A 115,343-nucleotide genomic window follows, 5' to 3' on the forward strand; every position below is an offset into this window, starting at 1 on the left:
GTACGCCTGCCCCGGGTGGGATACCTTACCCGCGAAACACGACACGGGGACGGAACTCATGACACGCGCGAAGCCGGCTGCCACAGCAATCATCGGTGCGCTGACGTCGGCGATCCTGGTGGGCACGACCGGGTGTGCGGGGCAGGCCGACACCCCCGCGCCGGCCACGACCGCGCCGTCATCGTCCACCGTCACGACGACGATGCGCATCGAGAAGCCGGACAAGCTTCTGGGCACCTGGACCGAGTCCGTGGATCGGGGTTTCCATGACCGTGCCGAGCAGGACATGGGCACCTTCAAGAAGCTGCTCAGCGCCGAACCCACGAGCGCGATGGGCACCGCCTACGTGCAGGCCAAAGAGGTGTACTCCCCCGAGCGCGGGCTCCACATTCCCGGCGACGACCAGCGGGTCATCCTGATCAGCGCGGTGTCCGGCACGATCACCGACCCGACCGCGGCGCTGCACGAGACCTTCGCCGGGCTGCCGAAGGTGACCGACATGGCGCCGATCAAGCCGGGTCCGCTGGGTGGCGTGGCCGGCTGCGGCACCGCACCGGCCAAGACGGGCATCCCCGTCGACATCTGCGTCTGGAGTGATCATCAGACGCTCGGCATGGTGACCTTCGTCGGCTTCGCGAAGACGGACGACCCGCAGGGTGTGTTCGGTCAGATCCGCGCCGAGTTGGAGCAGCCAGCTCGGTGACCATTCAGGGGTTCTGACACAACGCGACCACTGACCCGTTCCATCGAATGATCATCCCAGCGGGCGGCAACCAGGTTTTACGCGCGTTCTGTTGCCACCACAACTCCTTGACCGCCGAGGCGGCGCTGGTCGACGTCTTGCGGTTTCCGTCGTTGAGATGGGGAGGTATGCCCCTTGTGTCGGGGCAGAAAGTGCATGATCGCGGAGCGGGGGCCCCCGCGCTCGGCGCTGGCGACTTGTCGGAACGTGGGAAACCGGCAATCGGGGTGCGGTCAGATGTAACAAGCGGCGCGTGCGCCGTCGCGCCGACGATCGAGGGGGTACGCGTGCAGGTGCTCATCCTGATCGTGGTGCTGGGCGCCACCGTCCTGATCGGCACCACCCTGGGCGGTCGGTACCGGGTCGCCCCGCCGGTCCTGCTCATCGCGTTCGGGGTGTTGCTCGGGCTCACACCGCCGCTGTCCGAGGTGACTCTCGAACCGGACCTGGTGCTGCTGATCTTCCTGCCGGCGATCCTGTACCGGGAGAGCCTCACCATCAGCCTGCGGGAGATCCGGGCCAACCTGCCGGTGATCGGTCTGCTCGCCGTGGTGCTCGTGGTGCTGACCATGGTCACTGTGTCGTTCGCGGCGCAGGCGCTCGGGGTGAATCCCGCCGCCGCCTGGGTGCTCGGCGCGGTTCTCGCGCCGACCGACGCCGCCGCGGTCACCGGTCTGGCCAAACGGCTGCCCCGCAAGCTGCTCACCACCCTGCACGCGGAGAGCCTGATCAACGACGGCACCGCGCTCGTGGTCTTCGCGGTGGCTGTGGGTCTGCTCAGCCAGAGCGCCAAGCCGGGCGTGCTGGGCGTCAGCGAGGAGTTCGTCGGCGCCAGCGTCGGCGGTGTGGTCGCCGGTCTGCTGGTGGGGGCCGCCGTGGTGCTGATCCGCAAGCGGCTCGACGATCCGTTGCGCGAGGGCGCGCTGAGTGTGCTGACACCGTTCGGCGCCTTCCTGCTCGCCGACGCGGTGCACGCCAGCGGGGTGCTGGCGGTGGTGGTCGCCGGGCTCATGCTGTCCTATGCCGGCCCACGGGTGATCCGAGCCCGGTCCCGGGTGCTCGCGTTGGCGTTCTGGGACCTGACCACGTTCCTGATCAACGGCGGGCTGTTCGTCCTGCTCGGCACGCAGATACCCCGGGCGGTGCGGGGCATCACCAGCACCTCGCCCGAGCGGGCGCTGGCGATCGTTCTCGTGGTCACGGTGGTCGTCGTGGCCACCCGGCTGGTCTTCATCTACCTCACCGCCCAGTCGGCGCGGCTGCGGCGTCGCCGGATGATGGACGACGGCCAAGGTCCGTCCAGTTGGCGGGTGGGGACCGTCGCCGGCTGGTCCGGGTTCCGGGGCGCGGTGTCGCTCGCCGCCGCCCTGGCCGTCCCGACGATGACTGTCGCCGGTCGACCGGTTGTCGAACGTGATCTGATCATCTTTGTCACCGCGCTGGTGATCGTGCTGATCATGCTGCTTCAGGGCACCACGCTGCCGTTGGTCGTGCGCTGGGCGGGGCTGTCCGGCGACCCGGAACGCGTCGACGAGGCTCGCCACGCCCGGCGGCGGGCCACCGCGGTGGGCCTGGCCGCCCTGCCGCAGGTCGCCGCCGAGGTCGGCGCCCAGGAGGATTCGGTACGCCGGTTGCAGGCCGAGTATCAGCGGCACCTGGAGGATCTCGACGAGAGCGGCGGGAACACCGCCGAGGAACGTCGCCTGGATCGCGAGCTGCGCCTCGGGGTCCTCGCCCACAAGAGGCGCGAGGTCACCCGACTGCGCGACAACCGGGAGATCGACGACCTGGTGCTCCAGGAGCTCCAGGCCGTGCTGGACAACGAGGAGATCCGGCTGCTGGGGCGCGGGCCCAACGAGTGATCTCCGGGTCAGAGCACCTGTGCGAGGAACCGGCGCAGCCGAGGATGCTCGGCCCGCTCGAAGATCGCCTCGGGTGGGCCGGCCTCCAACACCACGCCCCGGTCCATGAAGGCGACGGTGTCGGCGACCTGCCGGGCGAAGCCCATCTCGTGGGTGACCACCACCATGGTCATGCCGGCGGCGGACAGGTCGGCCATCACCGCGAGGACGCCCTTGACCAACTCCGGGTCGAGCGCCGAGGTGGCCTCGTCGAAGAGCATCACCTCGGGCCGCAGCGCCAGCGCCCGGGCGATCGCCACCCGCTGCTGCTGGCCACCGGAGAGCTGCGCCGGCCGGGCGTCGGCCTTGCCGGCCAACCCCACCAGCTCCAGTTGGGCCCGCGCGATGCTCTCGGCCTCGTCCGCGCCGAGCTTGCGGAGCCGGCGCAGCGCGAGGGTGACGTTGCGCAGCACGCTCAGGTGCGGAAAGAGGTTGAAGTGCTGGAAGACCATGCCCACCCGCTGCCGCAGCGCGTCCGGGTCGTCGCCCCGCACGCTGCGCCCGTCCAGCAGCACATCGCCGCGGTCCGGCTCGATCAGCCGGTTGATGGTGCGCAGCAGCGTGGACTTGCCCGACCCGGACGGGCCGATCACGCAGGCCGTCGCGCCGCGTGCCACGGTGAGGTCGACGCCGCGCAGCACCCGGTTCGGTCCGAAGGCGAGGTGCACATCGCGGACGTCGAGGCTGACCGAGGAGCTCGTCACTGTGGTCATCGCCGGTGTCCTTCCGTCGTGGCGTACGCCGATGGGGTGTCGTCGTCCTCGTCCTCGGTGGACGGTGCGGTTGCCGGGCGGCCGTTGCGCAGCCGCCGGTCGATCCAGTTGACGACGTGCGTCAGCGGGACGGTCAGTGCCAGGTAGCACAGCCCCGCCAGCAGCAGCGCCGACTCGTTGCCGGTGGTGGCCGCGTAGTCCTGCCCGATCCGGAACAGCTCGCGCTGACTGGCCACCAGGCCGAGGAAGTAGACCAGGCTGGAGTCCTTGATCAGGGCGATGAGCTGGTTCACCCAGGCCGGCAGCACCCGCCGGATGCCCTGCGGGATGATCACCAGCCGCATCGCGTCGGCCCAGGAGAAGCCGAGGGCGCGGGCGCCCTCCAACTGGGCGGCCTCCACCGACTGGATGCCGGAGCGGAAGATCTCCCCGATGTACGCGGCCGCGATGAGCGACAGCGCCAGGATGCCCAGCGGGTAGGGGTCCGGTCCCCAGACCCGCATGCCCAGCGGGGCGAGCCCGACGCCGATCAGCAGGATCGTCGCCGCCGCCGGCAGCCCCCGGAACACGTCGGTGTAGACCCGCGCCGGCCAGCGCAGCCACCGGCTGCGGGAGAGGCCGGCGACGGCCAACAGCAGGCCCAGGACCGAGCCGAGCAGGGCGGCGGAGACCGCCAGGATCAGCGTGTTGGGCAGCCCGACGGTCAGCATCTCGGGCAGCGCCTCGCGCATCGCGTCGGCGTCGAAGAAGGTCTCCCACAGGGTGCTCAACGGATCCATCGGTCGCCTCTCCTACCGCCCCGCTCGCTCGTCACCGGCTCAGGACGCGGCCGACGCGGCCGTGGCTGGCCCGGTCGGCGTGCCCGAAGCGGTCGGTGCCGGCACCGTGCCGCTGCCCGGCGTGAAGTCCGCCGGGATCGGCCGGCCCGGGTAGTACTGCGTCTGCAACCGGCTCCAGGTGCCGTCCGCGATGACCTCGTCGAGGCCCTTGTTCAGCGCCTCGCGCAGCTTGTCACTACCCTTGGCCACGGCGTACGCGGTCGGTGCCGGGCTGAGCTGCTTGGCCGCCACGGTGATCTTGCCGTTGCTGTCGGCTGCGGACTTCTCGCCGATCTCGGCCGGGGCGATCCACGCGTCGGCGGTGCCGGCCTTGAGCTGGTTGATCGCGCCGTTGTAGTCCGGCACCCGCACCGGGTCGAGCTGTTTTCCGGTGGCGTAGTCGTCCTGCACGGTGCCCTGCACCACCACGACCCGCTTGCCGGTGAGCTGGTCGAAGCCGGTGATCGGCGAGCCGGCCGGGACGTCCAGGCCGAAGTAGCCGAAGTCGTAGCCGTTGCCGAAGTCGACTGTCTTCTTCCGCGCCTCGGTAATGGTGATCGAGGAACTGCCGACGTCGAACTTGTGGTTGTTGACCTGGGAGAGCAGCGCGGAGAAGTCGGTGCCGACGAACTCCACGGTGAGGCCGAGCCTGCCGGCCACGGCGGTCAGCAGGTCGTTGTCGAAGCCGGTGAACCGGCCGTCCTTGAGGAAGACGTTCGGCGGGGCGTCGGTCAGGGTGCCGGCCCGCAGCACGCCCGGCTGGGCCAGGCCGTACGGGTTGGCGGTGGCGTCGGACGAGCTGTCGTCGCCGCAGGCGGTGAGCGCGGTGGCGGCCAGGATGGTGGCCGCGCCGAGGGCGGCGGCACGGGTCAGGGCAGGAAGAAGTCGCACGGGTGTCTCCGAAAGAGGTCGCGTCTCGGCGGGCACGGACGTGCGCCGCCGACGGTGCGCCCGGTGGGCGTACCGCTGGAAAGGTTCGGAAAGAAGAAATGCGTCAGTGCGTGGTGCCGCGACAGGCGGCGCTGCACATTCGCATCATGTCCACGTGCCGTCGCCGGGTCAGTGCCGGCGCGGGCCAACCGGCGCGCAGGCGCGCGAGGTCGGTCGGTGGGGTGGTGCCGAGGATGCGCATGGGTCTCCCGGGTCTGTGCTGACCTGGGTGCCAGGCCACGCTTGCACCGACGTCGTGCCGGTGCCTGGTCTTCACCCGGGGCACCCCACCGCGGAGGAGGGTTGCCGGCCAGCGAGCCGGGGCTTCGCGCTGGCACTCATGACCTGCGCCGAGGCTAGCAGCACCTGCGGGTGGATCGTCCAGTCGTTATGACCACGCTCACCGTGCCCGACCTGGTGCCGGACCGCAGGTCAGCCGGCGTGCACGTGCGGCCGGCGGTGCGGGTCGGGCTCCTGGCGACGCAGGATCTCCCGGGTGACCGAGGCGATGGCCCCCTGCCCGAAGGCCAGGTACCGCAGGGTGTTGCGGCCCGGGCCGCCCTCGCTCCACTCGAAGTAGATGTGCGGGCGTCGCCGGCTCCGGTCGCGGATCTCCAGCAGCAGGGCGGCGAGCGCGGTGGGGACCGAGGAGGCGGCCAGGCTGAGCACCGGAAAACTGTCGTCCACCAGGCCGCCACGCACCAGCAACTCACTCTCGAAGTCCGACGGGTCGGTGACGTGCACCTCGACGAAGATCACGTCGCTGTCGTCGGGAAAGTCGTTGTCCGCCATGGTCTGGGCCAACTTGGCGCGGTACTCGGCCTCGTCGCGCCGGTCGGGCTCGTGGGCGATGAGCCGGATCCGCCGTCCGGCCCGCTCGTCGATCATCCGGGTCGCGACCGGGTCCAGCTCGACCCGGTCGACGCGCAGCTCGTACGCCCGCGACAGCCGGGAGAGCAGCGACACCACGATGATCCCGCCGATGAAGCAGGCCGCGATCTTGACGCCGTCGGGGCGTTCCACCACGTTCGCCACAGTGGTGTAGACGAAGGCCGCCGCGATGACTCCGAACGCGACACCGCGACCGCGCTGCCGCCGCCGGACCGCCGCGAGCGTCACGGCCGTCGCCGCCGAAGTGATCAACACCAGCACACCCGTGGCGTACGCGCCGCCCTGCGCGTCCACGCTGGCCTCGAAGACGACAGTGATCAGGAAGGCCACCGAGGTGAAGACCAGCACCAGTGGCCGGACGGCCCGCGCCCAGGCCGGCGCCATGCCGTAGCGGGGCAGGTAGCGGGGGACGAGGTTGAGCAGACCGGCCATCGCCGACGCCCCCGCGAACCAGAGGATCCCGATGGTGGACAGGTCGTAGACGGTGCCGAACACCTCCCCGAGGTGCTCGTGCGCAAGGTAGGCCAGCGCCCGGCCGTTCGCCGGCCCGCCCGGCCGGAAATCCTCCGCCGGGATCAGCACTGTGGTCGTCACGCTGCTGGTGATCAGGAAGACACTCATGATCACCGCGGCGGTGGTGAGCAGTCGGCGCGCGCCGCGGATCCGGCCCAGCGGGCGCGCCTCCGAGTCCCGCGGGTCGCCCCGGATGCTCGGCATCACGGCCACCCCGGTCTCGAAGCCGGACAGGCCCAGCGCCAGTTTCGGGAAGACCAGCAGCGACAGCCCGACCACCAGCCAGGGATCGCCGTGCGCGGTGGTCAGCGCGGTGGTCCAGTCCTCGACCGCGCTCGGATGCGTCACCACCCGCCACAGCGCGTCGACCACCACCACCGCGTTCAGCGTCAGGTAGACCGCGACCAGGACGACGGCGATCCCGATGGCCTCGGTGAATCCCTTGAGGAACACCGCGCCCAACAGCGCCACGAGCAGCAGCGTGAGCAGCACCTCGTGCCCCTTGAGCCCGTCCGGCCAGAACGGGTTCTCGTCGATGTGCGCTGTCGCGTCGGCTGCCGAGAGGGTGATGGTGATGATGAAGTCGGTGGCGGCGAAACCGAGCAGCACCAGCACCAGCAGCTTGCCGGGCCAGTAGCTCAGCAGACGTACCAGCATCGCGATGGAACCCTCGCCGTGCGGGCTCTCCACCGCCACCCGCCGGTAGACCGGCAACGCGCCCAGCAGCGTCACCAGCACCAACACCAGCGTCGCCACCGGCGACAGCGCCCCGGCGGCCAGCGCCGCGATGCCCGGCTGGTAGCCCAGCGTGGAGAAGTAGTCGACGCCGGTCAGGCACATCACCTTCCACCACGGGTGGTGCCGGTGCTCCGGCGGACGTCCGTGCGGCCCCGGATGCCGCGCGGCCTGGCCCGAGCCCGCGTCGAGCAACCACCCCCGCAGCCGTCCGGCGCGCCTGTCGACCTCCATCGGCGCGTCCCCCGTCATCCGCCCACGGTCACCGTGAGTATCCGCCAGTGCGGGTACGCGCGTCCGCCGGTGCCCGGAACCCGCCCGGCGGCGGTGCGGGTTTCGGGTCGCGGACACGGGGGATGCAGCGCCCCCGGGTTGGCGGGTGCGCGGGGCCGGACGGCACCGGGGGAGGGGACAGGGCATGGTCGCTGGCCGTCGCTTCCGCCCCGGTGGTGGCTTCGGTCGCCAACTGGACGAGTACGAGACGACGGAGGGTGTGCCGCCGCCGACGGAGTCACCCGAGGCGCCCACCGGTGGCCTGGTGGACAGCGCGGTCTACGTGCGCGGGCACCGCTTCGCCTCGCCGTCCGGCCTCGCCGAGACGTACCGCTGCCTACAGGAGCAGGACGGCGCGATGGCCTGGATCGGGCTGTACCGGCCCGACATCGACCAGATCACCTCCCTGGCCCGGGAGTTTCGGCTACACGACCTGGCGGTCGAGGACGCGATCAACGCCCACCAGCGACCCAAGCTGGAACGGTACGGGCACACCCTGTTCGTGGTGCTGCGTGCCGCCCGCTACGACGACCAGCGGGAGGAGGTCGAGTTCTCCGAGCTGCACCTGTTCATCGGGCCGGGCTTCGTGGTCACCGTCCGGCACGGCGAGGCCCCCGATCTGGCCGCGGTGCGGCGGCGGATGGAGACCGAGGCGCAGATGCTGGCCCGTGGCCCGCAGGCGGTCCTGTACGCGATCCTCGACCAGGTCGTCGACGGGTACGCGCCGGTGGTGGCCGGGCTGGAGAACGACATCGACGAGATCGAGACCCAGGTGTTCGGCGGCGACCCGAACGCGAGCCGGCGCATCTACGGCCTCAGCCGTGAGGTCATCCAGTTCCAACGCGCCGCCCGCCCACTGCTCACAGTGCTCGACGCGCTGGCCGACGGTGCCGGCAGTGCCAGCACCGACGAGGAACTGCGCCGCTACCTGCGCGACGTGACCGACCACCTGACCCAGGTGGTGGAGCGGGTGGACGGTTTCCGGCACCTGTTGCAGAACATCCTCACCGTCAACGCCACACTCGTCTCGCAGCAGCAGAACGAGGAGATGCGCAGCCTCAACGCGGCCAGCTACGCGCAGAACGAGGAGCTGAAGAAGGTCTCGTCCTGGGCGGCGATCCTGTTCGCCCCCACGCTCATCGGCACTGTGTACGGGATGAACTTCGTCCACATGCCGGAGTTGAACTGGCGCTTCGGCTACCTGTTCGCGTTGCTGCTCATGTTGCTGGTGTGCGGCACCCTTTACGTGATCTTCAAGCGGCGCGGCTGGCTGTGAACCGCCCGGCCGGGATCACTCGATGCCGCGCAGGATGTGCCGCTCGTCCTCGATGTCGTCGTCGCCGGCGATCCGGCCGAGTAGGACGGCCGCCGCCCAGATCGTCAGTGGTGTCGCCGCCCCGGTCATGCCGCCGCCGGTCCGGTCGTCCCGGGTCTGGCGTCGCTCCGCACGCGCTGGCCTGCGCTGAGCCTCCATGGGCCCCGCCTCTCCTCGTCGAAGCCGCCGTCGGTGGCGCGGCGTCAGCGCGCCACCGGTCGGGCGAACCACACTGGCGGGTCACCACCGGTACGACAGCCACCTCGAACCTTCCCACGCCCGGCCGCATTCGCACCGCTTGTTTTCCGGTTTCCGACTGCGACCCGCCAAACCGGACATTCTCGCCTTCGCCTTCGCCTTCGCCTGATCGTGCTCGATCCTGGTTGTAGTGGCCTCGTGCGCGCATCGAGGGGCACTCGTTCCTGGATCGAGCGCGATCTTCCTGGTACCCGCCGCGGTTTCACGAATATCGGGGCATCCCGGCGTCCCGGATACCGCGTCTTCACCAAACCCGAGTGGATCACCACCGGTCGCCTGAGTCTCGGCAGGCCCATGGGCGGTGCTGCGCCGGGTTTGCCATTTTCGTCCCGGTGGCAGCACGCGCCAGTGCGGAACGCTGCGGCGGTGCACGGACCGACCGGTTGGGTAGGGAGACCGGGTGAGCGGACCTGTTGACACGATCTCGCCCGTCGTCCCCGCCCGCCGAGCGCTGCCCCACTACCTCGTCGCCGCGACGCTCGCCCGGGGGGCGGACGCCGGCGCGGCGGTCGGGGTGGTGCTGCTGGCGACCCTGCCGGAGGTGGGGGCGGCCCGTCCGGCGCTGCTCGGCGGGTCGCTGGCCACCTGCCTGACCGCACCACACCTGCTCGGGCCGGTGCTGGCCCGTTGGCTGGACCGGGCGCGGGACGGCCGGGGCCGGCTGGCCGTGGGCTTCGCCACGTACGCCACGGCGGTCGCGGCGGCCGCACTGCTGCTCGGCCGGGTGCCGGTGGGTGTGCCCGCGGCGGTGCTGATCGTGGCCGGGACCTGCGGGCCGCTGATGACGGGAGGACTGAGCGGCCGGCTGGCCGGATTGCTCGACCCCGACGAGCGGGTGCAGCGTCGAGGTCAGGGCTGGGACGCGGTGACGTACGGCGTGGGCGGCAGCGCCGGTCCGGCCGTGGTGGCGGGCCTCGCCGCGCTGGCCGGGCCCCGGATCTCCCTGGTCGGGTTGGGTGCCGCCAGCCTGCTCGCGGCGGTCCTGGTGCGCACCCTGCCGGCAGGCGCACCCAGCGTAGGAGTGCCGGCGCGGGTGCCCGGGCGACAAGTGCCGGCGCGGGCCGTGCCCGCCGGGCGTGGTGCGCTCCGGGCGTTGCTCGGCCCCGGGCCACTGCGCCGGGTCACCGGGGTCACCACCCTCTCCGCGCTCGTCGGAGGGACGGTGCCGGTACTCGCTGTCACGTTGGCGGCGGACCTCGGTCGGCAGGCGGTCTCCGGTGCGCTGCTGGCCGCCGCCTACGGAGGCGGAAACCTTGCCGCCGCGCTCCTGGTCACCGCGTTTCCGCTGACCGGTGAGCCGGAGCGACTCGCCGTCCGGTGGGCGGCGATCAGCGCGGTGGGGCTCGCGCTCTGTGCCACAGTGCCCGGCTTTCCGGTGGCGCTCGCCGCGTTCGCCCTGGCCGGGGCAGCGACCGCGCCGCTGTTCGTGGCCACCCTGGCGGCTCGGTCGGCGTACGCGCCGGAGGCCGTGCGGGCGCAGGTGTTCGTGTCGACGGCCGCACTGAGGGGGGCTGCCGGCTCGCTCGGCATCGGGCTGGCCGGGGCACTCGCCCCACTGGGTCCGCGCCTGTTGCTGGTTGCCGGCGCGGCGCTCCCGCTCGCCGCCGCGCTGGCGGCGACGGTCTTCGCGCGGCGTGCCTCCACCGCCGCGACCATTCGATCACCGTAGCGACCGAGGTTTGCGCGCCCGTCCTCGGCGGTACCTGATCGGAAACCAACGAGGAGGCGTGCCCGGTGGACGTGAGTGACCTGCTGACCGAGACGTACGACCGGCTGCCCGACCTCATCCACACGGCGGTCGACGGCCTCAGCCCGGAGCAACTGCACCAGGCACCCGGCGAGGGCGCCAACACGATCGGGTGGCTGGTCTGGCACCTGACCCGGGTGCAGGACCACCACATCGCCGACCTGCTCGACACCGAGCAGATCTGGGTCAGCGGCGACTGGGCGGGCCGGTTCGGGCTCACCGCCGACCCGGACGACACCGGTTACGGTCATTCGGCAGCCCAGGTCGAGGCGGTGCGGCCGGAGAGCGCGCAGGCACTCGTCGACTACTACGAGGCGGTGGCGTCGCGGACCGGATCGTTCCTGGCCGGCCTGCGCCCGGCGGACCTGGACCGGGTGGTCGACGAGTCGTGGGACCCGCCGGTCACCCTCGGCGTCCGCCTGGTCAGCATCGCCGACGACGACCTGCAACACGTCGGCCAGGCCGCCTACGTGCGCGGCCTGATCAGGGCCGAGGCGCCCGCCAACAGCGGCCGATAGGCCCGATGCTCAGCCCATCGTCTTCGCGCCGTCGATCGACTCGCGCAGGATGTCGGCGTGCCCGGCGTGCTGGGACGTCTCGGCGATCAGGTGCAGCAGCACCCGGCGGACCGTCCATGTCGCCCCCGGCTCGAACCAGGGCGCCTGCGGCAGCGGGTGTGCCGTGTCCAGGTCGAGGGTGGCGATCAGCGCGTCGGTCTGGTCGGCAACCGCCCGGAACCGCTCGACCAGACCGGCGAGGGTCTCGCCCGGCACCATCTGGAACTGACCGACCCAGTCGATCTCCTCGCGCTGCATCGCCTCCGCCCCGCCCACGGCGAAGAGCATCCACCGGTGCTCGACGCCGGCCACGTGCTTGACCAGGCCGCCGAGGCTCAGCTCGCTCACCGTCGGGCGGGTGGCCGCCTGCTCGTCGGTGAGACCGTCCACGGTGTGCAGGAGGAAACCCCGGTGCCGGCGCAGCGACTGTAGGAGATCGGCCCGCTCGCCGGTGAGCTGCTCGGTGCTGGTCATGCCGCCACCCTTCGTCGATGTCATCGGTGCCACCGTAGGCCCCGGCACCGACACTTCCGGTGCCGGACACGACGTGCGACGTACGAGCCGCCAGCGGTTGCCGATTCGCGTCCGCGGCGGTCCACTGAATGACATGGGTGTGATCAAGGTGGGTACGTCGTCCTGGGCCGACCAGTCGCTGCTGCGCTCGGGGTGGTACCCGCGCTCGGCCAACACGCCGGCCCGTCGGCTCGGTTTCTACGCCGGCCGGTTCCCGCTGGTCGAGGTGGACACGTCCTACTACGCGATACCCGTGCCGGAGACCACGCAGGGCTGGGTCGACGCCACACCCGACGACTTCACCTTCGACGTCAAGGCGTTCAGTCTCTTCACCGGCCATCCGACGCCGGTCGCCGCGCTACCCAGGGACCTGCGTCCGACCGCCGGCCCGAGCCGGATCCGCCGCCGGGATCTGCCGGAGTCGGCGTACGACGAGCTGTGGGCCCGGTTCCGCGCGGCCCTGGACCCGATCGCGGCGGCCGGCAAGCTGGGCGCGGTGCTGTTGCAGTTCCCACCGTGGCTGGTGCGCGGTGCGGCCGCCGAAAGTCGGATCGTCGAGCTGGCGCGGCGCTGCCGGCCGTGGCGGGTGGGTGTGGAGCTGCGGCACGGCTCCTGGTTCGACGGTCCGGCCGCGTCAGACACACTGGACCTGCTGCGCGCGCACGACTTGTCCCTGGTCTGTGTCGACATGCCGCAGGGGCACCCCTCGTCGGTGCCGCCGATCCTGACCACGACGGCGGAGCCGGCGATCGTCCGGTTCCACGGCCACAGCCGGGCCTGGGGCGACGGCGACAAGCAGGAGAAGTTCCGGTACGCGTACGACGACGCCGAACTCGCGCACTGGGCCGGGCGGTTGGCCGAGCTGGCCGGCCCGACCGACGACCTGCACGTGTTGTTCAACAACTGTTGTGCCGGTCAGGCCCAACGCGACGCGACCCGGCTGGCGCAACTGCTCGCCGAGACGATGGTCGCGGACCGGACCGTCGCGGCCGGATCAACCGGCTGAGCGTCCACGGCGCGCTCAGGAGCGTCGGCCCCGACTGCGCAGCGCGTCCTGCGTCGAATCGCCGATGTCGGCGTCGTCCGGGAAGCTCCGGCCGCTGGGTGCCGGGTCCGGTGGGGCGCCGGGGCCGGCGATCGTCGTACGGGTCGGCTCCACCGAGCCGAAGCCGTGCCGTCCCGCCGGGTCGGTCCGGCCCGTCGGGGCGCCCGCGCGCCGTTCCCCGCGTCGTCCCTCGGGCACCGCGGTCTCCTCGCTGCCCTCGTCCATCGGCGAGTCCGCGTCGGCGCCCCAGGGCGCGTCGGCGTCGAAGCCGTCGCCACCGCCCCACGGCTGGGTCGCCTCCGGCTCCTGCCGGTCGTTGTCACCGCTGCGTCCCTTGTGCGCCGTCATGGCCACCCCGCTCGTCGGTCCGCCGCTGCCGGCGGACGGTGTGCCGTTCTCGGGTCGCGCCCGCCCGCGCCGGTGCGGTCGCAGGAGCGTCGTCGCCGCGTCGGGGAGCGCGCGGGACCGGCCGGCGCCCCGCCGTCGAGAGGGCGGCGGGACGCGGGCCGGCCCGGCGTTCAGCGTCCGGCCATCGCCATCGGCCGTTTGCCGTTGCTCATGCCGGCCATCTTGATCATGCCCTTCGAGGCGCCCTTCATGCTGCTGCCCCGGCCGAGAATCCCCTTGAACACCTGGCCGGGCTTCTGCTGCTCACCCATGTACGCGGTGACCACCACAAGGGCCCCGGTCAACGCCGGAATGGCCCACTGGAGCAGCTTCATCTGCCGCTGTGAGGAGGCCACACTCGCCGGGGTCTGGTGGTTCGGCTCGGTGGTCCCGCTCACCGGCGAGGCACCTGCCTTCTCCAGGCGCATGCCGACCAACCGGCTGTAGCCGGTCACGGCCAGCGCGCCGATCGTCAACGCCGTCTTGATGGCGCTGGTGCGGCCCACCCCGGCCTGAGCCGCAACGCGTGGGCTCTCCGTCACCAACTCGCCGACCGCACCGGCCAGGTGCGCGCCGATGGCGGCGGCGTTGACCGGGGTCCATCTGGACCATCCGGCCGACGCGACCGAGAGTCGCTGGGTCGAGTCGCTGATCTTCCCGGCTGCGCCGTTGACGCCGAAGGCACCCATGAGGGAGCCGCCGAACCAGGCCGCGAGACCCAGATCGTGCATCGAGCGCAGTGCGGTATGCCGTTCGGACATGTGATCCCCTTCCGCCGTGTTGGGCGCTGCGGCTTACCCGCCGCCCGGGCGGCTAACCCCGTCACCCGGCGGGCGATCGGCACCGCACCGGCAGGACCGCGACATTCGGGTATCGAGGTGCCGCACCACCGCCGGCAGGAGTCGTTCGCGCGGTGGCGGGTAGATCCCGAGCGACGCTGACGGAGAGGGGAACGGGATGTCGCAGCCGGACGAGAGTCGGGAGAAGACCCCGAAAACCGACGCGGTGCTCATGCACCCGGACAACGACCCACACCGGAACACCGCGGAGGTCGCGCCGCGCAAGGACCACGCGAAGATCCAGGTGGAGCGCGACGGCGAGCTGGCGCCGCTCGACCAGGACGAGTGAGCGGCCCGGATCGGCTCAGCGGGGCGGCAGGTCGCCGGCGAAACGGGCGATCCGCCGCGCCAACGGGGCGCTCGCGCGGACCCAGGTGAAGTGGTCCAGAGCCGCACCGGCCTGCGCCACCGTGTAGCGCTCCCGAGTGAGTGGGGCCGCGGCGAGCTTCGCGCAGAGGGCGTCCATCGTCTCGTGCGGGGTGTACTGGTCGTCGTCCACACTGACCGCCAGCGTGGGCGTGCGCACCGCGCGTACCGCGGCCTCGGTGTCCGTGCCGTTCAGCCGGGGAAAACGGCCGGTGCGCGCGGTGTGGGCCCAGTCGCGGATCACGCCGCGTGCCTGCCGGCCGCCGAAGCCCCAGCCCGGCCAGACCCGCAGCAGGGCCGCGGTGGCGGCGATCCCCTGGGTGTACGGCAGGACGCCGAGGCCGCGCAGGCCCGGGTAGTGTCGCCAGTACGGGATGCCGACCGCGATCAGCGCCAACGCGTCCACCTCGTCGCCGCCGTGCAGGGCGAGGTGCAGCAGCGCGGCCTGACCGCCGAGCGAGTGGCCGAGCAACAGCCGGCTACGCCCGTCCAGCCGTGGCTTGAGGGTGGCCAGAACCGCGCCGACGTCGTCGGCCAACTCGGCGTAGCCGTAGCTGTCGGCCCGGCTCGGCGGCGGAGTGCTCGCCCCGTGTCCGCGCAGGTCGGCGACGACCACGGCCAGCCCGGCGGCGCGTAGCGTGGCCGCGAACGGCCGGTAGTAGCGGGCCCGCACACCCATCGCCGGCCAGATGACGACCACCGGCGCACCCGTCGTGTCGGGCGGTTCGGGGTAGACCTGCACACCCAACCGGCCGCCGTCGACGTCGACGAACTCCTGCGCGTACTCCGGATCTTGATCCACCGGCCCAGCCTACGGTCCCGGCGTTACCGGCGGGTAGCCGACGGTGGGCGGACGCGACGGAGGGCCCCGCCGCGGCGGAGCCCTCCGGTTGGCGACGCGGTCAGGAGACCGAGATCGTCCCGTTGCCGGCGCGGACGCAGGCGACCGAGCGGGCGCTGGTGGTGGCGGCGCCACTCAGGCACTGACCGAGCACCTGGTGACCCGTGGCGTTCGGGTGCCAGGACTCCTGGCAGGTCTGGAAGTAGCTGACGCAGGTGTTGGCGATCCGCTGGATGTCGAGCTTGTCCTTGCCGGACAGGCTGGTGACGAAGGTGCCGCTCGCGCCGTCCTGGAGCCGGATCGGCGTGGCCAGCGAGCCCGTCGGGCTGTTGGTCTGCTCGCACAGCCGGGCGCCGTTGAAGGCCTGCTGCACGTTCAGGTAGACCAGTTCGTCGGCGGGGAACTCGGCCGCGAGGGTGTCCCGGGCGGACTTCACGATGGTGCCCAGGCCCTGCGAGAACCGGTGTCCGGGCGCCAGGCTGGCCCGGTGGATCGGGCAACCCGCCGCGTACCGCTCGGCACCCAGGTCACGGAACTTGTCCCGGGTGTCGTCGCGGCTGTCCTCCTCGTAAAACTGCGGGTTCAGGTCCAGCGGCAGCGGGTTCGTGTAGTCCTGGAACACCACCCGGTGCTGTCCGTCCGCGTCGATCTGGTCCAGGGTGGTCAGGATCTGGCGTACGGCGGCGGTGGTCTCCGCGGTCGCGGCGCTGAGCTGTGCGGCGGTGGCCAGGTCGGCGTCGCTGCACGGCTTCTGTTCCACCGGTCCGTTCAGGTACGCCCAGAACTCCCACCAGCCGGTCCAGGCGTCGGCGATGAACCGGTTGGCGCACTTCTCCGCGACGCTGCCGAAGGTGAACGAGCTGTTGTTGGAGCCCAGGCCGACCAGCACCAGGTCGATGTCCTGGGTCTGCGCGACGGCGCGGAGCTGGTCGAGCTGCGCGGCGACGGTCCGGCCGTTGGCCCGCGCCTGCGAGGCGTTGGCGATGTCGTGCGGCTGGCCGCCGGAGCAGGCCAGGTTGAACCGGTTCTGGATGCCCGGCAGGTTGGCCTGGTGCAGCGAGGCGTTTGCCGAACGGTGGCAGAAGAACGCGTTGTTGTTCGCCGCGGTCCAGCCGGGGAAGCCCTGGGCGACGCCGTTGACGTCGACCACCGGGGTGTACGCCCCGGCGCCCTCGCCGCTGATGAAGCTGTCGCCGAGGGCCACCGCGGCGGTGGGCAACGCGGCGGACGCGGGTGCGGGCAGCGCGACGGCGGTCGACAGCGCGGCCATGGCGATCGTTAGTCCCGCGGCGAGCGCGGTACGCCGGAACCTGGGCATGGGGCCCCCATCCATCGAAAGATGAAAGATTTTCTGAGAGCGCGATCACATCACCCCTGTGCAACGGGCGTCAATGGCCCGTAACAGATTCGTTCGATGAAAGACATGTGGCGCACTCCTGTCGCTTTCCGCAGGCGCGCGTCCAACCGACCGTGATCGTGCTTTCGGTGCGTGGTTCGGCGCTCACCGGCTGACTGTTCGCTGGCTCACGTCCGAGGGCCACCGCGCGGCGGGTCGCGTAGGTCCTCCGGGAGTTGTCCTAGCCTCGGGCTAGGCTCGCTGCGGCGCGCCACGCCGGCTGATGTCGCCGGTGACCGGCAGCACACAGCCGAGACCGGGGAGTACGACCAGTTGACCGCAGAGCCTGACACCCTGTACGGGGCCGATGACCTCACCCACCTTGAGGGGCTGGACGCTGTCCGCAAGCGGCCCGGCATGTACATCGGCTCCACCGACAGCCGTGGCGTGGGTCACCTCGTCAACGAGATCCTCGACAACTCCACCGACGAGGGTGTCGCCGGTCACGCCGGCCACGTCGAGGTGATCCTGCACGCCGACGGCTCGGTGCAGGTCGACGACGACGGCCGGGGCATCCCCACCGACGTGCACGCCAAATCCGGCATCTCCGGCGTCGAGCTGGTGCTGACCCGGCTGCACGCCGGCGGCAAGTTCGGCGGCTCCGGCTACAAGACCTCCGGCGGCCTGCACGGCGTCGGCGCCTCGGCGGTCAACGCGCTGTCCCGCCGCTTCGACGTGACGGTCCGCCGGGCCGGCAAGATCCACACGATGTCGTTCCGGCACGGCGTCCCGGGCGTCTTCGACGGCGCCGGGCCGGACGCGCCCTTCACCGCCGGCCCCGGCCTCCAGGTCACCGGCGCGATGAAGCGCGGCCAGCGCACCGGCACCTCGATCCGCTGGTGGCACGACGCCCGCTACTTCGAGACCGGCGCCGCACTCGACGTGGACGCCGTCCGCACCAAGCTGCGCAACACCGCCTTCCTGGTCCCCGGCGTGACCTACCTGCTGCGTGACCTGACCGGCGAGGCGCCCGCCGAGGAGCGGTTCCACTACCCCAACGGGCTCAGCGACATGGTGGAGTTCCTCGCGCCGGCCGGCGACCGGCCTGTCTCCGGCACCCTGCTGGTCAACGGCGAGGGGACCTACCGGGAGAACGCCGCCGACGCCAACGGCGTCATGCAGTCCAACGTGCAGCGGCGCGCCGAGGTCGAGGTGGCGTTCCGGTGGGGCACCGGCTACGACCGCACTGTCGAGTGCTTCACCAACACCATCCGCAACGCACACGGCGGCACCCACCGCAAGGGCTTCGAGCGGGCCCTCGTCCGCGCCCTCGCCGACGCGGTGCGCAACACCCGCGGCCTGCTCAAGGCCAAGGAGGAGCCGCCCGTCCTGGACGACGTCCTGGAGGGGATGACCGCGGTGGTGCACGTGCGCATCCCCGAGCCCCAGTTCACCTCGCAGACCAAGGACGAGCTGTCCACCCCGGGGATCACGAAGGTGCTCCAGGGCCTGGTCGACGCGCACGTGAAGGCCTGGCTGGAGGACCGGCGCACCAAGGCCGAGGCCCGCACGGTCCTCCAGAAGATCGTCGACGCGGCCCGGGTGCGACTCACCCAGAAGCAGCAGAAGGACGCCGCCCGGCGCAAGACCGCCCTGGAGGGCGCGTCCATGCCGCCGAAACTCGTCGACTGCCGGGCCACCGGCATCGACCGCAGCGAGCTGTTCATCGTGGAGGGCGACAGCGCGTTGGGAACGAGCCGGATGGCCCGTTCCTCGGAATACCAGGCGCTGCTGCCGATCCGCGGCAAGATCCTCAACGTGCAGAAGGCCAACCTCCAGCAGGTTCTGGACAATGCCGAGTGCGCGGCCATCGTGCAGGTCCTCGGCGCCGGCTCGGGGCGCACCTTCGACCTGTCCGCGCTGCGCTACGGCCGTGTGCTGATCATGGCCGACGCCGACGTGGACGGTGCCCACATCCGGACGCTGCTGATCACCCTTTTCGCCCGCTACATGCGCCCGCTCATCGAGGCCGGCCGGCTCTACGCCGCGATGCCGCCCCTGCACAAGATCACCACCAGGGGGCGCAACCCGCAGACCACCTACACCTACACCCAGGCCGAGATGGAGACGACGGTCCGCAAGCTGGAAAAGGCCGGCAAGCAGATCGTCACGCCCATCCCACGGTTCAAGGGTCTCGGTGAGATGGACGCCGACGAGTTGTGGGACACCACGATGAACCCGGCCACCCGTGCCGTCCGCCGGATCACCCTCGACGACGTCGACGCCGCCGAACGCATCCTCGAACTGCTGATGGGGGAGAAGGTCGAGCCGCGCCGCAACTGGCTCATCGACTCCGCCGACCGCGTCGACCGGGACGCGATCGACGCATGAGCGAGCGACAGCGAGCGAATTTTCGATGCCGCGCCCGTACCGTTCCCGTGGAGAGCTGAGTCATGGCACGCCGTAAGGAAAACAAGGTCGACCTCTCCTCGTTCGACCAGGCCGGCGCGCGGGTCTTCGACAACCCGCTGGTCACCGAGGTCTCCGACTCCTACCTGGAGTACGCGTTCTCGGTCATCCACTCCCGCGCCCTGCCCGACGCGCGCGACGGCCTCAAGCCCGTGCACCGGCGCATCCTCTGGTCGATGTACGAGCAGGGCTACCGCCCGGATCGCGGCCACGTGAAGTCTGCCCGAATTGTCGGGGATACGATGGGAAAGTACCATCCACACGGTGACACGGCGATCTACGACGCGATGGTCCGCCTCGCGCAGGACTTCTCGCTCAACGTGCCACTCATCGACGGGCATGGAAATTTTGGATCCCCGGACGATGGTCCGGCTGCCTCAAGATATACAGAAGCGCGAATGTCCCGTGAGGCGATGCTGCTCGTCGGTGAGCTGGGCGAGGACACCGTCGATGTCGAGCCCAACTACGACGGGTCGCTGACCCAGCCGACAGTGCTGCCGGCCGCGTTCCCCAACCTGCTTGTCAACGGCGCGTCCGGGATCGCGGTCGGCATGGCCACCAACATGATCCCGCACAACCTCGCCGAGGTCGTCTCCGCGGCCCGTTGGCTGATCAACCATCCGGACGCCACGCTGGACAAACTCATGGAGTTCGTTCCCGGCCCCGACCTGCCCACCGGTGGGGTGCTGCTGGGTCTGGACGAGGTGCGCCGCGCGTACGAGACCGGGCGCGGCGTGGTGCGCATGCGCGGCAAGGTGGAGATCGGCCCGATCGAGGGCAGCCGGGGTCGCCAGGCGATCACCGTGGTCGAGCTGCCCTACGGCGTCGGCGCGGAGAAGGTCATCGCGGCGATCACCAACGAGGTCACCAAGACCAAGCGGCTCACCGGCATCGCCGACGTCAAGGACCTCACCGACCGGGAGAGCGGCACCCGGCTCGTCGTCGAGTGCAAGGTGGGTGTCAACCCGCAGGCGCTGCTCGCCGACCTCTACCGGCTGACGCCGCTGGAGCAGTCCTTCGGCGTCAACAACCTGGTCCTGGACGGCGGGCAGCCGCGCACGCTGGGGCTGAAGGCGTTGCTGGAGGTGTTCCTGGCGCACCGGTACGAGGTGGTCACCCGGCGCACCTCGTACCGTCGGCGCAAGCGCCAGGAGCGACTGCACCTGGTCGACGGTCTGCTGATCGCGCTGTTGGACATCGACGAGGTGGTCCGGCTGATCCGGGGCAGCGACGACGCGCAGGCCGCGAAGGACGGGCTGATGAGCCGGTTCGGTCTGTCCGACATCCAGGCGACCTACATCCTGGACACTCCGCTGCGCCGGTTGACCAAGTTCGACCGGATCGAGCTGGAGGCCGAGCAGGAACGGCTGCGCGCCGAGATCGCCGAGTTGAGCGCGATCCTCGACGACGAGCGGGTGCTCAAGAAGCTGGTCTCGGACGAGTTGGCGGCGGTGGTCAAGCAGTTCGGCACCGAACGGCGTACGACGCTTGTCGACGGCGACCTCAAGGAGGTGCTGGCGGCGTCCGTGCCGGCCGGTCCGCTGGAGGTCGCCGACGACCCGTGCCAGGTGATCCTGTCCGCGACCGGGCTGGTCGCCCGGACCGCGGCCGAGTCGGAGGAGAGCGCCGAGGGGCGTCGGCGCAACGGCCGGGTCAAGCACGACACGGTACGCGCGATCGTGCACTCCACCGCCCGTGGTCGGGTGCTGCTGCTGACCAGTGCGGGTCGGGCCTTCAAGGTCGACGTGCTGCCGCTGCCGGTGTTGCCCGAGCAGGCCGGCACGGTGTCGCTGCGCGGTGGCATGTCCGCGGCCGAGTTGGTGCCGTTGGCGGCGGGGGAGACAGTTGTCGGTCTTGCCCCGTTGGGTGGGCAGGCGGAGGGCTCACCCGGTCTGGCGCTGGGCACCCGGCAGGGCGTGGTGAAGATCTGCGCGCCGGAGTGGCCGGTGCGCTCCGACGAGTTCGAGGTGATCGGCCTTCGGGACGGTGACGAGGTGGTCGGTGCGACCTGGTTGACCGACGGCACCGAATCGCTGACGTTCGTCACCTCGGAGGCGTCGCTGTTGCGCTTCCCCGCCGGGCTGGTCCGTCCGCAGGGCCTCAAGGGCGGCGGGATGGCCGGCATCAACCTGCCGGCGGGGGCGCGGGTGGCGTTCTTCGGCGCGGTCCGCACCGACGACCCGGGGCATGGCGAACCGATGGTGGTCACCTCCACCGGCGCGACGGTCAAGGTGACGCCGTTCAAGGCGTACCCCGCGAAGGGCCGGGCGACCGGCGGCGTGCGCGCGCACCGCTTCCTCAAGGGTGAGACGGACGTGGTCGTCGCCTGGGTGGGTCCGCGCCCGGTCGGCGCTACCGGCACCGGCGACCCGGTGGAGCTGCCCACGGCGGATCCGCGCCGCGACGGCTCCGGCTTCGCGGTGATGCTCGGCCCAACGGTGGTGGGCCACGTGATCGAACGCGACTGACCCGCCTGCGTGCCGGCCCGGCCCGAAGATTCGCGCAACTTCGGGGAAGTTGCTGCCTCAGACGTGCCGCAGGCAGCAGTTTCCCCGAAGCTGCGCGGATCTTGAGGGGTTGAGCACGATCATGCGGAGGGAGCGTATGGTGGTGGCCTTGTCGTCGGTGAGGGTTTGGGTGCGCCGCTAAGCACCTCTTACATGACTTCTTTCTTGTCCGGCGGAGTCGCCGGGGCGGCGTGAGCGCCGCGATCCGGGTCCGCTCGCCGCGCGAGTTGCGCGCCGCCCGCCGGCCTCGGGCCCACCGCTGCTGGGGTCACCTGATCGCCGCCCCACTCTGGCCGCTGCACGGGGCGAACCTGGGCACCCTGTTACGGACGTGCGACGCGGTCGGTGCGTGCCTCGCCGTGCCCCCGTTCCGCTGGGTGGACGAGGCGGTGGCCCGGGGCAACACGCTGCGTCGGCCGGGTTGCGTCCACCGGGTCGGCAGCCCGCTGCGTTGGCTGGCCGCCGAACGGGCCGCCGGCAGCCGGATCCTCGGGGTGGAGCTGGCCGACGAGGCCGTCCGGCTCGGTGACCTGCCCGCCGCTCGGGGACGCACTGTGGTGCTGCTGGGGCACGAGGCGACGGGCATCCCGCCCGAGGCGCTCGACCATCTGGACGCGGCGGTGGAGATACCCATGGTCGGCCATGGCCACAGCCTGAACGTCGCGGTAGCTGGCTCCCTGGTCCTCTACAAACTCGCCGGCCTCCTCTAGCCCGCCTCCTGCGGGGCTCGGGTTCAGGCGACGTTGTGCGGGCGGAACTGGACGCTGACCCGGGGGCCGACCGGGCGGGCGGTTTTCGGGATGGCGTGTTCCCAGGTGCGTTGGCAGGAGCCACCCATCACGATCAGGTCGCCGTGGCCCACCGGGAAGCGCAGGCTGTCGCCGCCGCCACGAGGGCGCAGCAGCAGGGGGCGGGGCGCGCCGAAGGACACGATCGCGACGATGGTGTCGGCGTGTGCGGAGCGGCCGATGGTGTCGCCGTGCCAGGCGACGCTGTCCCGGCCGGACCGGTAGAGGCACATGCCGGCGGTGACGAAGGGCTCGCCCAGCTCGGGCGCGTAGTGCCGGGTCAGCGCGGCCCGTGCCTCGGTGAGCACCGGGTGGGGCAGTTGCCGGTCGCCGGAATACCAGCAGAGCAGTCGGGGCACGTCGACCTCGCTGTCATACATGGTGCGCCGCTCGGCCCGCCAGGGGACCTTGGTGAGCAGGGTGTCGAGGACGGCGTCGGAGCCGTGCACCCAGCCGGGAAGGTGGTCGACCCAGGCGCCCCGGCTGAGCTGGTGCCGGCGGAGCAGACCGGGCAGCGGCCCCAGTGTCGGCCCGGCGTCGGTCAGGTCGAGCATCGACGGCTGGTAGGCGGCCTGCGTCATACGGCCACCCTAGCAGCACTTTCGTACACCCGTGCTAGGGGCGGAGCGCGTCGGCCCGCTGCCGTCCGGGAAGATCGTGCTCGATCCACGCCCTAGCGGCCTCCCGAGCGTTCGAGGGGACTGTTTCCAGGTTCGAGCACGGTCGTGGCCTGCCGGGGTCAGCCGGGAACGGCGGTGGCGCGCAGGGCGTCGAGCACCTCGTCCACGACCCGGGCCCGGCCCTGCCCGTCGACTGTCGACCAGGCCCGCGCGGCGAGCGTGGCGCGGCGCTGCGGTGCGCTGAGCAGCCCGTGCAGGGTCCGCGCCGCCGCCGCGCGGGCGGCCCGTCCGGCGACGCCGGCGTCGGTCAGCTCCGGCAACTCGCCGAGACCGGCGGCCAGTCCGTGGCGCACCACCCGGGTGTACGACTCGCGTTGGTTGTCGACGACGCACACCAGTGCGGCGGGTGCGCCCAGGCAGCACAGTTCCCAGGTGGACGTGCCGGCGGCGCTGACCACCAGGTCCGCTTCGGTGATCAGGGTCGGTAGTGAGGTGGTGGGCGGGATCGGCCGGATGATCTGCCCACGGCCGGGGGTGATGTCCTCGACCTCGGCCTCCAGCTCGGGTCGGCCGACGACGACAGTGAGGTCCATCGGGTGGCCGGTGGCGACCAGCACCCGGGTCAGCACCGGGGCCGCGCCGACCGCGTCGGTGCCGCCGAAGAAGGCCAGCACCCGGGGGCGGCTCACCGCCGTGGCGGGCTGGGGCACCGCCGGCCGGGCGGTGATCACGGAGTCGCGCAGCAGGGCGTACCGGCTGCCGGCGAGCACCAGGCCCGGCAACCCCGCCCCGGGACCCGGGCCCGGCAGCCCCGCCCGGGCCGCGACATCCCGGCCCGGCGGCAACGCCCCGACTTTCCGGCCCGGCAGCTCCGCGCCGACTTCCCGGCCCGGCAGCCCCGCCGCGACATCCCGGTCCGGCAGCTCCGTCCCGGGACCCCGGCTTGTCAGCTCCGCGCCGAAGTTCTGGTCGAGATAGAGGTCGGCGGCCTGGCCGCGGGTGTCCCCGTCGATGATGGCGAGGGTGAACACGCCGGCGGCGCGCAGCGCGCCCGCCCCGGCCGGGTCCAGCTCATAGGAGTCGAGGACCACGACGTCCAGCTCGTGCCGGCGGGCTGCCTCGACCAGCTCGGCTGGCGAATCCGGGCCCGGGTGCAGGGGGATGCCTCGTGCGGCCAGCTCCGTGGTGGCCCAGGGGAGCTGTTCGACGGTGCCGAACACGGCGACGTGGGCGCCTCGGGCGAGGAATTCCTCGGCGAGCGCGAGGCAGCGTACGAGGTGGCCGACGCCCCGCCGTGGGCTCGCGTCGCAGCGCAGCCCGACCCGCGGCGTACTCAGGACTCCTCCAGTTGTTTCTGTCGGACGTCGGCGTTGAGCGCGCGCACCTCGGGCTGTCCGTGCAGCCAGTCGGCGAGTTTGGCCAGCGGCACGCTGACGTCACCGAAGTGGTCGACGACCGCGCTGACCAGCGCCCAGTCCTGCTCGGTGTCGAGGGTGAGTCGCAGCGCGGAGTGGTCCGGGGTGAGCGTCACACCGAGCACCCGGAACAGCTCCGGATGGGTGTACGCGTACGAGGTCACGTGCACCCGGTGGTGGTCGGTGGCGAGCCGGCCCAGGGTACGCAGCGTCTCCGCTCGGATGATCTCGACGTCCAGCCCGCGGGGCAGGGTGCGGGCGATGGACGTGCTCGCGTAGTCCAGCCCGGGGACCGCCCGGTACACCGACGCGACCAGGGCGATGATCTCCGGATCGAGCAGCGGGCAGTCGGCGGTGAACCGCATGACCGCGTCGCCCGGGTGCGCCGCGAGGGCGCCGACGAAGCGGTCCAGCACGTCGTCGACCGGCCCGCGGTGGCACGCCACGCCCAGCCACGCGCACTCGGCCACCACGGCGTCGTCGGCCGGGTCCGTGCTGGTCGCGACGACCAGGTCGGCCAGGACACCGCTGTGGCGGGCGGCGCGTACCACCCGGCCCAGCACGGAACGCCCGGCGAGCGGGCGGAGCACCTTGCCGGGCAACCGCGACGATCCCATCCGGGCCTGCACGATGCCGACGATCCGGGGGGCGGCAGCGTCCGGAGGGGCCGCGCCGTCCGTCGGGGCCGCGCCGTCCGTCGAGGCCACATCGTCCGGAGGGGTCAGCCCGGGTGCCGGTACGCCCGTCACTGCTGCTCCTCCTCCTTCGTAGTGAGCACTGCGGTGGCTCGGCGCTTGGCGGCGCGGGCACCCCGCTTGGCGAGTCGGGCCGGGGTGATGGCGAGCCGGCCCACCCGGTAGCTGAGTGATCCGCTGAGCAGGCCGATCGTCGTCTCGGCCCGGCGCAGCGCCCGTTCCCGGGAGGTGAGCAGTTCCTCGGTCCAGGCGGTCAGCGCGGCCAGCCGGGTGAGTTCCTCGCGTTGGCGCAGCCACGCCTCGCGCAGTTGTTGGTAGCTGCGCGCACCGACCGGCGGGTCGGTCGGTGCGACGGCGTGCAGCTCGGTGGCGAGGTGGATCCGGCCGTCCGGGTCCAGCCCGTGCAGGGCGGCGGCGATGGCCGCCTCGGCCTCCACCGCCTCGGCGACTGTCGCGCGGTCCAGGTCGTGGCCGGCGAGGCCGCCGAGCACCACGGTCAGGCCGGTGACGTCGAGGGTGGACGACCACGGGTGGGCGTACCCGCCGGTGAGCAGGCCCGCCGCGAAGCGCCACAGGCCGCGGGCCAGCACCACGTCGGCGGGCAGGGCGTCGGTGGCGTGCCAGCTCGGGTCGAGCACCGCGTACCGCTCACCGTCGACGACCACGTTGTCGGTGCCGGCCAGCGCCGCCGCGCCACCGATCCGGCCGTCGGTGTCGGCCTGGTCGGCGAGCCAGCCCGCGTACCCGTGCAGGAGCGTGCGCAGGGCGACCAGGTCGCGGCGCAGGGCCGCGTCGAGCAGCAGGGTACGCAGCAGCCGGCCGGACGGCACCGGCCCGGACAACGCGTCCGTGTCCCGGTACGCGGCCTCGCGGCTGGCGAAGGGCGCGGCGGCCGGCGGGTTCGTGCCGGCGGTGGCGGTCAGCCCCCAGCGCCAGCCCGACGGGCCGTGTCGCACCTCCAGCACGCCGATCCCGGGTTGCCCGGTCTGCGCGAGCACCACAGGCAGATCCGGGTCGACGGCCGGTGCGGTGGGAGTCGCCGGGTCGGCGGGCCGGTGGGCGAGCACCAGCCAGCCCGGCGCGAGGTCGGCGGCGCGGCCGGCGTGCAGCGCGTCCACCGCCAGTCGGGCCGGGTCCTGGAGCACCGTGTCACCGGTGAAACCGCCGGCGCAGGCGCCGTGCAGCACCGCGTCGAAGAGGCCGGATCCGGCGTCGGAGTCGAGGTGGTCGGCGTCGAGCAGCGCGGTCGGGGTGCCGGCGTCGGGGTACGCGGCCCAGCACGCGCCCGGCCGCAGCCCCGCCGCGGTGAGCCGCTCGCGGAGTTGCTCCCGGTTTGCGGGGTGGGCCCGGTCGAGGACGCCGCCGATCGTCCACGCGGAGTCCTCCCGGCCGGCGTACCAGGGGGTGGTGGCGACGAGTCGGTGCAGGCCGAGCGGGTTGTCCACGCGCAGCAGCAGCGCGCCACCGGGTCGCAGGGCGGCGACCAGTCGTGCCAGTACGCCGTCCCACCCGAGGCGGGTGCCCTCCACCGACTCCACCGGGTCCAGGCCGGCGGCGGCGATCACCACGTCGTACGTCTCGTCGTCGGGCAACCCGGCCGGCCCGCCCACCACCAGGTGGGCGGCGCGCGGGGCGAGCGCGACAGCGTCCGGGTGGCTGCGCAGCAGGGCTGTCACCTCGGCGTGGCCGAGCCTGTCGAGCAGGGCCGGGTCGTGTGGCCCGGCTACCAGCACCCGGGCGCCGGGCGGCACGAGCCGGGCGGCCAGCGCGGCGAGGGGCCCACCGTCGGCCAACCGCTTCTGCGGCAGGTCGGACCAGGCCAGCATCTCGCCGCCGGGCAGGGTGATCCGCCCGGCACGTGCCGTCGCAGACGCTGCGAGGTTCCCCGACAGCCTCTCAGTCGTCACTGTGGTCCTCTTCCTCCTGGAGGTTCGTCCAACCGAGCAGTTCCCGCAGCTCGGCCGGGGTGCAGCGGTGGTCGGTGCCCAGTTCGGCGCGGGCGATCTCGACGGCGGTGGGCATGTCGACCTCGGTGCCGTGCAGCTGTGGCCACTGTCGCCTGATGCGGGCCGTCCCGCCGAAGGTCGGGTCCTCGTTGGACAGGATCATCGGGTCGCCGTAGACCGCCGGTTCGCAGCCGGCCGCGATGCCGTAGAAGATCGCACTGGTCAGCCGGTTGGATGCTACCCGGCGGTGTCGACGCAGCTCGGTCAACTGCTTGTCGAGGAACTCCGGGTCGGTGTCCTTCCACCAGTGTCCCCGGTAGCCGTGGCAGATCACCCGGAAGCCGGCGCGCTCGTAGAGTCGACGGACGCTGCGCATCCGGTACTCGTGCCAGTAGAGGCAGACGGTGACCGGGCCGGGTTCGGTGTCCTGGATCAGGGCGATCAACTTCCGGTGGTCACCCTTGACGTGCTGGCCCTCCCACCCGTGGAACGGGTACCAGATGGTGCCCTCCCGCTCCTCGTCCGGCGGTTGCTCGGGGCGCAGGGCCAGCAGGTAGCTGAACGGGGCGCCGATGACGACCACGTTGCGCCGCCCCACCGACCAGGCCCGCCGACGGGTCTGTTCGGACCAGAGCAGGCTCGGGGCGCGCTCGGCGTACGGGTGACCGGGTGCCAGCCCGTCGCCGATGTTCCAGCCGTGCTGCACGTACCCGTTGATCCGCGGTGGGTGCCGGTCGCCGAGACCGGCGTAGCGGGCCAGCACGTGCGCGTGGCCGTAGAAGTGGTTGGCGTGGTGCATCAGGTTCCCATCAGGCGGCGGAACGCACCGAGCCGACCCGCAGAGCCGCGGTCAGCCCGTCGATGACGCGATCCTGCTCGGCGTCGCCGAGCCCCGGGTAGAGCGGCAGGGACAGCTGCTGGGAGTAGAACGACTCGGCCACCGGGCAGGACCCGCGCCGGTAGCCGAGGTCGGCGAAGGCCGGGTGCCAGTGCACCGGAAGGTAGTTGACCTGCACGCCGATGCCGGCGGCGCGCATCCGGTCGTACACCTCGCGGCGACGCCCGTCGAGCACCCGGATCGGGTAGAGGTGCCAGGCCGGGTCCGCCCAGGACCGGCGGGTCGGCCGGAGTACGCCGTCCAGGTCAGCAAGCGCCTCGTCGTAGCGGGCGACCAGGGCAGCTCGTCGGGCCTTGAACTCGCCGAGCCGGCGCAGTTGGCTGCGGCCCAGGGCGCAGAGCACGTCCGGCAGGCGGTAGTTCAGCCCGAACTCGTGCACCTCCTGGTGCCAGCCGCCCTCGTCGGCGAAGCGCAGCTCGTCGCGGTCGCGGACCATCCCGACGCCGCGGAAGCGGCGGGCCCGGCGCAGGATCCACGGGTCCAGCGCGGCGACGGCGCCACCCTCGGCGGTGGTCAGGTTCTTGGTGGGGAAGAACGAGAACGTGGTCAGGTCGGCGAGCGAGCCGACCGGCCGGCCGTGGTACGTGCCACCGATCGAGTGCGCCGCGTCGGCGAGGAGCAACGCGTCGGTGCCCGCGACCGAAGCGCGCAGCGCGTCGTAGTCGGCGGGGTGGCCCGCGTAGTCGACAGCGGCGACGACAGTCGTCCGCGAGGTGACGGCGTCGGCGGCGGCGGCCGGGTCGAGGCAGAACGTCTCGTCGTCGACGTCGGCGAACACGATCTTCGCGCCCAGGGCGACAGCGCTGCTGGCGGTCGCCACGAACGTCATCGGCGGGACCACCACCTCGTCGCCCGGTCCCACCCCGGCCGCCGCGTACGCCACGTGCAGCGCGGCGGTGCCGTTGGAGACGGCGGCGACGCCGACGCCGCCGGTCCACGCCGCGAGGTCGGCCTCGAAGGCGTCGACCTGTGGACCGGTGGTGAGCCAGTCGCCGCGCAGCACGTCGGCGACGGCGGCGATGTCGTCCTCGGTGATCGAGTGCCGGCCGTACGGGAGCATCCCCGTCATGCGGTGAGGCCGAGCATGTCGCGCAGCTGTTCGACGGTGAGCCACTCGTCGTTGGTGTCCGACTGGTAGGCGAAGCCGTCCGGCACCGGGTCGCAGTCGACCGGCGGCTGGTAGCCCCAGGTGGCGATTGTCGGCTGGACGATGAACCGGCCGTCGGCGCGCAGCGTCCGCCGGCTGTCGTCGGGGGCGATCATCTCCTCGTGCAGCTTCTCGCCCGGCCGGATCCCGATCTCGTGGGTGGTGGCGTCCGGGGCCACGGCCTCGACCAGGTCGAGGATGCGCATGCTCGGGATGCGCGGCACGAACAACTCGCCGCCCTGCATCTGGTCGAACGAGTCCATGACGAACTGCACGGCCTGGTCGAGCGTGATCCAGAAACGGGTCATCCGCTTGTCGGTGATCGGCAGGCTCTTGCCCTCGGCGGCGAGCCGGCGAAACAGCGGGACGACCGAGCCGCGGCTGCCCACCACGTTGCCGTAGCGCACGACGGAGAACCGGGTGGGGTGCTGGGCGGCGTAGTGGTTGGCCGAGACGAACAGCTTGTCACCGACGAGCTTCGTCGCGCCGTACAGGTTGATGGGGCTGGACGCCTTGTCGGTGGAGAGCGCGATGACCTTCCGGACGCCGGCCTCGATCGCGGCGTCGACGACGTGCTGCGAGCCGGTGATGTTGGTGGCGATGTACTCGGAGGGGTTGTACTCAGCGGTGTCCACCTGCTTGAGCGCGGCGGCGTGCACCACGTGGTCCACGCCGTGCATGGCCCGGGTGAGGCGGTGCCGGTCCCGGATGTCGCCGATGAACCAGCGCAGCCGGGGGTCGTCACCGAGCTGCTGGCGCAGCTCGTACTGCTTGAGTTCGTCGCGGGAGAACACCACCACCCGGGCGGGGTCGGCCTCGGTGAGGATGTGCCGGAGGAACGTCCTGCCGAAGGAACCCGTTCCCCCGGTGATCAGAATGGACGATCCATTCAACTCACTCAATGTGGTGCTCCCGTGGTCGTGGATGAACGGGCGGCCCTCGGCCGGCCGACCGGGGTGAGACGCTAGCCATGGCGGGTTAACTCCCCGACGCTCGCGGGTTAACCGCGCCCGGTGCTCCTGTGAATGCCGAGCACCGCGTAGGCAAACACTTCCGACCTGTCCGCGATGGGCCTGACCAGGGTGGATCGGGCCGCTACAGTGACCGGCGCGAGTGACCAGGCAGCCCGGTTCGCGGCCGGTCGCGCGTCCACCCGACATCCGCACCGGCTCGGTGCGAGCGGGTCACCCCACGCGTCACCGGCGCCGGCCGCGGGCCCGGCGGTCGTGCGCGCGGGACCGGTCCGGCCGGCAGTTCTGGAGGCGTTGATGGCATCCGGTAGCGACGTGATCGAACGGCCGGCGGCGCTGGCGCGGACACCGGACCCCGCACCGGCGCGGCGCTGGCTGGTGCCGGTGCTGCTTGTCGTCGGCTGGGTGATCGGCGTCGCCTGGCGGATGTGGCTGTCCCGGCACATCGTGCTGCCGATCGCGCACACCGACGAGGACAGCTACCTGAACACCGCCCGCGCGCTGGTCGGCGGACCGGGTGGGTTCAGCAGTGAGAACGACCTGCTGCGCCGGGTCGGCTACCCGATGCTGATCTCGCCGGCGTTCCTCGGGGACCGGGACTTTACCGACAGCTACCGGATCGTCCAGCTGATCAACGCGATGGCGAACTCGACGCTGTTGCCACTGGCGTACCTGCTCGGTCGTCGCCTGCTCGTCCTGCGCCGGTCGTACGCGCTGCTCGCCGCTGTCGCGGCGGCGACCCTGCCGGCCACCGCCTTCTACGCGGGCATCGCCATGATCGACACGGTGATGGCGCCGCTGGTGGTCGCCTGGCTGCTCGCCGTACACCGGTGGATCGGGCGGCCCGGTCCGCTCGCCGCCGCCACCGTCGGCCTGCTGGTCGGCGCGTTCCACCTGCTGCACTCCCGCGGCCTGGTCATCGTGGCGGTGCACGCCGGTCTGGTCCTGCTGCTGCTCGTCCGCCGCCGGATCGGCCCGCCCGCGGTGCTCGCGGCGCTGCTGCCGGTGCTCGCCATGGCACTCGTCAACGCCGCCGCCATCCGCCACCTCGGCGACACTGTCTACCTGCTCGGCAGCACGCCCGGCGGGGGCACGGTCGAGGCGGTCGCCTCGGTGCGGGGTGTGGTCCGCGTCGGTGCGGGCGTCACCACCCAACTCTGGTATCTCGTGGTGATCACGTTCGGGATGGCCGGCGTGGCCTGGGCCGCGGCCGTACGGGAGTTGTGGCGCCCACGGCACGGCGACGCGGCCCGCTGGACGATGGGCGTGGCGCTCGTGGTGACCGTCGGGGTGGCCGGCGGGGCGTCGGTGATCCTGGCCGGCATCACCGGTAAGCCACTGGACGCCATCTACGGCCGCTACGTGCAGATGCTGGCGCCGTTCTGGCTGCTGGTCGGGCTCGGGGTGCTGCTCACCGCCGGCCGCCGGGTGGTGCTGCGCCGGGCGGCGGTCGCGGTGGCCCTGCTGGTCGGCGGCGGTGCGCTGATCGCCGCCCGCCTCGCGTACGTGGCCAGCCAGGGGCACCGGTTGCGCTACGGCGGTTTCAGCGCACCGGACCTGGTGGCGTTGACCGGGGGCTGGCGGGAGATGCGGCCGGTGCTCGGATCGCTCGTCGGCGTCGCCGGCTGTCTGCTGCTCGTCGCCGCCGCGCTGGTGCCCCGACTGCGGTGGCCGATGTTCGGTGTGCTCGTCGTGGCCAACCTCGTCACCATGCAGGTGATCGAGCACCGCATCGTGCGGCCGGCCGTCGCGAGCACCGCCCCGACGCCCCGGGTGGCCGACGTCGGCGTACGCCCCGGCGAGCGGGTCTGGGCCTCGACCGGCGTGCACTACGCCCTCCGGTTCAACCTGAGCCACCAGGTGACCTGGACCGACGTCCGGTGGTTCGGCGAGCAGCCGCCGGCCGACGCGCAGGTGGTGTTCGCCCGCTGGGCGCCCGGTCAAGCTGACGACTGGGACGGCACGGCGTACGGCTTCGTCCGGCTCGGCGGCAACCCGGTGCAACACTGGGCGGCCTGGCGACGGGCCTGACCGCCCCGGTGGACACCGCCATTCGTGAACGGCGGATGTCCACCGGGAACACCATTGGTTAATGATTCGGGGCCATTGCCCGAATGGGTACGACAATCAGCGCTGGCGGCGGTCGGCCCGAGCCAGGGAAATCGGGATGACGGTGATTTCCCGGCCGTCGGACAGCTCCTCTCGCGGGGTGCCCTCGACGAATCGGAAACGCCTGTTCATCTGTCGTACGACGGTATTGTGGCCGAGCACCTCGCCGTCGAGTCGGTCCAGGTGCAACCCGTCGAACGCGTACTCGACGGCCTCCCGCATGACCCCCAGCCAGGCGGGCAGCGTGTCATCCCGCTCGGCCAGCCCGTCGGCGTCGAGATAGAAGCCCCACGCCCCCGTGCGGGGGCCGTCGAACCGCAGGTCGAAGAAGGTGACCACGCCACAGGGCCGGTCGTCGCGGACGTACACCAGCACCCGCCGGGACGGATCGCCGCGGACCGCCGACCACCACCTGGTGTGTTCCTCGGCGGTGATCTCGTGGCTGGTCTTGCTGACCTGGCGATTGGTTTCCTGATTACGCCAGGACAACATCAGGTGAACGTCGTCCGCCGTCGCTTCGCGCAGCACGTGCGTCTCGCTTTCCTCGCTCTTCTCGTCCGGTCGGGGCACCTTACCCGGGGCTACCGGGAAAGCGGATAAGCATTGGTCGGGTTGTAGACTGCGGCGCATGAACGAATTGAGTCGCGCGCAGATCCGCGACCTCATGGCTCAGGTGCTGAAGAACCAGGACAGGGAGCTGCCCACCGACGACGCGGCGCAGTTGCGCGAGATTGGTTTCCGGTCGCTCGACTTCTCCGAGTTGGCCCTGCGGGTGGAGGACGAGACGGGGGAGGAGCTCAACTTCGACGCCCCCGGCCTGCGCCGCATCGCCACCGTCGGAGACGTCCTCGACTTCCTCGTCGAGCTTCAGCACCAGTGACCGTCGCGACGGCGCGTGACCCCATCCCCGCGCCCCCGGAGCCGGCCGGTGCCGACAACCGGATCGTCGTCGGCGGTGCCGCGCTGACCTGGCGCGCACTGCCCACGCCGACGCTGCCCGACCCGGCCGCCGTGCTCGCCCACCGCGCCGTGCACGCGCTCACCGCCGCGCGGCAGCACGCCGTGCACGGCACCGAGTTGCTGCTCAGCACCGCGAGTCGGGTCGACGCGGCGATGCGTACGGAGCTGCTGGAGGCCGGGTTCACCGTCGGCGTGCTCGACGACGACGGGCTGCACCCGAGCCTGCCGGCCCGGCCGCGAGCCGCCGAGCCCGGCCGGCTCTGGCTGCTGACGTCGGGCTCGACGGGCCGTCCCAAGCGGGTCGGGCACACCCTCGACACGTTGACCACAGTGCGGGCCGAGCAGCCCGAGCGGACCTGGCTCTGCCCGTACGCCCCCGGCACGTACGCCTGGTGGCAGGTGGTCACCCTGTCGCTGACCCAGCCCGGCCAGCACCTCGTGGTGGTGGAGCCGGACGAGCTGGACGACTGGCCCAGCATCGCCGCCGCGCACGGGGTGGACGCCGCCTCCGGCACCCCCACCTTCTGGCGACGCACCCTCTACCGCGATGCCGACGCGCTGGCCCGGGTGCCGTTGCGCCAGCTCACCCTCGGTGGCGAGCCGGTGGACCAGGCCATCCTGGACCAGCTCCGGGAGGTCTTCCCGACGGCCCGGATCTCCTGGATCTACGCCTCCTCCGAGGTGGGGGCGTCCATTGTGGTGCACGATGGGCGGGCCGGGTTCCCGGTCGACTGGCTGGGCCGGGAAACGCCCGGCCGGCCGACGCTGTCCGTGCGCGACGACGAACTGGTGGTCACCTCCCCACACCACGGGGTCGGGTTGGCCGGCCCGATCCGCACCGGAGACCGGGTGCAGGTGCGCGACGACCGGGTGCTGATCACCGGCCGACTCGACTCCGACGAGATCAACGTCGGCGGCAGCAAGGTCTCCGCCGGTGTGGTCCGCGGTGTGCTGGCCGGGCATCCGGCGGTGGCCTGGGCCCGGGTGACCGGCCGTCGCGCCCCGGTGCTCGGCCGGATGGTGGTCGCCGACGTGGTCCTCACCCCCGCCGACACCACCGTGCCCGACGAAGCGGCGCTGGTCCGCTGGTGCGCCGACCGGCTTCCCGAGCACGCGGTGCCACGCCGGATCCGCGTACTGACCGAGATTCCCGTCAAGGAGACCCTGAAGAGCGATGTCTGACCCCGCCGCCACCCAGCTCGTTCCGCCCAGCACCGTGGTCCTCGTCTCCGGCGGCTCCCGGGGCCTGGGCCTGGCCATCGTCACCGACCTGCTCGACGCGGGCGTACGCGTGGCCGCGTTCGCCCGCACCATCACCCCGGAGCTGGAGAAGCTCGCCGCCGAGCACCCGGACCGGGTACACGCCGGCTCGGTGGACGTCACCGACCTGCGTGCCGCGCAGAGCTTCGTCCGCGAGGTGGAGCAGCGCCTCGGCCCGATCGACGGCATCGTCAACAACGCCGCAATGGGGCAGGACTCCCTGCACGCGCACACCGCCACCGAGGACATCGCCCGGATCATCGAGACCAATCTGACCGCCCCGTTGCAACTGACCCGGCTCGTGATCCGCCGGATGCTCGCCAAGGGGATGCGCGGGCGGATCGTCAACATCACCTCGATCTGCGGGCAGCGCGGTTTCCCGGGCCTGGTCGCGTACTCGGCCACCAAGGGTGGCATGGACGCCGCCACCCGTTCCCTCGCCCGGGAGTTGGGTGGCCGGATGCTCGTCAACTCGGTCGCGCCCGGCTTCTTCGCCTCGGAGATGTCCGCCGTGCTCGGCCCGACCCAGCTCGACCAGATCGTGCGCCGCACCCCGACCGGTCACCTGACCGAGCCGGTGGAGGTGACGCCGGTGGTGCGGATGCTGCTGCGGGAACACACAAACATCAACGGCCAGGTCATCGTGGTCGACGGTGCCGCCGCCATCTGACCCGGACCGGCTGGTCCGCCCCCGCCCGGTGCCGGGGCTGCTCGCCGCCGCCGAGCAGCACCTGCGGATCGGTGTACCCGAGGACCTGACCGACGCGGTGACCCGCAGCCACCTCGACGACGGGCGCTGCGTCGGCTGGTACGGACCCCGGACGCCCGGCTGGCGGGTGGCCATCGACGCGGAACGCGCGGACGCCCCGGTGCCTCCGGCGCTGGCCCGCCGGTTCGGGGTGGAGGACTTCTGGGCGCGGTGGACCCGCGCCGAGTGCTGCTGCAAGCTGGCCGACGTGCCGGTGGCGGCCTGGTGGCGGCGACACGGCCTGAGCACGCCGGCCGACGGATCAGCGCTATGGCGAACCCTGCGGGTGGCCGACCTGGTGGTCACCGTCGGCGTCGCCCCCGCGCCCGGCGTCGTGCCAGCGCAGCAGACGGGCCGTGTCTGGCGCGGCTCGGTGTCCGCGGCACCCTGTAGAGCTGCCCCACAGCTGGGGCAGCCGCGCGCCGTCGGAACGCGGAGCCGGCGGTGTGCCGCGACAGGAGGACCGCCCCCTGCCCAACCTTGTGCTGGGTAATCAGGGGTTGTCGGCGCCGCTGTCAAGGCGTTGGAGATCGGCTCCTTGGTCGCGGGTCTGTGGTGGTTCGTCGCGATCCTCGCGGCCGAGGGCCGCAACGGCAGGTACGCAGCGGCCCTCAAACCAGCTCATCCCGCGATACCCGTGTCGGATTGTCTACCCATGCGTCGGTGTGCGGCGGTCTCGGTGTGGCCTGCTCAGATGGCGTGAATTGCGACTGAAGCATCGGTCACAGTTCGTCGAATGTCTATGTTCGAATGGCTGTGGGGTGACCTCAGCGGAGTTCGCCCTTCGTCAGTCGGTGCCCCGCGGACAGCTGCCGTGTGTCGGGCGCCGCGAGGGCTGCGGGCTGGTTGGCGTGGACACGGGGGAGGTCCGGGCGGTGGCTGAGTTTCCGGCGCATCTGTTTCGGATGGATGGTGATCCGTCGGCGATTCGGTCGTCGGCGGGGCGGTGGGAGGGTTTTGGTTCGGCGGCGTCGCAGGCGGCAGCCCAGATCTCGGGTTTGGATACGAGTCAGTTCGTGGGGCCGGAGGCGGATCTGTTCCGGGAGGGGCTGAATGCCCAGATGCCGGGGCATTTGCGGGTGACCGGTGATGCGTTCGGTCGGGTGTCGAGCGGGTTGGTGGCGTTCGCGGGGTCGTTGTCGTCGTTGCAGGATCGGATGCGTCCGGTGGCGCAGCGTGCGCCGGGTTTGTGGGCGGCGTTGCAGGCGGCGCGGGGGCGGTCCGACCGCGCCGAGCAGGCTGACAAGCGCCATGAGCGGGAGGTCGCGGATCGGCCGCCGGAGGCGGCGGCGGAGCCGGACACGTATCGGTCGGATGCGGGTGCGGCGGGTGCGGCGTTGTCGCAGGCGCAGCGGGCGTGGGACGAGTGTGTGGCGCAGGCGGGGGCGTTGCGGGGTGAGTTGGCCGCGGCGGTGCGTGATTGCGTGCGGGTGGTCAATGACGCCAAGGGTCTGCGGTTCAAGGAGAATCCGAAGTGGTGGGATCTGAAGGGTCAGTTCACCAACTTCGTCCGCGACAATCAGGAGTTGTTGGCGCAGCTGTCGGGCGCGTTGAAGATCGTTTCTTTGGTCGCGGGGTTGTTGTCGTTCATTCCGATCCTCGCGCCGATCATGGGGCCGATCGCCATTGCCGCTGGTGCGGCGGCTCTGCTCATCGACGCGTCGATCTATGCGGCGACGGGTAAGGGCAGTCTCACTAACCTGTTGATCGACACGGTGCTCACCGTCGTGCCCATCGGCCGGCTCGCGGCGCTCGGTAGGCCGGTTCTGGCTCTGGCCAAGCGGGGGTTGCCGGCGCTGGCTCGGGGGTTGACGAAGGCGCGGGCGGCGCTGCCGAGCATGCCGCGGCCGAGCATTCCGCTGGGGTTGCGCAAGTGCGCGGGTGATCCGATCGACGTGGCCAGCGGCGAGGTGGTGCTCACCCAGACCGACGCCGAGCTGCCCGGCCTGTTGCCGCTGGTGCTGACTCGTAGTCACGTGTCGTCGTACCGGGTGGGTCGGTGGTTCGGGCCGTCCTGGGCGTCCACCCTCGACCAGCGCATCGAGGTCGACGACGACGGGGTCTGTTTCGTCGCCGAGGACGGCATGGTCCTCACCTACCCGACCCCGGACGGTGTCGGAGCGCATACCTTGCCGGAGACGGGTCCCCGGTGGCCGCTCACCCCGACCGCCGACGGCTACCGGATCGACCAGCCTGAGACCGGTCGCGCGCTGCATTTCCGGGCGGTGCCGGACCAGCCTGAGCCGGCGGGTGAGGGCGGTCCCGTCGAGGTGTTGCCGCTGGTGGCGGTGAGCGACCGCAACGGTCATCGGATCGACCTGGACTGGTCCGACGGGGTGGTCGCCGAGGTTCGGCACAGTGGTGGGTATCGGATCGCTGTCGACACCCTGCACGGTCAGGTCGCGGCGTTGAGCCTGCTGGACGCCGAATCTTCCGGTGCGGCCCGGACCTTGGTGCGGTACGGCTACGACGAGGGCGGCCGTCTCGCCGAGGTGGTCAACTCGTCGGGGTTGCCGCTGCGGTTCGGCTATGACGACGAGGGTCGGTTGGTTCGCTGGCAGGACCGTAACGAGCAGGAGTATTGCTACACCTACGACGCGCAGGGCCGTTGTGTGGCTGCGACCGGCTCGGGCGGGTATCTGTCCGCGCGGCTGCACTACGACCCGGTCGCGCGGACGACCGCGGTGGGCGACTCGCTCGGCCACACCACGATCTACGAGCTGACCGAACGCGGCCAGACCGAACGGGTCACCGACCCGTTGGGCCATGTCACGGCCTTCACCTGGGATGCTTTCGATCGGAAGCTGTCCGAGACCGATGCGCTGGGGCTCACGACTCGTTGGTCCTACGATGACGACGGCAACCTGGTCGAGGTCACCCGCCCGGACGGGTCGCGGGCGTCCGCGTCGTACGACGAGCTGCGTCAGCCGGTCGTGGTCACCGACGTCGACGGCGCGCTCTGGCGGCGCGAGTACGACGAGCGCGGCAACCTGACAATGGTCACCGACCCGATCGGCGCGGTCACCCGCTACCGCTACGACGAGGTCGGCCACCTCGCGCAGGTGACCGACGCCCTCGGCAACACCCTGCTGGCGACCACCGACCCGACCGGGCTGATCAGCTCGGTCACCGAGCCCACCGGCGCGGTGACGACCTACCGACGGGACTCGGCCGGACGCGTTGCCGAGGTGATCGACCCACTCGGGAGCACCACTCGTCAGGGCTGGACCGCCGAGGGACGCCTGGCCTGGCGGCGCGGCCCGGACGGGGCGAGCGAGGAGTGGACCTACGACCCGGAAGGCAACCTGGTCAGCCACACCGACCAGACCGGCGCGACCACCGAGTTCGAGATCGGGCACTTCGACCTCATGGTGGCGCGTACCGGGCCGGACGGCGCGCGGCTGACCTTCGGTTACGACACCGAGTTGCGGCTCACCTCGGTCACCAACGCGCAGGGCCTCGTTTGGCGCTACGACTACGACCCGGCGGGTCGGCTGATCGCCGAGACCGACTTCAACGGCCGGACGCAGTCGTACACCCTTGATGCCGCCGGCCAGGTGGTGGCCCGCACCAACGGCGCCGGTCAGAGCATCGAACTGGTCCGCGACCAGCTCGGTAACGTCGTGGAGAAGCGCACCGCCGAGGGCATCACCACCTTTGGGTATGACCCGCTGGGCCGGTTGCTGCATGCCACCAGACCCGAGGTCGGGCTCCGGTTCGACCGCGACCCGTGCGGCCGGGTGCTCGCCGAGACCCGCGACGGGCAGACCGTGACCTCGTCCTACGACGCGCTCGGCCGACGGACGTGTCGACGAACCCCGTCCGGGGTCGAGAGTGTCTGGGAGTACGACGCCGGCCACCGGCCGGTGGTGTTGCGCACCGGCGGTGCCACGGTCAGCTTCACCCACGACGCGGCCGGCCGGGAGACCCGACGCGCGGTCGGCAGCCTCGCTCTCACCCAGAGCTGGGACGCCAGCCACCGGCTGCTCTCCCAGATCCTCACCGCGAGTCCAGCGGGGCCAGCCGCGGTGCCGGACCTGGTCGCGCACCGGGCCTACCGGTATCGCGCCGACGGCTACCTCACCGACATCGCCGACCAGTTCACCGGCGAGCACCGGCTGGAGCTCGACCAGGCCGGCCGAATCACCGCCGTCCAGGCCGACGAATGGACCGAGCGGTACGCCTACGACGGGGCCGGCAACGTGGCCAGCGCCGCCTGGCCCGGTTCAGAGGACGACCGCGCGGCTCGGGGTGAGCGGGAGTACACGGGCACCCTGGTCCGGCGGGCCGGGAACGTGCGGTACGAGTACGACGCCGCTGGCCGGGTCACGTTGCGACAGCGCAAGGAGCGCTCGACCAAGCCGTCGACCTGGCGCTACACCTGGGACAGCGAGGACCGGCTGGTCACCGTCACCACACCGGACGGCACCCGCTGGCGCTACCGATACGACGCGCTCGGTCGCCGGGTAGCTAAGCAGCGACTCGACGCCGACGGCGGTGTGGTCGAGCAGGTCGACTTCGCGTGGGATGGCCCGCGTCTGATCGAGCAAACCCACGGTGGGCCAGCCGGCGACAGGACCAGCACCTGGGAGTACGCCCCCGGCACATTCACCCCGATCAGCCAGACCGACGGCCAGGGCGATCAGGACGAGGTCGACCGCCGCTTCTACGCGATCGTGACCGACCTTGTCGGCACGCCCACCGAGCTGATCAGCCCGGACGGCACTGTCGCCTGGCAGCAACGAACCACCATCTGGGGCATCCCGACCCACACCAGCCCCACCGGCGCGGACTGTCCCCTGCGCTTCGCTGGCCAGATCCACGACCCGGAAACCGGCGCCTTTTCCAACTACCACCGTTACTACGATCCGGACACTGCCCGGTATTTCTCCGCCGACCCACTCGGTCTTGATGCGGGGCCGGACCCGCATGCCTACGTCGACAACCCGACTCATCGTATTGATCCATTGGGTCTTGCCCCCTGCCGGATTCCGCACCGTTCCACCCCGCGGATGGAAGACGGAAATCTCAAGGAGGGGTGGATCCACGTGGATGCCCGGCATGTTTCCGGCAACCACCCGAGTGGGCCGGGGGACTTGTTCGCAAGCGGGACGACGCGCGATCAGCTCACGGCTGCGGCCGAGACCATCGTCCAACGGGGAACCCGAGTCTCGGACCCGGCTCGCCGGCTTCAGACCTTCGAGAAGAAGATGAAGATTAACGGTGTTCGGGACTGGGTGCGGGTGATTGTCGATTCCGACGACGCCAATCGCGTTATCACCATCTTTCCGGTCCGTCAGGGAGTCTAGCGTGCGCTTCGAGTTCTCACGGCACCACGATGGGGCGGCCGCGTCGTCGTTCGACCTGGGTGACCTGCGACTGGTCCTGGATTCAGCGGACGTCTCGTCGGCCGGTCATCGACCCAGCAGGTCAATGATGATCTACTTGGCCATCGTTCACCTGGTGGACGGTCTCTCGGAGATGGCCGAAGGACATTCCTCGCGCTTCCGGTTCGTGGGTCCCGACTCGTCGTTCTCGTTGGACTTCCGGCGAAAGAATGATGTGCTGACCGTGACGGCCGGAAACGCATTGGTGGGCGCCGTCCCGATGTCGGAGGTCCTCGCTGCCCTGCTGGCCGGGATAACAACCTTCTTGACGGATCCCGACAACGCGCTCGCCGCCAACGAATCAGTGGTCGAGGACCTGGAGTCGGCGGTGCGCCGGCTGCGTGGGGTGGCGAGTTCGTCCCGATGACGGCCGGCCAGCCGCACCGTCAGATCAGGTCCCAGCTCAGCGGAGTGCCGCGCGGGACGTCGGTGGCGAAGGTGCGGCCCAGCACCCGGTCGATCTCCACGGGGGGCAGCCCGCCGGCCGGTCGGATCGAGCGGACGTTCTGCGAGGTCACCGGGTCACCGGCGCGGACGTCCTCGACCACGAAGAGCGACCGGCGGAACCGCAGCCCCTCCCGTTCGGCCGGGGTCGGGCCGATCGCGGTGCCACCCAGCGCCGCGTACGCCCGCTCGGACTCGGCGACAAGCGCCGTCAGCTCCGCCGGGTTCAGCGAGAAGTCCGAGTCCACGCCGCCGTCGGCCCGGTCCAGCGTGACGTGCTTCTCGATGAAGCAGGCGCCGAGCGCCACCGAGGCGACCGCCACCCCGATGCCGGGCGTGTGGTCGGACAGCCCGACCGGCACGTCGAACGCACCGGCCAGCACCGGCAACCGGCGCAGGTTGCTGTCGGCCGGCGGCGCCGGGTAGGACGCGGTGCAGGCCAGCAGGACGATGCCCGCCGCGCCGCCGGCACGGGCCGTGCGCACCGCGGCGTCGATCTCGGCGACCGTCGCCATCCCCGTGGAGATCACCATCGGCTTGCCGGTGCTGGCCACGAGCCGGATCAGCGGCAGGTCGACAAGCTCCGAAGAAGCGATCTTGTACGCGGGCGCGTCCAGCGACTCCAGCAGCTCCACCGCCGTCGCGTCGAACGGTGACGAGAAGACGGTCAGGCCACGCTCGCGGGCCCGTTCGAAGATCGGGGCGTGCCACTCGTACGGGGTGTGCGCCCGCTCGTAGAGGCGGTAGAGGTTCTCCCCGCCCCACAACTCGTGCCCGCTGGAGATCCGGAACGCCGGGGTGTCGACGTCGATGGTGATGGTGTCCGGCCGATACGTCTGGAGCTTCAGGGCGTGCGCCCCGCTCTCGGCCACCGCGTCGACGATGGCCAGCGCCCGGTCCAGATCGCCGTTGTGGTTGCCGGACATCTCGGCGACCACGAACGGTCGCTCCCCGGCACCGACCAGGTGCGGTCCGATCTTGATTGTCGCCGTCATTCCGACCTCTGCTCACTGTTGCCCGCACCCGCGTGCGGTGGTGCTGCTGTCGTCGTCCACCCGGCGGGCGGACGACCTGGAGGACCAGTGCGCCGGGAGCCGACCCGGCTCCCGGCGTGGTCTGTGGTGGGCGCTGTCACGGCAGGCGGCCCCCGGCCAACGCGTCACGCCGATCCGGCACCGTGTCGTCGTCGCGTGTCGTCGCGACGTCCGCCGTTCGCCCCGGGTCGTCGTCGGCGCTGACCGCACCGGCCGCGGTGCCGCCGCCACCCGCCGGGGCACCACGGCGCAGGCGACCGGCGACCCGGTGGGCCTGGCGAAGTGCCGAGTACGCCAGCCAGTCGCCGCGCCCGACGAGGCGGTGCTTGAGCCCGGTCACGCCCGACGGCAGCGGGTAGCCGCCGGTGGGCAGGTACCGACGGTAGTGTGCGGCGGCCCGGTGGAAGAAGTCCCGCCGCAGGTGCGGGTGCAGCCGGTCGTCGTTGCCCACCACCACCAGGTAGTGGTTGATCATCAACTGGAACAGTTCGGCCTGCCACCGCTCGTCCGGGTGCTTGCGGGCGACCCAGTCCAACAGGCGCTCGTACTGGGCGAACGCGTCGAAGTGCCGGCCACTGCGGGTGGACGTGATCGCGCCGTGGCGGCCCTGCCGGTACAGGTAGCAGACCCGGTCCAGCACGGAGATCTTCTCCGCGCCGATCAGCAGCGGGTGGCTGAACGGGATGTCCTCGTACCAGCCGGGGAAGAACCGCAGCTCCAACTGGTCCAGGAAGTCCCGGCGGACCACCTTGTTCCAGGCGGTGTGCTGCACCCGCAGCAGCCGCGGCTGGTCGGCCAGACGGGTCACGCCGGGAATGCCGCGCAGCAGGTGACTGCTCGCGTCGACCTCCCGCCGGCCGTCCTCGTGCACCCGCAGGTGGTCGAGCATCAGCACGTCGGGCTGGTGCTGGCGCAGCCGGTCCAGCACCGCGGCGATAGTGCCGGCGGGCAACCAGTCGTCGCTGTCGACGAACCAGACGTACCGGCCGGCGGCCACGTCCAGCCCGGCGTTGCGGGCCAGGCCCAGACCCACGTTGCTGCCCAGGTGCACGACACGGACACCGTCGTGGCCGGCGGCGTACGAGCGGAGCATGTCGCCGCAGCCGTCCGGGGAGGCGTCGTCGACCGCGACCACCTCGACCGCGTCCGACTCACCCGCCGGGATGCCGGCCCGGATCGACTCAAGGCACTGGTACAGGTACGCCTCGACGCCGTAGACGGGCACGACGATGCTCAGCAGCGGTGCGTGCGTCGGCTCATTGACCACGCCCGCCACCCTCGACGACCCGGGTGGCCGGCCCCGGAACCGTGCGTGGCCGACGATGGTGGAGTCGCTGAACTCCCGCCCAGCAGAAGGTTAACGACGACCGGCGGAACCAGGCCCGCGATGGGCGGGACGCGTCCGGTTCACCCGGGAGTGACCCGGTAGGGTGCCCCGGGTGCGGCCCTGCCGGGCCGTCGCGGGCGTCGCCGTCGCGCCGTCCACGCCGCGCCGAGGAGGATACGAACGTGCTGGTGACCCTGCCAAGCCTCGGTATCCCCGCATGACGAGCACCGACGCGGTGTCCACCGCCCGGCCCGGCCCCGCGCCGGCCCGGCTGCCCTCGCTGACCGGGCTGCGGTGGATCGCCGCGTTGCTGGTCTTCGGTTTCCACGCCGGCACCATGCGGATCATCGCCGAGCCGGACTACAAGGCCGTTGTCGACAAGGTGTTCAGCCTCGGCCTGTCCGGGGTGCAGTTCTTCTTCATCCTCAGCGGGTTCGTGCTCGTCTGGTCGGCTCGCGAGGGCGACTCCCGGCGCACCTTCTGGCGGCGACGGGTTGCCAAGATCTACCCCAACCACCTGGTGCTGTTCGGGGCGACGGTGCTCGTCGCCTGGTGGTTCGCCGACCCGGTCCTGCCGGCGGCAGCGTTGGAGAACGTGTTGCTGTTGCAGGCCTGGGACCCCCGGCCGGGCTGGTTCTACAGCATCAACACGGTGAGTTGGTCGCTCTCCTGCGAGTTCTTCTTCTACCTCTGTCTGCCGCTGGTGCTGCCGTTGCTGCGCCGGGCCCGGCCGAAGCTGCTCGTCGTGCTGATCGTCGCGCTGCCCCTGCTGATCCTCGCGCTCTGGCCGGCCCAGCACCTGGTGCCGGAGGTGAGCCGGTGGTGGTTCACCCAGATCTTCCCCCCGGCACGGTCGCTGGAGTTCTGGTTGGGCGCGGTGGCGGCCGAGCTGATGCGCCGGGGGCTCTGGCGCGGCCCGGGGCTGACCTGGGCCAGTGTGATCTTCGTGGGCATCTGGGCGGTGGCCGCGCAGTGGATCCCCGCGGAGCTGTGGACCACGCTGCTCGCTGTCGCGTACCTGCTGGTGATCGCCGCCGCCGCCGATGCGGACGTGCGGGGCAGGCGGTCGCCGTGGCGGTCCCGGCCGCTGGTCTGGCTCGGCGAGGTCTCGTTCGCCTTCTACCTGGTCCACGTGCTGGTGATGACGAGCGTGCTGCGCTTCACCGGTGACTGGGGGACCGGCTTCGAGGGCTGGCGCGGCCCGGCCGTGGTGCTCGGCTTCCTGCTGGTGAACCTGGTCCTCGCCGGGCTGCTGCACCGCTTCGTCGAGACCCCGATGATGCGCCGGCTCGCACCGCGCCGTCCGGCCCGACAGGTGTCCGTGCCCGGACAACGCACCGCCGCGACCCAGGCCGCCGCCGACGCGACCGGCGGCGGCGGTGCCCGAACCGAGCCCGGCGGGCCCGACCAGACCGACAGTCGATCGACGTACGCGGACACCCGCTGACACTGTCCACCCAGGTCAGCGTCTCGGCGCGGCGTGCGCCGACACGCCCGTGGTCGATGCGTCAGGCACCGGCACGACGGTAGCGTGGGGACGTGCTTCCGGTCGCGTTCACCTGTCCGCTGTGGTGGGTGGCGCGCTGGGCGACACGGGTGCTGACCAGCCTCGCCGTCGTCGCGGCCCTGGCGCTCGGCGCGGGCCCGGCCTCGGCCGCCGCACCGACGCCAGGCGCCCTACCAGGCCTGAGCGCCGTGCCGAGCCAGAGCGCGGTGCTGTCGCAGTTCGGCTCCGGTTCGCTCGCGACGTCCTGCCAGCCCACCTGGCGAGCCGCGGCCGAGGATGCCGCGCACCCGGTGCCGGCGGCCCGTGCGGGTGTCGCCGAAGGGGTCTTCCCGGCTTGGTCGGTCGATGCGCAACCGGCTCTTCCCGGCGCCCAGGGCGCCATCGCGACCGGCGTGCTGCCGGTGTGCGAGACCAGGTCCGACCGGCTGCCGCTCGTCGACGGTCTGCACAGCTCGCCGCCCCGGGGCCCACCCGGGCGCTGAGCCATCCGGGACACGCGTCCCGTCGCCGCGCCCTGTCGACCCACCAGCTCCGCACCCTGCCGATCCGTGGCCCGCCGTGGCCGGGCGGCCGGTGGGGCTCCCACCGCTCTGCTTCCTCCGCGAGGTGCCGACCATGGAGACAACCGTTTTCTACCAGTTCGTAACCGAGGTGCCGCAGGCCGCTGCCATCTGGTCGGCCCTGTTCCTGCTGGCGCTCGGCGTACTCGCCGTGCTTGTCGCCCGGCCCGAACGGGACCGACCCGCCGACGACCCGTCGCCGCCCGTCCCGACCGCCCGCGAGGTGGCCGCGGCCGAAACCGTCGACAGGCACCGGTACGCCGAGGAGGTGGCAGTCGCCGCGGCCGGCGCTGCCAGGACGGCCGGGCGGCGACGGGATGCCTGGCTGACGGCTCAGGACCAGATGGAACGGGCCTGGGCGCGCTACGACAAGGCGGACACCGCCGCGCGTCGCTTCGCGGGGTCCGGGGCGCTACCCACCCCGGGTACCCCCCGCACCCCCGCCGAGTACGCCTCGCGGGAGCGCTACCTGCACCGCGCGGCGACGGCGGCGTACTGGCGGGGTGACCTGACCATGGCGCAGCTCGGTGACGTCTTCGGGCGACGGGGCTGGGATCCCCGGCGGCACCCGGTCGAGCAGGAGGCCCTGCTCAGCCGGGCGATCCGGGACGCGAGGCTGGCCGACTACCAGGCCGCGGCCACGGCGGAGCGGGCCGCCTGGCGGGATGCGGACCTGGCCGCCTCCTCGGCGCGTACCCTCGTCGCGGAGGCGGCCACGGCGGTTGCCCGGTTGCGGCCGAGCCCGGCACCCGCCCGCCGGTTGGTGCGCGGGGTGCCCCGGCCCGCCGTGGTGGCTCGCTGGCGCCCGGCCCGTGCCCTTCGAGCCCGATCCGTTATGTGAGCCCGGTCACGGGATTTGCGATTCGGGCGTCCGGCACGATCGGCTCGATTTTTCCCGGGATTGTGGCCGCATTGTCGGCGGCCTGTCCGGTTGTCGACCGTAGGCGCCGCCGTAACCGGTTGTCCCATCGAGTCACGTCATCGGCAATACGCGCAGAAATTGCGGCGCGTATTGAGGTTTACGCAGGTGAGGACGGCTTGGCAGGGTGCGGACGGGCCAGTAGTGTCGTCCCGTCCGGTGCGGTAACCGATCGCAAGAGGCGACGCCGCGCCGACCCGCTCAATCGTGATCAACGAACCGGGGACCCATCAGTAAGTCCGGGGTGAATCCGCGAGCCACGGCCCGCGGTAGGGCGATCTTCCCGCCCGAATCCGTCAGCTAACCCGGTAGGCGGTGTCGGAAGGAGTTCCAAACTCGTGCAGCACCTTTCCACCCCTCGGCTGTTCCCTCGCCTCCACGGCGCAGCGGTGCCCCCGCTCATCCGTCCAGTGACGGTGAGCTGACCCCCCGGGTCATCGCCTCTCCCGCCCGGCCGTGCCGGGCGTTCCCCTGAGCGGTTCACCATCCGCGGACCACGGTCCGCGCGCTGGCGCCTGCCCGGACGCCGATCGCGCCCCGGTGTGCCGCTCTCCCCCCGATCCGTGGAGGACCCCGTGAAGCACACCATGCAGCGTCAGCTCCGCCGCATCGCGACCGAGCGCCCGTACCAGATCGTCGCCGCCTCCGCCGCGGCCCTCGTGCTCGCCGCCACCACCGGCACCCTGCTCACCGTCGCCGACGACGCCCCGGCCGCTCAGCGCACCGCGACCACTGTCGCCGAGATGCGCAGCGACGTCACCACCTCGCACGACGACGCCTCCCCGTTGGCCAGCGCCGCGCCGTCCAGCGCCGCCCCGGCCACCAGCGCCCCGGCGCCCGCCGCCAAGGTCAGCAGCAACCCGGATCTGACCCGCAAGCCGACGCGGCCGAAGCCGCCCGCGACAAAGGTCCTCGACTACGAGTACGAGGCGCAGAACACGTACTACAACTGCGGCCCGGCGGCCACCCGCAACGCGCTCAGCGCCACCGGGATCGACCGCACCCAGGAGGAACTCGCGGCCGAACTGGGCACCACCGAGATGGGCACCAACTCGGCCGAGGACACCACCCGGGCGCTCAACGCCGAGGTGAAGGGTTCCCCGTACCGGACCCGGATGTTCCCCAGCGCGCCCAGCCCGGCGCAGATGGACCGGCTCCAGGCCGACGTCGTCCGGGCCATCACCGACGGCCGGGGTGTGGTGGCCAACGTCGTCGGCGACGCCACCGACACCGACGGCAGCTGGCATTCCTACGGCGGCGGCCACTACGTCGCCGTCGTCGGTTACAAGGACAACGGTCGCACCGTGCGGATCGCCGACTCGGCGAACCCGACCGACCCGTCGTACTGGATCACCACCATCGACCTGGCCAACTGGATCACCAGCCGGGGCTACTCCGCCTGACCCAGGCGCACCGACCGCCGCGGGCGTCGTCCCCCACGAGGGGCCGACGCCCGCGGCGTCTCTTCCGCCGGCCCGGGGTACGTCCCCTCCGTCGCGGGTGCGAAACCCGTGGTGGCGCCGCACCCCGACGTCTACCATCCCGCGGTGATGTCCACTGTTGAGCATGCCCTGATCACCACCGTGAGCCTGAACGTCGTCGACACCCGACTCGACGACGCGGCAGGTCGCTGCCGGCCGCTCGTCGCGTCGCTCGGCGCGGTCAGCCTCACGGCGTCCCGAACCGAGGTCGACGGCCCCCGCAGCGGGGTGAACCTGGACCTGACGCTGACGCCGGCCGCCCCGTCGGCGTCCGGCGGGGAGGCGGTGCGGCAGCTGGCCGCCCCGCTGCTGGAGCGCTTCCGGTGGGGCCGTGGTGACCTGGACGTCGTGGAATCGGCGGCGGGCTACCCGATGGGTTTCGCCGCCGGTCGGGAGCGGACGACCGACGGGGTGACGCCGTTGAGCGTGTCCGTCGGCGCGGTCGGTGACACCGCGGAGCAGTGGTGGGATCCACCGGAGTGGCTGCCCGCCGACGCATCGGTCCTCGCCGTCCGGCGCCGGGTCAGGCGACTGCCGGTGGCGGCGTCCGACGACGACGTGGTGGTCCGGGTGCACGCCCGGCTGACGGCCCCGGATCTCGACACCGCCCTGGTCCGCTGCCTTCCACTGCTCGGGAGGGCGGACGTGTGGTCCGTCGACCTGCACCCGGTGGCGGTCGACGGGGGCGGCGTCTGGGGTCTGGCGCTGCTCCTGGTGCTGCCCCTGGTCGAGGTGTCACCGCAGGCTCCATTCGGGACCGGGGTGGACGCCCTGGCCGCCGAGTTCGGATTGCTGACGGGGCGCCTGCGCAGGTCGCCGCTCGGCGTCTGGATGGTGGCGGCGATGGAGGCGACCCGGCCGCTCACCGATGCGCCGACGGTCGAGGCGCTCTACGTGCGGACCGGCATCGACCCGTTCGACCCCGGGCCGGTTGATCGGCCGGTGGAGACCCGGGAGATGGGGCTGCGGGGCCGGGAGAAGGACGGTCCGGACGAGGCCGAGTTGGCCAACGCGATCGAGGAGGCGTTGCGGGACGCCGTACGGGTCGTGCTGACCGTCGACGTCGTCGGGCCGGTCGCGGACGCCGCGGCCGTCGTCCGGGACGTCGTCGGGATCGACGAGGAGGACATCGAGTCGATCAGTAGCGAGACCCTCGCCGACGGGCGGCGGAGAATCGTGGCACACCTCGGGGCCACGATGATGAGCGCCGAGGAGGTGCTGCGGTTCGTCGTCGCCTCCACCGAACTCCAACCGTGGGAGTTCTCGCTCCCCGAGTCGGCAGACGGTCTCGCGGCAGCCGAGTGGCAGGGGCCGTCCGGCACGTCCGGCATCGTCCGGATCGAGCTGAACGCGGGGAAACGGCTCGGCTTGAGCTAGCCCTCTCGCCGGGCCCGACAGTCCGGGTCAGGCGAGGGGGGAGAGCTGCGGCGAACGCTCGGCCGCCGGGTCCTCCGCCGCCGCCAGCTCCCGGCGGGCGGCGGTCAGGAACGCCTCGGCGTACGACTCGGCGGGGAAGTCACCCAGGTAACGTCGGCGGGTGGCCCAGCGTTCGGCGGCGAGCGGATCGGTGTCCAGCAGTGCGGTCAGCACACCGTCCAGGTTGGACAGATCCCGCCGCAGCACGTAACCCGACGCGGCAAGCGGGAAACGCTCGGTGAACCGGTCGCCCTCGTCGCCCATGTCGGTGACCGCGTACGGCTTGCTGGAGTAGAGGTAGTCCGAGATGACCCCGGACACGTCGGAGACCAGCGCGTCCGATCGGTTCACGCACTCGGTCAGGCTCAGCTCGCGGGCCGCCGCACCAACCACGTGCTGGCGACCGCTGCGGGCCCGGTCGGCGACGAGCAACTCGGTCAGCCGGCCCAACTGGCGGGCCGAGGCCGGGTTCTGTGCCGTGTACGGGTGGGCCCGCAGGATCACTGTCGCGCCGCGCTCCAGCAGCCGCCGCAACAGCCCCTCGGCCACCGGCAGCGAGCAGTAGTCAGCGTCGGCGTGGTGCCCGGTCCACGTCGGCGTGTACAGCACCGTCGGATGCGCCAACCCCCCAGCCGGCTCCGGGCGTACCTGGATCGACTCGACCTGTGGGCGGCCCACCACAACGAACTTGTCCGCCGGGATCCGCACGCCGGCACGGGCGTACCTGTCGATCGCCGCCGGCCCGGCCACGAAGATCCGGTCGAAGATCCCCGACACCGGGTTGGCGCTCGGCGCCTTGTCGCTGTCGCCGTGGTGCAGTTGCACGTGGGTGAGCTGGGTGAAGCGGATGCAGTGGCTGTTCTTCGCGCCGTGGTTGACGTAGAACGCCGTCCGCAGGCTCGGCACGAGCGCCTCGTCCATCGCCCGCAGGGTGGGGCAGTAGACCACCGGCGCGTCGGTGGCCGCGGCGATCGGAGCCAGGAACTCCGGCTCGCGCAGCACGACCAGGAACGGCCGGCCGATCCGTTGCAGGTACGGCAGCCACATGGTGACCTGGTATTCGGAACCGGGCGGCGCGGAGAAGTAGAGCAGGAACTCCGGCTGGTGCCGGCGCAGCGCCCGAGCCACCGGCCCGCCACCGGCTCCCGGCCGCAAGCGCCGCCGGGCCAGGTCCAGGGCGACCACACCGGTGCCGACGCCGACCAGCAGGCTCGCGGCCAACGCCACACCGGGCGGCAGGGTGAGCGCGGCGGCGACCGCCAGGACGGCGAGCAGCCCGAGCAGGATGGTGCCGAGCCGGTCGGCGACCAACGGCGTCCAGGCCCGGACCGGCAGGTTGGCCGCGCGGATCTCCAGGTTGCCGGCGGTACGCAGGGGCCCCACCAGCAGCACCAGCCCCAGCAGGACCAGGGCGGTGGCGACAAGCGTGAGGCTGAGCCCGTCGTCCAGCCGTCGGGAGTAGCCGACCAGGATCGCGGCGGCGATGAGCGTCGTCTCCGCGACGAGGTCGGCGTTGGGTCGGACCCGCTGCTCGGCGGCCGAGGCGGCCAGCGCGGCGACGGCCAACGCCAGCCCCCAGCCGGTGGCGCCGGTGAGCGCCAGCACGACAAAGGCCAGCACCGCCAACCCGGTGCTCAGGCACCGGGCGGCCAGCTTTCGGACCAGGTCGCCGCGCATGTCGCTCCGTTCGTGGTTTCGCCGCCGGTCGGTGTCAGCTCGTCGACGCCGCGCCGGCCGGCGCCTCGAGGAGACTCGGCCCGGTCTGGGCCGGCAGGCTCGGCGCGGACCCGTCGCCGGGTGCCCGGCGTACGTCGATGACCTGGCCGGTCAGATCGGAGATCAGCACGTCCAGTGACGACTGGGCGACGGCCTCCGCGGCGAGCAGGGTGTGCTCCGGCTCCTCGCCGAAGGCCCGCGTACGCATCGGCGTGGCGGTCCGCTCCGGGTTGATGCAGTTGACGCGGACGCCGACGTCGGCCCACTCGTCGGCGAGCGCCTGGGTCAGGTTGACGAGCGCGGCCTTGGTTGCCGAGTACAGCGCGTAGCGGGCCCGCCCCCGGGTGTAGGAGCTGGACGTGTAGAGCAGTAGTTGGCCCTTGGTCTGCTGGAGGTAGGGCAGGGCCTGCCGGGCGATGGTCACCGGGCCGACGAAGTTGACCTGGAGCACCCGGTCCATGGTTTCCTCGTCCATCTCGGCGAGGGCGCCCTTCTCCAGGACCCCGGCGGTGACCACCACGTGGTCGATCCGGCCGGTGGCCTCGAAGGCGCTGGTCAGCGCGGCCTCGACGTCGGCGGCCCGCTCCACGTGGGTGCCGGTGCTGGACCGGCTGAACGGGAAGACCTGTGCGCCGTAGCGCCGGGCCAGCTCGGCCAGCTCGTGGCCGATGCCGTAGCTGCCGCCGAACACCACGATGGTGCGGCCGGTCAGCTCCTCCGAGTAGCTGCGGTGGTCGGTCAGCCGGGGTGCCTGCGCGGCGGCGAGCTGGAAGAGCTTGTCCGCCAGGTGCACGTCGACCGGGTGGGTGACCTTGATGTTCTCGTCGGAGCCGTCGATCACCTTGATCGGGGTGCCGGGCAGGTACCGCAGGACCACACCGCAGTCGTCGGTGGCGGCGAAGTCGGGGTCGTCCTCGGCGATCCGGTACGCCTCGCGGATGGTCGGCGAGCGGAACGCCTGCGGGGTCTGCCCGCGTCGCAGCCGGGAGCGCACCGGGATGTCGGTGATGCAGTCGTTGTCGTCCACCTGGATGATCGTGTCGGCGGACGGGATGGCCACGTCCACGGCGTCGTAGGTCCACAGCGCGTTGACGCACTCGCGCACGATCCGGCCACTGAGCAGCGGGCGTACCGCGTCGTGGAAGAGGATGTTGCAGTCCGCCGGGCCGACCGCGTCAAGTGCGATCCGGGTGGTGGCGTTGCGGGTGTCACCACCCTCGATCACCTTGGTGACCTTGCGCAGGCCGGCCTTCTCGACGATCTGCCGGGCGTCGTCGACGTGGCCGGTCGCCATCAGCACGATGATCTCGTCGATCTCTGGTGCCGCCTCGAAGACCGCCAGGGTGTGCTCGATGATCGGCTTGCCGGCGATCTTCAGCAGTTGCTTCGGGATGCCGAGGCCCAGTCGCGTCCCGGTGCCTCCGGCCAGGACCACGGCCACCGTCCGCGAGGGCCGCCACGGCGTCGGGGTCTCCGCCACGGCGTCCGGGCCAGTGGTCTGGTCCTGCGTCATTGCCGGATCCTCACTCTCTTCGGATGCGTTAACGGAAGGTTCCGCCCGAGCGGCGACGGGATGAACCTTAACGCGCGGACCGCGCCGCCCCAACGCGGGCGACGCGGTCCGTGGTGCCGTGTCGATGCCGGCTGCCTACTTGCTGTTCGCGTACGCCTCGTAGGCCCGGATGACCTCGTCGGTGGGCCCGTCCATCCGCAGGACGCCCGATTCCAGCCAGATCGTTCGTTCGCAGGTGTCGCGGACCGAGGAGAGCTGGTGGCTGACGAGGAACACAGTGCCCGCGCCCTCCCGCAGCTCGCGGACCCGCTGCTCGCTGCGCTTGCGGAAGCCCTTGTCGCCGGTGGCGAGCGCCTCGTCGATGAGCAGCACGTCGTGCTTCTTCGCGGCGGCGATGGAGAACCGCAGCCGGGCCGCCATGCCGGACGAGTACGTCCGCATCGGCAGGCTGGCGAAGTCGCCCCGCTCGTTGATCCCGGAGAACTCGATGATCTCGGCGGCCTGTTTGGCCACGTCGTCCGGGTGCATGCCCATGGCCAGGCAGCCGAGGGTGACGTTGCGCTCGCCGGAGAGGTCGTTGAGCAGGGCGGCGTTCACGCCCAGCAGCGACGGTTGCCCCTGGGTGTGGATCGCGCCCCGGTTGACCGGCAGCAGGCCGGCGATGGCCCGCAGGATGGTGGACTTGCCGGAGCCGTTGCTGCCGATCAGCCCGATCGCCTCGCCCCGGTACGCGGTGAAGGAGATGCCCTTGACCGCGTGCACCTCCCGGATGTTCGGTGCGTGGGTGCGCTTGACCAGCCGGCGCAGCGCGGCCACCGGCGTGGTGCCACCGGCGGCGCCCTGGTGCACCCGGTAGATGATGTGCGCGTCGTCGACCACCACGGTCGGGATGCGCTCCTGCGACGCGGTCATCGTCGCGCTCGCCTCGGTGGGGGCCTCGAAGTGCTCAACCACGGCCGTACTCCTGTTCGCCGCGCCAGAAGTAGATGAAACCGCCCAGGCCGGCGAGCAGTGCCCACCCGCCGCCGACCAGCCAGAGCTGGGCCGGCGACTCGTTGAGCAGCGGTGCCTCCTCCAGCAGCGTGTACCGCGCGAGCTCGATGTAGACGAGCAGCGGGTTGTACTGCACCAGCGTCGTCGCCCAGCTCGGCAGCTGCTCGAAGAGGCTGACGCTGTAGAGGACGCCGGAGCCGTACATCCAGGTGCGCATGATGAACGGCATGACCTGCTTCAGGTCGCTCGACTTGCTGCCCAACCGGGCCACCACGAGCACGACGCCGGCGTTGAACACCGCCTGGAGGAACAGGGCCGGCACCAGCAGCAGCCACTCCAGCGTGATCGGCTCCCCGGTGACCAGCACGATGCCGATCAGCACCACCATCGACGCCAGCAGTTGCTGGAACTGCGTCAACGTGGTGGACAGCGGCAGGCTGGCCCGGGGGAAGTGCAGCGCCCGGATCAGACCCAGGTTGCTGCTGATCGCCTGGGTGCCGGCCAGGACCGCGCTCTGGGTGAAGTTGAAGATGAACAGCCCGGTGGTGAGGTAGGCGATGTAGTTCGGCATGTCGTTCTGTGCCAGCACCACCCCGAAGATCAGGTAGTAGACCGCCGCGTTGGTCAGCGGGGTGAGCACCTGCCAGAGCTGGCCCAGCTTGGCATTGCTGTACGAGGCGACCAGCTTGGCGTTGGCGTACGCGGCGATGAAGTGCCGGTAGGCCCACAATTGGCGGCTGTACTCGACGAGGGTCGGTCGCTCACCGGCGACCCGTAGCCCGTGCCGAGCGGCCAGCTGCGCCTGGGTCAGGCCCGTGTCGGGGTCGACCAGCGCGGTGGTGGCCATGGAAATGGCGCTCCGATCTTTCGTGCAGACGGGTGGCTCACGACGATGGAATCCTAGTGGGAGATGTGCGCGGGGCGCCGCCTCGTCGCTGCGAGGACAGTAGTCCGAAACACGTCGGGACGCAACCGTACCGTCGTTGCGCTACTGTAGGCCCCGTGAGCTGCGATAAGAGTCCCTGGTGACGACCGAGAAGAGGCGTGCCCCGGCCGGCGCGGCAGTGCTCCGTGACGAGATCACCACGGCCATCCGGCGCGCGCTGACGCAGGAGCTGGCCGCGGTCGGCTACGGCCGGCTCTCCATCGAGGCGGTGGCTCGGCGTGCCGGCGTCAGCAAGACGGCGATCTACCGACGGTGGAACTCCAAGCTCGACCTGGTGCTGGAGATCGTCGCCGCGGCGGCGCACGGCAAGCTGCCGGCACTGGACACCGGCACCCTGCGCGGCGACCTCGCGCTGCTGTTCCAGGCGGTGGCGCACGCGCTGCGCCACCCGCTGGCGTCGCAGATCATCCCGGACCTGCTGGCCGAGGCGGCCCGCAACCCCAGCATCGACGCGACCCTGCGCCAGGTGTTGCACGCCCGGCAGCAGGAGATCGGCGGTCGCCTGGTCGCCCGCGCCGTGCGGCGCGGCGAACTGCCCACCGACACCGACCCGGACGCGGCGATCGACCTCATCGTGGGCCCGCTCTACTGGCGGCTGGCCATCGCCCGTCTCCCGCTCACCGACAGCTACCTCGACAACCTCGTCGAATCCGTGGCCGCCGGGCTCGGCGCCGACAGCGCCCTACCCCGCCCCCGAGCAGCCCCGATATCGGGTTGACCAGGCTCCGACACTCCGTCGCCCGCAGCGGCGGTCCCGCTGTCCGATTCCGCTACGCTGCCCCCTGTCACCCGGCCAGCACCGCGCCGACCCCGCATCCGTCTGACGAGTAAGGACGCCCGTGGCCAACGTCGACAGCATCGCCGTAGCGCCCGCCGATTCGGACCCGACACCCCCGGAGCCGGCACCGCGTCCGGTCGGCCGCCGCACGGCGACGTCCCGGGTGCGCGCGCTGGTGGCCGTCGCCCCGGCGCTGCTCACCGATGGTGCCGTGCTGGCGTTCGCGCTCTTCACAGTGATCTACCACCTGGCCTTCCTGGGTGACCTGCGCCCGTCGGTGACCTTCCGGATCTGGCTGGTGGCCTGCGCGGTGCTCGCGGTCGTGGCCCTGCTGCGCGCCCGCCGCCGGCTCGCCGGCACCCCGGCCGTGCGCGACGAGCCGGCCGCGTCGGCCGACAGCGCACCGGCCGAGCCGAGCGGCGCGCGGCCCGCCGTCGACCGCCGCCTGCTGATCGGGGTGCTGGTCGCCGCCGCCGTGGCTGCCGTCACCGCCGGTGTTGTCGCCGGGCCCAAAGTCACCGTCTGGTGGTGGATCCCGGCGGTGACCGGCCTGCTCGCGGCGATCGGCGGGATGCTGCTGCTGCGCCGGGCCTGGCTGAGTGACCCGGTGTCCAGCACCGTCGCCCCGGCGCCGACCGCGGTGCAGTCGGCGTACGCGCTCGTCATCTCGGGGCTGGTCGGGATCTCCTCGTTCTTCCTGGCCCGCAACACCCCCGACGACGTCTACTACGTCGGCAAGTCGGTCTGGATCGCCGAGCGTGACCTGGTCCCGCTCAACGACTTCCTGTTCTCCGAGAACGTGCTGCCAGCGATGGGCTCGCAGCCGCCGATCCCGTCGATCGAGGTCTTCGACGGCGCGTTCGCCAACGTCGTCGGCATCCACGCCAGCTCGGCCCTCTGGTACGTGCTGCTGCCGATCATGGCGGTGCTCGCGGCGCTGGCGCTCTGGCGGTTGACGCACCGGTGGGCCCCGCGCCGTCCGATGCTCGCCTTCACCGTGGCCATCGCGTACCTCTACCTCGTCGCCGGCGCGGACGCCGCGCTCGGCACGTTCCACCTCCTGCGGCTGCACGAGGGCAAGGGCATGTTCGTCTCGGCGGTCATTCCGCTGACGTGGCTCTACCTGACCGAATGGTTCGACACCCGGTCGCGGCGCAGCCTGGTGCTCATCGTGGCGCTCTCGATCACCGCGATCGGCCTCACCAACACCGCGGCGATCATCCTGCCGATGCTCGTGGGCGCCGCCGGCTTCGCCATGCTGCTGGTCGGCCGGTGGAAGGCCGCCCTCGTCGCGGCCGTCGCCGCCCTCGCGTACCCGATCGGCTCGCTCGTGGTCTCCCGCCTGCTGCTCGGCGGGATGACCGCCGAAGGTGCGGACGACGCCTTCTTCGACGCGGCCTACACCTACCGGCGGACGCTGCTGTTCGGGGTGGTGGGCGTGATCAGCGGCCTGGCCCTGTGGTGTGGCCCGCTGCTGGCCCGACGGCGTACGCCCGCACTGCTCGCCGCCGGCGCCACGCTGGCGTTGAGCGTGATGTTCGTGCCCGGCGTGCTGGAGGTGATGAGCGCGTTGAGTGGCATCTCGGTGGTGCTCTGGCGCGTACCGTGGCTGCTCGCCCTGCCGACGCTCATCGGTCTGCTCAGCACCGTGCGCGTGCCGACACCGAGGCCGGCTCTCCACCGCGCGGCGGCCGGCGGGATCGCGGTGCTGCTGGTCGCCTCGTTCGCGCTGTTCGCCACCCCGATGTGGTCGCCGAAGAGCTGGGTCGACACGCACTCGCGCCCCACCTGGAAGCTCCCGCAGCAGCGGCAGGCGATCGCCTTCTGGATCAAGGGACTGGACCGCCCGCAGGGCATGCTGCTCGCACCGAAGACGATCATGCGGACGGTGCCGATCGTCACCAGCGAGGTCCGGGTCGTCCTGCCCCGCGACTTCTACCTCGTCGAGTACGACCTCACCTCCCAGTTCGCCAAGGACCGGCTGCTGCTCGCCGAGTTCGCCGACGGCACGGCCAGCCCGTCGCCGGCGGAGTTGACGCCGGCACTGGACCGCCTGGACGTCGGCACCATCTGCGTCTACAACGGCAACCAGTACGCCCGCGCCACCGCCCCGCAGCTCGGCTACCAGGAGTTCGCCACCCGCCCGGCGCCCGGGGCGATGACCTGCTTCGGGCGGGCCGACTGAGCGCCTCACCCGGTGCCGCGCACCCGACGCCGAGGCGGTGGCGGGTGCGCCGAAGCGCGGGACTTTGACCGAAATGATGCGGGATACCCGAGCGACACCAGCCTGTCCCTTCGCGTTATGGTCGCAGTCACGCGCAGCCGGCCGCGGTTGAGCCGCCGCGCGAACGGGGGAGTGACGTCGACCCAGCACGGGCGCAGCCCGCACCGCATTCTCGTAGGGAGCGAACTCGTTTTGTTCGGCACGTTGACAGGACGTCTCGGAGTGGCCGCCCACAGTGCGCTACTGGTACTGGCCTACCTGGTCATGCTCGTCGGTGGCGTATTCGGCTGGGTCGGCCTCTTCGCCGTCGCCGGGTTGGCCGCCATCATCGGCGAGTTCGCCGTCGCCCGCTGGTCGCCCCCATCGCAGCTGCTGTTGGAGAAGGTGGGTCTGCACTGGTCGTACCGGCAGCTGACCCGGGACCTCGCGGCCGTGTTGCTTGTCGCCGCCGAGGTGCGGCTCAGCGGCGGTGAGCTGACCCTGCTGCTGGCGCTGCCGGCCGCGGTGTGGGTCGTGTCGGTCTTCGCCGGTGCGCTCTCCATCATGATCGAGCGTCGTAACCCGCTCTCCGCCATGGTGCGCAACATCGAGCTGGGTGAGCTGCGCTTCGCCCCGCAACTGCCGGCCTGGGTGGCGGCGGTCACCGGTGAGCGGATGCCCCTGCTCAACCTGCTGCTGGTGCCGGCCGCCGTGGCCGCCGCGGTGCGGCACGACCCGACGCCGTTCCTCGCCGCCGCCGCGGTGGCGGTCGTGGCGACCGGCCTGGTGGGCGCCATCACCGCGCTGACCTGGCTGCGTGGTCGGGGCCGCAGCACGGGGGAGGGGCCGCTGCTGCCGGCCGTGCAGCGCTGGCTGGACACCTACCGACCCGAGGTGGCGCTCTACTTCGCCGGGCCGGCCAAGGACGTCTACCAGGCCAACATGTGGCTCGCCCCGACCGAGGCGCTCCAGCAGCGCGCGGTGGTGCTGCTGCGCAGCCGGGACGCGTTCCTGGAACTGGCCGACACCCGGCTGCCGGTGATCTGCGTGCCGACCGGTGTCGACTTCATGAACCTCGACCTCACCGGCATCCGCGCCGCGCTCTACTCCGCGAACGTCGGCGCGAACATCCACATGCTCCGCGAGCCGAGCACGAAGCACGTCTTCGTCGGGCACGGCGACAGCGACAAGCAGGCGAGCGTCAACCCCTACAGCAAGGTGTACGACGAGGTCTGGGTCGCCGGCCTCGCCGGCCGGGAGCGCTACGCCCGCGCCGGTGTGGGAGTGCTCGACTCGGACATCGTCGAGATCGGCCGCCCGCAGCTCGCCGGTGTGCACACCTTCGGCGCCGAGTTCGTGGACCGGCAGTTCACGGTGCTCTACGCCCCGACCTGGGAGGGCTGGCTCGACGACGACCCGTACCACACCTCCCTGGTGCTGATGGGTGAGCGGATCGTCAAGGGCCTGCTCGCCACGACGCCCCGGCTGCGTCTGATCTACAAGCCCCACCCGCTCACCGGGTCGCGGTCCAGGGCGGCCAGGACGGTGCACGACCGGGTCGTGGCGGCCATCCGCGCCGCCGGCGGCAACCCGAACGCGTCCTCCCTGGACGGCACCGCGCACCTGGTGGTCACCGGCCGTACGCCGGCGCTGTTCGACTGCTTCAACCAGACCGACCTGCTGATCAGCGACGTGTCCAGTGTGGTCTCCGACTTCGTGCAGAGTCAGCGGCCGTACGTGGTGGCCAACCCGTCCGGTCTGTCGGAGGACGACTTCCGTCGGGAGTACCCGACGGCTCGGGCCGCGTACCTGCTGTCCAAGGACTGCGGCGAGTTGGAGAAGATCGTGGCGCTGACCCGGGCCGGTGACGACCCGATGACCGAGGCCCGCCGCGAGCTGAAGACCTACCTGCTCGGCCCGGCCGAGGCGAACCCGATGGACCGGTTCCAGGAGGAGATCGACCGCCTCTGCCGCTGAGCCGTACGCATGGCTGCGCGCCCGGCCCGGGACCTCTCGGGCCGGGCCCGACCGGCTCAGCCCAGCAGCGCGGCCACCGCGTCGGCGGCCGGAGTGTCCGCCGGCAGCGCCTGCGCCGCGACGACCGCCGCGACCGGCAGCGGGCCGTACACGTGCGGGAAGAGTTGCCCGCCGCGCGACGGCTCCCAGCGCAGCGTGTCACCCAGCCGGTCCTCCGCCACACTCAGCAGGGTCAACCCGGTCGCCCCGGCGAAGTGCCGCCGCGCCGTCTCCACCACCTGGTCGGCGCCGGAGAGGTGGATGAACCCGTCCTGCCGGTCCACGGCGGAGCCGGGAAAGGCGCCGGCGGCGAGGGCGTCGTCCCATTCCGCGCTCGACAACAGTTTGTAGATCACCGCCGCAGCCTACGGGGGTGCGGTCGGCACACTCGCCCGGTTTTCCCCGGTACCGCCGCGCCCGTCGCCCCGAGCCGGGCATGCTCAGGTCAAGGGCCGCGGAGGGATGGGCGATGCAGAGCTACGACGACGACTGGACCGACAGCCAGCGCGCACTGTACGACGAGTGCTACCGGGCCGGTGGTGAGTGGGCCGAGGACCCGGACACCCCGTCCGATGACGTACAGCACGTGATCAACCTGGCCGAGGCGGACGACGACGCCTTCAACGACGCCGAGATCGACTATCCGCCCCTGGTCGACGCGGTCACCCAGGCGAGTGGGGTCACCGTCACCAGCGTGCCGGCCAGCCACGAGGACCCGGGCTTCCGCGGTTTCACCGACGGCGTCCGGGACGCCACCGCCGACGACGTCTTCGGCCTGTAGGTCCGACCCGACACGCGGCTTTCCGCCGGGTGCGCTGTTCTGCCACCATTCGCAGAACAGCGCTGCGACGGACGGGGGCACGGGTGCGGATCCTGCTGGTGGAGGACGACCGTCGGGTGGCCGCCGCGCTCTCCTCCGCCCTCACCCGCCGGGGGTACGAGGTCGAGCACGCCGCCACCGTCGCCGCCGCGCTCTCCGCCGCCCCGTGCGACCTGGTGCTGCTCGACCTGACTCTGCCCGACGGCGACGGCACCGACCTGTGCCGGGAGCTGCGCCGGCGCAGCAGCCAGCTCGGCATCATCGCGGTGACCGCGCGGGGTGAGGAACGCGATCGGGTGCTGGGCCTGCGTCTCGGCGCGGACGACTACGTCGTCAAGCCGTTCTCGATGGTGGAGTTGCAGGCCCGGATCGAGGCGGTGCTGCGCCGGGCCGCGAACGCCGCGCCACAGCGGCACCTCATCCAGGCCGGTTCGGTGCACATCGACGTGGCCGCGCGGACGGTGACCGTGGACGGCCGCGCCGTCACGTTGACCCGCAAGGAGTTCGACGTGCTGCTCTCGCTGGCCCGCCAGCCGGGGGTGGCGGTGCCCCGCGATCGCATCCTGCTGGACGCCTGGGGCACCACCTGGGCCGACCGGCACACCGTCGAGGTGCACGTCGGGTCCCTGCGCGGCAAACTCGGCGACGCCCGGCTGGTGGAGACCGTCCGTGGCGTCGGCTACCGGCTGCGCGATGCGTGAGGGGCGGACATGCGTCGTCGACTGGTGATCAGCTACCTGCTGCTGATGGTGCTCGTCCTCATCGCGTTGGAGACGCCGTTGGCGGTCACCATGGCCAGTCGCGAAACCGAACAGGTCCGTGCCGACCGGCTCGCCGACGCGACCCGGTTCGCCTCGCTGGCCGGGCCGGCGCTGCGCGACGGCGGGCCGGGCCCGATCGAGTCGGAGCTGACCAGCTACGACAACCTGTACGCGATCGGTGCGGCGATCGTCGACCGGGACGGGAGCACATCTGTCGCGTCACCGAGCTGGCAGCCCGGTGCGGGGGCCGCGTCGGTGCTGGACATGGCCCTGTCCGGGCAGCAGACCAGCGCCCCCGAGTTGGTGTGGCCGTGGACGACCGGCCCGGTGGTGGTGGCGGTGCCGATCAACGACGGTGGTGAGGTGCTCGGCGCGGTGGTGATCGCGACCCCCGCCGACCCGATCCGCCGGGCGGTCACCGTCTGGTGGTTGCTGCTCGCCCTGGCCGGTCTGCTCGCCGTGTCGGCCTGCGTGCTCACCGCGTTCGGGTTGGCCGGTTGGGTGCTGCGCCCGGTCACCGAGCTGGACGCGGTCACCCACGAGATCGCCGAGGGCGACCGGGGTGCCCGGGTGCAGCAGCGTCCGGGCCCGCCGGAGCTACGTCGCCTGGCGGCCAGCTTCAACCACATGGCCGACGTGGTCTCCGACGTGATGGACCGGCAGCGTGCCTTCGTCGCGCACGCCAGCCACCAACTGCGCAACCCGCTCACCGCGCTGCGGCTGCGGGTGGAGGAGCTGGGCCCCAGCCTCACCGACCCGGAGGGCCGATCCGAGCACCGGCTGGCCCTGGAGGAGACCGACCGGCTGGCGTTGGTGCTCGACGCGCTGCTGACCCTCGCCCGCGCCGAGCGGGAGGAGAACGAGCGGGTCACCGTTGACGCCGCGGCGGTGGCCGCGTCCCGGGTGGCCGCGTGGGCGCCGCTGGCCCGGCACCGTTCGGTCGCCCTGCGGCTGACCACCACCGACGCCCCGGCGTACGCCCAGACCGTGCCGACAGCCGTCGACCAGGCGCTGGACGCGCTCATCGACAACGCGGTGAAGTTCAGCGGGGCCGGCGGGGCGGTGACGGTGACAGTGGACCGCCGCGACGACGGGGTGGCCCTGGAGGTGCGCGACTCCGGACCGGGCATGACCGGGAGTCAGCTCGGCCAGGCGACCGAGCGGTTCTGGCGGGCGCCGGACGCGCAGAACGTGGACGGCGCGGGGCTCGGCCTGACCATCGCCGCCGTGCTGGTGGACGCGTCCGACGGTCGGCTCACCATGCGCCCGGGCGAGACCCGGGGGCTGGTGGCCGCCCTGTGGTTTCCGGCGCCGGAGCCAGACCCGGACCTGTCGGCGGAGCCGGACCCGGAGCCGTCGGCGGAGCCGGTGGACGACGCACCGGCCACCGGCCGGCGGCCCACCCTGGCGCGGTAGCACCCGCGGTCAGGGTTTGTCCTCCCGGTACCAGGCGGCGGCACCTGGGTGCAGCGTCAGCGGCGCGGTGACGATCGCCGAGCGGGGGCTCATCCGCCCCGCCGCGGGATGCGCGGCGGCCAGCTCGGCCCGCCCGTCCATCAGCAGGCGGGTCACCTCCCGGACCAGCGGCTTCGGCAGGCTGGCGCTGACGATCAGATAGTTCGGGTCGGCCACGGTGGTCACCGCGTCCACCCCGTACACGGAGCGGGGGATGTCCCGGGAGACGTACACCTGGCCGTAACACGAGCGCAGCTGCTCGGTCCATTCGCTGAGGTCCACGATCCGGGTGGCACGCTGCCGGGCCAGGTTCTCGATGCCCCACACCGGCAACCCACCGGAGAAGAAGAACGCGTCGATCTGCCCGGAGCGCAGCGCCGTCACCGAGTCGTCCAGCCCGAGCCGCGTACGGCGTACCGCGTCGCCGTCGAGGCGGGCCACCTCCAGCAGCCGGGTCGCGGTGATCTCGGTGCCCGATCGGGGTGCGCCGACGGAGACTCGCCGGCCGCGCAGGTCGTCGAGGGTGCGCACCGGCCCTCCCGCCGTGGTGACCAGGTGCAGTTGGTCGTCGTACACCCTGGCGATCGCCTCGACCGAGGAGCTTCCCGCGGTGTTGGTGGGCAGGACGTCGGCCTGGGTGAAGCCCAGCTCCGCCCGGCCGGACTCGACAAGCTGGACGTTCTCCGCGGAGGCGGCGGTGATCACCACGCGGGCGTCGACGCCGGGCAGTTCCCGGTTGAGGATGGCCGCCAGCGACTGCCCGAACGCGTAGTACACGGCGGTGGGGCTGCCCGTGGCGATCCGGATCAGCATCCGCTTGGTGGGGGCGTCCTGGCAGCCGGCGGTGCTCGCGGTTACGGTCAGTAGCACCGTCAACAGAGCCGCCAACGGCGCGCTGTGACGTCGCCGGCGGGATGAGGTACGTCTCACGCGATGCACTGTGCGCCGTCGGACCGGTGCGCGCAAGCTCCGTGCCGGCGGTCAGCAGGCCGGGCGGGCCGGCTCCAGCTTCGCGTTGCTCAGGATCCGCGTCCGGTCCGGGCCGTCGGCCACGCTGACCAGGAAACAGCCGGTGCCCGCGCTCAGCCGGGCCGGAACGTCGAGCACGGCGGCGCTGCGGATCAGCACCGCCGCCAACTCCCGGTCGGCGAGCCGCACACCGAGGATGTGCCGGCGGACGTGTCGACCGGCCGCCAGCAGCGCGGAACGCCAGGCCGCCGCCGCGAGTCGGGTCACCGACCGCCGGCGGGCCGGCGAGGCGCCGGGGAGTGGCCCACCGAGCAGCTCACGCCGCCCCTGCCACCAGCCCGCGTCCAACATCCGGGAGTACGCGCCGCGTTGCTGCGGTGGCACCCACAGCCGGTGCAGCTCGTAGCGGCGGCGCAGGCCCCCGACGGCGACCTCGTGGGTGACCGGGATGTCCAACCGGGCGAGCAACTGCCGCATCCGCTGCGCGGCGTCCTCCCTGTTGAACTCCACCCCCGGCAGGTGCGCGGGGAACGCCGTGTGCGGCCGGGTGGCGGTCGGCGACGGTGTGCAGCGCAGCAGGCAGGCGGCCTCGAACGCGTCGCCCAGCGTCAGCCAGTCCAGCGGGGGTGGCGGCGCCGCCGAGCGCGGCCGGTCGAGCAGGGCGGGTTCGGGGGTCAACGGAGGCTCCCTCGTCGGAGTCTGGGTTCCCCTACCGTGGCCTCTGCGCCGCCGTTACGGAACTCCTCCGGCCCAGCCTTGAGCAAATCTTGCGGCTGGCTACAGGTCGGTGACCACCAGGTCCACCTGCCGCACGCGGCCGGGCGCGGTGGCCTGCTCCTCGACGGTGTGCTTCAACTCCCGCAGCGTGCCGACCAACTCCCTGGCGGAGCGCGGCCGGGCACCGGCGACGAGCAGGTCCCGGACCAAGCGGCCCTTTGTCGCCTTGTTGAAGTGGCTGACCACCGAGCGGACCGGCACGCCGTCGACCTCCCGCTCGTGCAGCACCCGCACGGTGACGGTCCGCTCGGCCAGCTCCCCACGTGGCGTCCAGGTGGCCGCGTACGCGCCGGAGCGCAGGTCCAGCACCGGACCCCGGCCGGCGGCGGCGTCCAGCGCCGGCATCAGCTCGCCGCGCCAGTACGCCGACAACGCCCCGACGCCCGGCAGGCGGGCGCCGATCGGGCAGCGGTACGGGGGGATCCGGTCCGCCAGCCGCACCGCGCCCCACAGCCCGGAGCTGATCAGGATCGACCGGCGGGCCGCCCGCTGCGCCGCGACCGGCAACGACGCCAGCTCCAACGCCTCGTAGAGCACCCCGGTGTAGAGCCGCTCGGCCGGCGCGGTGGCCGCCTCCCGCAGCCGGGCGTTGCGGCGCAGCTCGCCGCGCTGGCCCTCGCTGAGGCCGAGCGCCGCCCGCGCCGTCGCCTCGTCCGGCCCGGCGCTCAACGCCACAAGCGCGTCCAGCACCCGCTCGCGGGCCGGGTTCAGCTCGGGCAGCGAGAGCCGGTCCGGGGCCCAGCGCCGTCCGGTGCCGGCGTCGGCCTTGCCCTCGGAGGGCGGCAGCAGGATGAGCATCGGGGTCTCCTCGACGGGCGGGACGGCGGCCTGGCCAGCGTACGACCCGCCCTCAGCGCCAGGGCCGCACCGGGGTGTCGGGGTGGTACACGCGATAGCCGCCCACCTCGCGTACCGCCGTGGTGTCGGCCCGGTCGGCGAGCAGTCGGCGCAGCCGCCGGTCCATCGGGGAGTCGATCTCCACCACGTAGCCCGGCCGTTCGGCCCGCCCCACCTGCCGCCAGTACGGGCGGTAGCGGTTCTGCCCGGGGGACAGATCACCGTCGAGCACCGCGCAGATCACCGTCTCGTCCGTGTTGAAGACCAGTCGGTTGCAGGTCCAGTAGTCCCCGTACACCTCGTGCGGGCCGTTGGCGCGTAGCGCGGCGGCCAACTCCCGGGCCTGGCGCTCCTCGGTGCGCGACGCGGCGGTGCCGGTGGTCGCGAAGAGCACGGTGATCACCAACATGGTCACGGTCAGGGCGACGAGCACGGCGGCGGACAGCGCGCCGATGATCCGACCGAGCACGCTGCTGGTGCCCCGCCAGACGGTCAGCGCCGCCACCCAGAGCGGCCAGAGCACCGCGGGCAGCGACAGTTGCAGCACCGACAGGTAACGGGCGTTGTCCAGCGGGCTGGTCGCGGCGAGCGGACTGCGCACGTACGACAACAGGGTCAACGCCGCACCGGCGACAAGCGCGAGCTGCACGACCGGCGCGACCCGCTCCCCGCGCGGCCCCGCGTCCGCCCGGCGGTACGCGAGCGTCGCGAGCGCCGCGCCGACCACCAGCAACACCGGGTACAGCACCCCGAACCACTGTTGCCAGCGTCCACAGCCCTCCACCGGGCAGAGCCCGTGTGCCAGCGGTACGCCCTCCAGCAGGCCGCCGCGGATCCGGTCGGACCACGGAGGCGACGGCCCGGCCTTGGTGCTGACCTCCCGGAACACGGTCAGCGAGTCCTCACCCGGCCCGGCGCGCAGGTTGTCGAGGACCATCGGCGCGATCCCGACCACGACCCCCGCCACCAGCAGCAGACCGGACCAGCCGAGCAGTTCTCGCCGCACCGCCCACACCAGGGCGAGCCCGGCCACCGCCAGGTACGGCAGGATCAGCCAGTCCGACCAGGCGGCCAGCCCGACGAGCAGACCGAACAGCCCGACGGCGAGCCGCCGACGGCGCACCGTGCCGGCCGCCAACCCCACAGTGATCAGCAGCATCAGCAGCACCGCCGGCTTCACCTCCGGTCGGCCACCGACGACGGTGAGCTGGTCGCGGACCACCCGCTCGCCGCCGAGCGCGAGCAGGCCGACGACGACTGTGGCGAACCACTGTGTGCAGAGCCGGCGGGTCAGCCGGTGGATCAGATAGAGGAACAGCGCGTACAGCACGAGCATCGGCAGCCGCAGCACCGGCCAGCTCGGCCCGGCCACCGCCACCAGGGGCGCGGCCAGGTACGACTCCAGCATCCCCATGTAGTGCTGGCCGTACAGGAAGACCGGGCGTTCCCGGCCCTGCCCGATGTGCAGCGCGGCGAGGCCGAACGTCGCCTCGTCGCTGTTCGAGACCGGCACCGTGAACAGCGTCAGAACCAGCCGATAACCGACGCCGGCCAGCCCGAACAGCAGCGCGACGAGCGCCGGCCGGTCGAGTCGTGGGCGCCGTCGCCCACGGTGCTGCTCTGGATGCGACACGACCAACGCCCCCGTCGTCGTCCCGACCGGAGTGTTTCACGGACGGCGGGCGGGCCGGGCCGGTTCGGCGCAGCCGGGATCGGCGCGCGTGGCCGGGCCGGTTCGGCGCGGCCGGAGTCGGCTCGCGTGGCCGTGGCTGTCGAGGTGTGGCAGGGTTGGCGCGTGCCACCCACTCCCGCCGGCCAGCTGGCCGTTCCGAACCTGCACCGGGCTGCGCGGATCGAGGACGCCGTGCACCAGCTCGTCCAGCGCCGGCTGCGGCGCACCGGCTGGCGGGTCAACATCGTCGCGTACACCGGTTATGGCGCCCCGGGCTGGGTGCGGGTGATGTGCCGGGTGTTGCTGGGCCGACCGGACACCCGGCAGCGGGGTCGGCTGGACAAGGTCCGTGGCTGGCGCAGCTTCACCACCCTGCCCAACAAGCACGTCACTGTGACCATCGAGGCCGGCGGGGTGCGGCACGAGACGCAGGCCGACCGCAGCGGCTTCGTCGACACGCTCGTCGAGGCCGACCTGCCACCCGGCTGGGGCACGGTCCGGCTCAGCGTCCCGGACGCCGAGCCGGTCGACGCACCGGTGCGCATCCTCGACCCGGAGGTCAAGTTCGGCATCATCTCCGACATCGACGACACGGTGATGGTGACAGCGCTGCCCCGGCCGCTGCTCGCGGCGTGGAACACGTTCGTGCTCGACGAGCACGCCCGCAACGCGGTGCCCGGCATGGCGGTGCTCTACGAGCGGCTGGTCACCGCCCACCCCGGCGCCCCGGTCTTCTACCTCTCCACCGGCGCGTGGAACGTGGCGCCCACGCTGACCCGCTTCCTGTCCCGACACCTCTACCCGGCCGGGCCGCTGCTGCTCACCGACTGGGGCCCGACCGCCGACCGCTGGTTCCGCAGCGGAATGGAACACAAGCGGGTCACCCTGGCCCGGCTGGCCCGGGAGTTCCCCGAGGTGCGCTGGCTGCTGGTCGGCGACGACGGCCAGCACGACCAGGAGATCTACCGGGAGTTCGCCGCCGCCCACCCGGAGAACGTCGCCGGGGTGGCGATCCGCCGACTCTCCCCGACCCAGTCGGTGCTGGCCGGCACCCTGCCCGCCCCGGCCGGCCGCCCGTCGTCGGGGCCGGTGGGGCAGAAGTGGCTCTCCGCGCCGGACGGCGCCGGCCTGTGGCAACTGCTGCGCGACGCCAACCTGGTCTGACCCCGCGCAGCCCTCGGGCGCTCAGCTCTGGCGGAGCCAGACGGCGCCCAGCGGCGGGACCTGGAGTGCCGCGGAGGCGACCATGCCGTGCCAGGGCACGTCCTCGGCGCGTACCTGGCCCAGGTTGCCCACCCCGGAGCCGCCGTAGTGGTGGGCGTCGGTGTTGAGCACCTCCGTCCACGTGCCGCCGGCCGGCAGGCCGATCCGGTAGTCGTGCAGCGGCTGGGCGGAGAAGTTCGCCACGCACACCAGCGTCGAGCCGTCCGGGGCGATCCGGACGAACGACACTGTGTTGTTGGCGACGTCGTCGCCGGCGATCCAGCGGAACCCGGCCGGGTCGGTGTCCTGTGCCCACAGCGCCGGGGTGTCCCGGTAGACCCGGTTGAGGTCGGCGACGAGACGCTGCACGCCGGCGCGGGCCGGGTCGTGCAGCAGGTACCAGTCGAGGCCGCGTTCCTCGCTCCACTCCCGGTCGTCGGCCAGCTCGGAGCCCATGAAGAGCAGTTGCTTGCCCGGGTGCGCCCACATGTACGCCAGCAGCGCGCGCACGTTCGCCAACCGCTGCCAGGTGTCGCCGGGCATCTTGCCGGCCAGTGAGCCCTTGCCGTGCACCACCTCGTCGTGGCTGATCGGCAGCACGTAGTTCTCGCTCCACGCGTACGCCAGGGAGAAGGTGAGCTGGTGGTGGTGGTGCTGGCGGTAGATCGGGTCCTTCGAGGTGTAGAGCAGGGTGTCGTGCATCCAGCCCATGTTCCACTTGAACCCGAAGCCCAGCCCGCCCTCGGCCGTCGACTGGGTGACGCCGGGCCAGGCGGTGGACTCCTCGGCGATCATGACGACCCCGGCGTGGTGCTTGTAGACAGTCGCGTTCACCTCCTGCATGAGCGCGATGGCCTCCAGGTTCTCCCGACCGCCGTACTGGTTCGGGGCCCACTGCCCGTGCTCGCGGGAGTAGTCCAGGTAGAGCATCGAGGCGACGGCGTCCACCCGCAGCCCGTCGACGTGGAACCTGTCGCACCAGTAGAGCGCGTTGGCGACCAGGAAGTTGCGCACCTCGTTGCGGCCGAAGTCGAACACGTACGTGCCCCAGTCGGGGTGCTCGCCCCGGCGCGGGTCGGGGTGCTCGTAGAGCGGGGTGCCGTCGAAGCGCGCGAGGGCCCACTCGTCCTTCGGGAAGTGCGCGGGCACCCAGTCCAGCAGTACGCCGATGCCGGCGGCGTGCAGCCGGTCGACGAGGTACCGGAAGTCGTCCGGGTCACCGAACCGGGAGGTCGGCGCGTAGTAGCCGGTGACCTGGTAGCCCCACGAACCGCCGAACGGGTGCTCCATCACCGGCAGGAACTCCACGTGCGTGAAGCCCAACTCGGTGACGTACACGGTGAGCTGCTCGGCCAACTCGCGGTAGCCCAACCCGGGCCGCCACGAGCCGAGGTGCACCTCGTAGACGCTCATCGGCTCCTGGTGCGGTCGCCGCTCGGCCCGCCGGGCCAGCCAGTCCGCGTCGTTCCACAGGTACGTCGAGTGGTGCACCACCGAGGCGGTCGCCGGCGGCACCTCGGCGTACGCGGCCAGGGGGTCGGCCTTGTCCCGCCACTGCCCGTCGGCACCCAGCACCCGGTACTTGTAGCGGGCACCGACCCGGGCGTTGGGGACGAACAGCTCCCACACGCCACTGGAGCCGAGCGACCGCATCGGCCAGCCGTCGTCGGGGGCCCAGCCGGTGAAGTCGCCGACCACCCGCACCCCGCGGGCGTTGGGCGCCCACACGCTGAACGCCACACCCTCGTCGAAGACCCGCGCGCCCAGCGCGTCCCACAGCCGCTCGTGCCGGCCCTCCCGGATCAGGTGCAGGTCCAGCTCGCCGAGGGTCGGCGGATAGCGGTACGGGTCGTCGTGCGCGGTGCCGTCGACCTCCACCCGGTAGTCGAGCACCGTGCCGTCGACCTGGGCCTCGAAGACGCCCACGTCGTGCACCCGCTTCATCGGGTGCCGCTCGTCGCCGACGAGCAACACCACGTCCCCGGCGCCCCGACGCATCGTGCGGATCGTCGTCGAGTCCTCGGCGGGGTGCGCGCCGAGCAGCGCGTGCGGGTCGTGCGTCGCGCCGGTGATCAGCTGGTCCATCTGTCGTCCTTCGGGGCGGCGGCGGTCGGTGCGGTACGGGAGTGGGCGGCAGCCGAGCGGGCGGCGGACAGCCGGGACGCCACAGTGGCCGGGGTCGTGGCGGCCGGAGTCGTGGTGGCCGGGGTCGTGGTGGCCGGGGTCGTCGGCGCGGTGCCGCCGGACAGGTCGTCCGGGACGTCGGTGACGGTGAGGTCCGCCGGTTCGACGCCGACGGGCTCCGGCGCGGCGGGCGCGACCGGGCGGCGCACTGTCAACACGTGTGCCGGTTGCAGGTACGGGTCGAGCCGCACCGCGTTGCGCTGACCCCAGTCGTAGCTGGTGCCGGTCAGCTCGTCGTGCACGGTGAACCGCTCGTGCCAGTCGAAGCCGAGCGCCGGCATGTCGAGCGTCGTGTTGCCCCACTGCACGATGCGCGGGTCGAACGAGCAGATCACGATGACGGTGTTGCCGGTGGCCGGGTCGTGCTTCGACCAGCACAGCAGTGCCGGGTTGTCGATCTCGTGGAAGACCAGGTTGCGGAGCTGGTGCAGGGCCGGGTTGTCCCGGCGTACCCGGTTGAGCGTGGCGAGGAACGGGGCCAGCGAGCGGCCCTGGGCCTCGGCGCCGGCCCAGTCGCGGGGGCGCAGCTCGTACTTCTCGTTGTCCAGGTATTCCTCCGCGCCCGGCCGGGCCACGTGCTCGAACAGCTCGTAGCCCGCGTACAGGCCCCAGGAGGGGGAGAGCAGCGCGGCCAGCACCGCCCGGATCTTGAACATCGGCGGGCCGCCGTGCTGCAACGACTCGTGCAGGATGTCCGGGGTGTTCGGCCAGAAGTTCGGCCGCATGTGGTCGGCCGAGGCGACAAGCTCCTCGCAGTACTCCCGCATCTGCGCGGCCGTCGTGCGCCAGGTGAAATAGGTGTACGACTGGGTGAAGCCGATCTTGCCGAGCCCGTGCATGATGGCCGGCCGGGTGAACGCCTCGGCCAGGAACAGCACGTCCGGCTCGACGGACTTCACCTCGGCGATCAGCCAGTGCCAGAAGTCGAACGGCTTGGTGTGCGGGTTGTCCACCCGGAAGATCCGGATGCCCTCGCCCACCCAGTGCAGCACCACCCGCAGCACCTCGGCCCGGATGCCCTCCGGGTCGTTGTCGAAGTTGACCGGGTAGATGTCCTGGTACTTCTTCGGCGGGTTCTCCGCGTACGCGATGCTGCCGTCGGCCCGGGTGGTGAACCACTCCGGGTGCTCGGTGACCCACGGGTGGTCCGGCGCGCACTGCAACGCCAGGTCCATCGCCACCTCCAGGCCCTGCGCCGCCGCCGCCTGGACGAAGGCGCGGAAGTCCGCAGGCGTACCCAGGTCGGGGTGGATCGTGTCGTGGCCGCCCTCGGCGGCGCCGATCGCCCACGGCGAGCCCACGTCGGTCGGCCCGGCGGTGAGCGCGTTGTTGCGGCCCTTGCGGTTGACCCGGCCGATCGGGTGGATCGGCGGCAGGTAGAGCACGTCGAAGCCCATCGCGGCCACGCCCGGCAGCCGCTCGGTGGCGGTCGCGAAGGTGCCGGACCGGTCCTGCGTCGCCCCCTCGGAGCGGGGGAAGAACTCGTACCAGGCCGAGTAGAGGGCCCGCTTGCGGTCCACCCAGATCGAGTACCTGTCACCGACGGTGACCAGCTCGCGCACCGGGTGCTCCCAGAGCAGGTCGGCCAGGGCCAGCGCCGGGCCGACCCGCTGCGGCAGGGGCAGGTCGGTGTCGACGAGCGCGGTGAGCGCGGCGGCGACCCGGGGTTGGTCGGCGGTCGGCACGAGGCCCTGGGCGGCGGTCAGCACCCGGGCCCCCTCGGCCAGGTCGTTCGCGAGATCCTCCGGCCCCTGCCCGGCGGCGATCTTCTTGGTCACCGCGTTCTGCCAGGTCAGGTACGGGTCCTGAAACGCCTCGACGGCGAAGGTCCACTCGCCCACCGCGTCCGGTGCGATGGTGGCGTGCCAGCGGTCCTGGCCGGGCTCGCCGGGGCGCATCCGGGTGAACGGCCGGCTCGCGCCGCCCGGACCAGCCCACACCACGTTGCAGCCCAGCGCGTCGTGCCCCTCCCGGTAGGCGCGGGCCGACACCGGGACCGGTTCGTCGACCACCGCCTTGGCCGGGTACCGCCCGCACGAGACGACGGGGGAGACGTCTTCGATCGGGAACCGTCCAGTCACCCCGCCAACCTACTGCGCGAGATCAGTTCGCGCGCGGCCAAGCCCGCCGGTCCATCCCTCACCCCGGGGCCGCGGTCCAGCCCTGTGACCCGGCCGCCGTCAAGATCCACACGCGTTTCCTGAAAGCGCGGTATCGGGGCGATGCGGATGCGGCGGCTTCCTGAAACCCGAGCCGAGGGGCGCCTCCGCATCATGTGTGATGCGTCGGGATCAGTGTCGCGTATCATATGTGATACGTGACAGGGGGTCGGGTATGCGGTTGAATAGCAAGGGCCAGGTGACCATTCCGGCAGCGTTGCGGGCCCAATACAACCTGCATGAAGGCGACGAGGTCGATGTGGTGGAGGAGGGCGGGGCCCTCCGCATCGTGCGCGTGCACGGTGCCGACACCCGGGGCGAGCGCCTCGTGCGCCACATGCGGGGTCGGGGAAGTGCCAAAGAGACCGAGCACATGTCCACCGAGGAGCTGATGGAGTTGCTGCGTGGTGAGTGATCGGCTCCGCGCGGTGCCGCCACGTCCGCCAGAGGCGGTGACGACCCTGGTCGACACCAACGTGCTGCTGGACATCCTGACCGATGACCCCAAGTGGGCGGAGTGGTCCGGCACCGCCCTCGCCGAGGCCCGCGACGCGGGCTACCTGGTGATCAATCCAATCGTGTACGCCGAGGTGTCGGTCCGATTCGACCGCATTGAGGAGTTGGACGAGGCACTGCCGGCTGGGGACTTCCTTCGCGAGGAGCTTCCGTACCTGGCGGGCTTCCTCGCCGGCAAGGCCTATGCGCGATATCGGAGGCTGGGCGGTGCGAAGCGGTCGCCGCTCGCCGACTTCTACATCGGCGCGCACGCGGCCGTGTGCCGGTACCACCTGCTGACCCGTGACGGGTCGCGATACCGCACATACTTCCCGACCCTGACGCTGATCACGCCGGACGACTGACCGCCTCTTGGCTACCGCCGGGCCGTAGCCCGGCCGCGTGGCCGGCCGCCGTCAAGATCCACGCGCGTTTCCTGAAAACGCGGTATCGGGGCGATGCGGATGTGGCGCCTTCCTGAAACCCGAGTGGATCTGGGTCGGGCAGGGGTCCGAACGGCGTCAGGCGGGCGGGTTCGGCGCCACAAGCGAGCCCTTGCGCCGCAGTCGGAGCGGGCGTCGCTCACCGGGCGGCAGCACTCCTACGGCGTCGCGATCGCGGTGGTCGTACTCCTGTTGTTTGTGGGGTTCTGCGGTGAGCGCGACGGGCCGGCGGTGAACGAGTTGCCGCCGAGTCGCGCAGTGGTGGACGGGGTTCGGACGGCGCTGGCCCGCTATTACCCGCCGAGCGCGGACCGACGCCGCTGGTGGAGGAGTTGAGGGCTCGGCTGGAGCATGCCGAGCAGAGCTGTCGGCACGCGGACGGCGACAGGGCTGGCAGCGGTAGCGGTACCGCTGGCGCAGGCTTCGGTGGCGCAGGCTCTCCTGCCCGGGCTTGGGCGGCGGGGGTTCGGGTCCGGGGGGAATCAGTCAGCGCGGTGGACCTGCGGGGGATCGACCGTCGTGACCGAACACGGAGTCGACAAGTGCGGTCAGTCCCTCGTGCCACCGCGCTTCGGGCCAGTCGCGTAGGTGCTCGACCAGGTCGCTGCGGACGGCGGCGAGCAGGGCATGGGCCAGGTAGTCCGCCGCCTGCGGGCCGCGTGCCTCCGCGACGAGGCCGGCCAGCAGGGCGTGCCAGTGGTCGTACGCCTCATTGCGGTACGGACTGCCGCCCCCGGCGCTCTCCAGCGCCAGGGTGAGCACCCGGTTGTCGAGCTTGAAGCGCAGCATGGCCCGCAGCAGCACGGGCGTACGCCCAAGCAGCGCGCACAGCGGGTGTCGCCTTCATCAACACCACGTCCGACCCGGTCGCCCGCGATCCGGACGTGCTGCACAGGTTCGATCTGAGCGGCGCGGCCGGGGTCAACATCGACCTGATCCGGGTCGCGGCGAGCGCGCTCCGCAACGGGCGTGGCGGTCACTCCGCCGAGGCGACTCCGTCACTCAAGTCCCCTCCGGGGACGGCGATCTGAGGCCGGTGGTGAGCAGGCGTTCGATCCGGGTGTACTCGGCGGTCATCTCCGGGGTGGCGAGGACGTCGTCGAGGTCGACCGAGACCTGGAAGTCGATCTCCTCGACCGAGCGGATGGCCAGCTCGTACAGCTCCCCGCGCTGGTTCTCCTCCAGGTAGGTGGTCCAGTGTTCGAGGGCGGTGATGACCGTCAGGACTCCCTGATCCAGGTCGCCATCGGCGAGGATGCCCTCGTCGATCCGTACCAGTTGGGCGCGCAGCTCCGTCGCGTCGGCCGTCCGGACGTTCTCGCGGGCACTGGTCAGCGCCGCCCACGCGTCGTCGGTCAGCTCGTCGTCGTCGGCGGTGTCGAGCGGGTCGCTGCGGACCAGCCGGGTGACCGTGTCGAGGCCAAAGGCGCGCAGCTCGTCCTCACCGGCCGCGACTACCAGACGGAGGATCGCCGCTTCGAGTTCGTCGTACCGCATGTCGCCGGCCGCCTCAGCCCGCGGAGCCTGCGGAGCCCGTGAAGCCAGCGGAGCCCGCGCCGACCGAGCGGTACACGTCCAGGGTCTGACCGGCGATCGCGTCCCAGGAGAAGTGCTCCACCGCGCGCTGGCGGCCGGCCAGGCCGAACCGCCCGGTACGCGCCGGATCGGCGAGCAGCGTGTTGATCGCCGCCGCCAGGTCGGCGACGAACGTCTCCGGCTCCAACGGGGTCCCCGACCCGTCGCTGACCTGCTCGATGGGCACCAGCAGGCCCGTCTCGCCGTCGGCCACCACCTCGGGGATGCCGCCGGTCGCGGTCGCCACCACGGCCGTCTCGCAGGCCATCGCCTCCAGGTTGACGATGCCCATCGGCTCGTAGATCGACGGGCAGACGAAGACTGTGGCGTGGGTGAGCACCTGGATCACCTCGGGCTTGGGCAGCATCTCGGCGACCCAGACCACGCCGGAGCGGTTGGCCCGCAACTCGGCGACCAGCTCCTGCACCTCGGCGGCGATCTCCGGAGTGTCCGGCGCTCCGGCGAGGAGCACGAGCTGGGTGTCGGCCGGAAGCTCCCGCGCGGCCCGCAACAGGTAGGGCAGCCCCTTCTGCCGAGTGATCCTTCCCACGTAGACCACGCTGGGGCGGGCCGGGTCGACGCCGAGCCGGTCCAGCACGTCGGTGCCGGAGTCCGGGGCGTACTGAATGGTGTCGATGCCGTTGTAGACCACCCGGACCCGGTCCGGGTCGATCCGCGGGTAGGCGGTGAGCACGTCGTTGCGCATCCCGCCACTGACCGCGATCACCGCGTCGGCGGCCTCCATCGCGGTGCGCTCGATCCAGGAGGAGAGCGCGTAGCCGCCGCCGAGCTGCTCGGCCTTCCACGGCCGCAGCGGCTCCAGGCTGTGCGCGGTCACCACGTGTGGCACCCCGTGCAGCAGTTTCGCGGTGTGACCGGCCAGGTTGGCGTACCAGGTGTGGCTGTGCACCACGTCGGCGCCGGCCGCGCCGGCGGCCATCTCCAGGTCCACACCCATTGTGCGCAGCGCGGCGTTCGCGCCGGTCAGGCCGGGCGGTTCGGGGTACGCGGTGACGCCCGGCTCGGTGCGCGGCTGACCGAAGCAGTGCACCCGGACGTCGGCGCGGCGGCGCAACTCCCGGGCCAGGTACTCGACGTGCACCCCGGCGCCGCCGTAGACCTCCGGCGGGTACTCGCGGGTGAGCAGGTCGACGCGCAGCGGGGTGGGTTCCGTCATGACCCCGCACCCTAATGCAGAAGAGTCCCCGTACGAGTGGTGAAGTCCGACGCGGGTGGATAGCGTCGGGGCATGGCTGCCAAGGTGCTCGCGATCGTCCTGGCGGGTGGGGAGGGCAAGCGCCTGATGCCACTCACCACGGACCGGGCCAAGCCGGCCGTCCCGTTCGGCGGGATGTACCGCATGGTCGACTTCGTCCTCTCCAACCTGGCCAACGCCGGCTATCTCAAGATCGTCGTGTTGACCCAGTACAAGTCCCACTCCCTCGACCGACACATCACCAAGACCTGGCGGATGTCCACGCTGCTCGGCAACTACGTCACCCCGGTGCCCGCGCAGCAGCGTCGTGGCCCGTGGTGGTTCGCCGGCTCGGCCGACGCCATCTACCAGAGCTTCAACCTGATCCACGACGAGCAGCCCGACTACGTGATCGTCTTCGGCGCCGACCACATCTACCGGATGGACCCGCGGCAGATGGTGGAGGACCACATCGCCTCCGGCGCCGCGGTCACCGTCGCCGGCATCCGCCAGCCGCTGTCGATGGCCGACCAGTTCGGTGTCATCGAGGTCGGCGAGGACGGCAAGCGGATCCGGGCGTTCCGCGAGAAGCCCACCGACGCCGTCGGTCTGCCGGACGCCCCCGACGAGATCTACGCCTCGATGGGCAACTACGTGTTCACCACCCGTGCGCTGTGCGAGGCGGTCGAGCGCGACGCGGAGGACAAGACCAGCAAGCACGACATGGGCGGCAGCATCATCCCGATGATGGTCGAGCGGGGCGAGGCGAACGTCTACGACTTCCGCGACAACGAGGTGCCGGGCAGCAACGACCGCGACCGCGGCTACTGGCGCGACGTGGGGACGCTCGACTCGTTCTACGACGCGCACATGGATCTGATCAACGTGCACCCCGTGTTCAACCTGTACAACTTCGACTGGCCGATCTACACCGAGCAGCCGCCGTGGCCGCCGGCGAAGTTCGTCCACCAGTGGGGGGAGCGGGTCGGCCGGGCGGTCGGCTCGATGGTCTCCCCGGGAGTGGTGATCTCCGGCTCACTGGTGGAGAACTCGATCGTGTCGCCGAAGGTGCGGGTGCACTCCTGGGCGCACGTCGAGGGCTCGGTGTTGATGGAGGGTGTGGAGATCGGCCGGCACGCGGTGGTCCGGCGGGCCATCCTGGACAAGAACGTGTTCGTCCCGGAGGGCGCCGAGATCGGTGTCGACCTGGAGAAGGACCGGCAGCGCTACACCGTTTCCGACAACGGCATCGTGGTGATCGGCAAGGGCCAGAAGGTCGTACCGTGACCGAGCCGCACTCCCCGAGGAGGTTCCCGCAGTGACCCACCCCCGTGCCGGCCAGCCCGCCGAGCCCGCCGACCTGGTCGACGTGCCGCGCCTGGTGACCGCCTACTACGCCGAGCATCCGGACCCAACGGACCCGGCGCAGCAGGTTTCCTTCGGCACCTCCGGCCACCGCGGCTCCAGCCTGCGCAACGCGTTCAACTCCGACCACATCCTGGCGGTCACCCAGGCGCTCTGCGACTACCGACGCGAGCAGGGCCTGGACGGGCCGCTGTTCCTCGCCCGGGACACCCACGCGCTGTCCGCCCCGGCCGCCGTGGACGCCCTGGAGGTGCTCGCCGCCAACGGGGTCACAGTGCTCGTCGACAGCCGCGACGGCTACACCCCGACCCCGGCGCTGTCGCACGCGATCCTCACCCACAACCGGGGGCGGACCAGGGGTCTCGCCGACGGCATCGTCATCACCCCGTCGCACAACCCACCGGACGACGGCGGCTTCAAGTACAACCCCACAAACGGCGGGCCGGCCGACACCGACGTCACCCGGTGGATCCAGGACCGCGCCAACACGATCCTCGCCGCCGGGCTCAAGGAGGTCCGCCGGGTCACCTACGCGCGGGCCAGGGCCGCGGACACCACCGGGGAGTACGACTTCCTCGCGCACTACGTCGACGACCTGCCCGCCGCGATCGACATCGACGCCATCCGCGACGCCGGGATCCGGATCGGCGCGGACCCGCTGGGCGGGGCGAGCGTGGCGTACTGGGGCGAGATCGCCGAACGGCACCGACTGGACCTGACAGTGGTCAACCCGAACGTCGACCCGACCTGGCGGTTCATGACCCTGGACGGCGACGGCAAGATCCGGATGGACTGCTCCTCGCCCAACGCGATGGCGTCCCTGATCGCCGCCCGCGCCGACTACCAGATCTCCACCGGCAACGACGCGGACGCCGACCGGCACGGCATCGTCACCCCGGACGTCGGCCTGATGAACCCCAACCACTACCTGGCGGTGGCGATCGGGCACCTGTTCCGGACGCGTACCCAATGGGGTCCGGACGCCGCGGTGGGCAAGACGCTGGTCTCCTCGTCGATGATCGACCGGGTCGCCGCCGACCTGGGTCGGCCGCTGCTGGAGGTGCCGGTCGGCTTCAAGTGGTTCGTGCCCGGCCTGCTGGACGGCGCGGTCGGCTTCGGCGGTGAGGAGAGCGCCGGGGCGTCGTTCCTGCGCCGGGACGGCTCCACCTGGACCACCGACAAGGACGGGCTGCTGCTCTGCCTGCTCGCCGCCGAGATCCTGGCCAGCACCGGGCGTAGCCCGAGCGAGCACTGGGCCGAGCTGGCCGAGAGGTTCGGCGCGCCCGCGTACGCCCGAATCGACGCCCCGGCCACCCGGGAGCAGAAGGCCGTGCTCGCCAAGCTCTCCCCGGAGCAGGTGACGGCGACCGAGCTGGCCGGCGAGCCGATCACCGCGACGTTGACCACCGCGCCCGGCAACAACGCCCCGATCGGCGGCCTGAAGGTGAGCACGAAGTCCGGCTGGTTCGCCGCGAGGCCCTCCGGCACGGAGGACGTCTACAAGATCTACGCCGAATCCTTCCAGGGCCCCGACCACCTCAAGCAGATCCAAGAAGAAGCCAAAAACCTGGTAGACCAAGCCCTAACCCCCTAACCCTCCCCACCCCCCTTTGCCCGCGTTGATCATGGAGTTATAGCCCCGCACCTCGGCGTGTCGCAGCAATAACTCCATGATCAACGCGGGCGGGGTGGGGTGGGTGGGCAGGGTGGGGTTAGCAGGGTGGGGGGATTTGTTGTTGGGCTCTTCTTCGTAGTTCTTCGGGGAGTAGCTCGCGGAGCTGTTCCGGCAGGAACGGCAGGTCGAGCAGTGTCATCTTCAACTGGTTGCGTTCCTGGTAGCGCAGCGGGTCGAAGCGGACCACCAGGCCGGCGTCGCGGCGGTACGTGATGTCCACGGCCCCCTCCGTGGCCGCGTCGCGGAACACCAACCCGTCCATCTCCACCACGACCGGCGACGAGTCGGGCCGGAGTTCCAAGCGGATCTTCTCGTCCGGCGAGAGCACCACCGACCGGGAGATGCCGGCCATCGGTGCCGACGGTGTGATCACCACCGAGTCCGCGGCGGGGGAGATCAGTGGGCCGCCGGCCGCGTAGCTGTACGCCGTCGAGCCGATCGGGGTGCTGACCACCACGGCGTCGCTGCGGTAGTAGCCGTACTGCTGGCCGTCGATGCCGAGGGTGACGCTGACGAAACCGGAGCCGGGCTGGCGGACCAACGCGATGTCGTTGAACGCCACGACGTCGTCACCGCACACGTCACACGCGAGGCAGGCGTGCGACTCGACGGTGAAGTCCTTCGACAGCAGCCGGCTCAGCGCGTCGGGCAGCTCCGGCGGCTCGATCTCGACGAGGAAACCCAGCCGACCCAGGTGTACGCCGAGCACCGGCTTCGGGTCCGCGACGGCGGAGCGCAGCGCACCCAGCATGGTGCCGTCACCACCGATGCTGATCAACGCGTTGGAGCGGGTGACCAACTCGTCGGCCGGGACCGGCTCGACGCACCCCGGTACGCGGTGCAGGTCCTCCTCGCGCACCATCAGTGTCTTGCGATGGCGAGTGGCCCACCGTTCGATGATCCCGACCACCTCGGTGACATCCCGGGTGGGGTGCAGCACAAGTCCCAGCCCCGACACTCGTACAGCTCACCACATCCGCGGTGGCCGCACCCGGCGTACACCGAAGGTGCGCCGGCGGTCGGACAACCGCCGGCGCACCTCGCCACCGTCAGGGTCGGGGTCGACCGCTGAGGTGTCTCAGCGAGCGGGCGACCAGGTCGTCGCGGGCCGCCGGGGGCAGACCCTCCAGCCCGAAGCCCAGGTAGACCGTGTCGCCGGTGACCACCACCGAGCCCTCCTCGAACGCCCGCTGGCTGCGCGACCAGTCGGTGGCGTTGCCACCGGACCCGGCCGGTGGACCGGCCACCGTCCAGCCGCCCAGGTCGGCCGACTCGAACGAGGTCTCCGCCACCGTCGCCCCGCCGACGAGCACCCGGGCGTCGTCCACGAAGACGCCGAGACCCTGCGTGGCCCAGTCCGAGGCGTACGTGATCGACACCTCGACCTGCTTACCGGCGTAACCGGACAGGTCCGCCACCCACTCCTTCCAGCCGCCGGAGGCACCGGACGCCGCGTTCCAGCCGCCGGTGGTCCCGGTGGGCGAGCAGTCCGCACCCTGGTAGTGGGCGAGGAACGGGTGCAGCTCGTCCCAGTTGCCGAGGCAGCTCTCCCCGGTGGCCGTGCTGGTCTTGCCGTTGGCGTCCGGCAGGGTCGTCCAGTTGTCGCTGCCCACCTCGTGGGCCTCGACGAAGAGGAAGTCCCAATCCTGCTCGATGTCGTACGAGGTGAAGAAGCGCAGCTCAGCACTGCTCGCCCCGGTCAGGTCCACGGTGCGGGTGAGCCGCTTGTACGACTCGTCGCTCTGCCCGCTGTGCAGGTACCACTCACCGGTGCGCGGGTCGAACGGCGCGGCGCCCGGTCGGGTCCAGCCCACCGGCGCGGAGCTGGCGAACTGGGGGAACTCGTCCGGCGGCAGGAAGCCCGACGTGGTCAGGAACGACGCGCCGTGCTCCTGGTTCTGCGCCGATCCGGGGGCGTTGAGCTGTCCGCTGAAGCCGGTGAACGCGCCGTCGGTGCCGGCGACCGGGTACGGGCCCCCCTCCGGGGAGGTGCCGCCGTCGCTGACGTAGGTGTACGCGCCCAGCCAGTACTGCTGGAAGTCGTTCAACAACGGCAGGCAGTCGTCCGACTCGGCGTCGGTGCACTCGGGCGGTGCGTCCGGGTGGTAGACGTACGACCCGTTGGCGCCCTGGGCGTACAGCGCGTACTGGCCGCTGATCAGCAGCTTGCCGCCCTCGTTGAGGTAGTCCCGGACGGCCAACTCGGTGTCCAGCGCCGCCTTGGCCGTGGTGCCGGGCACCTGGCTGGGCGCCCGCAGGATGACGTCGTCACCGGTTTCCCAGACCACAGTCCTGTAGTGCGACAGCACGCCCAGCGGGTGTGGCGCCGTGCGTCCCATCGTGTCGAAGTCGTACACGTCGCTGCTGCGTCCGGCGGCGCGCAGCGACGCCGCGACCTCGTCGGCGTACTTCGCTGTGGTGCCGGTCTGCGTCGGGCTGAGGCCGGTGACGTCCTCCATCGCGAGGACCAGCACGTCGCCGCCGATGTCGCTGTGCACCCGGTAGGTGAAGTGGGTGCTGGCGACCACTCCGGCCCGGGGTTTGTTCCCGGTGAACCAGACCTCCACCCGGTCACCCGGTCTGGCGCCGGTGACAGTGCCGCGCAGTTCGGCGTAGTAGTCGTCGTGCGTGTCCCCGTACCGCTCGCCGCCGCGCCACTCGCGGACCGCGACAGTCTTCGGCCGTCCGCCGTTGACCGTGTAGTGCATCCGGACGTTCTTCAGCGCCCGCCGGGTGATCGAGGCGACCTGCTGGGTACGCCCGTACGAGGTGTCGAACGCGTCCACCACGAAGTCCGGGGTGCTGCGGCCGACCACCGACACCGGGTCGTCCGGGTCCGCCGCGGACCGAGCCACCGCCAGCGCGAACGGCAGGTTCTTGCGCACCTCACCGGCGATGAGGGCCTCGTCGTCGGGGAAGATGAACTCGCTGACGCAGTCTTCCGGGCGCCACCGGTCGTCCGGGTCGACCGCCGACGCGGCCTCGCAGGTGGACATCTCCGGGGTGAAGCCCAACGTGCCGTACTTGACTGTGGCGTGGCTGTCGGTGTCACCGTTCGTGGTGTACAGCTCGGCGGAGATGTCCGGGTCGTAGCCGGGCACCGCCGGGTGCGCGTCGTCGCCGGCCATCGCCTCGTAGATCACGTCGTCCGGGGTGGGCGTGCTCACCTGCCAGCCGACGCCGTAGAGCAGCAGCTGGGCCGCCGAGTGGTAGTTGACGAAGAACTCGAACCCGACCCGCTTGAACAGCCGGTCCAGGGCCTTGGTCTCCGGCTCCGAGTTGGGGCTCGGGCCCCGGTAGGTCTCGCTGTTCGGCACCGGCGACGAGCCCTCGTTGTCGTACCCCCACTTGTAGCTGAAGTTGCGGTTGAGGTCGACGCCGTCGACCGAGGTGATCTGCCCGTCGCCGTTGTTGTCCCGCAGGTTCTTGCGCCACAGCCGGTTGCCGGGGGTGAAGGTGTGGTCGTAGCCGTCGGGGTTGGCGACCGGCAGGAACCACAGCTCGGTGGTGTCCAACAGGCGGGTGATCTCCCGGTCGGTGCCGTAGCTGTCCAGCACGTGGTGCATCAGCCGGCGGGTCATCTCCGGCGTGATCCACTCGCGGGCGTGCTGCGCACCGGCGTAGAGCACCGCCGGTCGCTTGCCGTCCGCGACGGTCCGCGCGTTCTTGGTGACCTTGAGGGCGAGGATCGGCTGGCCCTGCTGGCTGCGGCCGAGCGTCTCCACCTTGGTCAGTCTGGGGAACCGGGCGGCGGTGGCGTTCAGCTCGTCGCGCAGGCCGCCGGGCTCCCCGTAGGGGCGGAACGACGTCCAACCGGCCGCGGCCTGCTCCCGCAGCGCCTGCGACGCGTCCTTGCCGCGAACCCTCTTCACCGACAGGGGGACGCCCTTGTCGGTCAGGCGCTTGGCCTGCCGGCGGCTGAGCACCGTCTCGACAGTCGTGCGGCCGGCCGAGTCGGTCTTCGCGTCGTGGCCGAGGTCGACCCCCGCCGCGCGCAGTTGATCCCGCTGTTTCGCGTCGACGGTGCCGACGTACACCTCAAGGCCGTCCCGGGCGTTCGGGTCGGACGACGGCCGCGCGCTGGCGGGTGGGGTCAGTGCCAGTGCGCCGAGCAGGGTGACCACGCTGGCGATCGCCAGTCGTCTCGGTCTCATCGCGCCTCCTTGGGTGAAGGACCTGTAGGCGCGAGCCTTCGGTGTGGCGTAAACGATGTCAATAGTTCGATGGGCGCGAGGTGGCTGACCGTGTTGGTGCGGGTGCCGCCAGTGATCGAGTGGTACCGGCTACCGGAGCGTCGTCGAGATGACGTCCGCGATGCGGGCACCCGCCGCACCGTCCCACAGCGGCGGCGTGGGCCAGCTGGCGAGTCGTCGCGCGGCCACAGTGCTCGCCACGGTCTCGGCGAGCGTCGACCGGGTCACGAGGCGGTTGGTGCCGTGCGTGATCGTGATCGGTCGCTCGGTGTTGGGTCGCAGCGTCAGGCAGGGCACGCCGAGCATCGTCGTCTCCTCCTGCACCCCGCCGGAGTCGGTGACGACGACTGCCGCCCCGCGGACCAGGCTGACGAACTCAAGGTAGCCCAGCGGGTCGACGACGCGCAGCGCGCGATGTGACAGCAGGCCCGCGTTCTCCAGGTGACGCCGGCCGCGCGGGTGCAGCGGCAGGATGACCGGGAGCTGGTCGGCGACCGCGTGCATCGCCTTCACCAGGCCGACCGCGTCTGCCGCGTCGTCGACGTTGCCCGGTCGGTGCAGCGTCGCCACCACGTAGCGGTCGGGGAGCGAGAGCGCCGCACGGATGCCGGCGACGTCGAAGCGGTCGAGATTGGCCAACAGGGTGTCGATCATCGGGTTGCCGACCAGATGGACCTTCTCGGCCGCGACGCCCTCGGTCTCCAGGTGCGCCACGGCGTCGGGGCTGGTGGCGAAGAGCAGGTCGGACACGTGGTCGACGACGATGCGGTTGATCTCCTCGGGCATGGACCTGTCGAAGCTGCGCAGGCCGGCCTCCACGTGCGCGACCGGGATGCCCAGCTTCGACGCGACGAGGGCCGCGGCGAGGGCGGAGTTGACGTCACCGTAGACGACGGTGAGCGCCGGGCGGTCGGCGATCATCAGCTCTTCCAGGCCGGTCATGACACTCGCGGTCTGACGCGCGTGGCTGCCCGAACCCACCCCGAGGTTGATGTCCGGCTCGGGGAGGCCCAGTTGCCGGAAGAAGACCTCGGACATCCGCTCGTCGTAGTGCTGTCCGGTGTGGACGAGGCGCTGCGGCACGCCGTGCCGCTCCAGGGCACGGATCACCGGCGCTGCCTTGGGGAAGTTGGGACGGGCACCCGCGACGTGCAGAACGGCGTCGGCTGGCATGGATCTCCTCGTGATTTCGGGGCGAATCAGCGACGACGCGCCAATAGTGCAAGTTATCCAGTTTAAGGCATCTAATCGGCATAGAATGCTGAATGGCGGATGCGTCGCGGTGTGTGTTGCCCGAGCGGCGACCTGCCGTAGCCGACGCTCTTACCTCCCGAAGGCAGGCAGACCCGCGTGAAGCAGATCGTCCAATCGGTGTCCGGCGGAGAGTTGCGAGTCGTCGAGGTTCCCCAGCCGGAGCCCGGCCCCACCGAGGTGCTCGTCGCCACGCGCAGGTCCCTGCTCTCCGCGGGCACCGAGCGCGCCGTGCGCGAGCTGGCATCGGCGAGCCTGCTGCGTAAGGCGCGGGCCCGGCCGGATCTGGTCCGCCAGGTCGTCAACCGGGCACGCACCGGGGGAGTCCGCTCGACGCTCGCCGCGGTGCGCAGCCGGCTCGACGAGGACATGCCGCTCGGCTACAGCGCCGCGGGTGTCGTCGTCACCGCCGGCGCGGCCACCGACGGCATCCGACCCGGGATGCGGGTGGCCACCGCCTCCGTGGGGCACGCCGAGTACCAGGCGGTGCCGGGCCTGCTCGCGGTGCCCGTCCCCGAGTCGGTGTCCGACGAGGCTGCCGCCTTCGGCGCGGTGGCGGCGATCGCCATGCAGGGCCTGCGGCAGGCCGAGGTGGGCCTGGGTGGTGCGGTCGCGGTCGTCGGTCTCGGGCTGGTCGGGCAACTGACGGTACGACTGGCGCTCGCCTCGGGGCTGCGTGTCATCGGCATCGACCTGCGCGACTGGACCGCTCAGTTGGCCGGCGAGTGCGGTGCGGTCGGCCTGGTCGAGGCGGGTGCGACGACCACCGACCAGATCATGGAGCTGACCCGTGGCCGGGGCGTCGACGCCGTCCTGATCACGGCGGCGACGCCCTCGTCGGAGCCGGTCGCGCGCAGCACCGAGATCGCCCGTGACCGGGCCCGACTGGTCGTGGTCGGTGACGTCGGCCTGGACCTCGACCGTCGACGCTTCTACGAGCGCGAGCTGGATCTCCGGTTCGCGCGCAGCTACGGGCCCGGACGGCACGACCGGTCCTACGAGGAGTGGGGCATCGACTATCCGATCGGCCACGTGCGCTGGACGGCGCGGCGCAACATCGAGGCCTACCTCGATCTGGTGGCCGCTGGCCGCGTCGCGGTCGACGACCTGGTGACGCACGTCTTCGAGGTCGAGCGCGCGACGGCGGCCTACGAGGTGCTGGCCTCGGACCCGCGCTCGCTCGCGGTGCAGCTCAGCTACTCGGCTTCCGCGCAGCCGTCCCGGCAGACCATCACGATCCGTCCGCGCCGGACCTCGACGTCGCCGCGGGCCGGCCTGATCGGGGCCGGCAACTACGCCAAGGCGACGTTCCTGCCCGCGCTGAAGGCGGCGGGTTGGGGAGACGACCTCGTCGCCATCACGTCGGCCCGGGGCCTGTCCGCGCGGCACGCCGCCGAGCGCAACGGCATCGCCGTCGTGGCGCCGACGGTCGAGGACCTGTTGGTCCGCGACGACATCGACGTGGTGTTCGTCCTCAGCCGCCACGACTCGCACGCTGGCCTGGTGGGGCAGGCGCTCGACGCCGGCAAACACGTCTTCGTGGAGAAGCCGCTCGCGCTGACCCAGGACGAACTCGACGAGGTCAGAGCCGCCTACGACCGCAACTCCGGGCACCTGTTCGTCGGGTTCAACCGTCGGCACGCGCCGATGGTCGTGCACGCGAAGAGGGCCCTGGCCGCCGGGTCCGGGCCGATCACCGTCGCCTACCGGATCAACGCCGGGCAGTTGCCCGCCGCGCACTGGTACCACGACCGACGCCAGGGCGGCCGCATCCGGGGCGAGGTGTGCCACTTCATGGACCTGGCGTCGTGGCTGGTGGGCGAGCAGCCGCGGGTTGTGCACGCGTACGGCAGCGGTCGCGGCGAACCGGGCCTGGAGGAGGACGTGAGTGTCCTGCTCGGATATCCGGACGGGTCCACGGCGACGATCACGTACTCCACCCAGGGGCACCGGCGGACGCCGAAGGAGCGCCTGGAGGTCCTCGGGCGCGGGCACACCGTGGTGATCGACGACTTTCGGCGGCTGGAGGTCGACGGCCGGGAGGTGAAGCGGGTGCCCGGCGGCAAGGGGCACCAGGACCTGCTCGCCCACATCCGCGCGGTGCTCGCCGGGAACGCGCCCGCCGAACGGGAACTCGACGCGTCGTTCGGCACGACGAGGGCCGCGCTGTCCGCGATCGCCGCCCTGACGGGCATCCAGGAACACCCGTCGCGACTGCCCACCCAGGTCGACCTGGAGAGCGTGCGGGCCGGCTCCACCCCGTGACCCGCCGCGCCCGGCGGCCGGCGTCCGCGTGCCGCGCCCGCCGGGTCCGCGTGCCGCGCCGGCAGGCGTGCCGGCTCAGCGCGGGGCGTCGTCGCCGACGAGCGGCGCGAGTAGTCGTCCGAGGGCGTGGGACATCGCGGTACGCGACTGGTTCGCCCGGATCCAACTTCGGCCGGCCGCGCCCATCTTGGTCAACTCGTCCGGGCTCGCCTGTGTGATCTGGGCGAGGCTGTGGGCGAGGTGGCCCGGTGGCGTCACGTACCCGGCGTCGGCACCCAGCACCAGGTCGCCGACGGTCCCCGGGCTGTTGGTGACGATCGGCAGCCCGGCGGCCATGTAGTCGAACACCTTGTTGGGGCTCACCCCGGCACGGAACAACTCGACGTCGGCGAGCACGTGCACACCGACGTCCGCGGCGTGCAGGAGGTCGGGGATCTCCGACTTCGGCACCGGGTCGAGGAAACGGACGTTGGGCCTGCCGAGGGCCGACGCCTGAAGGCGCGACTTCTCCACACCGGCACCCACCAGCACGACGTCGATCTCGGGCACCGCCTCGGCGGCGGCCAGCAGCAGGTCGAGCCCGTTGGCCGGGCCGTGTGCGCCCGCGTAGACGGCGGTCCGGCGGGTGAACCCGTACCGTCGCCGCAGCTCGGCACGGCCCGCACTGGGCACGAAGTCCTCGGGGTCCGCCGCGTTCGGGATGAAGGCGATCTTCTCCGGTGCCACGCCGGTGGCCTCGATCGCCGCCCGTACGCCGGGCGCCATGATCACCACGCGGTCGGCGCGCTGGTACAGGAAGCGTTCGAGGCGCGCCAACGCCCGGTAGGCCACCGACGTCTCCGACAGCGTGCCCATCTCGACGAGCACCCGCGGCCACAGGTCCCGGACCTCCAGAACGAACGGTGTACGCCGCAGTGTCGCCACGACGCAGCCGGAGAGGCCGGCCAGGAGGTGCGGCGAGGAGGCGTAGACCACGTCGGGTCGGGGTTGCCGCAGGCCGGCCACCGTGGCGGTCACCGCGTAGCTGGCCCAGTTGACCACCCGGCCCAGACCGTTGCCCCGGTACGGGGTCACCGCGACCAGGTGGAACCCCGGCTGTGGCCGCTGCGGCTGGCCGGTGATCATGTTGCGGCGGCCCGCGATGATCACGTGCGTCCAGCCGGGTAGTCGGCTGAACAGCTCGGTGTGCCGGGTGCCGCCGGGATGACCCGGGGGGACGGCGAAGTGGTTGAGGACGAGGACTCTGCGTGTCGTCATCGCGGTGCTCGCACGTTGTGGGTTTCCCCTGATCCGAGGTGGGTGACGGTGAGCAGGGCGCCCGCGTCGTTCCAGGTCACCCGGAACCGGAGACCGTCGAGCGCGTCCGGCTCGGGCGGCGCCCCGGGTATCGCGCCGAGCCCCCACACCGTGGTGTCGGCCCGGCTCTCGGCCGTGATCCACGTCGCCGGCTCCCAGCGTCCGTACGTCCGGCTGTGCCAGCCCGCGAAGGGCGCCGACCGCCCGCGCACCGCCTCGTGTCCGGCCAGTCCGACGAGGTCCAGCTTGGCCTCGCCGGCGACGAGCGTGTCGTTGTCCACGACGACGTCGGGGTGCAGCGGAACGGTGAGCGACCAGGACCGGGCGGCCGTCGGCGGGTCGGCGAACTCGACGATCGCCACGTACTGCTCGGCCACCACCACCGCTCGACCGACGCGCACCGGGTGTTCGCCGCGCGCGTACGCGTCGTGCCACCCGAAGAGGATCGTGCGATCCGGCAGGACGAGTGGTGCCCCGAGGTGGCCACGGCCGGAGTTGAGCCAGCGGAACGCCCGGTGCGGGACGAGCTGGTCCTGCCCGTCCGGGCGGCGCACCGGGTGGGCGGCCGAGGTGCGCAACCCGTTGCGGACCTCCAGCGGGCCGTTGTAGGTGCCGGTGCCCGGGTCGGCGATCAGCCACCGGTCGCCGTGCTTGATCCAGACCGAGGTCAGGTCGGCGTGGCCGTGCGAGGGACCGCCGTCCACCTTGAACCACACGCGCCAGGGCCCCCGCTCGACAAGCGCGATACCACCCGAGGTCGTCGCGGTAGACCGGGTGCGCATCCGCGCGACGAACTCCTCCGACGTGGCCTCGGGACCGGGTGCGGGCGCGTACCACGCCAGTTCGTCGAAGTCGGCGTACCACCGCGCCGGCAGCCGTTCGCCGCACAACGCGAGCCCGAGCGCGGCGGAGCCGGCCACGTCGAGCGGGTCGCCGGAGGACGCGAGCACCCGCCCCTCGTCCCAGTCGCCGTACTGCGGGACGTCGCCGTCGAACACGCCCAGCCGGGCCAGGTGCAGGCTGGCGGCGTGCAGGTCACTGTGGACGCGCGACGGCGCGCCGCCGAGCAGCACCCGCACGACGAGCATCTCGAGGACGAAACGGTGGTACGACACCGAGTCCTCGATCATGCGGCCGTCGGGCCCGAAGTGTCGGCGTTGCTGAGCCGCGAACATCCGCTCGCCGGTACGCGCCCACCAGCGCGCGCGCCGGGCCGTGGGAAACATCCGGGCGAGCAGCAGCAGCCCGAGCGCGTCGCCGAGCAGGTGGTTGTTGCGCATGCTGCTCAACGTGTAGGGCAGCTCGACCATCAGGTGCCGGGCGCTGGACAGCAGCAGTCGCTCCATGCCGGTCGCGACGTCACGGGGTAGTCGGTCGCCGACCAACGCGAGGATCTGGTTCCAGGCGATCGCGCGCAGCGCGAGTTCCAGGCTGGAGTACCAGTTGACGCCCCGCTCCGGCGGGGACTGCGCACACCAAACCCGCAGCAGCTCGTCGAGGCCGTCCTGCCACGGGCCGGTCGGGTCGAGGCGGGCCGCGCGGGCCAGGACGACCAGGTCCCGGTGGCGTGCCGCCTCCCAGGTGTGCTTCACGTCCGACAGGCGAGCCTCGGAACGGATGTCGATGCGCCACCACGGGTCGCCCGCCGGCCACTGCCGCCCGGTCAGCGGGTCGGTGCCCCACGGTGCGGACACACCCGTCGCCACGCGGGCGCCGAAGACCCGTAGCCCGTCGTTGAGCACGTGGCCGGCATCGTCGAGGCACCGCTGCCGCGCTCCGTCGCCGATCGGCAGCACGCTGGTCAGCGGCACCAGCGCGGCCGGATGGTGCCGGTGCGCCCGTCCGTGGAACAGGACGGCGTGGAATCCGCTGCGCTTGGATGCCTCGTACGCCGCGCGCAGTGGCGCCGACAGGCCCAGAGCGCGCGCGTCCACGGCGATCGCGCGGAGATCGGGTTTCACCGGCACCTTCCTCGGGGGCATTGGCACGGAGATTCCGTCGTTTCGTCCCGAGCGGGACGGCGTCTATAGCAAGCTGCAATTGCGATCAAATCGGGCATTTCGCACATTTTCGAGGTCGCTGTCAGGTCAGGTGGTTGGCGCGCGCCCGTGGGGGCGAGTCGTCGATCTGTCGGGTGTCCAACGTCGCCGGTGCCGCTTCGGTGACGACGACGCCGGTGCCGAACCAGGGACGAAGAGGAGTGGTCGTGACAGCGCAAACCCGGGTGCGGCTCGGATCCCGTCCGCCGGTGCCGGCTCGGGCCGGTGTCGGATTCGCCCCCACCGGTGGGGCCACGGCCGGTGCGGCCGGGACCAGGCGGGGCGGCTGGCGGGCGTGGACGACGACCCTCGCCGTCGGGCTGCTGTGTGTCGCGGCCTTCCAGGCGTCGTCGGCGAACGCCTGGTTGGTCGTCTTGCAGACATCCGTCGCGGCGATCCTGCTCAGCTGTCGTCTTCCCCGTCCCCGACTGCCCGACGTGCTGGCGGTCGCGGTCGCCGGCTGGGCGCAGCTGACCGCCCTCTGGTCCAGTGGCGTCGCGCAGACGCACAGCGTGGCCCTCGCGTACACCTCGGCCTGTCTGCTCTTCGTCGCGGTCCGCCACGTCGCCACGACGCCGAGGCACCTGCTCGCCGTCGGGGGTGCGTACATCGTCGGGTGCGCGACGGCCGTGTGGCGTCTGGTCATCGAGGCGCGCGGGGTCGGCGGGCAGGCCAGCGCGATGGACATGGCGGTGCGCTTCGGCATCGAGGGCACCAACATCAACTTCACGGCCTACTCCAGCGTGACAGCGTTCGTGCTGGCGCTGGGCCTGCTGAAGATCCGCGGTCAGCGGCGGCTCGTCACCGTCGGACTGACCGCCGCGTTGCCGGTGCTGGCGTCCGGGGTCTTCCTGAACCGGACCAAGGGCGCCCTGGTCGCCCTGCTGCTCGTGGTGGTGTACGCGCTGCTCAGCGAGCTCAGCCCCCGGGCGATGTGGGTGACGGTGGCGACCGCGGTGCCGACGCTGCTGCTGACGGTGCCGCTCGGCCTGGGGCAGAGCGCACTGGTGTGGGCCGACGACCTCATCGGCTCGGAGGCGACCGGCGACGTGCTGAGTCGGATCGAGCTGTGGCGGTACGCGTCCTCCTACTGGTGGGACGTCCTGTGGGTGGGCGGCGGCGCGGGAACCTTCGAACTCTGGAACCCGTTGGGCATCCGCCCGCACAACGCCGTGCTGGCCGTCGCCGTGGACCTGGGCCTGGTCGGGCTGTTGGGCGTCGCCGCCCTGTTCGGGGTGGTGCTCGCCCGGCGGGCGGCCCGGTGCCCGGTCGGGCTCCGGGTCGCCGGGCTCTTCCTGGTGGGCGGATTCCCGCTCTGGCTGACCGGAGTGTGGGAGTTCGAGCGGGGGTCGTGGCTGGCACTCGCCCTGCTGTCGATGCTGCCGGTCCAGGCCGTCGGCCGTCGGGTGGCGGCCGACCCGGGCCGGTTGGCGGCCCGTCCGCCGGGACCGGTCGGGGCCCGCGCCGGCGCGCACCCTCCCGGTGGAGCCGTCTCCACCTGACCCGGGCCCATCACCGGTGTGACTACCCGGTCGTTGGCTCGTTCAGTGACTACTGACAGCCAACCGACCGACCCGCGACGTGGCGGAGCGCCGCGACGTGCCGGGGCGCGACAGCCGTACCGCGGTGGTCGAGGGGCGCACGACAGTGTGGAGGGTCGGCGAGTGCAATCTCGGAATCCTGTCCGGGTCGACTCGCGACCGCCCAGGGCCGGCCGTCCGGCACTGAGTGGTCTCCGGTGACCGCCGTCGACCGGATCAGCCACGGCCGGCACCGCTCGCCGGTGGGCGACCTACAGATCGCCGCCGCGCCGCGACCCGGGCAGCGCGGACACCCGCCGGTGACGAAGCGCGCGGCACCGGCAGGTCGAACGACCACCTGGCTGCCACTGGTGCTGGCGCTGGTCTGGATGCTGGGCACGTTCGGGGCGTTCTGGTTGACGAGGCTGGCCCGCGACGTCGGAAACCCCGACCAGCTCAGCGCCTTCGTGCTCGTGGCGACAGCCCTGTTCGCCGGTGGGTACGTGGCGCAGATGTCGCGCCGTGCGCCCTCGGTGGGCGCCGCCACCCACTCCGTCGCCCGCATCCGGCTGGTGCGTCAACTGGTCCTGGCCAGCGCCGTCTACTACGTCGTGGTGAACCTGACGCGGCTGACCCAGTTCGGCGCCACCGGTCCCAGCAGTGTGTGGGCCAACGTCCAGGCGCCCGCCGCCGGCTACGTGAACAAGTTCGACGTCTACCAGCAGGGGCTCGGCAGCACGAGCCCGTGGATGACGGCGCTGTTCCCGCTCGGCGTCCTCAGCGTGGCCCTCGTACCGCTGTTGGTGGTGCACTGGCGCAGTCTCTCCGGCTGGCTGCGACTCGCCGGTGTGGTCGCCACGGCGACGCACATCGCGTTCTACCTCTTCATCGGCACGATGAAGGGGCTCGGCGACGTCGTCATCATGCTCGCGGCGGGGATGTTGGTCGCGTGGGCGTCGGTCCGGCACCGACCGCGGGTCCACTCCCGGCGGCGCCGGGCGCTCCTGCTGGTCGTCGGGGCGTTCGTGCTCCTGGCCACCTACATGATCCACAACCACGCGACACGGGCGGCCGAGTTCGGCACCACTGGCGACGTGGTGCACGTGAATCCCTCGGTGCAACGTGTCGTGGGTAGGCCGATGGCCGAGGGCATCGCCGCCATGATCGGCTACCCGACGCACGGCTACCTCGGGTTGTCCTACAACCTCCAGGTGCCCTTCGAGTGGTCCCGTGGTCTCGGCAGCGCGCCGTCCGCGGCGATCTTCGCCGACCAGACCCTCGACGTGGACCTGACCGAGCATCCGACCTACCCCGACCGGACCGAGCACGAGAAGGGGTGGCCGGCGCACATGTACTGGGCCACCATCTATCCCTGGCTCGCCTCGGACCTCACCTTCCCGGGCGCGGCGCTGTTCATGGGCCTGGTCGGGTGGCTCTTCGCCGGCTCGTGGCGCGCGGCGGTGTCCTCCCGACGGGTGGTCCCGACGTTGATCTTCGCGCAGCTCTGCATCCTCATCATCTACGTGCCGGCCAACAACCAGCTCGGGATGGCACCGGAGTCGATAGTCGGGATGGCCACGCTACTGGCGTTGCACGTCATGCGGTCGCTCTTCGGCGAACACCGGCAGCCCGCCGCGGACCCGACCCCCCTCGCGCGGTCCGCCGGCAGATAGGCCGACCGGGCCGGCGGGACCCGCCCGGCCCGGCGGGGCCGCGCCGGCAGGCGGTCAGCTCCACTGCCGGAAGAACCTGCCGAGAGGCTCCGCGTACGCCCGGTAGTCGAACGATTCGAGCGCCTGGCTGCGCGCGGCCTGGCGCATGACGCTGCGCTGCGCGGAACTCAGCCGCGTCGCCGCGCGGAACGCCTCGGTGACCTCGGCCACCGTGTGGTCCCGGCAGACCAGGCCCTCCAGGTTGGGGCGCAGATACCTGCCCATGTCGCTGGTGAGGTTGGCGATCACCGGTGTGCCGCTGGCGAGACTCTCGCAGAACTTCGTCGAGAAGCCCGCCTCCGCCGCCCGCTCCGGCCTGCGGACCAGGACTGTGAAATCCGCGCCCTGGAGGGCGTTGGCCACCTCGACCTGCGGCAGGCGGCCCAGGCACCGCACACCGTCGGGCAACGGCCGAGCGTCGAAGAGGCCGCGCACCTCGTCGAGCGTCGGGCCGTAGACACGCAACTCGACGCTCGCGCCGGTGCGCTGGACATTGCCCACCGCCTCGATGACCGTACCCAGGAGATCCTTGCGGTTTCCGTGCGGATTCCCCGCGTAGGCGAGCGTGAGCGGCGGGGAGTCGCCAGCGCTCTGCCGGGCGTCCAGCGTCAGGCTCTTGACGTCGAGCGTGGGTGGCACCCGCAGGAGGGGCCGGCCGGAGCGGCGGTAGTGGGCCTCCAGGTGCGAGCTGATCGCGATGATGCCGTCGCACCGCGGGTAGTAGTGGCGCAGGGCCAGCTTCATGCTGGCGTGCAGCGGGCCGAGGTAGCCACCCCGCACGTGGCGTCCGTTGAACCAGTCGACGACGTCGACGATCAGCGGCACCCGGTGCCGACGACACCAGCGTTGCAGGTGGAACATGTACTGGGCCTGGCCGCCGTGCACCAGGACGTGCGAGGGCCTGGTCGGCTGGGCGTCGAGCCACCGGACCGTCCGCTGACCCCAGCGCACAAGCGTCTGAACGGAACTGCCGAGCGACCCGGCCTCCGGCGACGGCCGCTCCGCCAGGCCGATGTGGGAGATCGAGCCCGGCCCGTCGACGCCCGGCAACGGCGTGACGGTGCGTGGTTCCGGCCCGCCGCTGGCGACCACCACGTCGTAGCCGGCGGCAGCCAACGACGCCACCAGGCCGTAGACCCGGCGGGACCCCGCCTCACCCCACGGGAAGAGGAACGGACCCACGCAGGCGACCCATCCGGTACGTCTCATCGCAGCACCTCCACTCGTTTCTAGGCCAGTTGCCCGCGGGCGGCGTCGGCGGTGACGGACCCGGTGCGGGCCGCCGCGCCGAGCGTGGCGGCGAACCGCGCGGCCACGTTCTCCTTGGCGTGCTCCCGCCGGGCGAAGGCAGCCCCGTTGCGGGCGAGCCGCTCCCGCAGGGCCGCGTCCCGGCAGAGATCGGTCAGGCCGCGGACCAGCGCCCCGGTGTCGTCGGTACCGACGATCACGCCCGCGTCGGCCTCCTGGATGTGGTTCATCGACGCCACCTCGGCGGGCCCGTAGCCGAGGATCGGACGACCCGAGGCGAGGTACTGGGGGATCTTCGTCGAGACCGAGTAGCGGGTGTAGCGGCGGATCTCCTCGTCGAAGGACTCGATATGGACGAGGACGTCCGCGCCACGCAGGGCGGCGGGCACCTCGTCGCTGTCCAGTGACGGCCCGAGCCGCACCCGCGTCAGGGGCGCGAAGTGTTTCGCGTACCGGCTGAGGTCCTTCTCCGGCGCGTGGATGGTCAGCCGGACGGGCAGACCGGCCTCGGCCAGGCTGTCCAGTGCGGCGCCGATGTCGCGCAGCGACTCCCAGCGGTTGAGGTGCAGGGCGCCGACGTAGACGAGCTCCGTCGTCCCCTGCTGCCGTGCCGCGTCGCGGGGTGGGGCGAAGAAGGTCTCGTCGACACAGTTCGCGAACGGGGTGAACGGGATGCCGTACCGCCGGGTGTACTCCTGGGCCATCGGCTGACTGATGACCATGCCGAGCGGGGCCAGGCGGAGAAGTCTCGCGATCGTCTCCTGGACGGAGCGGTCGGCCCGACCGAAGAGTTCGCCGTTGTCGTACAGGGTTGCCGGCCAGTCGTCGGTGAAGTGCGGCACCACCGGAACGCCGCAGGTGCGCGCGGCCAGCGCCGTGATCCTCGTCAGCCGCACGCTGCCGAGCATCGAGTAGACGACGTCGGGCTGGAAGTCGCGCATCCACTCGACAAGCGCCGGGGGGACCCGGATCGGGCTGAGGTCGGCACTCGCGCGCAGTTGTGCGTAGATCCTGGCCATGGTGGGACGGGTCTCCGCCGCGGCGTGCACGGCGGCGAGCGGGCGGCTCTGTTGTAGCGGCGTACGGCCGTTCCAGCCCGACATCCGCATGGCGTAGTACTGGATGGGCAGGTAGTGGTCTCGCGGCGGGAAGTGGAAATAGTGTTCACACACCTCCGTCGACGGGGTGATGTTGCCGGTGTGCACCTGCGCGAGACGATCCCTGGGCCAGCCGGAGAAGAGGTTCGACAGGGTCAGGGCGGTCCCGCTGACCCGGCTGAAGGGCGTGTGGCTCACCACCAGCACCCGCGGAAAATCCTCGTCGAACACCATCTGCGTATCCGCCTCTCTCATGTGGTCCGTATTCGCAGTGCCCGCCGGTAGCCGTAGAGGGCCGCCGGGACGACCGTCACGGTGTAGATGACGACGGCGACGAACGGTGTCGCGGCCACCCCCCACCAGTGCAGGCCGAGCAGTTTTCCGACAATGGACAGTGGTAGGTAAAGGAGGTAGCCCCACAGTTGCGGGCGGACGATTCCGGCCGCGTTCTGCACCATGAACCGCGGCGAGATCGCGGCCAGCACGACCCACCAGCAGGCGAGGCCCAGCAGGAGTGACCGGTTTCCTATCGAGATCGGCAGCCAGGCCGCGAAGAACTGCTCGCCGTAGGCCACCAGGAAGATCGACGGCAGCACGGCGATGAGTGTCGACACGATGGTCATCCGCCGAACGGTTCGGCGGATCCAGTCCAGGTCACCGCGCGCCAGCGCCTCGCCGTGCAGCGGCCACAGTGGCTGGTTGACAAGCGTCACCAGTGCGCCGAGCTGGTTGAACAGTCTGGCCGGCACCGCGTACGCGGTGACGCTGGCGAGGCCCAACACGTGCGCGATGAGCAAGGGGTCGGCGTTGTCCGCCAGGACCATTATCAGCGTGACCAGGAAGAAGAGACCGCCGAGGCCGAACAGCTCCCGGACCCCCCGACCGTCGACGAATCTCAGCCGGGGCGCCAGGTGCGGCAGGCGCCAGCCGAATGTCCACACGGTATTGACGATGTTCACAAGTAACGGGGCGATGGCGATGCTGGCGATGACCGCTATCGGCGGCAGCTTCGCGTACACCGCGCCGAGCGCGAGGGGTAGCGAGAGCGCGCTCGACGTCGCCTGCCAGACATTGCTGGCCGCCACCTGCTGATACGCGTACTGCACGCGGGCGACGAGTGACAGCGGAATATTGAGCAGGAACGCGGTCAGGCACACCAGGGCGACGAGGTGGGCGTCCCGCGCCGCCGTCCCCGTCGCGTTGAACAGCAGCGGCCACGGAACGAACCCACCGACCAGCCACAGCAGGCCACACGTCGGGAGCACCACCCCGCAGACCGCGGCGTAGGCGCTGGAGACGTACCGCCGGGCGGTGTCCGAGTCGCCGTCCACCCGGCACGGCGCGAGTCTGGTCATGAGCCCGAGACCGACGCCCAGGTCCGCGAAGGCGACCATCCCGGTGACGGCGAGCACCGCGGCCCAGAGCCCGTACAGGTCGGTGCCCAGGTACGACAGGGTCACGGGGAGCAGGACGAGAGGTACGAGCGCGCTGACCGCCCGACTCAGCGCCGCGGTGGCGATCCAGGACAGCAGCCGGCGACCGCGACTCGGGGCCGGGGGAGCGGGGGCGACCGGCGCGGGTGGCTCCATCGTCTGGACGGCTCGCCGCGACCTGGGCGATGCGGCGGCGTGCAGCGGCTCGTACCGCTGAATCCTGCCGTGGCGGGTCCGCATCTCACGGTCCTATCGATCTGCGGCGAACGCCGGAGGGACGCGGTCGCCGCGACGCGGCGTCGCGTTGGGGAATCCTCACTGTGACAACTGTCGGCGCGGGGATTTGGGTGTGGTCGTCGGTCACCGTCCGCCGCGCCGGTCACCGCGACTGTAGGGGTACGCCCACCGGATCGCCCACCGTCGGGTCGATCGGCTGGGCGCAGAGCAACGCCAGGTGTTCGGTGAGCTTCGCCGCGTCGTCGTACGGGTCGAGCCCGCTCACCTCCATCGGGTCGAGCGCCGGCACGGCCACGTGGGACACCAACGGGTGGAACGGCCGGGTGTCCACCTCACCGGTGCCGAACAGGTCCTCGTGCAGCTTCTCTCCGGGACGAAGGCCGGTGTAGACGATCGGCATCGCGCTGGACGCCTGCTCGGCCATCTGCCGGGCCAGGTCGGCAATGCGGACCGGTTCACCCATGTCCAGCACCAACGCCTCCCCGTCGCGGCCGATCTCGGCGGCCTGGAGCACCAGGTGGACGGCCTCCTGGATGGTCATCAGGTAGCGGGTGACGTCCGGGTGGGTGACGGTCAGCGGCCTGCTGTCCTCGATCTGCCGCTGGAACGCCGTCACCACCGAGCCGCGGCTGCTGAGCACGTTGCCGAACCGCACGCTGAGGAAGGTCCCCGGGAACCGGGACGCGGCGTGCGCGGTCAGTCGTTCGGTGATCCGCTTGGAGTACCCGAGCACACTTGTCGGGTTGGCCGCCTTGTCGGTGGAGATGTTGACGAACTTGGCCACGTCCCGGCAGGCGTCCAGCACCGACAGCGTGCCCCAGACGTTCGTCTTGACCGCCTCGCCGGGGTGGCGCTGCAAGAGGGTCAGGTGCTTGAGGGCTGCCGCGTGCAAAATGATCTCCGGGCGGCGTTCCCGGATGATCCGCCGAAGGCCCTCGTCGTCGCGCAGGTCGGCGAGGATCAGCTCGGGGCCGTCCAGCATGGCCCGCCCGGCGAGCGACATCTGTAGGCCGTGCAGGGCCGACTCGTCCCGGTCCAGCATCATCAGCTCGCCCGGGTCGGCCTTCATCACCTGTCGGCAGAGTTCCGAGCCGATCGACCCGCCGGCACCGGTGACCAGGACCCGTCGCCCGGTCAGGCTGTTCGTGCTCAGCGGCAGGTCACCGACCACCTGGCGGCGGCCGAGCAGATCACCGATCTGTACGTCCCGGACGTCGGTGACGGTGATCCGGTGGTCGACCAGGTCCCGCACGGGGGGCAGCACCTTGAACACAGTGCCGGTGGCGAGCGTGGCCTCGCGGATCTGGCGGATCAGCGCCGCGTCGGCGTTGGCCACCGAGAAGATGACAGCCTTCGCGCCGGTACGCCGCACCGCGGTCTCGACGTCCTGCCGCCCACCGAGCACCCGCACCTCCCGGATGCGCAGGTCGCGCTTGTCCGGATCGTCGTCGAGGGCGCCCACCGGCAGGTATCGGCCGCGCGGGTCGCCGAGCATCGCCCGCAGCAGCTCCTGCCCGGCGTTGCCCATGCCGAACAGCAGGACCGGTGTGGAGGACCGGACGTCGGGACGCATGGAGAGGTCCCGGCGGTGCCGGTACGCGAACCGGGCGCCGAGCATCAGCAGCAGGGCGAGGGCGCCGCCGACCAGCGGGGTGCTCGCCGGCACCGGTCGGTCGCCGGAGGACAGCAGGCCGAGCAGCACGAGGGCCGCCGTCAGGATGGTGGTGCCGGCGACGCCCTGCACCTCCTGGAGACTGCCCAGCGGGTGTCGTCCGGAGTAGAGCCGGCGGACCGCCGCCACCGCCACGTGCACGACCGCCGCGAGCACACCGATCGCCGCGGCCCGAACCAGCTGGCCCGCCGGGAGATCGAACTCGAATCGGGTCCACACGGCCGCGGCGAAGCCGCTGACCCAGGCGGTGGTGTCGGTGGCGAGGAAGCCCGCGGTACGGCGGCGGGCCCTGGCCCGCCGAGTCGTTCGGTCCGCGCGATCCGTGTGCTCAGTCTCCTGCGGCATGTGCTGGCTCCCTGACCCGTCTTCGACCGCTTCCGCCGCGTACGACAGAAGGGACCCAAAGCCCTTTGTCCTTGTTACAGGCAGTTTCGTGTTCCTTGGGCGCTTTCCGGTTAATCGCGGGAAGTTATGCCCGGCCCGGTGAAGATCAGCGCGCCGGTGCGCCCCGCGGCGTCACCTGAACGGGCCATCTCCCGCACCCCGGTCGTCACACCGTGCAGGCTCCTGTCCGGAGGCTCAGGAACTCCTCGATCGCGACGGACACCCGGGCGATCTGCGCCTCGGTGAGCGCGCTTCCGCTGGGCAGCGTGAGCCCGTTGGCGAAGAGTCGCTCCGCCGCGCCGGTGAGCAGGGTCTCCGCACCGACGTGCATGGGCTGGAGATGCATCGGTTTCCACACCGGCCGGGTCTCGATGTCCCGCTCGGCCAGGTGGGCCGCCAGGTCCTCCACCCCCCAGCCGCACCGCTGCGGCTCGACGGTGATGACGGTGAGCCAACAGTTGGACTCGGTGTCCTCCGCGCCGAGCAGCCGGACGCCCGGCACCGGGGCGAAGACCTTGGCGTAGTGGTCGCGCAGGTGGCGGCGTCGGGCGATCATCGCGTCCAGCCGGAGCAACTGGGCTCGGCCGAGCGCCGCGAGGAGGTTGCTGAGCCGGTAGTTGTAACCCGTCTCGCGGTGCTCGTAGTGCCGCGCCGGTTCGCGGGCCTGCGTCGCGAGGTGACGGGCCCGGGCGAGCAGCGCGGTGTCGTCGGACACCAGCATCCCGCCGCCGGAGGTGGTCATGATCTTGTTGCCGTTGAAGGAGAGCACGCCGACGCGCCCGAAGGAGCCGGCGGGTCGCCCTCCGTGGCCGGCGCCGAGGGCCTCCGCGGCGTCCTCCACCACTGGCACGTCGGCGTCGGCGCAGACCGGGAGCAGGGCGCGGTAGTCGGCGCAGCTGCCGAACATGTCCACCGGGACTACCGCGCCGACCCGCTCACCGCGCGAGCGCAGCCGTCGCAGCACCTCGTCGACGAGGGCGACGTCCACGTTGCCGGTCCGGGGGTCGCAGTCGACGAACACCGGCCGCGCCCCGATGTAGCGGGCCGCGTTCGCGGTGGCGACGAAGGTGAGCGTGGGCACGATGACCACGTCGCCGGGCCCGACCCCGACCCCGAGCAGCGACAGGTGCAGAGCCGCCGTCCCGGAGTTGACGGCCACGGCTCCGTCGGTGCCGACCCGGGCGGCGACATCCTGCTCGAAGGCGTCCAGGTCCGGGCCGACCGGTGCGACCCAGCCCGAGCGCAGGGCGGCGAGCAGGTACGACTCCTCCAGCGGCCCGATGTCGGGTGGCGACAGATAGACGGTGTCGCTCACGGGGGCACCGCCGGTCACGAGAGCACCGGGCATCGGCACGATCCCACCTCCAACGGCGTCGGGGACAACGCCGGGTGAGCGTCCCATCGGGGCGGAAACCGGATGACGACCCTGATTGGTGACACACAACCCGCATTCCCCCGATCAACCCCAAAACCCGCAGTCGGACACGGCCAGTTCGGCGGCCTTCTGCGCGACGGTGGCCCACGGCACGAGCCGGGAGCGTCGCGACGGCCGGTCGGGCGAGGGCAAAACTGGCCGGTCGGGCGAGGGGAGGGGCGGCCTCTTCGGCCGGGGGTGGTGCCGCCGCTCATGATCCACTCGGCTTTCATGAAGTCGGGGTGTCGGGGGCGCCGGGACCCCGCGATATCAAGAAACCCGAGTGGATCATGCGCCTTGACCTGATGAGTGACGCTATACACCTATTGTGGAGGTTGCTGAGGTTATCATCGCCCCTGGATCGACAGGGACGAACGGCGGAGATGCGGGGGCGACATGCGTGCGGTGCCCGAGCGGGCCGGCGTCGGGGCGGGAGTCTGATGCGCGTCCGCCTCGACCAACCTGGGGCGCTGCTCGGCCCGGTTTTCGGGTCACTCGACCGTCTCCTGCGCGCGGGGGCGCGGGCCCGTCGGGCGATCCGGGGTCTTGCCCTCGCCGGCCGGTTCGCCGCCCGGGGAGACAACTTCACGTTCGACCCGGACGGCGTCTACACCTGTGAGTCGATCGAGGTCGGCCACAATGTCGATCTCGGGTACCGGCCGATCCTGATGGCGGCCCGGAGTCGGATCCGCATCGGTGACAACGTGATGTTCGGCCCCGAGGTGACGATCCGGGGCGGCAACCACCGCATCGAGCAGGTCGGCGTACCGATGGTCGCGGTCGACAAGGAGGCCGACGACGACACCCACGACCGGGGCGTGACCATCGGCGACGACGTGTGGGTGGGCACCCGGGCGGTGATCCTGCACGGGGTCACGATCGGCCGGGGTGCGGTGATCGGCGCCGGCGCGGTGGTCACCCGGTCGGTGCCGCCGTACGCGGTGACCGCCGGCAACCCGGCCCGGGTGATCCGCCTGCGGTGGCCGGTGGAGACCATCCGGGCCCACGAGCGGCAGCTCTACCCGGCCGATCGTCGGCTGACCGCCGCCGAGCTGGCCGGCCTCGCCGAGCTGCCGGTGCCCGAGCCGCGTCCGACTCCCGTGACGAAGTCGCTGACCACCGGCGTCCAGCCGCGATAGTCGAAACAGTGGGCCCGCTCCCGGGCGGCGCGGCTCATCGCCCGCCAGGCCGCGTCGTCGAGGCGTAGCGCCCGCTCGATGCCCCGCCGGACATCCTCGGCTGCCGCGCCGTCGAGCAGGATCCCCTCCCGACCGTCCACCAGGTAGCGCCGCAGATCGCTGGTGACGTTGAGCAGCACCGGGCAGCCGGCGGCGAGGCTCTCCGGCACCTTGGAGGGGAAGCCCGCCTGCGCGTACCCGGCCGGCGGGCGGACCAGCACGGAGAAGTGCGCCCGGCGCAACTCGGCGAGCACCCGCTCGCGGGGCACCCAACCGATGAAACTCACCTGGTCGTCGAGGTCGGTCGGCCCGGCCTCCCCGAGGTCGGACAGGCTGCCGGCCTGCTCCCGGCTGATCCCGGCGATCACCAGGTGCACCCTGGCCCGGTCGGCGGGCGGGAGCAGACGAATGCCCTCCAGCACCACTGCCAACTGGTCCTTCACACCTGCCGACCCGGCGTAGAGCAGTCGGAGGCCCTCGCCGAGCGAGGCCGGTGCGGGGTCGGCGTAGTCGGCCCTGTCGACCTGCGGCGGCACCACCAGGGTCCGCCGTCCCTGGCGCACGAAGTGCCGCTCCAGCAGCTCGGAGATGACGATGAGCTGGTCGGCGAGTCGTCCGGCCCAGAAGGACGCCCAGCGGTGCCGCAGGAAGTACGGCGTCAGCCAGCCCCGGGGAAACTGGGCCCGGTCGTGCTGCTCCAGCACGTCCACAGTCACCGGGCACCGCACCGCCAGGCGCAGCACCGCCCAGGTCGCCAGGTCCCACAACCCGAGTGGCAGGTGGACGCCGGCCAACTCGCCCGGACGGACGCCCGCGCGGCGCAGCGCGGCCAGCACCCGCAGCGGCCGGACGCGCCGGTGCGACCAGCGGCCCAGCACCCCGCCGCCCAGGCGGCGTCGGGGCAGCGTGATCAGGCGGACGCCGGCGGGTAGGTCCACCGCGGTCGGTGGGCGCGACCCGTCGTCGGGCCAGTCGTTGACCACCAGTGTCACTCCCCCGGGCGGGGTGGCCGACCGGGCCAGTTGCAGCAGCCGGTTGGACATCGCGTCGCCGTGCGGAAACCGGTACGCGGCCAGCGCCAGCACCGTTGGCGTCGCGGTGGGCCGCGGGTCGGGGATCAGGCCCGTGCCGGTGGTGGGCTCGCCCACGGTCTACCCCCTCGGGAAACGTAGGTGATTTGTGCCGCTATGGCTGTTTAGTCTATGCGGCCAACGATGTCCACGCTCTCGATGCGCCAGTGTGTCGGCAACCGAGATCTCCGGCCCGCCACCGACGGGACACCGGCGGACACCCTCGCGGTGCCGTCACCTCGTCACCGGTGCCGCAGTTGCCGTAGTGGTGCGGTCGGCAGACCGGGATCAGCGCGGCCGGGCGGCCGTCGGAATGAGGAGACATGCAGCGTGCAGCCGTGCGCGACACCCGGCGGGCGTCGGCGGGAGCCCCGTGGTGAGCCGACCGGTGGTGGTGCAGCACTCGGCGGGCACCCCCGGTGCCAACGGTCCGCTGACCGCCGTGCGGCGGGTGCTCACCTCACCCCTGGCCGACCGGTACGAGTTCGTCCGGATGCACCAACACGCCGGCAACGGCAGCCTGAACGTGCCGCTGCTGCGGGAGTGGGTGCGGCTGCTGCGCCGGGTCCGCCCGGATCTGGTGCACGTGCGGGGCCTACAGAACGAGGGTTTCCACGGCGTCCTCGCCGCCCGTCTCGCCGGCTGCCCGCGGGTCCTGGTCACCGTGCACGGCACCGTACGTGACCTGCGTCAACCGGGTCGTGCCTGGCGGCGTCGCCTGCTCGTGCACGGTGCCGAGCCCGCGACGCTGCGGCTGGCCACCCACGTCGGCACCGTCTGCGCGTACGCCGCCGGCCGGGACTTCCTGTCCGACCTGGGCGGGAAGTTCGTCGGGGTGATCCCCAACGGGGTGCCGCTGCCGGCCCGTCCACACGCCGAGCGGGACCGGGTCCGCGCCGAACTGGGCCTGCGCCCCGACGACGTGACCATGATCGCGGTATCCCGACTGACCTGGGAGAAGGGTTACGCAGTCCTCGCCGACGCGCTGCGCCGACTGCCGCCGTCGACCACCCGCCGGGTGTTGCTCGTCGCCGGCGACGGGCTCGACCGGGACGGCATCGCCGCCGCGCTGGCCGAGGCCGACCAGGTCGAGGTGCGCCTGCTCGGCAACCGTCTCGACGTGCCGGACCTGCTCGCCGCGGCGGACCTCTTCGTCTTCCCGACACTGCACGAGAACCTCTCCAACGCGCTGCTCGAGGCGATGGCGTACGGGCTGCCGGTGGTCGCGTCGGCGGTGGGCGGCAACGTCGAGGTGCTGCGCTCCGGCGGCGGCCGACTGGTGCCGGCCGGCGACCCGGACGCCCTGGCCGAGGCGCTGACGCCGCTGCTCGACGACCCCGCCGAGCGGCGTCACGTGGGGGAGTTGGGTCGCAAGGTGGTGGCCGAGGACTACAGCCTCGACGTCATGCTCGGTCGCCTCGACCGGGTCTACCGGCAGATCCTCGGGGAGTGACGGTGGCGCCGCCACGCAGCCCACGGGTCACAGTGCTGGGCTTCACCGTCCCGGACGACCTGCTCGCCGAGATCATCGCCCGGGACACCATCATGCCCACCCAGACGCACACCTTCGCCTGGAGCCTGGTGCACAGCCTGCGGGCCGCCGACTGTCCGGTGCACCTGCTCTCCGCGGCGCCGGTGTCCACCTGGCCCGGCAACGGGCAGGTCCGCTTCCGGGCGGGGCGGTTCCGGCAGGACGACGTGGACGGTCAGCTGCTGGCGTTCGTGAACCTGCTCGGCCTCAAGCACCTCACCCGGTTCGTGGCCGCCTGGCGTACCGGCGCTCGGGCGCTGCGCGAGCACGACGCCGACGTGCTGCTGGTGCACGGCGTGCACTCGCCGTTCCTCTGGTTCGGTGTGCTGCGGGCCCGCCGCCGCGGCGTCCGGGTGGTGCCGGTGCTCACCGACCCGCCGGGTGTCGCGCTGCCCACCGACGGTCGGCTGGTCCGGCTGCTGCGCGGGCTCGACGTCGCGCTGGTCCGGGCCGCCCTGGCCCGCTGCTCGGGGGTGATCGCGCTGACCCCCGCGCTCGCCGAGGACTTCGCGCCCGGCCGGCCCCGGCTGGTGCTGGAGGGAATCTGTGCCGCTGGTGCGCCGGAGCCGCGCGAGGGCGCCCGGGTGGTGCTGCCGCCGGAGCCGCGCGGGGGCGCCCGGATGGTGCCGCCGGCGGGCCCGCCCGTGCCGCCCGCCGCGACCAGGGACATCGTGTACGCGGGGGGCCTGAGCCGCGCCTACGGCGTGGACCGGCTGGTCGAGGCGTTCCGCGGTCTCGCCGGGGACGACCTGCGGCTGTGCGTGTACGGCCGGGGCGAGCTGGCGGGTTGGCTGCGCGACCAGGCCGCCGTGGACCGGCGCATCGTGCCCCCCGCGCTGCTGCCCCGGGCGGAGCTGTTGCCCCGGCTGGCCCGGGCGACCGTGTTGGTGAACCCGCGCCCGGTGGACCAGGACTTCGTCCGCTGGTCCTTCCCGTCGAAGATCATCGAGTACCTCGCCGCCGGGGTGCCGGTGGTGAGCACCCGACTGCCCGGCATCCCGGCCGAGTACGCGCCGTGGCTGTCGTTCGCCGAGCCGGACACCGCCGACGGGCTGCGGGCAGCCCTCGGCCGGGTGTTGGCTCTGCCGGCGGACGAGGCCCGTGCGCGGGGGGCGGGCGGGGCCCGCTTCGTGCGGGAGACGCGCGACCCGGCCAGCCAGGGTCGCCGCGTGCGCGACTTCCTCGCCGGCCTCACCGGGCTGACCGGCCAGCGCGGCGTTCAGCCCCGACCGCGCGCGGCGGCCTTGCTGAGCAGGTCCTCGATCTGGTCGACGCCGACCCGCAACGACATCCGGTCCTGATAGAGCTGGCGGCCCCGACGGCCCATCGCGATCCGCTGCTCGTCCGGCACCCGGGCGGCGGCGGCGAACTGGTCGGCAAGCGCCCGCCAGTCGTCCGGCGGGCAGACCAGCCCGGCCCCGCCCGCGCTGACCAACCGGGCGGCGTCGCCGTCGGCCGACATCAACACCGGGCTGCCGCAGGCCAGCGCGGCCTGCAACTTCGACGGCACCGTCCCGCGCAACCACGGCAGGTCGCGCAGCATGACCAACTGGTAGTCGGCGGCGGCGTACAACTCGGCCATCTCGGCGGCCGGACGGCGACCGACGAACCGCACGTTTGCCGCGCCCAACTCGTCGGCGAGACGTCGCGCCTGTTCCGCGCCGAGCCCGGTGCCGACGAAGACCAGGTCCACCGCGTCCGGCGCCGCCGCGGCCGCTCGGATGGCGACGTCGACGCCCTGCAACAAACCCAGGTTGCCGGCGAACATCACTGTGGTCCGTCCCCGGTGCCCGATCGTCGCCCGGGCCGAGTCGGTGCCGGGCACCGGCCGGAACAGCGCCTCGTCGGTCCAGTTGAACACGGTACGCACCGCGCCCGGGTCGACACCCCGCTCGACCACCTGTTCGGCCATTGCCGGCGCGATCACCGCGATGCCCGCGCAGGCGCGGTAGATCCGGCGCATCGTGGCGGTCAGGACCCGGTCCATCGCCCGCCCCGCCAGCCCCGCAGGGGCCATCCCGGACGCCGTCACCGACTCCGGCCACAGGTCCTGCACGTGCAGCACCGCCGGCACGCCGCGCAGCATCCGCAGCAGACCGGCGGCGGCGTACGCGGTGGGCGGCGGGTGGTAGACGTAGAGCGCGTCGACGCCGCGTAGGTGACGCGGGGCGGCCAGGGTGCTGGTGGTGGCGAAGGAGAGATAGCTCGCCGCCCGGCGCAGGCCGGAACGGTCGTGACTCGGGTACGCGGGCACCCGGCGGACGGCCACCCCGCGGTCGGTGGCCCGGTGGTTCCAGCGCTGCTGCCAACCCGGGTAGGTGCGCCCGAGCGGCAGGCTCGGAAACGTGGTCAGCACCCGCACCTCGTGGCCGCGGCGGGCCAACTCCGTGGCCAGTTGACCCGGCACGAAGGCGCTCTCCGGCGGGTACCACTGACTGATCAGTCCGATTCGCATGTGCCCGGCACTCCCGTCGACGTCGACTCGCCCACCAGGGCAGACAACTGACGGAAGGGAACCGAGGACACGCGGGACGGCGCCCGTTTCGCGTGACTCGCGAGAAGAGCGCTCGTTGTCACACTAGTGGCCGCCGGCGACCGCTGCCACGCGCCCACCGGGCGGACAGCGCAGCGCCGGCTGCCCACAGGCCGAGCCGAACGGGGAGACGCGTTGAAGGTAGTCGTGACCGGTGGCGCCGGCTTCATCGGCGCCAACCTGGTACGGGCCCTCGACCAGGCACCCCAGGTCACCGAGGTCGTGGTCGTCGACGACCTCTCCACCGGCCGGTTGGACAACCTGGACGGTCAGCCCGTCCGGCTGCACCGGGGCACAGTGCTCGACCCGGACCTGCTGGACGAGACGTTCGCCGGCGCGGCCAGCGTGGTGCACCTGGGCGCGCTCGGCTCCGTGCCGCGCTCCATCGACCGGCCGCTGCCCAGCCACCACGCCAACGCCACCGGGACGCTGATGGTGCTGGAGGCCGCTCGCCGGCACCACGTCCAGCAGGTGATCCTGTCGTCCTCGTCGTCGGTCTACGGCGCGAACCCGGTGCTGCCCCGCCAGGAAGGGCTGCGCCCCATCCCGGTCTCCCCGTACGCGGTGTCCAAGCTGGCGGCCGAGGCGTACGCGGTGGCCTACGCCGCCTGCTACGACCTGGGCGTGCTGCCGTTTCGCTTCTTCAACGTCTACGGCCCACGACAGGCCGCGCACCACCCGTACGCGGCGGTGCTGCCCCGCTTCGTCACCGCCGCGCTCGCCGGCGAACCGCTGCGCGTGCACGGCGACGGTCGGCAGACCCGCGACTTCACCTTCGTCGGCAGCGTCACCTCGGTGATCGTCGACGCGATCGTCCGTCGGGTGTCCACCACCGACGTGGTGAACCTGGCGTTCGGCGCGCGGATCTCCCTGCTCGACCTGGTCGCCGAGTTGGAGGGCGTGCTGGGCCGGCCGCTGCCCGTGGTGCACGAGGCGCCCCGCGCGGGTGACGTGCGGGACTCGCAGGCCGACTGCACCCGCCTGCGGGAGCTGTTCCCCGGTCTGCGGCCGGTGCCACTGCGCACCGGTCTGGAGCGCACCGTGTCCTGGATGGCCGATCACGTGCTCGCGAGCCAGTAGGGGCGTCGATGTCGTCCGGGGTCGTCGAGCGGACCCGGCGCGCCCGCCCACCGGGCGCGCACCGTCGCCGCGCCGACCGTGGCCGCCGGCTCGTCTCCGGGGTCGCGACCGCGCTGCTCAGTCGGCTGGCGGGGCTCGTCGTGCCGATCGTGCTGGTGCCTGTCACGTTGCCCTACTTCGGCAACGACCTGTACGGCCTGTGGATGGCGGTGGCGGCGCTGGCCGGCATGGCGGCCTTCGCCGACCTGGGGCTGGGCAGCGGGCTGATGACGAAGCTCGCCCCCTGCTACGCGCACGGCGACACGGTCCAGGCCCGGCGCTACATCTCCAGCGCGTACCTGACCCTGTCGGGGCTCGCGCTCACCCTCACCGGCCTGCTCTGGATCTTCGCCGGGGCGGTGCCCTGGTCGGCGCTGTTCAACGTGACAGGTCAGGTCAGCCCGGGACAGACCCGGATGATCGCGTTGATCTGTCTCACCGCGTTCGCGCTCAACGTGCCGCTCAGCCTGATCGCCCGCGTCCAGTACGCCTACCAGCAGGTCGGCCGGAGCAACGTCTGGCAGACCGCGGGCAGTCTGGCCGCGCTCGGCGCGGTGCTCGGCGTGGTCTGGGCCGGCCTGTCGCCGCTGCTGGTGGTCGCCCTGTCGGTCGCCGCGCCGCTGCTTGTCAACCTGCTCAACACGCTCTGGTTCTTCGGTCGGCAGGAACCGCGGATCCGGCCCACGCCGAGGGCCGTGCAGGCCCATGCCGCCGTGGAACTGACCCGGCTCAGCGGGCTGTTCTTCCTGCTGACCGTGGTCATCTCGTTCGCCACCAACGCCGACACGCTGATCATCGCGCACGCGCTGGGTCTGTCCGCCGTCGCCGGCTACGTGGTGCCCGCCAAGCTGCTGTCCCAACTCGGCCAGCTCGTCGTCCTGGTCAACGTGCCACTCTGGCCGGCCAACGGCGAGGCGTTGGCCCAGGGCCAGGTGGACTGGGTACGCCGCACCACCCGCCGGATGACAGTGGTGTCAGTGCTCGCCGCGGGCCTGCCGGCCGCCGTACTCGTCGCCTTCGGTGAGTGGCTCTTCGCGGCCTGGCTGCCGGTGCCGATGGGCGGCGACCGGTGGCTGCTGGCCGGGTTGGGCGTCTGGTGGCTGCTCCAGTCGGCGCTCTCGCCCCGGTTCATGGTGCAGAACGCCGGCGGTGTCCTCGTTCCACAGTTGGTCGGCTGGGGGGCGTTCCTGGTGGTGTCGGTGCTCGGCAAGTGGTACGCGGCGGACCGGATCGCCGTCGCCGCCGTGCCCTGGATCGGCGCTGCCGGTTACGCGCTGACCGTCGTGCCGGCGGCGCTGTACGGGTATCGCCGGACGCTGCGGACGCACCGCGGCCCGGTCGTCGAGCAGAGAGTGGTTCAGGACAGTGCGCGCTGACGAGTATCCCCGCGTGCTGGTGGTGAGCGCGGCCGTGTTCGACCGCTCCACCGGCACCGGCATCACCCTGTCGAACCTGTTCAGCGGCTGGCCGGGGGACCGCCTCGCCCAGCTCTACGCCGAGGACCGCGCCCCGGGCCCGGATGCCGTCGGCACGTTCGCCCGGTTCGCGCCGCGCAACGCGCCGGTGGAGTACCACCTGTTCCGGCAGTGGGAACGCGTCCGCCGACCGGTCCGCGCCCTGGTGAAGGGCACGGCCGGGTCGCCGGGCACGGCCGGGTTGGCCGGCCCGGCCGGGACGGCCGGTCTCGGCAGCGCTGCTCGACCGGCGCGCGATCCGGGGCCTGGCCCGGTGCGTGCCCGGCTGCGCACCCAACTGCGTGCGTTCGTCGACCTCAGCCCGGTCCGGATTCCCGACGACGTCCGCCGGTGGCTGCGCGAGCAGCGGCCGGACGTTGTCTACACGACGCTGGGCAGCATCCGGATGATGCGCCTCGCCGTCGCCGCCGCGCAGGAGTGCCGGGTGCCCCTGGTGCCGCACTTCATGGACGACTGGCCCACCACCCTCTACACCGACGGCCAGGTGCTGGGGCTGCCCCGCCTCGCCGTCCGTGCCGGCTTCCGCGACGTCCTGCGGCACTCCTCGTACGGGATGGGGATCAGCGTGGCGATGGCCCAGGAGTTCGAGCGCCGCTACCGGTTGCCCTTCGCCGCCTTCGGCAACTGCGTGGACGCCGCGGACTTCGCCGACCCCGACACGTGCGCGCCGGACCGCCCGGACGGGGCCGCTGTCGAGTTGGTCTACGTGGGTGGGCTGCACCTGGACCGGTGGCGGTCGCTGCGCCGGGTCGGCGAGGCCGTCGCCCGGCTGGCGGCCCAGGGCACGCCGGCCCGGTTGACGGTGCACGCCCCGGCGACCGACCTCGCGCGGTACGCGGGCGCGTTCACCGGGCTGCCCACTGTGCACCTGGGTCGATCGTTGGCCAGCGACGAGGTCGCCGGAGTGCTGCGCCGGTCCGACGTGTTGGTGCACGTCGAGTCGTTCGCCGCCGAGCACCGCCGCTACACCCGCTACTCGCTGTCCACCAAGATCCCGCAGTACCTGGCGTCCGGTCGTCCCGTCTTCGGGTTCGGCCCGGCCGAACTGGCCTCGATGGCGCACCTGGCGGCGGCCGACGCCGGCGCGGTGGTCGGCAGCGACGACCCGGGAGCCCTCGTCGACGCGCTCACCCCGCTCTGCGTCGACGCCGGGCTTCGGGCTCGGCTCGGTCGGCGCGGCCTGGCGTACGCGGTGCGGCACCACCGCACGGATCAGGTGGCGGCCCGCTTCGCCGAGGTGCTGCGGGAGGCGGGCGGCGGGCGGCCGAGTGCCGGGGCGCCGCGGGTGGACGCGGCGGCCCCCAGATCCCCGGCAGCACTGTGACGAGCGCCAGGACCAACCAGAAGGCGAGCGACGTCTCCCACTGGCCGGTCAGCCAGATCGGCAGCATGGCACCGGTGAACGCGCAGGCCAGCAGCAGCCCGGCCGGACCGGTGCGGGCCGCGGTGACGAGCGCCGCGGCCAGCGCGCCGAAGTAGAGCAGCACGCCGACCAGCCCCAGGTCGTTGCCGACCGTGAGCAGCAGGTTGTGCGGCCCGATGTCGAACGGGTTGGTGCTGATGAACACCCCCGCGCCGGATCCGTTCAGTGGTGACTCCGACCAGGTGGACAGCGCGTACGGCCAGATTGAGAGGCGTCCGGAGATGTCGCCGGTGGGTCGCCCGTACAGGTTGTCGAGCCAGAGCAACTCGGCCTTCGGCGCCAGCCCGAACGGCACCAGGACGACGAGCGCGGTGGCGAGCCCGGCGACGGTGATCCCGGTCAGTCGGGGCGCCACGCGGGTGGCCAGCGCGGCGACCAGACCGAACACGATGCCGATCGCCGCACCGCGCGAGCCGGTGAGCAGCACGCCGTACCCGAGCGGCACGGCCAGGGCCAGCGGCGCGAGGCGCAGCACCGGCCGGTGCGCGCCGGCGGCGGCGAGCACCAGGGCCAGCACCACCCCGACGGCCAGGGTGTACGCCGTGCCGTTCACCTCCCTGCCGTCGATGCCGTAGCGCTCGGCGAAGAGCAGCACCTGCCCCTGGGAGCGGGCGCCGGTGACCACCTCGACGGCGACCACCACGCAGCCGAGCAGGAAGGTCCAGCCGACCAGCAGCAGGTCCCGTCGTCCCCGTACGACGTGCCGGCAGGCCACGAAGAGCACGCAGACCGAGAGATAACGGTAGGCGGCGGGCCCGGTGAGGTCGGGGTGGCCCGTCCAGAGCAGGCTGGCGGCGGCCCAACCGGCGGTGAGCAGCGCGACGGTGTCGACCGACCGCAGCCGGGGCAGCCGGCCGGTCAGCACGATGGCCACCACGGCGAGGATCGCGACGTAGTTGAACGACCACCACGGCGGCCGGGCCACCAGGTAGGCGGCCACGCAGAGGACCAGCACGGCGGGCAGGCTGCCGGTGGGCGCGACAGGCACGGGGCCGGTGTGTGCCGCGGGTCGCCGTTCGGCGGGCGTCAGCGGCGCGGGCGTCAACCGGGCGCCGCCGGCGCGGTGGTGTCGCAGAGCGTGCGTCGGACCGTGTCGCGGTGGCGCGTCGGTCACCGCGTGCGCCCCGCGTGGGCCCGGACCGGACCGCGTCGCGGCGTCCGGGCACTCCGGCGCGACGCGGCGACCACTGCCGACCCGCGACGAGCGGGGCCGGACGAGTGACCGCGCATGGGAGTCCCTTCGGGGGGTCGGTCCGGTGATCGCTCGTGTCCTGACTGGCCCGAGAGTGGTCCGCCGACACCGGCCGTAGCCCGGCGCGGGGGCACCGAACCGTTTCTACCAGGTGTGACGGTACGAAGTGGCCAAATCACTGCATAGACCGACATGTTTTCTGAGTGCCCTATGGCTCGTTTGGCCCGTTTGCGGCTCACGCACGTATCTGCTGCTGGGGCCCCTCGTTGACCCGGGTGCCGCATCCGGCGGGGCTTCCGCCTGACCGCCGGAGACCGGTGCCCCCGCCACGGTGCGTAGCGCTGTGCCGCGCCGGGTCGACGGGTGAGAACCGCCCGTCGGGTGACGAACGGGAGAACCGATGAGCGTGATGACCGCGGGCCGCCGGGTGCTGATCACCGGCGGGACCGGATCCTTTGGACAGACCATGGCCCGACGACTGCTCGACCGGGACGTCGCCGAGGTGCGGATCCTCAGCCGGGACGAGGCCAAGCAGGACGCCATGCGGCGATCCATCGGTGACGGGCGGGTGCGCTACCACGTCGGCGACGTCCGCGACATCGACACTGTGGTGCGGGCCACGCGGGGCGTCGACTTCGTCTTCCACGCGGCGGCGCTCAAGCAGGTGCCGTCCTGCGAGTTCTTCCCCCTGGAGGCGGTACGCACCAACATCCTCGGCAGCGGCAACGTGGTCGAGGCCGCCGCGCAGAACGGCGTCAGCTCGGTCGTCGTGCTCAGCACCGACAAGGCCGTCTACCCGGTGAACGCGATGGGCATGAGCAAGGCGCTGATGGAGAAGGTGGCCCAGGCGTACGCCCGCAACAACCCGAACAGCGCCACCACTGTGTCCTGTGTCCGGTACGGCAACGTGATGTACTCGCGTGGCTCGGTGATCCCGCTCTTCATCGAGCAGATCAAGGCGGGCCGCGCGCCCACCGTCACCGACCCGGCCATGACGCGCTTCCTGATGTCGCTCGCCGACTCGGTCGACCTGGTCGAGCACGCCTTCCACCACGCCCGCCCCGGCGACGTGTTCATCCGCAAGGCGGCCGCCTGCACGATCAGCGATCTCGCCGAGGCGGTCTGCCAGCTCTTCGACGTGCCGTTCAAGCTGGACATCATCGGCGTACGGCACAGCGAGAAGTCGCACGAGACCCTGGCGAGCCGGGAGGAGTTGGCGCAGGCCGACGACTTCGGCGACTTCTACCGGGTGCCGTTGGACGCACGGGACCTCAACTACGCGCTCTACGTCTCCGAGGGCGAGCTGGGCGAACGACCCGGGGAGGACTTCAACTCGGCGAACGCCACCCGACTCGGCGTACCCGACGTGGTGCGGCTGCTGAGGTCGCTGCCGGAGATCCGGGCGGAGCTGGCGCTGCGGGACCCGGTGCTGGCGTGCTGAGCCTCGCCGTCACCGGCGCCGGCGGTTTCCTCGGGTGGCACCTGCGGGTCCTGCTGCGCGCGCTCGGCTGGCCCGAGCCGACCGTGTTGACCCGCACCGATCTGGTCGACCCGGCGGTGGTCGCCCGCAAGATCGCGGGAACGGACCGGGTGCTGCACCTGGCCGGGGTCAACCGGGGTGAGCCCGCCGACGTGGCCGCCGGCAACGTCCAGCTCGCCGCCCAGCTCGCGAACGGCCTGCGGGCCTGCCCGGACCCGCCCGCCCAGGTGGTCTTCGCCAACTCCACGCAGGCCGGCAACGGCACCCCCTACGGCGACGCCAAGGCCACCGCCGCCGGCATCCTCGCCGAGACCGGCGTGCCCCTGGACGACGTGCTGCTGCCCAACCTGTACGGCGAGCACGGCCGAGCCTGGTACAACTCGGCCGTCGCCACGTTCTGCCGGGTCCTCGCCGACGGCGGTCAGCCGGAGGTGCACGCCGACCGGCAGCTGGACCTGGTGCACGTCACCGACGCCGCCGCCCGGCTGGCCGGCGTCACCGCGGGCGGCTCCTGGGACCCGGCGATGCCGGCGCTGCGGATCGGGGTCCGGGACGTCGCCGCCCAGCTCACCTCGTACGCCGACACCTACCGCACCGGCGAGATCCCGCCGCTGCGCGACAGGCACGACGTCCGGCTGTTCAACACCTACCGGTCGCACTGCTTCCCGGCGCACTACCCGCTGGCCCTGCCCACCCGGGCCGACGCCCGGGGCGCACTCGTCGAGACGGTCAAGGCGCACGGGGGAGCGGGGCAGACCTTCTGCTCCACCACTCGACCCGGGATCACCAGGGGCGAGCACTTCCACCTGGCCAAGGTGGAGCGGTTCGTGGTGCTGCGCGGCACCGCCGAGATCAGCCTGCGCCGGGTCGGCGACACCGACGTTCTCCGGTTTCCGGTCAGCGGCGAGCAACCCGTGGTCGTCGACATGCCGACCATGTGGGCGCACAACATCACCAACACCGGCCCGGACGAGCTGCTCACCCTCTTCTGGACCAACGAGCTGTTCGATCCGGAACGGCCCGACACGTGGCCGGAACCGGTCGGTGACGAGCACCGGGTGCCGGCGGGCGTCCGGTGACCGAGCTGCGGAGGGAGACCAGATGACCCGCGTGATGACAGTCGTCGGCACCCGTCCCGAGATCATCCGACTGTCCCGGGTGCTCAGCCGGTTGGACGAGACGGTCGACCACGTGCTGGTGCACACCGGGCAGAACTGGGACAGCACCCTCTCCGACGTGTTCTTCAAGGAGCTGCGGCTGCGCGAACCGGACCGGTTCCTGCGCGTGGACACCGCGTCGTTGGGCCGGGTGCTCGGCGGAGTGCTCGTCGGCATGGAGGCGGCGATCGCCGAGCTGCGGCCCGACGCGCTGCTCGTGCTCGGCGACACCAACAGCTGCATCGCGGCCCTGATGGCCCGCCGGATGCGGGTGCCGGTCTACCACATGGAGGCCGGCAACCGCTGCTTCGACCTCAACGTGCCGGAGGAGACGAACCGGCGACTC

Annotated in this window: 91 protein-coding genes, 2 pseudogenes and 2 riboswitches (1 of these 95 cut by a window edge); of the genes and pseudogenes, 45 read left to right on the top strand and 48 right to left on the bottom strand. The window is 71.9% G+C overall.

Annotated features, from left to right (window positions below; translation table 11 throughout):
* The first annotated feature begins 58 nt into the window (after positions 1–58).
* Positions 59–703, top strand: coding sequence for a hypothetical protein (locus AB0A95_RS03800; protein ID WP_357554032.1), 645 nt, complete (start codon positions 59–61; stop codon positions 701–703).
* A gap of 326 nt (positions 704–1,029) precedes the next feature.
* Positions 1,030–2,604 (top strand): Na+/H+ antiporter, encoded by a 1,575-nt coding sequence (locus AB0A95_RS03805; RefSeq protein ID WP_357554033.1) that lies wholly within the window; start codon positions 1,030–1,032, stop codon positions 2,602–2,604.
* Between the two features lie 8 nt (positions 2,605–2,612).
* Here the strand turns inward: AB0A95_RS03805 and AB0A95_RS03810 are convergent, their stop codons facing one another.
* The 5 genes from AB0A95_RS03810 to AB0A95_RS03830 form a co-directional block, all read right to left on the bottom strand.
* Positions 2,613–3,356 (bottom strand): amino acid ABC transporter ATP-binding protein, encoded by a 744-nt coding sequence (locus tag AB0A95_RS03810; protein ID WP_357554034.1) that lies wholly within the window; start codon positions 3,354–3,356, stop codon positions 2,613–2,615.
* The gene (locus AB0A95_RS03815; protein ID WP_357554035.1) at positions 3,353–4,135 is read right to left on the bottom strand and encodes an amino acid ABC transporter permease; all 783 of its coding nucleotides are present in this window, start codon (positions 4,133–4,135) and stop codon (positions 3,353–3,355) included. The genes AB0A95_RS03810 and AB0A95_RS03815 overlap by 4 nt, the downstream gene beginning before the upstream one ends.
* A 39-nt stretch (positions 4,136–4,174) precedes the next feature.
* On the bottom strand, positions 4,175–5,065 hold the full coding sequence (locus AB0A95_RS03820; RefSeq protein ID WP_357554036.1) for an ABC transporter substrate-binding protein: 891 nt from the start codon (positions 5,063–5,065) through the stop codon (positions 4,175–4,177).
* Positions 5,066–5,168: 103 nt separating this feature from the next.
* Positions 5,169–5,306, bottom strand: a complete 138-nt coding sequence (locus tag AB0A95_RS03825) for a hypothetical protein (protein ID WP_357554037.1) — start codon at positions 5,304–5,306, stop codon at positions 5,169–5,171.
* Positions 5,307–5,338: 32 nt separating this feature from the next.
* Positions 5,339–5,450, bottom strand: a riboswitch (SAM riboswitch).
* Between the two features lie 86 nt (positions 5,451–5,536).
* A complete protein-coding gene (locus AB0A95_RS03830) occupies positions 5,537–7,495 on the bottom strand; it encodes an amino acid transporter (protein ID WP_357554038.1) in 1,959 nt (652 codons plus the stop codon).
* A gap of 166 nt (positions 7,496–7,661) precedes the next feature.
* On the opposite strand from AB0A95_RS03830, the gene corA reads away from it, so the two are divergent.
* On the top strand, positions 7,662–8,792 hold the full coding sequence (gene corA, locus AB0A95_RS03835; RefSeq protein WP_357554039.1) for a magnesium/cobalt transporter CorA: 1,131 nt from the start codon (positions 7,662–7,664) through the stop codon (positions 8,790–8,792).
* Between the two features lie 15 nt (positions 8,793–8,807).
* Here the strand turns inward: corA and AB0A95_RS03840 are convergent, their stop codons facing one another.
* Complete coding sequence (locus AB0A95_RS03840) at positions 8,808–8,990, bottom strand: hypothetical protein (RefSeq protein WP_357554040.1); 183 nt, start codon at positions 8,988–8,990, stop codon at positions 8,808–8,810.
* Positions 8,991–9,489: 499 nt separating this feature from the next.
* Between AB0A95_RS03840 and AB0A95_RS03845 the strand changes: the two genes are divergently transcribed.
* Positions 9,490–10,758: an MFS transporter gene (locus AB0A95_RS03845; protein WP_357554041.1), complete on the top strand. Its 1,269-nt coding sequence runs from the start codon at positions 9,490–9,492 to the stop codon at positions 10,756–10,758.
* A gap of 65 nt (positions 10,759–10,823) precedes the next feature.
* Entirely contained in the window at positions 10,824–11,354 is a 531-nt protein-coding gene (locus AB0A95_RS03850; protein ID WP_357554042.1) for a DUF664 domain-containing protein, read from the top strand.
* A 9-nt stretch (positions 11,355–11,363) separates the two neighbouring features.
* Here the strand turns inward: AB0A95_RS03850 and AB0A95_RS03855 are convergent, their stop codons facing one another.
* Entirely contained in the window at positions 11,364–11,891 is a 528-nt protein-coding gene (locus AB0A95_RS03855) for a DinB family protein (protein WP_357554043.1), read from the bottom strand.
* A gap of 109 nt (positions 11,892–12,000) precedes the next feature.
* Here AB0A95_RS03855 and AB0A95_RS03860 point away from each other — a divergent pair, with 109 nt between their 5' ends.
* Positions 12,001–12,912 (top strand): DUF72 domain-containing protein, encoded by a 912-nt coding sequence (locus tag AB0A95_RS03860; protein WP_357554044.1) that lies wholly within the window; start codon positions 12,001–12,003, stop codon positions 12,910–12,912.
* A gap of 15 nt (positions 12,913–12,927) precedes the next feature.
* On the opposite strand, the gene AB0A95_RS03865 is transcribed toward AB0A95_RS03860, so the two are convergent.
* Both AB0A95_RS03865 and AB0A95_RS03870 read right to left on the bottom strand, forming a co-directional pair.
* Positions 12,928–13,299, bottom strand: coding sequence for a hypothetical protein (locus tag AB0A95_RS03865; RefSeq protein WP_357554045.1), 372 nt, complete (start codon positions 13,297–13,299; stop codon positions 12,928–12,930).
* Between the two features lie 170 nt (positions 13,300–13,469).
* Positions 13,470–14,099: a hypothetical protein gene (locus AB0A95_RS03870; protein WP_357554046.1), complete on the bottom strand. Its 630-nt coding sequence runs from the start codon at positions 14,097–14,099 to the stop codon at positions 13,470–13,472.
* Positions 14,100–14,295: 196 nt separating this feature from the next.
* Between AB0A95_RS03870 and AB0A95_RS03875 the strand changes: the two genes are divergently transcribed.
* On the top strand, positions 14,296–14,466 hold the full coding sequence (locus tag AB0A95_RS03875; RefSeq protein WP_357554047.1) for a hypothetical protein: 171 nt from the start codon (positions 14,296–14,298) through the stop codon (positions 14,464–14,466).
* Between the two features lie 15 nt (positions 14,467–14,481).
* Here the strand turns inward: AB0A95_RS03875 and AB0A95_RS03880 are convergent, their stop codons facing one another.
* Positions 14,482–15,345, bottom strand: coding sequence for an alpha/beta fold hydrolase (locus AB0A95_RS03880; RefSeq protein WP_357554048.1), 864 nt, complete (start codon positions 15,343–15,345; stop codon positions 14,482–14,484).
* Positions 15,346–15,445: 100 nt separating this feature from the next.
* Positions 15,446–16,702, bottom strand: a complete 1,257-nt coding sequence (locus AB0A95_RS03885) for a hypothetical protein (protein WP_357554049.1) — start codon at positions 16,700–16,702, stop codon at positions 15,446–15,448.
* Positions 16,703–16,981: 279 nt separating this feature from the next.
* Between AB0A95_RS03885 and AB0A95_RS03890 the strand changes: the two genes are divergently transcribed.
* The 3 genes from AB0A95_RS03890 to AB0A95_RS03900 all read left to right on the top strand — a co-directional run bounded on the left by AB0A95_RS03890 (position 16,982) and on the right by AB0A95_RS03900 (position 22,406).
* Positions 16,982–19,111, top strand: coding sequence for a DNA topoisomerase IV subunit B (locus tag AB0A95_RS03890; protein ID WP_357554161.1), 2,130 nt, complete (start codon positions 16,982–16,984; stop codon positions 19,109–19,111).
* A 62-nt stretch (positions 19,112–19,173) separates the two neighbouring features.
* Positions 19,174–21,657 carry a DNA topoisomerase IV subunit A gene (locus AB0A95_RS03895; protein ID WP_357554050.1) on the top strand — a complete coding sequence of 828 codons (2,484 nt, stop codon included), beginning with the start codon at positions 19,174–19,176 and terminating at the stop codon, positions 21,655–21,657.
* A gap of 230 nt (positions 21,658–21,887) precedes the next feature.
* Positions 21,888–22,406, top strand: coding sequence for a TrmH family RNA methyltransferase (locus AB0A95_RS03900; protein ID WP_357554051.1), 519 nt, complete (start codon positions 21,888–21,890; stop codon positions 22,404–22,406).
* 23 nt (positions 22,407–22,429) lie between these two features.
* Here AB0A95_RS03900 and AB0A95_RS03905 read toward each other — a convergent pair whose 3' ends face one another.
* The 7 genes from AB0A95_RS03905 to pseB form a co-directional block, all read right to left on the bottom strand.
* Positions 22,430–23,065 carry an alpha-ketoglutarate-dependent dioxygenase AlkB gene (locus AB0A95_RS03905; protein ID WP_357554052.1) on the bottom strand — a complete coding sequence of 212 codons (636 nt, stop codon included), beginning with the start codon at positions 23,063–23,065 and terminating at the stop codon, positions 22,430–22,432.
* Between the two features lie 158 nt (positions 23,066–23,223).
* Positions 23,224–24,441 (bottom strand): spore coat protein, encoded by a 1,218-nt coding sequence (locus AB0A95_RS03910; protein WP_357554162.1) that lies wholly within the window; start codon positions 24,439–24,441, stop codon positions 23,224–23,226.
* On the bottom strand, positions 24,438–25,160 hold the full coding sequence (locus AB0A95_RS03915) for a glycosyltransferase family protein (protein WP_357554164.1): 723 nt from the start codon (positions 25,158–25,160) through the stop codon (positions 24,438–24,440). Before AB0A95_RS03915 ends, AB0A95_RS03910 begins: the two co-directional genes overlap by 4 nt.
* A 104-nt stretch (positions 25,161–25,264) precedes the next feature.
* Positions 25,265–27,040 carry a class I SAM-dependent methyltransferase gene (locus tag AB0A95_RS03920; protein WP_357554166.1) on the bottom strand — a complete coding sequence of 592 codons (1,776 nt, stop codon included), beginning with the start codon at positions 27,038–27,040 and terminating at the stop codon, positions 25,265–25,267.
* 70 nt (positions 27,041–27,110) lie between these two features.
* Positions 27,111–27,959, bottom strand: coding sequence for a hypothetical protein (locus AB0A95_RS03925; RefSeq protein ID WP_357554053.1), 849 nt, complete (start codon positions 27,957–27,959; stop codon positions 27,111–27,113).
* A 10-nt stretch (positions 27,960–27,969) separates the two neighbouring features.
* A complete protein-coding gene (locus AB0A95_RS03930) occupies positions 27,970–29,127 on the bottom strand; it encodes an aminotransferase class I/II-fold pyridoxal phosphate-dependent enzyme (RefSeq protein ID WP_357554054.1) in 1,158 nt (385 codons plus the stop codon).
* Positions 29,124–30,107 carry a UDP-N-acetylglucosamine 4,6-dehydratase (inverting) gene (gene pseB, locus AB0A95_RS03935; RefSeq protein WP_357554055.1) on the bottom strand — a complete coding sequence of 328 codons (984 nt, stop codon included), beginning with the start codon at positions 30,105–30,107 and terminating at the stop codon, positions 29,124–29,126. Before pseB ends, AB0A95_RS03930 begins: the two co-directional genes overlap by 4 nt.
* A 366-nt stretch (positions 30,108–30,473) precedes the next feature.
* Between pseB and AB0A95_RS03940 the strand changes: the two genes are divergently transcribed.
* A complete protein-coding gene (locus tag AB0A95_RS03940; RefSeq protein WP_357554056.1) occupies positions 30,474–32,207 on the top strand; it encodes a hypothetical protein in 1,734 nt (577 codons plus the stop codon).
* A 96-nt stretch (positions 32,208–32,303) separates the two neighbouring features.
* Here AB0A95_RS03940 and AB0A95_RS03945 read toward each other — a convergent pair whose 3' ends face one another.
* The gene (locus AB0A95_RS03945; RefSeq protein ID WP_357554057.1) at positions 32,304–32,855 is read right to left on the bottom strand and encodes a GNAT family N-acetyltransferase; all 552 of its coding nucleotides are present in this window, start codon (positions 32,853–32,855) and stop codon (positions 32,304–32,306) included.
* 58 nt (positions 32,856–32,913) lie between these two features.
* On the opposite strand from AB0A95_RS03945, the gene AB0A95_RS03950 reads away from it, so the two are divergent.
* The 6 genes from AB0A95_RS03950 to AB0A95_RS03975 all read left to right on the top strand — a co-directional run bounded on the left by AB0A95_RS03950 (position 32,914) and on the right by AB0A95_RS03975 (position 41,007).
* Entirely contained in the window at positions 32,914–33,165 is a 252-nt protein-coding gene (locus tag AB0A95_RS03950; RefSeq protein WP_357554058.1) for an acyl carrier protein, read from the top strand.
* Positions 33,162–34,427 carry an AMP-binding protein gene (locus AB0A95_RS03955; RefSeq protein WP_357554059.1) on the top strand — a complete coding sequence of 422 codons (1,266 nt, stop codon included), beginning with the start codon at positions 33,162–33,164 and terminating at the stop codon, positions 34,425–34,427. Before AB0A95_RS03950 ends, AB0A95_RS03955 begins: the two co-directional genes overlap by 4 nt.
* A complete protein-coding gene (locus AB0A95_RS03960) occupies positions 34,420–35,175 on the top strand; it encodes an SDR family NAD(P)-dependent oxidoreductase (protein ID WP_357554060.1) in 756 nt (251 codons plus the stop codon). The genes AB0A95_RS03955 and AB0A95_RS03960 overlap by 8 nt, the downstream gene beginning before the upstream one ends.
* Positions 35,159–35,746 (top strand): hypothetical protein, encoded by a 588-nt coding sequence (locus AB0A95_RS03965; protein ID WP_357554061.1) that lies wholly within the window; start codon positions 35,159–35,161, stop codon positions 35,744–35,746. The genes AB0A95_RS03960 and AB0A95_RS03965 overlap by 17 nt, the downstream gene beginning before the upstream one ends.
* 211 nt (positions 35,747–35,957) lie before the next feature.
* A complete protein-coding gene (locus tag AB0A95_RS03970) occupies positions 35,958–40,562 on the top strand; it encodes a DUF6531 domain-containing protein (RefSeq protein ID WP_357554062.1) in 4,605 nt (1,534 codons plus the stop codon).
* A 1-nt stretch (position 40,563) separates the two neighbouring features.
* Positions 40,564–41,007: a hypothetical protein gene (locus AB0A95_RS03975; protein WP_357554063.1), complete on the top strand. Its 444-nt coding sequence runs from the start codon at positions 40,564–40,566 to the stop codon at positions 41,005–41,007.
* A 19-nt stretch (positions 41,008–41,026) separates the two neighbouring features.
* Here AB0A95_RS03975 and pseI read toward each other — a convergent pair whose 3' ends face one another.
* Complete coding sequence (pseI, locus tag AB0A95_RS03980; RefSeq protein ID WP_357554064.1) at positions 41,027–42,079, bottom strand: pseudaminic acid synthase; 1,053 nt, start codon at positions 42,077–42,079, stop codon at positions 41,027–41,029.
* Between the two features lie 136 nt (positions 42,080–42,215).
* Positions 42,216–43,385: a glycosyltransferase gene (locus tag AB0A95_RS03985; protein ID WP_357554065.1), complete on the bottom strand. Its 1,170-nt coding sequence runs from the start codon at positions 43,383–43,385 to the stop codon at positions 42,216–42,218.
* A 277-nt stretch (positions 43,386–43,662) separates the two neighbouring features.
* Here AB0A95_RS03985 and AB0A95_RS03990 point away from each other — a divergent pair, with 277 nt between their 5' ends.
* The 5 genes from AB0A95_RS03990 (at position 43,663) to AB0A95_RS04010 (ending at position 49,289) form a co-directional block, all read left to right on the top strand.
* The gene (locus tag AB0A95_RS03990; RefSeq protein ID WP_357554066.1) at positions 43,663–44,892 is read left to right on the top strand and encodes an acyltransferase; all 1,230 of its coding nucleotides are present in this window, start codon (positions 43,663–43,665) and stop codon (positions 44,890–44,892) included.
* A 92-nt stretch (positions 44,893–44,984) separates the two neighbouring features.
* Positions 44,985–45,434 carry a hypothetical protein gene (locus AB0A95_RS03995; protein ID WP_357554067.1) on the top strand — a complete coding sequence of 150 codons (450 nt, stop codon included), beginning with the start codon at positions 44,985–44,987 and terminating at the stop codon, positions 45,432–45,434.
* A 133-nt stretch (positions 45,435–45,567) separates the two neighbouring features.
* Positions 45,568–46,353, top strand: coding sequence for a hypothetical protein (locus AB0A95_RS04000; RefSeq protein ID WP_357554068.1), 786 nt, complete (start codon positions 45,568–45,570; stop codon positions 46,351–46,353).
* 266 nt (positions 46,354–46,619) lie between these two features.
* A riboswitch (cyclic di-AMP (ydaO/yuaA leader) is annotated at positions 46,620–46,761 on the top strand.
* Positions 46,762–47,006: 245 nt separating this feature from the next.
* Positions 47,007–47,834 carry a C39 family peptidase gene (locus tag AB0A95_RS04005; protein ID WP_357554069.1) on the top strand — a complete coding sequence of 276 codons (828 nt, stop codon included), beginning with the start codon at positions 47,007–47,009 and terminating at the stop codon, positions 47,832–47,834.
* A gap of 144 nt (positions 47,835–47,978) precedes the next feature.
* On the top strand, positions 47,979–49,289 hold the full coding sequence (locus tag AB0A95_RS04010; protein ID WP_357554070.1) for a hypothetical protein: 1,311 nt from the start codon (positions 47,979–47,981) through the stop codon (positions 49,287–49,289).
* 27 nt (positions 49,290–49,316) lie between these two features.
* Here the strand turns inward: AB0A95_RS04010 and AB0A95_RS04015 are convergent, their stop codons facing one another.
* From AB0A95_RS04015 to AB0A95_RS04030, 4 genes are all read right to left on the bottom strand, one after another.
* Entirely contained in the window at positions 49,317–51,005 is a 1,689-nt protein-coding gene (locus AB0A95_RS04015) for a CDP-glycerol glycerophosphotransferase family protein (protein ID WP_357554071.1), read from the bottom strand.
* Positions 51,006–51,039: 34 nt separating this feature from the next.
* Positions 51,040–52,557: a bifunctional cytidylyltransferase/SDR family oxidoreductase gene (locus AB0A95_RS04020; RefSeq protein WP_357554072.1), complete on the bottom strand. Its 1,518-nt coding sequence runs from the start codon at positions 52,555–52,557 to the stop codon at positions 51,040–51,042.
* 135 nt (positions 52,558–52,692) lie between these two features.
* On the bottom strand, positions 52,693–53,469 hold the full coding sequence (locus tag AB0A95_RS04025) for an ABC transporter ATP-binding protein (protein WP_357554167.1): 777 nt from the start codon (positions 53,467–53,469) through the stop codon (positions 52,693–52,695).
* 34 nt (positions 53,470–53,503) lie between these two features.
* Positions 53,504–54,397 carry an ABC transporter permease gene (locus AB0A95_RS04030; protein ID WP_357554073.1) on the bottom strand — a complete coding sequence of 298 codons (894 nt, stop codon included), beginning with the start codon at positions 54,395–54,397 and terminating at the stop codon, positions 53,504–53,506.
* Positions 54,398–54,575: 178 nt separating this feature from the next.
* On the opposite strand from AB0A95_RS04030, the gene AB0A95_RS04035 reads away from it, so the two are divergent.
* The 3 genes from AB0A95_RS04035 (at position 54,576) to AB0A95_RS04045 (ending at position 59,454) form a co-directional block, all read left to right on the top strand.
* Positions 54,576–55,214, top strand: a complete 639-nt coding sequence (locus AB0A95_RS04035; RefSeq protein ID WP_357554074.1) for a TetR/AcrR family transcriptional regulator — start codon at positions 54,576–54,578, stop codon at positions 55,212–55,214.
* Positions 55,215–55,335: 121 nt separating this feature from the next.
* Positions 55,336–57,459 (top strand): DUF6077 domain-containing protein, encoded by a 2,124-nt coding sequence (locus AB0A95_RS04040; protein ID WP_357554075.1) that lies wholly within the window; start codon positions 55,336–55,338, stop codon positions 57,457–57,459.
* 231 nt (positions 57,460–57,690) lie between these two features.
* A complete protein-coding gene (locus AB0A95_RS04045) occupies positions 57,691–59,454 on the top strand; it encodes a CDP-glycerol glycerophosphotransferase family protein (RefSeq protein ID WP_357554076.1) in 1,764 nt (587 codons plus the stop codon).
* 56 nt (positions 59,455–59,510) lie between these two features.
* Here the strand turns inward: AB0A95_RS04045 and AB0A95_RS04050 are convergent, their stop codons facing one another.
* Positions 59,511–59,849, bottom strand: a complete 339-nt coding sequence (locus AB0A95_RS04050; RefSeq protein WP_357554077.1) for a DUF952 domain-containing protein — start codon at positions 59,847–59,849, stop codon at positions 59,511–59,513.
* 113 nt (positions 59,850–59,962) lie between these two features.
* Between AB0A95_RS04050 and AB0A95_RS04055 the strand changes: the two genes are divergently transcribed.
* The 3 genes from AB0A95_RS04055 (at position 59,963) to AB0A95_RS04065 (ending at position 62,490) form a co-directional block, all read left to right on the top strand.
* The gene (locus AB0A95_RS04055; RefSeq protein WP_355031047.1) at positions 59,963–60,274 is read left to right on the top strand and encodes a hypothetical protein; all 312 of its coding nucleotides are present in this window, start codon (positions 59,963–59,965) and stop codon (positions 60,272–60,274) included.
* Positions 60,275–60,357: 83 nt separating this feature from the next.
* Complete coding sequence (locus tag AB0A95_RS04060) at positions 60,358–61,014, top strand: response regulator transcription factor (RefSeq protein WP_357065524.1); 657 nt, start codon at positions 60,358–60,360, stop codon at positions 61,012–61,014.
* 9 nt (positions 61,015–61,023) lie between these two features.
* Positions 61,024–62,490 (top strand): ATP-binding protein, encoded by a 1,467-nt coding sequence (locus AB0A95_RS04065; protein ID WP_357554078.1) that lies wholly within the window; start codon positions 61,024–61,026, stop codon positions 62,488–62,490.
* Positions 62,491–62,499: 9 nt separating this feature from the next.
* Here AB0A95_RS04065 and AB0A95_RS04070 read toward each other — a convergent pair whose 3' ends face one another.
* The 4 genes from AB0A95_RS04070 to AB0A95_RS04085 form a co-directional block, all read right to left on the bottom strand.
* A complete protein-coding gene (locus AB0A95_RS04070) occupies positions 62,500–63,417 on the bottom strand; it encodes a TAXI family TRAP transporter solute-binding subunit (RefSeq protein ID WP_357554168.1) in 918 nt (305 codons plus the stop codon).
* A 93-nt stretch (positions 63,418–63,510) separates the two neighbouring features.
* A complete protein-coding gene (locus tag AB0A95_RS04075) occupies positions 63,511–64,176 on the bottom strand; it encodes a hypothetical protein (RefSeq protein ID WP_357554079.1) in 666 nt (221 codons plus the stop codon).
* Between the two features lie 99 nt (positions 64,177–64,275).
* Complete coding sequence (yaaA, locus tag AB0A95_RS04080; RefSeq protein WP_357554080.1) at positions 64,276–65,073, bottom strand: peroxide stress protein YaaA; 798 nt, start codon at positions 65,071–65,073, stop codon at positions 64,276–64,278.
* A gap of 52 nt (positions 65,074–65,125) precedes the next feature.
* Complete coding sequence (locus AB0A95_RS04085; protein WP_357554081.1) at positions 65,126–66,745, bottom strand: hypothetical protein; 1,620 nt, start codon at positions 66,743–66,745, stop codon at positions 65,126–65,128.
* A gap of 162 nt (positions 66,746–66,907) precedes the next feature.
* Between AB0A95_RS04085 and AB0A95_RS04090 the strand changes: the two genes are divergently transcribed.
* A complete protein-coding gene (locus tag AB0A95_RS04090; protein WP_357554082.1) occupies positions 66,908–67,948 on the top strand; it encodes a phosphatase domain-containing protein in 1,041 nt (346 codons plus the stop codon).
* A 21-nt stretch (positions 67,949–67,969) separates the two neighbouring features.
* Here AB0A95_RS04090 and glgB read toward each other — a convergent pair whose 3' ends face one another.
* The gene (glgB, locus tag AB0A95_RS04095) at positions 67,970–70,072 is read right to left on the bottom strand and encodes a 1,4-alpha-glucan branching protein GlgB (protein ID WP_357554083.1); all 2,103 of its coding nucleotides are present in this window, start codon (positions 70,070–70,072) and stop codon (positions 67,970–67,972) included.
* Positions 70,060–72,252 (bottom strand): maltotransferase domain-containing protein, encoded by a 2,193-nt coding sequence (locus AB0A95_RS04100; protein WP_357554084.1) that lies wholly within the window; start codon positions 72,250–72,252, stop codon positions 70,060–70,062. Before AB0A95_RS04100 ends, glgB begins: the two co-directional genes overlap by 13 nt.
* Before the next feature lie 253 nt (positions 72,253–72,505).
* Here AB0A95_RS04100 and AB0A95_RS04105 point away from each other — a divergent pair, with 253 nt between their 5' ends.
* On the top strand, positions 72,506–72,745 hold the full coding sequence (locus AB0A95_RS04105) for an AbrB/MazE/SpoVT family DNA-binding domain-containing protein (protein ID WP_357065541.1): 240 nt from the start codon (positions 72,506–72,508) through the stop codon (positions 72,743–72,745).
* Positions 72,738–73,190 carry a type II toxin-antitoxin system VapC family toxin gene (locus AB0A95_RS04110; protein ID WP_357554085.1) on the top strand — a complete coding sequence of 151 codons (453 nt, stop codon included), beginning with the start codon at positions 72,738–72,740 and terminating at the stop codon, positions 73,188–73,190. Before AB0A95_RS04105 ends, AB0A95_RS04110 begins: the two co-directional genes overlap by 8 nt.
* 564 nt (positions 73,191–73,754) lie before the next feature.
* On the opposite strand, the gene AB0A95_RS04115 is transcribed toward AB0A95_RS04110, so the two are convergent.
* From AB0A95_RS04115 to glgA, 3 genes are all read right to left on the bottom strand, one after another.
* The gene (locus AB0A95_RS04115; protein WP_357554086.1) at positions 73,755–74,072 is read right to left on the bottom strand and encodes a hypothetical protein; all 318 of its coding nucleotides are present in this window, start codon (positions 74,070–74,072) and stop codon (positions 73,755–73,757) included.
* 198 nt (positions 74,073–74,270) lie between these two features.
* Positions 74,271–74,765 (bottom strand): hypothetical protein, encoded by a 495-nt coding sequence (locus AB0A95_RS04120; RefSeq protein ID WP_357554087.1) that lies wholly within the window; start codon positions 74,763–74,765, stop codon positions 74,271–74,273.
* Between the two features lie 13 nt (positions 74,766–74,778).
* Entirely contained in the window at positions 74,779–76,020 is a 1,242-nt protein-coding gene (gene glgA, locus AB0A95_RS04125) for a glycogen synthase (protein WP_357554088.1), read from the bottom strand.
* A gap of 72 nt (positions 76,021–76,092) precedes the next feature.
* On the opposite strand from glgA, the gene glgC reads away from it, so the two are divergent.
* Together glgC and pgm are read left to right on the top strand one after the other, a co-directional pair.
* Positions 76,093–77,325, top strand: coding sequence for a glucose-1-phosphate adenylyltransferase (gene glgC / locus AB0A95_RS04130; RefSeq protein ID WP_357554089.1), 1,233 nt, complete (start codon positions 76,093–76,095; stop codon positions 77,323–77,325).
* A 31-nt stretch (positions 77,326–77,356) separates the two neighbouring features.
* Entirely contained in the window at positions 77,357–78,997 is a 1,641-nt protein-coding gene (gene pgm / locus AB0A95_RS04135) for a phosphoglucomutase (alpha-D-glucose-1,6-bisphosphate-dependent) (RefSeq protein ID WP_357554090.1), read from the top strand.
* 118 nt (positions 78,998–79,115) lie between these two features.
* On the opposite strand, the gene AB0A95_RS04140 is transcribed toward pgm, so the two are convergent.
* The 3 genes from AB0A95_RS04140 to wecB (AB0A95_RS04150) form a co-directional block, all read right to left on the bottom strand.
* Positions 79,116–80,036: an NAD(+)/NADH kinase gene (locus tag AB0A95_RS04140; RefSeq protein ID WP_357554091.1), complete on the bottom strand. Its 921-nt coding sequence runs from the start codon at positions 80,034–80,036 to the stop codon at positions 79,116–79,118.
* A 91-nt stretch (positions 80,037–80,127) separates the two neighbouring features.
* Positions 80,128–83,232 (bottom strand): M14 family zinc carboxypeptidase, encoded by a 3,105-nt coding sequence (locus AB0A95_RS04145; protein WP_357554092.1) that lies wholly within the window; start codon positions 83,230–83,232, stop codon positions 80,128–80,130.
* Between the two features lie 129 nt (positions 83,233–83,361).
* Positions 83,362–84,444 carry a UDP-N-acetylglucosamine 2-epimerase (non-hydrolyzing) gene (gene wecB, locus AB0A95_RS04150; RefSeq protein ID WP_357554093.1) on the bottom strand — a complete coding sequence of 361 codons (1,083 nt, stop codon included), beginning with the start codon at positions 84,442–84,444 and terminating at the stop codon, positions 83,362–83,364.
* Between the two features lie 177 nt (positions 84,445–84,621).
* Between wecB (AB0A95_RS04150) and AB0A95_RS04155 the strand changes: the two genes are divergently transcribed.
* On the top strand, positions 84,622–86,787 hold the full coding sequence (locus tag AB0A95_RS04155) for a bi-domain-containing oxidoreductase (RefSeq protein ID WP_357554094.1): 2,166 nt from the start codon (positions 84,622–84,624) through the stop codon (positions 86,785–86,787).
* A 75-nt stretch (positions 86,788–86,862) separates the two neighbouring features.
* On the opposite strand, the gene AB0A95_RS04160 is transcribed toward AB0A95_RS04155, so the two are convergent.
* Together AB0A95_RS04160 and AB0A95_RS04165 are read right to left on the bottom strand one after the other, a co-directional pair.
* Positions 86,863–88,044 (bottom strand): glycosyltransferase family 4 protein, encoded by a 1,182-nt coding sequence (locus AB0A95_RS04160; RefSeq protein WP_357554095.1) that lies wholly within the window; start codon positions 88,042–88,044, stop codon positions 86,863–86,865.
* The gene (locus tag AB0A95_RS04165; protein WP_357554096.1) at positions 88,041–90,044 is read right to left on the bottom strand and encodes a heparinase II/III family protein; all 2,004 of its coding nucleotides are present in this window, start codon (positions 90,042–90,044) and stop codon (positions 88,041–88,043) included. Before AB0A95_RS04165 ends, AB0A95_RS04160 begins: the two co-directional genes overlap by 4 nt.
* Before the next feature lie 245 nt (positions 90,045–90,289).
* On the opposite strand from AB0A95_RS04165, the gene AB0A95_RS04170 reads away from it, so the two are divergent.
* Both AB0A95_RS04170 and AB0A95_RS04175 read left to right on the top strand, forming a co-directional pair.
* A complete protein-coding gene (locus AB0A95_RS04170; RefSeq protein ID WP_357554097.1) occupies positions 90,290–91,624 on the top strand; it encodes an O-antigen ligase family protein in 1,335 nt (444 codons plus the stop codon).
* A gap of 236 nt (positions 91,625–91,860) precedes the next feature.
* Complete coding sequence (locus tag AB0A95_RS04175) at positions 91,861–93,315, top strand: hypothetical protein (RefSeq protein WP_357554098.1); 1,455 nt, start codon at positions 91,861–91,863, stop codon at positions 93,313–93,315.
* Positions 93,316–93,369: 54 nt separating this feature from the next.
* Here the strand turns inward: AB0A95_RS04175 and AB0A95_RS04180 are convergent, their stop codons facing one another.
* From AB0A95_RS04180 to AB0A95_RS04200, 5 genes are all read right to left on the bottom strand, one after another.
* The gene (locus tag AB0A95_RS04180; RefSeq protein WP_357554099.1) at positions 93,370–94,563 is read right to left on the bottom strand and encodes a glycosyltransferase; all 1,194 of its coding nucleotides are present in this window, start codon (positions 94,561–94,563) and stop codon (positions 93,370–93,372) included.
* Positions 94,564–94,583: 20 nt separating this feature from the next.
* The gene (locus AB0A95_RS04185) at positions 94,584–95,933 is read right to left on the bottom strand and encodes a glycosyl transferase family 1 (RefSeq protein WP_357554100.1); all 1,350 of its coding nucleotides are present in this window, start codon (positions 95,931–95,933) and stop codon (positions 94,584–94,586) included.
* A 17-nt stretch (positions 95,934–95,950) separates the two neighbouring features.
* Entirely contained in the window at positions 95,951–97,372 is a 1,422-nt protein-coding gene (locus tag AB0A95_RS04190; protein WP_357554101.1) for a lipopolysaccharide biosynthesis protein, read from the bottom strand.
* Between the two features lie 139 nt (positions 97,373–97,511).
* Positions 97,512–99,386 (bottom strand): polysaccharide biosynthesis protein, encoded by a 1,875-nt coding sequence (locus tag AB0A95_RS04195; protein ID WP_357554102.1) that lies wholly within the window; start codon positions 99,384–99,386, stop codon positions 97,512–97,514.
* Between the two features lie 205 nt (positions 99,387–99,591).
* Positions 99,592–100,773, bottom strand: a complete 1,182-nt coding sequence (locus AB0A95_RS04200; RefSeq protein WP_357554103.1) for an aminotransferase class I/II-fold pyridoxal phosphate-dependent enzyme — start codon at positions 100,771–100,773, stop codon at positions 99,592–99,594.
* Positions 100,774–101,279: 506 nt separating this feature from the next.
* On the opposite strand from AB0A95_RS04200, the gene AB0A95_RS04205 reads away from it, so the two are divergent.
* Complete coding sequence (locus AB0A95_RS04205; RefSeq protein WP_357554104.1) at positions 101,280–101,978, top strand: acyltransferase; 699 nt, start codon at positions 101,280–101,282, stop codon at positions 101,976–101,978.
* A gap of 20 nt (positions 101,979–101,998) precedes the next feature.
* Here the strand turns inward: AB0A95_RS04205 and AB0A95_RS04210 are convergent.
* Positions 101,999–103,060: pseudogene (locus tag AB0A95_RS04210) on the bottom strand (glycosyltransferase); the annotation flags it as partial.
* A 403-nt stretch (positions 103,061–103,463) separates the two neighbouring features.
* Here AB0A95_RS04210 and AB0A95_RS04215 point away from each other — a divergent pair.
* Entirely contained in the window at positions 103,464–104,540 is a 1,077-nt protein-coding gene (locus AB0A95_RS04215; RefSeq protein ID WP_357554105.1) for a glycosyltransferase family 4 protein, read from the top strand.
* A gap of 2 nt (positions 104,541–104,542) precedes the next feature.
* Entirely contained in the window at positions 104,543–105,919 is a 1,377-nt protein-coding gene (locus AB0A95_RS04220) for a glycosyltransferase (protein ID WP_357554106.1), read from the top strand.
* On the opposite strand, the gene AB0A95_RS04225 is transcribed toward AB0A95_RS04220, so the two are convergent.
* Entirely contained in the window at positions 105,838–107,073 is a 1,236-nt protein-coding gene (locus AB0A95_RS04225) for a glycosyltransferase family 4 protein (protein ID WP_357554107.1), read from the bottom strand. The genes AB0A95_RS04220 and AB0A95_RS04225 overlap by 82 nt on opposite strands.
* A gap of 213 nt (positions 107,074–107,286) precedes the next feature.
* Here AB0A95_RS04225 and AB0A95_RS04230 point away from each other — a divergent pair, with 213 nt between their 5' ends.
* Genes AB0A95_RS04230 through AB0A95_RS04240 form a run of 3 tightly spaced genes read left to right on the top strand, consistent with a single transcriptional unit; the run spans position 107,287 to position 111,069 of the window.
* On the top strand, positions 107,287–108,231 hold the full coding sequence (locus tag AB0A95_RS04230) for an NAD-dependent epimerase/dehydratase family protein (protein WP_357554108.1): 945 nt from the start codon (positions 107,287–107,289) through the stop codon (positions 108,229–108,231).
* 8 nt (positions 108,232–108,239) lie between these two features.
* Complete coding sequence (locus tag AB0A95_RS04235; protein ID WP_357554109.1) at positions 108,240–109,646, top strand: lipopolysaccharide biosynthesis protein; 1,407 nt, start codon at positions 108,240–108,242, stop codon at positions 109,644–109,646.
* Positions 109,636–111,069 carry a glycosyl transferase family 1 gene (locus AB0A95_RS04240; RefSeq protein WP_357554110.1) on the top strand — a complete coding sequence of 478 codons (1,434 nt, stop codon included), beginning with the start codon at positions 109,636–109,638 and terminating at the stop codon, positions 111,067–111,069. Before AB0A95_RS04235 ends, AB0A95_RS04240 begins: the two co-directional genes overlap by 11 nt.
* 160 nt (positions 111,070–111,229) lie before the next feature.
* Here the strand turns inward: AB0A95_RS04240 and AB0A95_RS04245 are convergent.
* Positions 111,230–112,282, bottom strand: a pseudogene (locus tag AB0A95_RS04245) (O-antigen ligase family protein); the annotation flags it as partial.
* A gap of 478 nt (positions 112,283–112,760) precedes the next feature.
* Here AB0A95_RS04245 and AB0A95_RS04250 point away from each other — a divergent pair.
* The 3 genes in view from AB0A95_RS04250 to wecB (AB0A95_RS04260) are tightly spaced (at most 22 nt apart) and all read left to right on the top strand, a layout consistent with a single transcriptional unit that may run on beyond the window.
* On the top strand, positions 112,761–113,801 hold the full coding sequence (locus tag AB0A95_RS04250) for a polysaccharide biosynthesis protein (RefSeq protein WP_357077563.1): 1,041 nt from the start codon (positions 112,761–112,763) through the stop codon (positions 113,799–113,801).
* Entirely contained in the window at positions 113,795–114,919 is a 1,125-nt protein-coding gene (locus tag AB0A95_RS04255; RefSeq protein ID WP_357554111.1) for an NAD-dependent epimerase/dehydratase family protein, read from the top strand. The genes AB0A95_RS04250 and AB0A95_RS04255 overlap by 7 nt, the downstream gene beginning before the upstream one ends.
* 22 nt (positions 114,920–114,941) lie before the next feature.
* Positions 114,942–115,343 carry the 5' portion of a UDP-N-acetylglucosamine 2-epimerase (non-hydrolyzing) gene (gene wecB / locus AB0A95_RS04260; protein WP_357554112.1) on the top strand. 723 nt of this gene lie beyond the right edge of the window, so only the first 402 of its 1,125 coding nucleotides appear in the window; it begins with the start codon at positions 114,942–114,944; the stop codon falls past the right edge of the window.

It is taken from the genome of Micromonospora sp. NPDC049230, from assembly GCF_040647875.1.
In the GTDB taxonomy this organism is placed as follows: Bacteria; Actinomycetota; Actinomycetes; order Mycobacteriales; family Micromonosporaceae; genus Micromonospora.

Excerpts from the sequence above, each read along its gene's own strand:
- AB0A95_RS03925 (WP_357554053.1), bottom strand. The coding sequence starts at position 27,959 with ATGCACCACGCCAACCACTTCTACGGCCACGCGCACGTGCTGGCCCGC.
- AB0A95_RS03810 (WP_357554034.1), bottom strand. The coding sequence starts at position 3,356 with ATGACCACAGTGACGAGCTCCTCGGTCAGCCTCGACGTCCGCGATGTG.
- AB0A95_RS04205 (WP_357554104.1), top strand. The coding sequence starts at position 101,280 with ATGCGCGTCCGCCTCGACCAACCTGGGGCGCTGCTCGGCCCGGTTTTC.
- AB0A95_RS03825 (WP_357554037.1), bottom strand. The coding sequence starts at position 5,306 with ATGCGCATCCTCGGCACCACCCCACCGACCGACCTCGCGCGCCTGCGC.
- AB0A95_RS04025 (WP_357554167.1), bottom strand. The coding sequence starts at position 53,469 with ATGACCGCGTCGCAGGAGCGCATCCCGACCGTGGTGGTCGACGACGCG.
- AB0A95_RS04020 (WP_357554072.1), bottom strand. The coding sequence starts at position 52,557 with ATGACGCAGGACCAGACCACTGGCCCGGACGCCGTGGCGGAGACCCCG.
- AB0A95_RS03830 (WP_357554038.1), bottom strand. The coding sequence starts at position 7,495 with ATGACGGGGGACGCGCCGATGGAGGTCGACAGGCGCGCCGGACGGCTG.
- AB0A95_RS04065 (WP_357554078.1), top strand. The coding sequence starts at position 61,024 with ATGCGTCGTCGACTGGTGATCAGCTACCTGCTGCTGATGGTGCTCGTC.
- glgC (WP_357554089.1), top strand. The coding sequence starts at position 76,093 with ATGGCTGCCAAGGTGCTCGCGATCGTCCTGGCGGGTGGGGAGGGCAAG.
- AB0A95_RS03960 (WP_357554060.1), top strand. The coding sequence starts at position 34,420 with ATGTCTGACCCCGCCGCCACCCAGCTCGTTCCGCCCAGCACCGTGGTC.
- AB0A95_RS03870 (WP_357554046.1), bottom strand. The coding sequence starts at position 14,099 with ATGTCCGAACGGCATACCGCACTGCGCTCGATGCACGATCTGGGTCTC.
- AB0A95_RS03855 (WP_357554043.1), bottom strand. The coding sequence starts at position 11,891 with ATGACATCGACGAAGGGTGGCGGCATGACCAGCACCGAGCAGCTCACC.
- AB0A95_RS03990 (WP_357554066.1), top strand. The coding sequence starts at position 43,663 with ATGACGAGCACCGACGCGGTGTCCACCGCCCGGCCCGGCCCCGCGCCG.
- AB0A95_RS03885 (WP_357554049.1), bottom strand. The coding sequence starts at position 16,702 with ATGCCCAGGTTCCGGCGTACCGCGCTCGCCGCGGGACTAACGATCGCC.
- AB0A95_RS03930 (WP_357554054.1), bottom strand. The coding sequence starts at position 29,127 with ATGACGGGGATGCTCCCGTACGGCCGGCACTCGATCACCGAGGACGAC.
- AB0A95_RS04055 (WP_355031047.1), top strand. The coding sequence starts at position 59,963 with ATGCAGAGCTACGACGACGACTGGACCGACAGCCAGCGCGCACTGTAC.
- glgA (WP_357554088.1), bottom strand. The coding sequence starts at position 76,020 with ATGACGGAACCCACCCCGCTGCGCGTCGACCTGCTCACCCGCGAGTAC.
- AB0A95_RS03950 (WP_357554058.1), top strand. The coding sequence starts at position 32,914 with ATGAACGAATTGAGTCGCGCGCAGATCCGCGACCTCATGGCTCAGGTG.
- AB0A95_RS03840 (WP_357554040.1), bottom strand. The coding sequence starts at position 8,990 with ATGGAGGCTCAGCGCAGGCCAGCGCGTGCGGAGCGACGCCAGACCCGG.
- AB0A95_RS04235 (WP_357554109.1), top strand. The coding sequence starts at position 108,240 with ATGTCGTCCGGGGTCGTCGAGCGGACCCGGCGCGCCCGCCCACCGGGC.
- AB0A95_RS04180 (WP_357554099.1), bottom strand. The coding sequence starts at position 94,563 with ATGAGACGTACCGGATGGGTCGCCTGCGTGGGTCCGTTCCTCTTCCCG.
- corA (WP_357554039.1), top strand. The coding sequence starts at position 7,662 with ATGGTCGCTGGCCGTCGCTTCCGCCCCGGTGGTGGCTTCGGTCGCCAA.
- AB0A95_RS03895 (WP_357554050.1), top strand. The coding sequence starts at position 19,174 with ATGGCACGCCGTAAGGAAAACAAGGTCGACCTCTCCTCGTTCGACCAG.
- AB0A95_RS04015 (WP_357554071.1), bottom strand. The coding sequence starts at position 51,005 with ATGCGCGGCGACCTGGTCCGAAAGCTGGCCGCCCGGTGCCTGAGCACC.
- AB0A95_RS03860 (WP_357554044.1), top strand. The coding sequence starts at position 12,001 with ATGGGTGTGATCAAGGTGGGTACGTCGTCCTGGGCCGACCAGTCGCTG.
- AB0A95_RS03905 (WP_357554052.1), bottom strand. The coding sequence starts at position 23,065 with ATGACGCAGGCCGCCTACCAGCCGTCGATGCTCGACCTGACCGACGCC.
- AB0A95_RS04185 (WP_357554100.1), bottom strand. The coding sequence starts at position 95,933 with ATGGTGTTCGACGAGGATTTTCCGCGGGTGCTGGTGGTGAGCCACACG.
- AB0A95_RS04250 (WP_357077563.1), top strand. The coding sequence starts at position 112,761 with ATGAGCGTGATGACCGCGGGCCGCCGGGTGCTGATCACCGGCGGGACC.
- glgB (WP_357554083.1), bottom strand. The coding sequence starts at position 70,072 with ATGGACCAGCTGATCACCGGCGCGACGCACGACCCGCACGCGCTGCTC.
- AB0A95_RS04160 (WP_357554095.1), bottom strand. The coding sequence starts at position 88,044 with ATGACGACACGCAGAGTCCTCGTCCTCAACCACTTCGCCGTCCCCCCG.
- AB0A95_RS03920 (WP_357554166.1), bottom strand. The coding sequence starts at position 27,040 with ATGCTGGCCTGGTCCGACCTGCCGCAGAAGCGGTTGGCCGACGGTGGG.
- AB0A95_RS04225 (WP_357554107.1), bottom strand. The coding sequence starts at position 107,073 with ATGCGAATCGGACTGATCAGTCAGTGGTACCCGCCGGAGAGCGCCTTC.
- AB0A95_RS03865 (WP_357554045.1), bottom strand. The coding sequence starts at position 13,299 with ATGACGGCGCACAAGGGACGCAGCGGTGACAACGACCGGCAGGAGCCG.
- AB0A95_RS04145 (WP_357554092.1), bottom strand. The coding sequence starts at position 83,232 with ATGAGACCGAGACGACTGGCGATCGCCAGCGTGGTCACCCTGCTCGGC.
- AB0A95_RS04195 (WP_357554102.1), bottom strand. The coding sequence starts at position 99,386 with ATGCCGCAGGAGACTGAGCACACGGATCGCGCGGACCGAACGACTCGG.
- AB0A95_RS04190 (WP_357554101.1), bottom strand. The coding sequence starts at position 97,372 with ATGCGGACCCGCCACGGCAGGATTCAGCGGTACGAGCCGCTGCACGCC.
- AB0A95_RS03800 (WP_357554032.1), top strand. The coding sequence starts at position 59 with ATGACACGCGCGAAGCCGGCTGCCACAGCAATCATCGGTGCGCTGACG.
- AB0A95_RS04030 (WP_357554073.1), bottom strand. The coding sequence starts at position 54,397 with ATGGCCACCACCGCGCTGGTCGACCCCGACACGGGCCTGACCCAGGCG.
- pseI (WP_357554064.1), bottom strand. The coding sequence starts at position 42,079 with ATGACGGCGACAATCAAGATCGGACCGCACCTGGTCGGTGCCGGGGAG.
- AB0A95_RS03815 (WP_357554035.1), bottom strand. The coding sequence starts at position 4,135 with ATGGATCCGTTGAGCACCCTGTGGGAGACCTTCTTCGACGCCGACGCG.
- wecB (WP_357554093.1), bottom strand. The coding sequence starts at position 84,444 with ATGCCAGCCGACGCCGTTCTGCACGTCGCGGGTGCCCGTCCCAACTTC.
- AB0A95_RS03940 (WP_357554056.1), top strand. The coding sequence starts at position 30,474 with ATGGCATCCGGTAGCGACGTGATCGAACGGCCGGCGGCGCTGGCGCGG.
- AB0A95_RS03875 (WP_357554047.1), top strand. The coding sequence starts at position 14,296 with ATGTCGCAGCCGGACGAGAGTCGGGAGAAGACCCCGAAAACCGACGCG.
- AB0A95_RS04105 (WP_357065541.1), top strand. The coding sequence starts at position 72,506 with ATGCGGTTGAATAGCAAGGGCCAGGTGACCATTCCGGCAGCGTTGCGG.
- AB0A95_RS04200 (WP_357554103.1), bottom strand. The coding sequence starts at position 100,773 with ATGCCCGGTGCTCTCGTGACCGGCGGTGCCCCCGTGAGCGACACCGTC.
- yaaA (WP_357554080.1), bottom strand. The coding sequence starts at position 65,073 with ATGCTCATCCTGCTGCCGCCCTCCGAGGGCAAGGCCGACGCCGGCACC.
- AB0A95_RS04120 (WP_357554087.1), bottom strand. The coding sequence starts at position 74,765 with ATGCGGTACGACGAACTCGAAGCGGCGATCCTCCGTCTGGTAGTCGCG.
- AB0A95_RS04000 (WP_357554068.1), top strand. The coding sequence starts at position 45,568 with ATGGAGACAACCGTTTTCTACCAGTTCGTAACCGAGGTGCCGCAGGCC.